Here is a 115,343-nt window from a genome sequence, read left to right on the forward strand (position 1 = left end):
AAAAGCGGATAGAAGTAAGCCATTATAAATACTGAGCCGTTCGTCGTCGTGTTTGCAGTCACTCCATGGTTTAATGTGCGAAGCTCTAAGGAGTGACTGGTTTGCGATTCCGGTTAGGGGGCATCGGCCCTGCCAGTACTCGATCAAACGTTGGCGGAAAATATTTTGTCCAACACGTTGAACCACCAGCCGTTCCGCCTCGGTGTTTCTTGGCAAATTTTTTGTTTCATTGATGAACTCCTGAAGCGGTGCGTCTGGGAGGCTTGCGGCTAGCTCGTAAACTCTCGGCATCACGCCATAAAGCTGTGCCAGCGAGGCAAACTGGAACCGTGCGAGGCCCGGTCCTGCTGCATCGGACGCTTCAATCCCGATCTCTGCAATAACTCCGGCGTGATCCAGGGCGAGGAACCACGCGCCGGAACTGTCCCGAGCCAGCCAAATTGAACCCTGCGCTGTTGTCGAGCTGTAGTTTCGCCATCCACCGGTCTCACCATGGTTCCGGCGATAGCCATTCCGGAATGCAAGCTGTTCGCACTCGTGGCAGGTCACGAAGGATTGGGGCGTTTCAATTACAACCATGGTCAACCGTCCAATTGATCCAGCAGTCTGGCCCTCATGTCCTCTAGCGAGGGCATCACGTCCTTCTCGCGAACCAGCATGCGCACCTCGTTTTCGAAGTGCTCGAGGAAGATGGAGAAGACGGCTCCCTCGTCGTCTTCAGCCGCTGATGCCATGAAGGCGTCTACCAACTCGTCAGCCAGTTCGGACAGATTAGCCTTAGGGTCGATGAGTGCGTCGCAGCCGTTGGCAATGAGATCCATCGCCTCGTCTCTGTCAGACAGGATGGACCAAACCATACCCGAGCCGTCGACTTCGTAACTGATAACGTCTCCGCGGTCAGGGCCAATCAGGTCGAGCGTGCGGCGTGACGCACGGGTATTCACCTCGTCGTGGACGAGCGACACAATCCCATCCATCCAGATGCTACCGAGGGATTCCTCCTCGTCGCAATCGATGTCCTCTTCGTATGCTCGCGCGCTCAGGAAAGTCTGGGCGTGTTTCGGCAGTTTCTCAACTTCGGAAAGGATCACCGCGCGCACAACGTCGTCGAAAGCGTCTGAGAACGAGCCGAGGTTGACATCATCCCAGCCAATGTTGTCATCGAACGGCCCCTCCTGCAGCGACCAGCAGTATTCATCCCAGAGGTGACGAGCCGCGACATCGCCAAAGATTCCATTGGCCGGTTGGGAGCGCAGATCGGCGATAACTGAACTTGCGATTAGTTTAATCCCGGCGCGGGCAAAGTCCTCCGCCGCAGATTGAAGCCTGGCCAAGCCGTCTCGGCTGACCTCAATAGTATCCTCGTCCATCGCCTACATCCCCATTTCGGTAAATTCGCCGTTCGCTTCCATCCGGTCCCAGGCGGCGAGGACGAGGCGGCGGGTGCGGTATTCGCCGTGCTGGCGGATTTCCTTTTCCTTGAGGACGCGGAAGGTTTCCGAGGGGTAGTCGGGGCCCTTCACGTCGGCGGGGTCGAGGATGTAGCGCAGCTCGTCGCGGGTCAGGCCGTAGGCGCGGGCGTAGAAGGCGTCGAGATCGGCGCGCAGGTGGGTGCGGCGGTTCTCGTCCCACGCGAAGGGCGGGCCGTCATGCCCCAGATCGCGGGCGAAGGGGGCGAGGCTGTGCGAGGTGTAGGTGAGTTCCAGCACCTTCGGGGTGATGAAGGCGAGGCGGGATTCGGTGTAGAATTCTGGTGGAAGAATGGGGAACTGAAATAAGAGGTATAGATTAAGATTTGCCCCGCCCAATTTCTGCCGCGCAGCGAAATCGACGACCAAAGATGCGCAGTTTGCTGCAAGGCTAGCTATCTTGCGAGGGTCCATCTCCTTCGGAAGGATCCAGATTGGAAAGCTATTTCCAACGGCTACCATCGGAATTATACACGAAATGAAGGTTCTCTCATCCGTAGCTCTCGCAAGCCCACGATGCCCAAAAAGCCAATCGTGGTGCCAGTCGGTGGACACGAGTCTTGAAACAACCTCACTTTTTGGCACCCAATAGCGAGGCAAGGGGTCAAAACTATCGTTTATTTTTTCGTTTTGCGTTACATCATGAGATTTTGTGCCATCCGGCATGTATCCGGCCCAGCGATGGTCATAGAGATGAACCATCTTAGCTTCGTAGAGCGGCAAATAATCTTTTTCAGCGTAGTCGTTTTTTACCGCACCGTTTTCAGAACAGACCACTTCCTCTTGGATATGTGGATCGGGGTCCTTGCTGATGAAACTGTCTTTTTCGAGATCACAAGCAGATTTGAACCAATCAGAGTCTTCGGTCATATGCCAAATGCGCGTATAGACTCTAACGCTCCAAGGATTGCCGTCCTTCTTATTTCCCTCGTCGATCAAAACAGGCGCGTTGCGATAGATCTTTGCAGTCAGTTCGGCATCTAAGCGAGAGCGGAATACTGGAACCGTCTTGGTATTTGGGTTGATAGCCGCTATCTGCTCAGGACTTAAAGTGAAATTGCGCTCGGGTTCAGCTAGCTGTGCAGGTTCAGTCAAAAAGAACGCAAAATGCGCCTCAGGTTCATCCCGACCAATGCTGAGTAAGCAAAACTTGTAGCTTCGATGTACGGCTTGGAAAATCGGCGCGGAGTTCTCGAAATCGATTAAGCTCGCAAGCCTCTTTGCCTCAACCAAATGCGCAAAGAACGGTGCAGTGGTCGCATCAGTTGCCACGCCGGTCGGTACAATTACTCCAGCACGCTGGCGCGCTAGATTGGAGAAGAGTTCGGCGAACAAAGCATAAGTATTTACGTCACCTCGACCCGCAAGTGCAAAACGACCGCCGTCCTCTCCCGAAAGACGGGCGAATTCACTGCTCGCGTCGGCCTCACGCTTTGCCGCAATGAAGGCATTGTGGAGAGTTCTTTCGGGGCTACCTTCTGGCGCTGCGGCCAATGATCTTATTAGCTTGTCGCGAGCCGTCTTGTTGGCAGCACTCGCAATGTCGGGGGAAAGGGTAGCAAAAAATTCTTGCTCCTGAAGCTTAACCCGTTCCCACGGCGGGTTTCCTAGAACCACGTCAAACCCGCCGCGCTGCATCACATCGGGGAACTCCAGCGGCCAGTGGAAAGCCCGCGCACGGCGCGCTGCCTTGGGCGCGTCCACCATCGCCTGCCGCATCTTGCCCTGATTGAGGGCCATCCACAGCTCCTCGGTCGTCGGCACGGTGCGGGCCGACGCCCCCGCAGGAGCCCCGCCGACCTTGGGCAGCACGAAGGCTGCGACATAGAGGTCCGAGGCCGTCTTCGCGCGGACAAAGGTCCGCCCCTTACGCAGTTCCTTGAACCGCTTGGCCTTGGCGCCGATCTGCTCGACCGTATCCTCGGGCAGGTCGCGGAAGCCCGAGAAATCCAGCGCCAGCGGCTTCACCTCGGGCATGGACGCCTGACCGGTGCCGAAGTCGAACCCGCCTTGGCCCGCAGTCGCGTCGCGATTGGCCTTGAGGTAGTATTTCGCGGTTTCCTTGTCGTCGCCGGTCAGCGGCTTATAGGCAGCATCGGGAATGCCGTCCTCCAGCACCTGCAAGTCAAAAACCCCCAGCAGCGCGTCGCCGCAGCGGATCTGCGCGTCGAAAAAGCCGAGGGGAAGGCCCGGGTCCACCGTCTCGATCCAGAGCGCGACCTTGGTCAGCTCCACCGCCATCGGGTTGCGATCCACCCCGTGGATGCAGCAGCGCGCAACATCGCGCAGGGCATGGCGGAAATCGGCGAGCGAGGGCGTGCCGCCATGATCTTGGGTGGCCCGGATGCGCGCAAGCCGCGTGGCGATGCGGCGGGCGGCGGCCAGCAGGAAGTGGCCCGAACCGCAGGCGGGGTCGATGACCGAGAGTTTCAGCAGCGCCTTGGCGGGATCGTCCGCCTCGGCCTCGGTCTTGTCGAGCACGGGGTCGAGCGCGGTGTCGAGCAGCGCCTGGACGAGGCTGTCGGGCGTGTAGTAGGAGCCGGTGGTCTTGCGCTGGTTGCCCTTCTGCTCGGCCGCCTCGGAGGCGAAGACCAGCGTCTTGCCATCATCGCCGAGCTGGGGCTGCAGTTCGAGGAGGGACTCGTAGACCGAGCCCAGTTCCTCGGTCTCCATCGCACGCCAGTTAACGGGGACCATGCCGGTTTTGTCCGAGAGCCAGGAGAGGCGGTAGAGCGCCTCCATGAAGGCCTTGTTGCGCAGGCGGGCGGTTTCAAAATGAGGCAAACGGTCGTCGGCAAAGAGGCCACCAAGCGCCGGGAGGGCGAGTGCTGGCTGGCCATTGGCGAGCGCCTTGAAGACGATCTTGACGCCTTCGTAGCGGTCGTGGTGCTTGTCCCAAGTCGCGGCGCGGTAGCATTGCTTTCGGAGCGCTGCGAGGCTGTAGCCTTCGGCGTAGAGCGCGCGGGCCTCCGCCTTCGATTTCGCCGGGTGTAGGAGGTTCCGATCCTCGGCGACCATCAGGAAGATCAGCCGGTAGACGAGGCGGAGGAGTTCGTTGAACCAGGTGGTGAGGTTCACCTCGCCCGATTTCAGTTTGGCCGCGAGCTCTGGGTTGGCTTCGAGGAAGCCCGAGCCCAGAACCTTGAGCGCGATCTGGACCTGGTCTGCCAGGCGGTCACGCGCGGCCTCGCCCTCGCGGGAGCCTGCCTCGCGCCAGCGCTCCAACGGGCAGTCGGTGGCCGGGGTGTCGGCGGCGCCGAAACGGGTCCGGTGTATCAGGAGCCAGAGCGCGGCGAAGGACGCGATGTCGTCGTTGGTGAACATCTGCGCCAAATCGGCCTCGATATAGGCCGGGCGGGTCAGAGAGGCATTGTCGCGCATGAGGCGCAACTGCATTCCGTTGGTCACGATGCCCCAGAGAGCCTCGTCCCGATCATTCAGGTAGTCCTGAAGGGCGAAGGCTGGAGAGCGCGACCTGTCCGTCGAGAGCGTCGGGCTGCGACGGTCAAGCAGTTCGGACGGGGGGACGACCACAACGGGTACACGGTCGGACGCGATCAGAGCGATCGGTGCCGCTGCTAGGGCGAGGTCGGAATACCCGAAGGTTTCCTTGAAGAAGTCGGCAATGAAACGCGTGGTTGCTGCGGCCGAGGGGTGCTCAATCTTTGCAAAGGCGTCGAAATGCGATTGGCCCACGCGGAAGGCGGTGGCGATTTCCTCGCGGATCTGGAGACCTTTGCGAACCCCGTATTCCTCGGGGGATTGCTCGGTTGCCTGGCGCTGATCGATCTTGGCGATCATCGCAGGCGCGATCAGGTTGCCTTCGAGGCCTAGCGACGGCCACGCGGTCATATCGGTGATTGGTTTGCGGGCCATGATTACACCTCCCCCGGAACAAGAACGAAGAGGCCGATGACGTCTGGGGGAATGATCGGGTCGACACTGACACGCGACGCAGAACCGGCTGCGGCACGAAGACGGGCGTGGTCTTCAACCAGCTCCGCGGCACGCTGTTGCACGAAATCGGCAATCGGGCCGCCCAGCAGGTCAGGAAGGGCCGCCTTCGCCGTATTGATCATCCGGTCGCGGGCGACAGGCGCAAGATCAGCAGTCGCGGGAGAGGCAAGCAGCGCGTGCGCCTCGCTGCCAGAGGCGATTACCGAATTGCTGTCAAGGGCAACGAGGGCGGCTTCCTCTGCCAGCAGAAGGCGTTCACGCCGCGCATGGACGGTAAGCTTGTAACGAATGCGCAAGAGAGCGACACGCGTCATCTGAGTGACGGCGGCACTCGGCCAGGCCCCGACACGGCCGATGCCCAGATCCGGCAGTGCTTCGGTGTCGAGAGAGGCTTCAAGCAGGCTTTCTGCCAGGGACGATGTCAGCGGATGGGTTCTGGTCAGAAGTGAAGCGCCTGATGGCACCGGTTCCTGCGTGGCCAGTTTCACAGAGCCTTTCAGCCCACGCTGCTCCAGCTTTTCCTTGAGGCTATCCTGAAGGGCATGCACGTGGGCGAACTGCAGTACTTTCTTCTTCTCGAGAGGCACCCCGAACCGAGACATCGCGCGCTCGAGAAATTCGAGCGTTTCCGCTGGCGATCCAAGCAGGGACTTCACCTTGTCCCATTCAGGAGCGACCTCACTTGGCTTCATGGCGTTTTGTGCAAACCGGGCGCGTGACCGCTTTTCATTCTCGCTTGCGTCGCGCCAGCGGGTCTCCATCACCTGGATGCCGTCGCCGATTTGCAGGTCCAGCGTTAGCTGCTTGTGATTGCCACCGTCACGGCGGAGCATCATCGCGGCCATCAATGCATCGGTTACTGGTCCACGCTCATCAGGGAGTGGGACTGTAACACCGGTTGCTTCCCGGATGTCCTTAGCTTTACGAAGGATGACATCTAGTACAGCACCGTCGATCGCGCTGTCGGGCGAGAACATCATAATTGAACGAACGAGTTCTGCAGGCTGGCCGAAACGATCCACGCGTCCTTCGCGTTGTTGATGCCGTGTGGGGTTCCAGCAAAGGTCATAATGGACCACAGTATCGAATACTTGCTGCAGGTTGATACCCTCGGACAAACAGTCCGTTGCGACGAGAATGCGCTGATCCCCGTCACCACCATCCTCGGGCGCCATTTCCGCGACGCGATCACGACGTTCGTCCGGCGTCAATTCACCTGTCACGGCCTGCACATTCAGTTTGGGGAAGGCCTTCCGAAGCCCTTTTTTTACATGTTCCGCAGTGGCGAGGTAGCGGCAGAAGACGACGGGGTTGGCGCCGTTTTTGATCAAGGGCTTGAGAGCCTTGATGAGGGCGTTCAGCTTGGGATCTTCGGCGGTCAGAAGTTCGCAGGCCTTGTCGAGCAGCCCTTGGAGAGCGGGATCATTTGAGAACACAGTGTTTGGCTCAATGTCCACGGCGTCTTCATCATCGCCATCTTCGTCGTAAATCTGCGGCTCGATGCGGTCGTCTTCATTGGAAGCCCGGTTTCGCAACGCGCTCATTGCGGCTGCGGGTGATGATCCGACACAGCGCATCAGCGCTAGAGTGCCCCAGAAGGCGAGACGGCGATCCTTCTGCGCATCTCCGGCCCGAGATACGACCGAGAAACAGTAATCAAGTACGGCCTCTTGGAAGGATCGATGCTCGGCGTTCAGGCGATACGAATATTCGGTGGTCTCGTGCTTGGGGAACGAGCGGTTCTCATCCCAGTCGCCCTCGATCAGGTCGACGCGCCGGCGCTGAACAAAGTGCCTGACAAGGCGCTCGCGGTATTTCTGGTTGTCGAAGTTGACGGTCCCGAATTCCGTGTCGATCAGCGACAGAAGCCGAGCGAACGCATCTTCATCTCCGGAGTGCGGCGTGGCTGTCAGCAGGATCAACCGACGCTCAGGATCGCGCGCAAGGCCTTGGAGCAGGTCGAAACGCTGCTGCTTTCCCTTGTGCGTCCCGACGCAGGCGTGTGCCTCATCAACGATAACGAAATCCGGGCAGGCCCTGGCGAACCCATCCCGACGCTTCTCGGCTTTGATGTAGTCAAGGCTGACCACCGTGAACGGATAGGCATCGAAAAGGGTCTGCGCCAATGGGAGGTTGCGCTCCAGACGCGCCGCAGTCCCGGAGGTGACGGCAACGGCATCGATCCCGAAGCGATCCTTCAGTTCTGTGATCCACTGGTCCACGAGGTGCGGAGGACAGAGAACCGAAAACGCATCGACCTCTCCGCGATCCATGAGTTCACGGAGGATCAGACCAGCTTCAATGGTTTTGCCGATGCCAACGTCGTCGGCAATCAACAGCCGCGGGACCTGAAGCCGAAGGGCCATGAGAAGCGGGACCAGCTGGTACGCCCGAGGCTCAAACGCAAGCTGTGCAGCGGATCGGAAAGGGCCCGCCCCTCGACGGAGGGTCAATCGCAACGCGTCGGCGAGAAGCGCCGCCTTAGATTGCACAGTTGGACGAGCATCTTCCGGTAGATCGAAGCGAGCAGCCTCAACCGTTGTCAGCTCAAGTTCCGGAGCGAGAACAATGATGTCGTTTTCATTGCCCGAAAGAGGGCGCAGGGCAAGCAAACCCTCGCCGGGTGCTGGCAAAGTAACCCATTCACGGCCGCGTGCTCTGACGAGATCTCCAGGGGTGAAATCAATGGTCATATCAACCTTCAAAATTCTTGATGAAGCCATCTGGCAGCCCCTCGGACGGAGCCGAAGGCAGACCAAACACGACCCAGCCTTTGTTCAGCGCGTCCGCCTCAGCTTCTGCCGTCAGGTTTGCGGTCGTCGCGGCAACCGCGTATGCGCGCCAAACAAACTCAAAATCACGTCCACCAAAGCTTGCGGGCATCGTATCGACGGGGGGAATGCCTGCCGCGCTGAACTCCTCAAGCCATGGTGATGGCATGGTTCTGGCGGCCGGTTTTTCAGCAAGGGAAATCTGGCCGCGTGCAAGATTGATCAGGAATTGCGCCACTTCCGGGCTCGAGCTGTCGATCAGCTCATGATCCGGTTGGTTGAAGTAGGAGAGCAGGCAACGGTAGCAGCCACGATGGCAATTTCCGTCTTTCTTCTTCAGCAGATCCGCATCACCAGCAGCAATCGCAGCATCCACATTCTCGAAGTGCATCAGACCCAGTGCGGTCTTCGCCACCTCGTTGATAGCCTTTCCGTCATCAATCAGGCGCGTGAGTACGCCGGCGCCGCCTTCCGTTGCCTCGTAGGCAAGGATTGCGCGACGGTTGTCCCTCGCGGGCAGCGGTTCACCGAGGATTTCGCCTTCTTCCAACTGGAAAACCACTTCGATTCCGCGCAGCAAAGCATGCTGAACCGTCGCGATTGTCACGGGCTCATACTGCTCCGGCTTTTCGAAGCGGAACAAAAGGGCATTCTTGTTGTCACGGACGATCGGAACAATGCGAACCGGCTTGACCACGTCGGGTGGAATGTCCGTATCACTGTCTTCGCCATCAGATTTTGCCCAGTAACCCGATCTTGGGTCAATATAGAAGCCATACTCTGTTTCAGCCTTGCGACGCTTCAAGCCCTTGTTCAGGCGACTAATTTCTGCGCGGTTGGCATATTGAAGGTCCAGCAGCGAAGTTTCACCGCAGACGAAATTGGCATTGGTCACTTGGGCTCGACCATCTTTTTTCGGCCAAGCGAAGACGGTCTGGATGTCAAAACCCTGCCGAACGCGCTCTTCATCGTTCGCGGTGATACGCTCAGTCGGCGCAGCCTCGACGTTATCAATGCGCAGGGTCTGTTTGATGGCGACCTCGCCCGCCATGTGGTTGTTGCACCCATGGCAGCGCTCGACCTCGCCCTCATGCGAGGCACCACAGTTGGAGCAGATGTAGATATCTTTGGTCACCAATTCCGATCCATCGCCCTGACGCACCTCGGGCGGCAGTTTGGCTTTCATGACCCGATAGGCGCGCCCCTCGTGATAGATCAGACTGCGCGGGCCGAATTCGGAAATGGCCAGGAAGCGGGCTCTGGACAGGAAGGACCCCGTCTTGCCTTCGCCAGGGACAAACGCGTAGAGCGGCAGGCGCGGGAAATTGTAACCAGGCAAGAAGCCCTCAGTCGCCAGATATCGATACGAATAGAAATCGGAGCCATTCGAGGCTTTGCCTTGTTCGAGGATGGCGATCTGATCTTGGGCTTGCATCTGCGCGGCTTTAATCTTGCGCCGGTCGGCTCCCGAGAGCCCAGTGATCTCCGAACGCTTGTTGGCTTCTGCCAATTGCGTTCGGGCAGATCTATAAAGCTCCCGCCAACGGTCGAACGCGCGGTCAAACTCCTTTGGGGCATTCATGGCCGTGTAAAGAACGAACTCGTCTGGATCGTCCATCCAGATCGGGGTTTGCCCTCCGTCGGACGCGAGAATCTGGTTCAAGACACGCGCCATCGGCCCCCGTACCTGCGAAACCAGAGCTGGTTTCGAGATGACCGCCAGAACGTCGTCCTTCAGTGGGAATTTGTCCGCATGAAGGTCCAGAATCTCTGGGATGTCGGGAGAAAGCGCCAGTTTCGCTTCCGCAAGCCACACCGCGTGCAGGTGCGATCGGATCAGCTCTTCATTCGTGATGTCGAGTGCTGGCGGCCGCACGACGCCGGCCACCATATCGTTGCGCCGTTCGAAGAAGTACTGGTCATGCGGAGACCCCGAGGCGCAGTAGGTCACCACAACCGCGGCCTGACCCGATCGGCCGGCACGACCAGCGCGCTGCGCGTAATTCGCCGGCGTAGGCGGTACGTTGCGCAAGTAGACGGCGTTCAAGGCGGAAATATCAACGCCGAGTTCCATGGTCGGAGAGCAAAACAGCGCGGGCAGGAACCGGTCTGACTCGCCGGTCGCCCGAATTTCCGTTCGGTACTCAGACGTTGCAAGATGGTCCATGTCGTCCTGCTCGAAACGGAACCGCCATTCCCGCCATTCCCGCTGCTTCTGCGAAACCTGAGCCGTGTGCTCGCGTCCCTCCAGCCCCCAGTAGGAACTACGCCCGTCGCCAAGGTCACTGGCAATCGCGGTGTAAAGGTCGTGGAAATATCGGTTACCGCGGTGGGTTTCATCATCGAGGGCCGGTCCAGGAACAAGCCGAACCGCAGATGGTGACAGGCGCCAGCCCGTCACATCGCTATCGAGTTCGACAGGCACCAGCAGCCCTTCGTCGCTCAGGAAGGCAAGCATCCCTTCCATGAACTCGTAGTATTCATCCCTGTTCAGCTTTATGCTGAGAACGGACTTCCGGTTCACGAGCCGTGCGATCCGTGAATTGGGACCTGCCCGAAGAAGCGTTTGTTCTTCACGCAGCGTGACGACGTTCTTGCTGCCCGCGCGCAGAACAAGCGAGGACCGCGCTCGCGGATTTTCCTTTTGGTCAATGGCCCAAGGTGCCTGAAGCAGCATTCGGGATTTCTGGGCCACGCCGTCGAGGACAGTCAGGTCCAAGGCTTCGGTCTGAACAGCCAAACCCTCGAGCATCGCGGACAAAATCGCCTTTAGAATTGCCTGCCGCTGTTCGAGGCTGAGGTCTCCCAGCGCTGGATGGATGTCCATGAAGCGCTCGCGATCCTGAGAGATTTCCTCGAGGCCGAGGAAATTCACGTCGATCAGGTTCAGGACAGACAAGCTGGGGTTGGTGAAGCGCCAACCGCGACGCAGGTCCGTCCAGACGCGATGTGCGAGAACCTTTGCGAGCGACCGCTGGGCGTCTTCGCGAATGATGGCACCAGCATTCGAATCCAGGATCCAGTGCTGGCGCGCCTCTTTGTTGGCGGCAGTAAAGCCGAGTGCCTTCACCACCTGCAGGCCGAACTCGTCTTCTGCAAGCCCACCTGAGCCAGCAGAAATGACCGCGCGAAGGATGGCTCCGCGCAACAGGCTCACGAACAGGAAATCATTGAAATGGCCAGACTGCAGGGCTGCATCCTGGCGGTTGTCCGTGAACCCTAGAAGCTTCCGCTTCGTCTCAGGTACGCCGCTATCAGGTTTGTTCATCCACTCCAGGGCGCTGGCTACGAGCAAAGTTGTTGCCGAGCTTCGCCCTTCGCCGGAGAGCCCCGCCAACTTGCTGCGTTCACGCATCCCCTGCGCCGGTTCGTCATGACAGCACAGGCAGAACGCGAACTTCCCCGGGATGAACCAGAAATCGTTTCCGCCCGCTCCGTGGCGACCATCTGCACCCACGACGTAGGACACCGGCATACGCTTCTTGCGATAGCCTCTCAGTCGTTCAATGCCGTTTTTCTCTTCTCGCCAGCTTTCTGGGTAACCCTCAAGCTCGCCTGTGAACTGAAAGTCAGTATCGTTGGGCCTTACCGGACAGAGATACCCTGCAACCTCGTCTTCTTCAGTGTCGAGCGGCGTGTCGTCTATGCTTCTGGGTAGAAAGCGCAAACTCCCATCATCGTCTACCTTGGTCACGACATGGTATTCTTGGCCACAGTTTCGGCAGAACCGCGTGGGGTAGAGGCGGTTTTGTGGGGTTTCGGGGTCCACCAGCTGCCCTTCAAGAAGTATCCGACGCGGACTGGCTGTGAGCGTCGTAAAGACTTCACCGGCACCGGAGATGAAACGGTGGAGTTTGAAGGCGAGAAAGGCCCCATCCTTCGTACCGCCGCGCTCATGCTCCGGCAGGCTTACCCGGGTCAGGAATTTTTCGAGATAGTCTCGGCAGGTTTCGGTATCGACCGCACTGGCCAGAGAAAGCTTTTCTACGGCTTCTTCGAAAGGGATCGGCTTCTTCCTGCGAAGCTCAAGCCCATCGTCCAATCCGAGTTCGAGTTCGGCCCAAACCGAGAGCGGATGACGCCTCAGGGTCTCGTCATCAAGTGTGTCCGGGAGGGGCTGCGTCAGGACCATCTTCAAAGCGCCGAGGACGTGCTCGGTCTTCAGAGCGTCGTCGGTCGCGCGCTGCAAGGACTCATCTATGACTGCGTCTGGACCAATATCGGTGCCAAACAGACGCGACGCCACCCTCGCGACAGCAAGTGCGCGGTTCTCGTCCGATCCCTCGGATGCCATCGTCGCCGAGGTCCCGATGCAGATTGGTTCCTTGTCAGGCGAGCACCTGTCTCGGAGGCGCCGAACGAGGACAGCTACATCGGCACCCTGACGTCCGCGATAGGTGTGGAGTTCGTCGAGAATGATGAACTCGAGACCAGACGCGTTCGAGACGACTTTCGAGTCCAGGTCGTCCTGACGCGTCAGAAGCAATTCTGCCATCATGTAGTTCGTCAGGAGAACATCGGGCGGATTGGCAGCTATGCGCTCACGTTCTTCACGGCTTTCCTGGCCGGTGTACCGTTTGACCACCGGCTTGAGCTCATCGGGCAAACCGGAACCGGCGATGAACTTGTCGATCTCCTTCATCTGGCTATTTGCCAGTGCGTTCATCGGATAGACGATGATTGCCATTGTGCGTCGCGGCTTTCCAGCGCGCCGCGCGCGAATGATTGCATCGACAACCGGCACGAAGAAGCACAGGGATTTCCCCGAACCCGTGCCGGTAGTGACGACATAACTCTTTCCTTGCTTCGCCTTCGCGATGGCCTCAGCTTGGTGCCGGTGAAAGCGAAGAGGTGTGGCACCAAACCGGAAAACTTTGCCCGTGCCGTCGTCGACATCACCCGTGGCTACGAGTTCATCGATCGTCGGCCCCGCCATGAAGCGTGGGTTCAGCGACAAGAGAGCATCTGGCCAGAATTTTCCTGCGTCGTACTGGGCATCGATCTCTGATTTCAGGTCAGTCGCCCGAATAGCGCTGAATGAACGCGAAAAGTGCTCGTAGGCATGGATTAGTTGATGGTCAAAATCAAATGCTTTCATCACTTACCTGCAAAATAAAAAAACAAAATTCTTAACGATATTGCTTTCCATTTTAGAAATGCGTTCTTTTAGCGCCGATATCTCGCTAAAGCTTTAATTGTCTGATTTCGCAAATGTGTTTTGAACATCGCATCCAATTCGTTCTAGAGTATTTGCAATTTCTGGTTAACATTTTGAGTTGTTGCGATTTGAATGATTCACTAGTTCGTCATGATAGAAAGCGTTGATGGAAGTGGTCAAACGCGTTTATGTATTGACCCAGTGAAAATCTGCTCATGCTACAGTGAGGAAAATGGTAGCGATGAGTGAAGCGTTGGAAGAAGGTATCAAACGTTGGACAGCCAAGCGCAAATCAGCGCTTGCCAAAGAGATAATGCGGGGCAAGACCACCATGGCCGAGGCCAGCCGGACTTATGATCTGACACCAAGCGAGATCGAGGGTTGGGTGGACGATACCCAGAAGGGCATGGAAAATGCCTTGCGTGCCAATCCCCTTGATGTTCGTTAGCACTTTGAGTAAAGGCTGTGCGATCTTCCGGAAGCCTATGGGGTGTAATGCTGGAGTTGGGGCGCGAAAAAACGTTGCAGGCCTTGCTGGACGCGGAGGACGACAAATGATCCGCAGTGTCCAGTAAGGCTTTCTGGAACAAGGTGTTGTGATCCTGCTGACGAAGTTGTGCATCAGGTTCAACGTTCCGCGCCGCATTGTTTATTATAAACCAACCAAGGCCGCATCGAAGGTCAACTCGGCTTTCAGTGAGCCCATGAAGGCTTTCATCGCACAGGAGCCTCCCTTCGGCTATAGCACGGTGGCCAATTTCTGGGCTTTAACAAAAACACCGTGCAGCGGATATTCCAGCTGAAAGGGTGGCAGGTTCGCAAGCGTTGCATTGGAGTTAGGACCATAGTTGAAGCACTGCCTTCCGTTGCGCACGCTCCCAACCAGCGCTGGTCACCTGATTTATGTTGTTAGTGGGCCTATCACGACCAGCGTACACAATTTGGCATCTTCAGCGCGAAGAGCACTGTAGATGCCATCTGCCCATATGTAGATCTATTCATCCTTACAAAGATCGCTCTGACGCCATGTATTATACTCCTGCGCCCACTTTTTCTTCAATCTGGAGACGGTGCTGGCAGAATGGCCACTGGCTTCAGGTCCGACCAGAACTCTCAAGACCCATCCATTTCGCCGCTGGAGATGCCTTTCAGATAAAGTCAGGGTAAGGCCTGGCTTCCAGGCTTCTTGCTTTGCGAACATAGGGCGGCACGAGCGCAGATTGGAAGGTAACCGGTGCGCCGGAGCGATTACGGACTTTCGTAACCTGGACTGCAACAGGTCTTATCCCGGTCTGGATCTGACCTTCAGGATGATATCCGCTACGCACAACACGCGAGCGGCCTTCCACATCCATATCTTTTCGGAAACGGGCAAGCACACACTGGAGTTACTGTTCTATAGCCTGCTGTAGCAAGTCTCGCGCTCCATCGCGCAGCAACTGAGTCAGGGATCGTCAAAAACGCTGTTTTAACGCGCAAGCTCAACGATATTATCGTTCTCCACGATGGCGTATCTCTTAGTGGTTGAAATGTGGATTTGGGCATCAATCAGTCAACCCGATACGCCGCCGACTGAACTTCACAATGCACCAGATGCAGGTATAGCTCTGCAATGTGCGCTCGGTGCCATTCTTCTCAGTTGCATGACGATATGTTTGCTCTAAAGGCAAGAGCATTTGGTGAGCAGACATCACAGTATCCTACAGGTTCATTCTAAATGTTTAGGGCTGTTCTGCTGAGACGTATTTTGCCGTGCTTACTGGGTGATTACTGGAGCTTTTTTGAGGGGTGCTGGATACACAAAAAGCCGCAAATTTGCGGCTTTTAAGTCATTGACTTTAATAAAGGAAAGCGTGGTGCCGGCAGCAGGGATCGAACCCGCGACCCCCTGATTACAAGTCAGGTGCTCTACCATCTGAGCTATACCGGCGTCGCTGGAGGGGCTTTTAAGGGGCTCTGGCCGGTTTGTAAATGCTTTTGGAAAAATTCTTTGCGGAAATTCACAGCTGGACCTTGAGCGGCGGCCTGCGCCGTAAATGCGTTGGCAGGTTTCTGCGGTTTTTCTAAGCCTCGTCATCCACAAGTCCCTGATGAAAAGTAGAGAATCCGACTGAGTGTCACGCTGGTCCGGCGCGTGCGCGGGTTGGTTATCCGCAGGTGAGTGGGGGATCGATTATCTATTTTGCCGGGAAACTAAAGCAATTTCAGTGCCTTTTAGTTTTTCCAATCTCAAATTGATACAACTCAATGTACCTAGTGAATGCTACCAATAGTTGTTTTGCTCGTGGGAAGAAAACCTAGAACTCTGGAGGTAGATTATGGGTTTGAAAAGGACCATGGGTCTTGTGGGGGCTGCGGCGATGCTTGCCACCACCGGGCAGGCGTTGGCGGCGGACCTGAGCCCGCAGCAAGATGCGGTGATGGCTGCTGCGGCATCACAAAAGAGCCCTTGGCAGATTCGTGTGCGCGCACTTGGCGTTATCACTGAGGACAGTGGCAGTGTGGATGGCATTGCTGGTTCCGACTTGTCTTACTCAGACACGGTCATTCCAGAGCTGGATATCACCTATTACTTTACGGATAACATTGCAGCTGAACTCATCCTCGGCACCACATGGGCCGATGTGAAGGGGGAAGGGTCGATTTCGGCACTGGGAACGGTAGGTGAGACATGGCTTTTGCCGCCTACACTCACTCTGCAGTATCACTTCACCAATTTCGGTCAGTTCAAGCCCTATGTGGGTGCCGGGGTGAACTACACGATTTTCTATAGTCAGGACGGCAAGAACGCCATGTCCGATCTTGATATTGAAAACACGTGGGGAGCTGCATTGCAGGTCGGCTTCGATTACATGATCGATGACAACTGGGGTGTGAACCTGGATGTAAAGAAGCTCTTCCTTGAGCCGGACTACGACATCACCATGAATGACGGAACCAAGCTCTCAGGCAAGGCGGAGCTGAACCCATGGCTGGTTGGTGCCGGCATTACCTACCGCTTCTGATGGCAGCGGTTTGGTGAAGAGGAGGGCTTGAGCGGCGGTGCCACTCGAGCCCGATTTGTATTTTGCCCTTGGTGCCTATCAAAAACGGCCCACCAGCAGGTGCTGGCAGGCCGCGAACCTTCAAAGCGTAGGGATGGGCGCTCAGCCGAGGCCCATCTTCATGCGGGCAACATAAAGAGACAGAACGGCAGCATTAGAGACGTTGAGCGACTTGATCTCGCCGGGCATGTCCAGCCGGGCGAGGGTGTCACAGGCTTCTCGCACGCCGTGACGGACGCCTTTTCCTTCCGAGCCGAGGACCAAGAGTGTCTTCTCGGTGAACTCAGTATTTTCCAATGAGGCTGGGCCTTCGCTGTCCAGTGCAATGGCCTTGTACCCTTGTTCCCGCATTTCATCGACAAACCGCGCCATGTTCGGCACGCGGACATGGCGGATCATATCGAGGGCGCCTGAGGCGGTTTTTGCCAGAACGGGCCCTTCTTCTGGGGCGTGCCGGCGCGTCGTGACGACAGCATCAGCGGACAAGGCAACGGCAGAGCGAAGGATCGCGCCAACATTATGGGGGTCGGTTACCTGGTCGAGGGCCAGCACCAACTTGCCGCGTTCCAGTTCCTCTGCGCCGTAGTGGGGCAGGGGATCAACGAACAAGGCAGCGCCCTGATGGACTGCATCCTTTGGCAAGAGCTTGTCGATGGCGCGGGGTGTTTCAATTTCAATGGGCACGTCTGGCTTTACACCGCGCTCTTCAAGGCGGCGTAGCGCGTTCTGGCTGATGACCAGCTTGTGGCGCGTGCGGGCCGGGTTGGCAAAGGCAGCTTCGACCGTGTGAAGGCCGTAGATGAAGAAGGGGCCGTCGTCCGTGTCGGGACGGCCACCCATGGCTTTCTTCTTCCAGGGCGGTATGCCGCCGCGGTGGCCGGCCTGTGGTTTATCTTTGAATTGTTTGGGGCGTTTGTTCTGGCTCATGAAGGTGAGCGATACAGCGCTGCGCATTTCTGTTCAATAAGTAAAACCGAATCCTTGTCTGCTGTTTATCCACACGAGAGGGCGGATGGAGGGCCTGTGACAATGGGAAAGCTTTGCCGGATCAATGGGGATAGCTTTTTGCGGCAAATGCTTGGCGAGGGGCACCGAAAGCCAAAGAGCGCGGGTTCCTGCGAAAAACTTGGCGAGCCGGAAATGGGTTTCGGGCATAAATCGGGCGGTGGACCGGAAAGGGGAGAAGGATTTGTTTCGTGTTCCTGTTGTTTTTGCACAATCTGTTGCAGATGGCCGTTGACACGGCGGGTCTACAACTGCATAAACCGCGCCACAGGAACGCGGTACCCGCTTGCGGCGTACAGCGGTCTGTCGAAGCTAGCTAAGCTGAAGGCGGTTCATTTGTCTTTTGCTTAGAGGTGTTTCGGAGGAGTGCCCGAGTGGCTAAAGGGGGCGGACTGTAAATCCGCTGGCTATGCCTACGTTGGTTCGAATCCAACCTCCTCCACCATTCACCGTTTGGTTTCGCGGGTGTAGCTCAATGGTAGAGCAACAGCCTTCCAAGCTGATGACGAGGGTTCGATTCCCTTCACCCGCTCCAATCTTTAGCTGCGCCAGAACGCGCGATCCTCAAAGGTTTTAATTGGGGCGGTTTGACGTTGGTTTGAGTCTGTGCCTCAGGACCTTGATAGTCTGAACTGCGGATTGGATAGAGAGTTACGCCTATGGCGAAGGAAAAGTTTGACCGTACGAAGCCGCACGTCAACATCGGCACAATTGGCCACGTTGACCACGGTAAGACCACTCTGACTGCTGCTATCACCAAGCAGTTCGGTGAGTTCAAGGCTTACGACGAAATCGACGGTGCACCTGAAGAGCGTGCACGCGGCATCACCATCTCAACTGCACACGTTGAGTATGAGACCGAAAACCGTCACTACGCTCACGTTGACTGCCCAGGTCACGCTGACTACGTGAAGAACATGATCACCGGTGCAGCGCAGATGGACGGCGCAATCCTGGTTGTGAACGCAGCTGATGGCCCAATGCCACAGACCCGCGAACACATCCTGCTTGCTCGTCAGGTTGGCGTTCCTGCTCTGGTTGTTTTCATGAACAAGGTTGACCAGGTAGATGACGAAGAACTTCTCGAGCTCGTCGAGATGGAAATTCGTGAACTGCTGTCCTCCTATGAATTCCCAGGCGACGACATTCCGATCGTAGCTGGTTCTGCTCTGGCAGCTCTGGAAGATCGCGACGACAACATCGGCAAGGACAAGATCACCGAGCTGATGGCTGCAGTTGACGAGTACATCCCAACTCCAGACCGTCCACGCGATCAGCCGTTCCTGATGCCAATCGAAGACGTGTTCTCCATCTCTGGCCGCGGTACTGTTGTAACCGGTCGTGTAGAGCGCGGCGTGATCAAGGTTGGTGAAGAAGTCGAGATCGTCGGCATCAAGGACACCGCCAAGACCACCGTTACCGGTGTTGAAATGTTCCGCAAGCTGCTCGATCAGGGTGAAGCTGGCGACAACATTGGCGCATTGATCCGCGGTGTTGGTCGTGAAGAAGTTGAGCGTGGCCAGGTTCTTTGTAAGCCGGGTTCTGTAACCCCGCACACGAAGTTCAAGGCAGAGGCATACATCCTGACCAAGGAAGAAGGCGGTCGTCACACCCCATTCTTCACTAACTACCGTCCACAGTTCTACTTCCGTACGACTGACGTGACCGGTGTTGTTAGCCTGCCGGAAGGCACTGAGATGGTTATGCCTGGCGATAACGTTTCCGTTTCTGTTGAGCTGATCGTTCCGATCGCAATGGAAGATGGTCTGCGTTTCGCTATCCGCGAAGGCGGCCGCACCGTTGGTGCTGGCGTCGTTGCTGAAATCATCGAATAAGATCAGTTGACCTGATCAAAGGTGTCGCCTATATCACGGCGACTCCGGCCCTCTAACCGGGCCAGCAAGAGTTCTATCCGCCAAGGCGGGTTGATGCAGGGGTATAGCTCAGTTGGTAGAGCGACGGTCTCCAAAACCGTAGGTCGGGGGTTCGAGCCCCTCTGCCCCTGCCATTTAACTCTTGATAAGCGAGCCTACATGGCTTAAAGAAGTTTTTTCTGATCATGGGGGCGCGTGGATCACTTCACGCGCCCACCTGTCGTGAGTTGGGCCGGTACCGGATGGCAAAAACCAATCCTTTTACTTTTCTACAGCAGGTTCGTTCTGAGACTGCGAAGGTTACATGGCCAACACGCCGTGAGACCGTGATTACCACTGTCATGGTGTTCATCATGGTGTTTCTGGCGGCCCTGTTTTTCTTGGCGGCTGACCAGTTGATGAGCTTTGTAATTTCTTACGTGCTTGGCCTTGCTGGCTAAAGTTCGCACTGGGAGCAGACTTTAAAAAATGGCTAAGCGCTGGTATATCGTTCACGCTTACTCCAACTTCGAGAAGAAGGTTGCTGAGGCTATCAAAGAGAAAGCCGCGCAGCAGGGGCTTGAGGACTTGTTTGACGAGGTTCTCGTCCCGACGGAGAAGGTTACAGAAGTCCGTCGCGGTCGCAAGGTTGAAAGCGAGCGCAAATTCTTCCCTGGCTATGTGCTGGTGAAGATGGAGATGACCGACGAAGCGTATCACCTCATCAACGATACACCAAAGGTCTCCGGGTTCCTGGGGAACGACAAGAAGCCAATGCCGATTTCCGAATCCGAGGCTCGTCGTATTCAGGGCCAGGTTGAGGAGGGCGTGGAAGCGCCGCGGCCATCTATCAGTTTTGAAGTGGGTGAGCAGGTTCGCGTCAGCGACGGTCCATTCGCTTCCTTCTCCGGCCTTGTTGAAGAGGTCGATGAGGAGCGGGCACGTCTGAAAGTGACAGTGTCCATCTTTGGCCGGGCGACCCCGGTTGAACTCGAATACGGTCAGGTCGACAAGGTCGGCTAACCGTTTGACAAGGGGCGGCAGGTTTCGCGCACTTTCGCCGGTGCGCTTTCGGACCAGACCGCCCGCTCTCTTGTGTGCTGTATCTTCAGTACACCCATTCCTTAATGGAGAGGATTATGGCGAAAAAAATTGAAGGTTACCTAAAGCTTCAGGTGCCGGCTGGCTCTGCTACGCCGTCCCCGCCAATCGGCCCAGCATTGGGTCAGCGCGGCCTGAACATCATGGAATTCTGTAAGGCGTTCAATGCGAAGACGCAGGACGTTGAAAAGGGTGCTCCGTGCCCGACAGTAATTACCTACTACTCTGATAAGTCTTTCTCTTTCGAGGTTAAGACTGCACCTGTTTCCTTCTTCCTGAAGAAGGCTGCCAACATCAAGTCTGGTTCCCAGACTCCGGGTCGCGGCACAGTTGCATCCGTAACCAAGGCGCAGGTTCGTGAGATCGCTGAAGCCAAGATGAAAGACCTCAATGCCAACGACATTGAATCAGCAATGCTGATGGTTGAAGGCTCTGCCCGTTCCATGGGCGTGGAAGTTACGGAGTAAGATCAATGGCTAAAGTAGGTAAGCGCACCAAAGCGGCCCGTGAAGGCCTTGATCGCGACAAGATTTATGCTCTTGGCGAAGCTGTAACCCTCGTCAAGGATCGCGCAACTGCAAAGTTCGACGAGAGTGTTGAAGTTGCAATCAACCTCGGTGTTGATCCTCGTCACGCTGACCAGATGGTTCGCGGCGCATGTGTGCTGCCACACGGCACCGGTAAGACCGTTCGTGTTGCAGTGTTTGCACGTGATGCCAAGGCTGAAGAAGCCAAGGCAGCTGGTGCTGACATCGTTGGCGCAGAAGATCTGGTTAAAGAAGTTCAGGATGGCAACATCAACTTCGACACCGTAATCGCTACTCCAGACATGATGCCACTGGTTGGTCGTCTGGGTAAGGTTCTCGGTCCTCGCGGCATGATGCCAAACCCTAAGGTTGGCACTGTTACTCCTGACGTCACCAAGGCAGTTAACGATGCCAAGGGTGGTGCAGTGCAGTTCCGCGTTGAGAAGGCTGGTATCATCCACGCTGGTGTTGGCAAGGTTTCTTTCGAGCCTACCAAGCTGGAAGAGAACATCAAGGCACTGGTAGATGCTGTTGTTAAGGCAAAGCCAACTGGCGCAAAGGGTACTTACCTGAAGCGCGTGGCACTGTCTTCCACAATGGGTCCAGGCCTGAAGGTTGAAGTTGCTTCCGTTACCGAATAAACGGTAACGCGAACTAAGTTTCCCTCTCTTCTTTAAGGAGAGAGGGGTTCCAGTCAATTCCTTAGTGGGATTTGACGCCCCTGTCCGAGACTGCAGGTGTTGGTCCTTTTGGGCCGACTTAAGCCAACCGGGCCTGCATAGATGGAGAAGGACCGATGACAAACACTTTGTTGGTTACCGGTTCGAACCGTACGGCCTTGCTGCAGCCATAACGGCGAGCGAGGGGACAGGAACCCTAAGCGTCGTTGTGGGGTCACTTCATGTGATCGCGTAGCGGCAAAGGCTAACCGGCGAAATCCCTTGAGGGTTTCGCTAAATGGAGTAGGCAAGTGGAAAGAGCGGAAAAGCAAAAGTTCGTGACGTCCTTCAACGAAGTGTTGTCCAACACTGGCGTTGCGGTTGTTGCGCACTATGCAGGCCTCTCTGTTTCCCAGATGACTCAGCTGCGCGCTGAGGCACGTGAAGCAGGTGGTACTGTAAGAGTTGCTAAGAACCGTCTTGTAAAGCTTGCCCTTCAAGGCACTGAGCTGGAGCACATCTCCGACCTGTTCCAGGGCCCAACCGTGATTGTCTATTCTGACGATCCAGTTGCAGCTCCTAAGGTCGCAGCAAACTTCGCCAAGGCAAACGACAAGTTCGTCATCCTTGGTGGTGCTCTCGGTTCTACTAACCTGGATGCTTCTGGCGTGAACGCGCTGGCTACAATGCCGTCTCTGGACGAGCTGCGTGGCAAGCTTGTTGGTCTGCTTCAGACCCCAGCGTCCCGCATCGCACAGGTTACAAGCGCACCGGCCGGGCAGCTTGCTCGCGTCTTCAATGCGTATGCCGAAAAGGGCGAAGCCGCGTAAGGCGGAACCACTTAATTTTTGTCAAAACCCTAGCGGTTCGAACAGTAAGGTACATAGAAAATGGCTGATCTCGAAAAGATCGTTGAAGAACTCTCCACCCTCACCGTCATGGAAGCTGCTGAGCTGTCCAAGATGCTCGAAGAAAAGTGGGGCGTTTCCGCTGCTGCTCCTGTAGCTGTTGCTGCAGTTGCTGGTGGTGCAGATGCAGGTGCAGCTGCTGAAGAAAAGACCGAATTCGACGTGATCCTGGCAGACGCTGGCGCGAAGAAGATCAACGTAATTAAGGAAGTACGTGCGATCACCGGTCTTGGCCTTAAGGAAGCTAAGGAGCTCGTAGAAGGCGCTCCTAAGCCAGTTAAGGAAGCAGTTTCCAAGGACGAAGCAGAAGAGCTGAAGAAGAAGCTCGAAGAAGCTGGCGCAAAGGTCGAACTCAAGTAATTCTTGGGTTTCATATAACGGTCCCGGAGAAATCCGGGGCCGCCTTCTTACCCTGGCGGGTTTCCTTGCCGGGGTAAACGTCCCAAAAGGGACGGTTTCGCAAAATTGCGCGTGACTATTGAGAGTGTAGTTTCGCCGAACCGTCACCTTGAGTGATACGAGGAGCGACAATGACGCAGACGTTCAACGGTCGCAAAAGGGTCCGCAAGTACTTCGGGTCCATTCGCGATGTAGCGGCCATGCCGAACCTTATCGAAGTGCAGAAGGCATCTTATGATCAATTTCTGCAGGTCGAGAAGCCAGAGGGTGGCCGAGTTGAAGAAGGCCTTGAGGCCGTTTTCAAGTCCGTATTTCCGATTTCGGATTTTGCAGGCACTTCCCTTCTTGAGTTCGTATCCTACGAATTCGAGCATCCTAAATATGACGTAGACGAGTGTCGCCAGCGTGACATGACCTACGCAGCGCCACTCAAGCTGACGCTGCGCTTGATCGTGTTCGACGTTGATGAGGACACTGGCGCGAAGTCTGTCAAGGACATCAAGGAACAAGATGTCTACATGGGCGATATTCCGTTCATGACAGACAATGGTACCTTCATCATCAATGGTACCGAGCGTGTTATCGTTTCCCAGATGCACCGCTCTCCGGGTGTGTTCTTCGATCACGATAAAGGCAAGACGCACTCTTCCGGCAAGCTGCTGTTTGCCGCGCGCGTGATTCCTTACCGTGGTTCCTGGCTCGACATCGAGTTCGACGCCAAGGACATCGTCCACGCACGTATCGACCGTCGTCGTAAGATCCCAGTGACGTCACTTTTGATGGCGCTTGGTCTCGACCACGAAGAAATCCTGAATACCTTCTATCGCCGTATTGAGTACACCCGCATTGGCGAAAACGCTTGGCGCGCGCCATTTGATGCTGAGCGTCTGAAGGGTTCAAAGGCAAATCGTGATCTTATTGATGCCGACAGCGGTGAAGTCGTTGTCGAAGAAGGCAAGAAGATCACTGCGCGTACCATTCGCCAGCTCGAAGAGCAGGGCGTTTCAGCGCTGAAGATTGCTGACGAAGATCTCTATGCTCAGTTCCTCGCTGAGGATGTTGTCGACCCAAGCACCGGTGAAATCTTCGGTGAAGCAGGCGACGAGCTTAACGAAAAGACACTGGCTGAATTCATCGAGCGCGGGTTCCATGACCTGGCGATCCTCGATATCGACCATGTGAACACCGGCGCCTACATTCGCGACACGCTTGCTGCTGACAAGAATGATAACCGCGAAGAAGCGCTGTTCGACATCTACCGCGTCATGCGTCCAGGTGAGCCGCCAACCATCGAAACTGCAGAAGCGATGTTCCATTCGCTGTTCTTCGATGCGGAGCGTTATGATCTGTCCGCCGTTGGCCGCGTTAAGATGAACATGCGCATGGACCTTCAGTGTGAAGACACTGTTCGCGTGCTGCGCAAGGAAGACATTCTCGCTGTTATTGCGACCCTTCTGGACATGCGTGATGGCCGTGGTGAAATCGATGATATCGATAACCTCGGTAACCGCCGCGTACGTTCCGTTGGTGAGCTGATGGAAAACCAGTACCGTGTTGGTCTTCTGCGTATGGAACGTGCGATCAAGGAGCGTATGAGCTCCGTTGAGATCGACACCGTGATGCCGCAGGATCTGATCAACGCGAAGCCTGCTGCAGCCGCAGTACGCGAGTTCTTCGGTTCTTCTCAGCTTTCACAGTTCATGGACCAGACCAACCCGCTGTCAGAAGTCACCCACAAGCGTCGTCTTTCTGCTCTCGGCCCAGGTGGTTTGACCCGCGAACGCGCAGGCTTTGAAGTTCGCGACGTGCACCCAACGCACTATGGCCGTATCTGTCCGATTGAGACCCCTGAAGGTCCGAACATCGGTCTGATCAACTCCTTGGCGACCTACGCCCGTGTCAACAAGTACGGCTTTATCGAAAGCCCGTACCGTAAGGTTGTCGACGGCAAGGTGTCTCGTGACGTGGTCTATCTCTCCGCAATGGAAGAGAGCAAGTATTACGTTTCTCAGGCAAACGCCGAGTTGAATGACGACTTTGAGTTCGTTTCCGATCTGGTGCAGTGTCGTCACGCTGGTGAAAACATTCTTGTTCCGCCAAGCCGCGTTGACCTAATGGACGTGTCTCCGAAGCAGCTGGTTTCCGTTGCTGCATCGTTGATCCCGTTCCTTGAAAACGATGACGCGAACCGCGCACTTATGGGTTCCAACATGATGCGTCAGGCGGTGCCATTGGTCCGCGCTGAAGCACCATACGTTGGCACTGGCATGGAGCCGGTTGTTGCTCGTGACTCTGGTGCCGCTATCGGCGCGCGTCGGGGCGGTGTCGTTGACCAGGTTGATGCGACTCGTATCGTTATCCGTGCGACAGAGGATCTGGATCCGTCCAAATCTGGGGTTGACATCTATCGCCTCTTGAAGTTCCAGCGCTCCAACCAGGACACTTGTATCAACCAGCGTCCGCTGGTGAACGTGGGTGACCGCGTGGAGAAGGGCGACATTATCGCTGATGGTCCGTCCACTGATCTTGGTGATCTGGCTCTTGGTCGTAACGTGCTCGTGGCGTTCATGCCATGGAACGGCTACAACTTCGAAGACTCCATTCTTCTTTCCGAGCGCATCGTTCGCGATGACGTATTCACCTCCATCCACCTCGAAGAATTCGAAGTGATGGCGCGTGATACCAAGCTTGGCCCTGAAGAAATCACACGCGACATTCCGAACGTTTCTGAAGAGGCTCTGAAGAACCTCGATGAAGCCGGTATTGTTTACGTGGGTGCTGAGGTTAAGCCTGGCGACATTCTCGTTGGCAAGATCACACCAAAGGGCGAAAGCCCAATGACGCCGGAAGAAAAGCTTCTGCGCGCCATCTTTGGTGAGAAGGCGTCTGACGTTCGTGATACCTCGCTGCGCCTGTCTCCAGGTGTGTCCGGTACCGTTGTTGAGGTTCGCGTCTTTAACCGCCACGGCGTGGAAAAAGACGAGCGCGCGATGTCCATCGAGCGTGAAGAAATCGAACGCCTCGCAAAGGACCGTGACGACGAACAGGCAATTCTTGACCGTAACGTCTATGGCCGTCTGGCCGAGATGATCATGGGTCATGTGGCTGTTGGTGGTCCGAAGAACTTCCGCAAGGGTGTTGAGATCGACGGTAATGTTCTCAACGAGTTCCCACGTTCACAGTGGTGGCAGTTTGCGGTCGAAGACGAAAAGCTCATGAGCGAGCTGGAAGCTCTTCGCGGTTCTTATGACGAAAGCCGCAAGCGTCTCGAGCAGCGTTTCATCGACAAGGTTGAGAAGCTGCAGCGTGGTGACGAGTTGCCACCTGGCGTGATGAAGATGGTCAAGGTCTTCGTTGCTGTGAAGCGCAAGATCCAGCCAGGCGACAAGATGGCTGGCCGTCACGGTAACAAGGGTGTGGTCTCCAAGATCAACCCGAACGAAGACATGCCGTTCCTCGAAGATGGAACGCACGTTGACATCGTTCTGAACCCGCTGGGTGTGCCGTCGCGCATGAACGTTGGTCAGATCCTTGAAACGCACCTTGGCTGGGCCTGTGCGGGCATGGGTAAGAAGATCGGCGAGCTTTACGATCAGTACCGCAAGACCGGTGAGATTGAGCAGCTTCGCGGCAAGGTCATCGAGATCTATGGCGACAACCTCAAGGGTGACCCGGTTCAGGAATACGATGACGCGGGTATTGCAAAGCTGGGTGAGCAGCTGAAGAAGGGCGTGTCCATAGCGACACCAGTCTTCGACGGCGCACGCGAGCCAGACGTTGTTGACATGCTCAACATCGCCGAGGTGAAGCCATCCGGTCAGTCAACCCTGTTCGATGGCCGTACTGGTGAACAGTTCGACCGTCAGGTGACTGTGGGCTACATCTACATGCTGAAGCTCCACCACCTGGTTGACGACAAGATCCACGCTCGTTCCATTGGCCCATACTCCCTCGTTACTCAGCAGCCGCTGGGTGGTAAGGCGCAGTTTGGTGGTCAGCGCTTCGGTGAGATGGAGGTGTGGGCACTGGAAGCTTACGGTGCTGCATACACCCTTCAGGAAATGCTTACCGTCAAGTCTGATGACGTGGCAGGTCGTACGAAGGTTTATGAAGCCATCGTTCGCGGTGATGACACGTTCGAAGCCGGTATCCCGGAGAGCTTCAACGTTCTCGTCAAGGAAATGCGCTCACTCGGTCTTAACGTCGAGTTGCAGGATAAGGAACCGCGTCAACCGGTTAACGATGACGCAACGGCTGCGGATGCTGCGGAATAAACATCCAGTGACGCATCCCGCCCAGAACATTCACTTGATGCCGGTTGTTGGGGAGTTCGCTGTTCGCGAACTCCCTGGCCGCGCATGTTAGGAGAGAGCCGATGTCGCAAGAGGTCATGAACCTGTTCAATCAACAGGCTCCCGCGCAGAACTTCGATCATATCCGCATCTCGATTGCCAGCCCGGAAAAGATCCTTTCCTGGTCATTTGGTGAGATCAAGAAGCCGGAAACAATCAACTACCGCACGTTCAAGCCAGAGCGTGAAGGGTTGTTCTGTGCTCGCATCTTCGGTCCAATCAAGGACTACGAGTGCTTGTGCGGTAAGTATAAGCGCATGAAGTACAAAGGCGTTATCTGTGAAAAGTGTGGCGTTGAAGTCACCCTTTCCCGCGTACGCCGTGAACGCATGGGGCACATCGAGCTTGCAGCTCCTGTCGCTCACATCTGGTTCCTGAAGTCTCTGCCATCCCGCATTGGCCTTCTTCTGGACATGACCCTCAAGGATCTTGAGCGCGTTCTGTACTTCGAAAACTACATTGTTCTCGAACCAGGTCTTACTCCTCTGAAGCAGCACCAGTTGCTCTCGGAAGAAGAGTATGTGCTGGCTCAGGACGAGTACGGTGAAGATGCCTTTACCGCCATGATCGGCGCGGAAGCGATCCGCGAAATCATGGCGAGCATGGACCTTCAGGCTGAAAGCGAAAAGATCCGTCAGGAAATCGCTGAAGCAACCACTGAGCTGAAGCCTAAGAAGTTGGCGAAGCGCTTGAAGGTGGTTGAGGCGTTCATCGAGTCAGGTAACCGTCCCGAATGGATGATCATGACCGTCGTTCCAGTCATTCCACCGGATCTTCGTCCGCTGGTTCCGCTGGATGGTGGCCGCTTTGCGACATCAGATCTGAACGATCTGTATCGACGTGTGATCAACCGTAACAACCGTTTGAAGCGTCTGATCGAGCTGCGTGCGCCGGATATCATTATCCGTAACGAAAAGCGCATGCTGCAGGAATCTGTTGATGCTCTGTTCGACAACGGCCGCCGCGGCCGTGTCATTCAGGGTGCCAACAAGCGTCCGCTCAAGTCGCTTTCCGACATGCTGAAGGGTAAGCAGGGCCGCTTCCGTCAGAACCTCCTTGGTAAGCGCGTGGACTACTCCGGTCGTTCCGTTATTACCGTGGGTCCTGAGCTGAAGCTGCACCAGTGTGGTCTGCCGAAGAAGATGGCGCTTGAGCTGTTCAAGCCGTTCATCTATTCGCGTCTTGACGCCAAGGGCTTCTCTTCAACCGTCAAGCAGGCCAAGAAGCTGGTTGAGAAAGAACGTCCGGAAGTTTGGGATATCCTTGATGAGGTTATCCGCGAGCACCCGGTTCTGCTTAACCGTGCGCCTACGCTGCACCGCCTCGGCATTCAGGCATTCGAGCCTACGCTGATTGAAGGTAAGGCTATTCAGCTGCACCCGCTTGTCTGTTCTGCGTTCAACGCTGACTTTGACGGCGACCAGATGGCTGTTCACGTACCGCTCTCGCTGGAAGCCCAACTGGAAGCGCGTACGCTGATGATGTCTACCAACAACATTCTGCATCCGGCGAACGGTGGTCCGATCATCGTGCCGTCTCAGGATATTGTTCTTGGTCTCTACTATCTGTCCATTATGGCAGAAGGTGAGCCAGGTGAGGGCATGGCTTTTGGTAACCTGGGCGAATTGCACCACGCGTTGGAAAGCAAGGCAATCACGGTTCACACCAAGATCCGTGGCCGCTTCAAGACCGTTGATGAGTTCGGTCAGCCAGTCTCCAAGATCTATGAGACCACTCCAGGTCGCATGATGATTGCGGAACTGCTTCCTAAGCACCACGAAGTTCCTTTCGACGTCTGTAACAAGCTGATGACGAAGAAAGAGATCTCCAAGATGATCGACACGGTTTACCGTGCAACCGGTCAGAAGGAGACTGTGATCTTCTGTGACCGCATCATGGAACTCGGCTTCAAGAATGCGTGCCGCGCGGGTATTTCGTTCGGTAAGGACGACATGCTTATCCCTGACAACAAGTGGCAGCTGGTTGATGCAACCACAACCATGGTCAAGGAATACGAGCAGCAGTACAACGACGGTCTGATCACCCAGGGTGAGAAGTACAACAAGGTTGTTGATGCTTGGGCCAAGTGTACCGACAAGGTCGCTGACGAGATGATGAAGCGCATCTCGGCTGTCGAGTTTGACGAAGAGAGCGGTCGTCAGAAGCAGATGAACTCTGTTTACATGATGGCTCACTCCGGTGCGCGTGGTTCTCCAGCACAGATGAAGCAGCTCGGCGGTATGCGCGGTCTGATGGCTAAGCCGGATGGCTCTATCATCGAAAACCCGATTATCGCGAACTTCAAGGAAGGCTTGTCCGTTCTTGAGTACTTCAACTCCTCGCACGGTGCTCGTAAGGGTCTTGCGGATACGGCGCTTAAGACCGCTAACTCCGGTTACCTTACCCGTCGTCTGGTTGACGTTGCTCAGGACAGCATCATTCTTGAAGAAGACTGTGGTTCTGAAGGCGGTATCTCTGTTCAGGCGATCATTGACGCCGGTAACGTCATTGCGTCACTGGGTAGTCGTGTTCTCGGCCGTACAGCGGCTGAAGACGTCTACAACAACGCAACCGGTGAGCTGATCGTTTCCAAGGGCACGCTGATCGATGAGAAGGACGTGGATGCCATTGAGGCAGCCAAGGTCCAGATGATCAAGATCCGCTCTGTTCTGACCTGTGAGACCAAGACTGGTGTGTGTGCGGCGTGTTATGGTCGTGACCTTGCACGTGGTACGCCGGTGAACATCGGTGAGGCTGTTGGTGTTATTGCTGCACAGTCCATTGGTGAGCCTGGTACCCAGCTGACCATGCGTACCTTCCACATTGGTGGTACGGCACAGGTTGTTGACAGCTCCTTCATCGAAGCCAACTTCGACGGTACCATCAAGACACGTAACCGCAACGTGGTTCGTGACTCCGATGGCAACAACATCGTCATGGCCCGTAACATGTCCATCATCGTGGTCGACAGCGACGGCAACGAGCGTGCATCACATCGTCTGATGTACGGTTCCAAGTTGCACGTTGACGAAGGTGATAGCATCAAGCGCGGCCAGCGTCTGGCTGAGTGGGATCCATACACCCGTCCGATCCTGACCGAAGTGTCCGGTCGCGTGGCCTTTGAAGATCTCGTTGACGGCTCTTCTGTCAAGGAGACCACCGATGAGGCAACTGGTATCACCAAGCGTATCGTCATTGACTGGCGTTCGTCTCAGCGCGGTTCTGATCTGAAGCCAGCAATGGTCATTCAGGACGAAAGCGGCAAGCCAATGAAGTTGCCACGTGGTGGCGACGCTCGTTCGCTTCTGTCAGTTGACGCGATCCTGTCCGTTCAGCCGGGCGATGTCGTTCATGCGGGTGACGTTCTTGCGCGTATTCCTCTGGAAAGCGCGAAGACCAAGGACATTACCGGTGGTCTGCCACGCGTTGCTGAACTGTTCGAAGCTCGCCGTCCGAAGGATCACGCGATCATCGCAGAACTCGATGGTACGATCCGCTTTGGCCGCGACTACAAGAACAAGCGTCGCATCATCATCGATCCGACCGACGAGAGCCTAGAGCCGGTTGAATACCTCATTCCGAAGGGCAAGCACTTCCACCTGCAGGAAGGCGACACCATCGAGAAGGGTGAATACCTGCTGGACGGTAACCCAGCTCCGCACGACATCCTTGCCATTAAGGGTGTTGAGGCACTGGCTGCTTACCTCGTCAACGAAATCCAGGAGGTTTACCGCCTCCAGGGTGTGGGCATCAACGATAAGCACATTGAAGTTATCGTGCGTCAGATGCTCCAGAAGGTTGAGATCACTGATCCGGGTGAGACCGAATACTTCGCTGGTGAGCAGATTGATCGCATCGATCTCGAAGAGGCAAACCAGAAGGCGATCGACAATGCTCGTGATCCTGCCAAGGCGGTTCCAGTTCTGCTGGGTATCACCAAGGCATCCTTGCAGACCCGTTCGTTCTTCTCTGCTGCATCGTTCCAGGAAACCACTCGTGTCCTGACCGAAGCTGCAGTCGCTGGCAAGATCGATCCATTGGATGGTCTGAAGGAAAACGTGATCGTGGGTCGTTTGATCCCGGCAGGTACCGGCGGAACCATGAACCGGATCCGCAAGGTTGCAACCCTGCGCGACGATCTGATCATGGATGCACGCCGTGCAGCATCAACCGCAGGAACTGCGGATGCGATGCTGGAAGACTTCAGCGGCGGATTGGACTGATCGCTGACTTGCAAGAACTAAAGAGGCCGCCCAGTATCAGGGCGGCCTTTTCCATTTAAAGAGAGGGGCCATCATGGCTGAGACAGACAACACCAATTCACTCAATGGCTCGGGCGAAGCGCCAGTACTTTACATTCTTGTCGGTCGCGGCTGGGAAGAAGAAGATGGACACCCGGATGATGCCGTTCCGTTCAACATTCTTGTCACCGCAGCCGATGATGATGGCGCCGTGCGTCGGGGCCTCGAAGCCTTGACCGCGCAAGGTTTCATCGAGGCGGAACTCGACCAGATCGGCATTGTCACCGAACGCCCGGAAGAAGACATGTTTGCCTCGGCATATGATGATGCCATGGCCGGCAATGTTGCGGTGATCGCGTTCCGCGACTAAGAGATTCAACGGGTCCTGCTAGAGGATCGTTGGAATCAAAAGGCGGGGTAGGGGCGAGAGCCTTTGTTCCGCCTAACTATTAATGCGCATGACACTGTTTGAGAATGTGGTACGAAAATTACAAGATCATCTCTCATTCTGCGCATTTGTTGCTGCTGCAGGTTCCCGGTCCGTTAACCAAGTTTGGCTGGCGTTAATATAGTCTTTACCCGAGATTATTTTGCGCTGGGGTACTTGACGAAACATGGGACTGTGAGTAGTTTCCGCGCAACCACATGGCAGGCGGTAAGCAATGTCCTTTTTCTATGGCGCCACGCTGAGAAATACTGAAGCTTAAACGCTGCCGGGTTCATAGGCGAATATACGTCGAGTTCATGATCGCGTTAACGCGTGATCCTCTGGTGTCGCAGCGCCTTCCGCGAGAAAAAAGCGGAATAGGCGCGTTTGCGTTTGTCTAACTGGATGTGAGACTCGACGAGAACATTAGGTAAAGGGCAATTTAGTATGCCGACGATCAATCAGTTGATCCGCAAGCCACGCAAGGATCCTCCTAAGCGGAACAAAGTTCCAGCTATGGAAGCAAATCCTCAGAAGCGTGGCGTTTGTACACGCGTTTACACCACTACGCCAAAGAAGCCGAACTCGGCTCTGCGTAAGGTGGCAAAGATCCGTCTGACGAATGGCTTCGAAGTCATTGGTTATATCCCAGGTGAGGGCCACAACCTGCAAGAGCACTCTGTCGTGATGATCCGCGGCGGCCGTGTAAAGGATTTGCCAGGTGTGCGTTATCACATCATTCGTGGTGTTCTTGATACCCAGGGTGTTAAGGACCGTAAGCAGCGTCGCTCCCATTACGGCGCGAAGCGCCCGAAATAAGAGGATAGCCATATGTCCCGTCGTCACGCTGCTGAAAAGCGTAAGGTTCTTCCAGATCCTAAGTTTGCAGACATCGTCGTTACCAAGTTCATGAACGCGGTAATGCTTGATGGTAAGAAGTCTGTTGCAGAGCGCATCGTTTACGGTGCATTCGACATCATCGAAAACAAGACCCGCACCAATCCAGTAGAAGTGTTCCACTCTGCTCTGGAAAACGTAATGCCGCAGGTCGAAGTTCGTTCCCGCCGCGTTGGTGGTGCAACCTATCAGGTTCCAGTCGAGGTTCGTGCAGAACGTCGTCAGGCTTTGGCTATTCGCTGGCTGATCTCAGCTGCGCGTGGCCGCAATGAGACCACAATGGTTGGTCGCATCTCTGGTGAACTCATGGATGCTGCTAACAACCGTGGTAACTCCGTTAAGAAGCGCGAAGACACGCACCGTATGGCGGAAGCCAACCGCGCGTTCTCGCATTATCGCTGGTAACATCCCCGGAAAGAGGCTGGCGCTATGTCACGCACACACAAAATCGAGGACTACCGCAACTTCGGCATCATGGCCCACATTGATGCCGGTAAGACGACTACTACAGAGCGTATCCTCTTCTACACCGGTAAGTCTCACAAGATCGGTGAAGTTCATGATGGCGCAGCTACCATGGACTGGATGGAGCAGGAGCAGGAGCGTGGTATCACCATCACTTCTGCGGCTACCACCGCGCACTGGAAAGAAAAGCGTCTTAACATCATTGACACCCCAGGCCACGTTGACTTCACCATTGAAGTTGAGCGTTCCCTGCGTGTTCTTGATGGTGCAGTAGCTCTTCTGGACGCCAACGCTGGCGTAGAACCGCAGACCGAAACTGTTTGGCGTCAGGCCGACAAGTACAACGTTCCGCGGATGATCTTCGTCAACAAGATGGACAAGCTGGGTGCAGACTTCTTCCGCTGTGTGGAGATGATCGAAAAGCGCCTCGGTGCAAACCCACTCTGCCTTCAGCTGCCTATCGGCGCTGAGAGCGAGTTCGCGGGTGTTGTCGATCTGCTCAAGATGAAGGCTCTCGTCTGGCAGGGTGAAAACCTCGGCGCAAGCTGGGATGAGCTGGATATTCCTGCTGATCTGGCTGATCAGGCTCAGGAATACCGCGAAAAGCTCATCGAAACCGCTGTTGAGGTCGATGAAGCCACAATGGAAGCTTATCTGGAAGGTGAAGAGCCGACCTTTGAGAAGCTTCAGGAGCTCATTCGCAAGGGCACCATCGCTGGCGATTTCGTTCCTGTGATGTGTGGTACGGCGTTTAAGAACAAGGGTGTGCAGCCTCTGCTGGACGCGGTTGTTGATTACCTGCCAAGCCCAGTCGAAGTTCCTGCGATTAAGGGCATCGACGCAAAGACCGAAGAAGAAACTGTTCGCAAGTCTTCTGATGAAGAGCCGCTTGGCATGCTTGCGTTCAAGATCATGAACGACCCGTTCGTTGGTTCTTTGACCTTCTGCCGTATTTACTCTGGTGTCCTGAACAAGGGCTCATCAGTAATGAATACGGTCAAGGAAAAGCGCGAGCGCGTTGGCCGCATGATGCAGATGCATTCCAACAGCCGTGAAGACATCGATGTAGCTTACGCAGGCGACATCGTGGCTATCGCTGGCCTGAAGGATACTACTACGGGTGATACGCTCTGCGACCCTCTCAAGCCTGTTATTCTGGAACGCATGGAGTTCCCGGATCCAGTTATTGAGATCGCTGTTGAGCCAAAGACCAAAGCTGACCAGGAAAAGATGGGCCTTGCCCTGAACCGTCTGGCTGCTGAGGATCCATCATTCCGTGTTAAGACCGACGAAGAGTCCGGCCAGACCATCATTGCTGGCATGGGTGAACTTCACCTGGACATCCTCGTTGATCGCATGAAGCGCGAATTCAAGGTGGAAGCAAACATTGGTGCTCCTCAGGTTGCATACCGTGAGACCATCACCAAGGTTGCAGACGTCGACTATACCCACAAGAAACAGTCTGGTGGTTCTGGTCAGTTCGCGCGCGTTAAGCTCACCATTGAGCCGAACGAAGTCGGCGCTGGGTTTGAGTTCGCTAACACAGTTGTGGGTGGTAACGTTCCTAAGGAATACATCCCGGGTGTTGAAAAGGGTGTCGAAAGCGTCATGTCTTCCGGCCCTCTGGCAGGCTTCCCAATGGTCGATATCAAGGTAACCCTCACTGACGGTGCTTACCACGATGTTGACTCCTCTGTGATGGCGTTCGAAATCGCAGGTCGTGCAGGTTTCCGTGAAGCAATCGCCAAAGCTGGTGCAAAGCTCATGGAACCAATCATGAAGGTTGAGGTTGTTACCCCTGAAGATTACATGGGTGACGTAATCGGCGATCTGAACTCACGTCGTGGGCAGATTGCAGGTACCGAAAACCGCGGTGTCGTGACCGTTATCACTGCTATGGTTCCGCTGGCCAACATGTTTGGTTACGTCAACAACCTGCGCTCCATGTCGCAGGGACGTGCACAGTATTCCATGGTGTTCGATCATTACGATCTTGTCCCACAGGCTGTGGCTGATGAGGTTCAGGCGAAATACGCCTGAACCTAAAAAATACAGTCAACGGGATTACAGAGAGAACGGAGAAATCCGATGGCAAAAGAAAAATTTGACCGTACGAAGCCGCACGTCAACATCGGCACAATTGGCCACGTTGACCACGGTAAGACCACTCTGACTGCTGCTATCACCAAGCAGTTCGGTGAGTTCAAGGCTTACGACGAAATCGACGGTGCACCTGAAGAGCGTGCACGCGGCATCACCATCTCAACTGCACACGTTGAGTATGAGACCGAAAACCGTCACTACGCTCACGTTGACTGCCCAGGTCACGCTGACTACGTGAAGAACATGATCACCGGTGCAGCGCAGATGGACGGCGCAATCCTGGTTGTGAACGCAGCTGATGGCCCAATGCCACAGACCCGCGAACACATCCTGCTTGCTCGTCAGGTTGGCGTTCCTGCTCTGGTTGTTTTCATGAACAAGGTTGACCAGGTAGATGACGAAGAACTTCTCGAGCTCGTCGAGATGGAAATTCGTGAACTGCTGTCCTCCTATGAATTCCCAGGCGACGACATTCCGATCGTAGCTGGTTCTGCTCTGGCAGCTCTGGAAGATCGCGACGACAACATCGGCAAGGACAAGATCACCGAGCTGATGGCTGCAGTTGACGAGTACATCCCAACTCCAGACCGTCCACGCGATCAGCCGTTCCTGATGCCAATCGAAGACGTGTTCTCCATCTCTGGCCGCGGTACTGTTGTAACCGGTCGTGTAGAGCGCGGCGTGATCAAGGTTGGTGAAGAAGTCGAGATCGTCGGCATCAAGGACACCGCCAAGACCACCGTTACCGGTGTTGAAATGTTCCGCAAGCTGCTCGATCAGGGTGAAGCTGGCGACAACATTGGCGCATTGATCCGCGGTGTTGGTCGTGAAGAAGTTGAGCGTGGCCAGGTTCTTTGTAAGCCGGGTTCTGTAACCCCGCACACGAAGTTCAAGGCAGAGGCATACATCCTGACCAAGGAAGAAGGCGGTCGTCACACCCCATTCTTCACTAACTACCGTCCACAGTTCTACTTCCGTACGACTGACGTGACCGGTGTTGTTAGCCTGCCGGAAGGCACTGAGATGGTTATGCCTGGCGATAACGTTTCCGTTTCTGTTGAGCTGATCGTTCCGATCGCAATGGAAGATGGTCTGCGTTTCGCTATCCGCGAAGGCGGCCGCACCGTTGGTGCTGGCGTCGTTGCTGAAATCATCGAATAAGAATTGAGTTTGACGGCAGCAGCTGGTCATTAACAAAAACGAACGGCTGCTGCCGATCTTGCTCACTAGGGAAAAGTCATGAACGGTCAGAATATTCGGATCCGCCTGAAGGCGTTTGATCACCGTGTTCTCGACGCTTCCACAAAGGAAATCGTCAACACGGCGAAGCGGACCGGCGCGCAAGTGCGCGGACCTGTGCCGCTGCCGACGCGGATCGAGAAGTACACTGTACTTCGCGGACCGCATATCGACAAAAAGAGTCGTGATCAGTTTGAGATGCGCACACATAAGCGTCTTCTCGACATCGTCGATCCTACTCCTCAGACAGTTGATGCTCTTATGAAGCTCGACCTGGCTGCAGGTGTAGACGTCGAGATCAAGCTCTAAGGCGGCCAAAGGGGACACGCAGATGCGTTCTGGAGTGATCGCCCAGAAGGTGGGTATGACTCGCGTCTATAACGACGCTGGTGAACATGTGCCGGTAACGGTACTTCGTCTGGACAACTGTCAGGTTGTTGCCCACCGGACGGAAGAAAAGAACGGCTACACTGCGCTTCAATTGGGCGTAGGTGCAGCTAAAGTTAAAAATACGGATCGCGCAATGCGCGGACACTTCGCAGTAGCGAAGGTTGAACCTAAGCGTAAGCTTGCCGAGTTCCGTGTTACTTCTGAAAACATGATCGACGTTGGTGCAGAAATCACTGCAGAACACTTCGTCAACGGTCAGTTCGTAGACGTAACCGGCACTTCTATCGGTAAGGGCTTCGCTGGTGCAATGAAGCGCCACAACTTCGGTGGTGGTCGTGCTTCTCACGGTGTGTCTATCTCTCACCGTTCGCACGGTTCAACGGGCCAGTGTCAGGATCCAGGTAAAGTGTTCAAAGGCAAGAAAATGGCCGGTCACCTCGGTGATGAACGCGTTACCACGCAGAACCTCAAGGTTGTACGCACTGATGCAGAGCGTGGCCTGATCCTCGTGGAAGGTTCTGTACCTGGTTCCAAGGGCGGCTGGATTCTCGTTCGCGACGCCATCAAGAAGGCACTGCCGGAAGCAGCACCACTACCAGGTGCGATCCGTCAGGCTGCTGCTGATGCTGCGGCCGAAACCGGGAAGGAAGGTGAGTGATGGAACTCGAGGTCAAGACCCTCGGCGGCGGTGCGGCCGGTTCGATCACCGTGTCTGAAGAAATCTTCGGACTTGAGCCACGCACAGACCTGATTCAGCGCGTTGTACGTTGGCAGCTGGCTAAGCGCCAGGCTGGCACGCACAAGACCCTGGGTCGCTCTGAAGTGAACGGTACTACCAAGAAGTTCGTTCGTCAGAAAGGTTCTGGCGGCGCTCGTCACGGTAACCGTAAGGTTCCTCAGTTCAAGGGCGGCGGTCGCGCCTTTGGTCCAGTCGTACGCTCTCATGCGCACGATCTGCCAAAGAAAGTCCGCGCACTTGGTCTCAAGCATGCTCTGTCTGCAAAGGCAGCTGCTGGGAACCTGATCGTGCTTGAAGAAGCTAAGGCTGGCGAAGCAAAGACAAAGGCACTGAAGGCACAGCTTGCTGGTCTCGGTCTGTCTAACGTCCTTTTCGTTGATGGTGCAGAAGTAGATGCAAACTTCGGTCTTGCATCCCGCAACATCCCGAATGTTGACGTGCTTCCAGTACAGGGCATCAACGTTTACGACATTCTGCGTCGTGACACGCTCGTACTGACCAAGGCTGCAGTTGCTGCACTGGAGGAACGTTTCTAATGAGCAAGGTTGTTCACTACGACACGATCGTTTCTCCGGTAATTACCGAAAAAGCAACTTATGCTTCTGAAGAGAACAAGGTCGTTTTCAAGGTCGCTATCACTGCTACAAAGCCTGAAATCAAGGCAGCAGTTGAATCCCTGTTCGGCGTAAAGGTTAAAGCGGTAAACACTCTTGTCCGTAAGGGTAAGACCAAGCGTTTCCGTGGCATCCTCGGCCGTCAGAGCGACTTCAAGAAGGCTGTGGTCACCCTCGAGGACGGTCAGTCCATCGATGTGACGACTGGTCTCTAAGGGCGAGGTAGGAAAAAATGGCACTTAAGACATTTAATCCCACATCTCCTGGCCGTCGTCAGCTGATCCAGGTTGACCGTTCAGAACTGTGGAAGGGCAAGCCAGTCAAGAAATTGACTGAAGGCCTGTCCAAGTCCGGTGGTCGTAACAACACCGGCCGCAAGACCGCAAACAACATTGGTGGTGGTCATAAGCGCACTTATCGTGTAGTTGACTTCAAGCGTCGCAAGTTCGACGTTGTCGGCACCGTTGAGCGCCTTGAATATGATCCAAACCGTACCGCTTTCATCGCACTCATTTCTTATGAGGACGGTGAGCAGGCTTACATCCTGGCACCACAGCGTCTTGCTGCTGGCGACAAGGTTGTAGCTGGTCAGGCTGTGGACGTTAAGCCGGGCAACGCAATGCCGCTGGCTTCCATCCCGGTCGGTACTGTTGTTCACAACATCGAGCTGAAGCCAGGCAAGGGTGCGCAGATTGCACGTTCTGCTGGTGCTTACGCTCAGATCGTTGGTCGTGACGCCGGTTACACGGTTGTCCGTCTCCTGTCTGGTGAGCAGCGCCGTGTACTCGGCACCTGCATGGCCACGATTGGTGCGGTATCCAACCCAGACCACGCAAACGTGAACTACGGTAAAGCCGGTCGTTCTCGTTGGCTCGGTCGCCGTCCACATGTTCGCGGTGTAGCTATGAACCCGATCGATCACCCACACGGTGGTGGTGAAGGTCGTACCTCAGGCGGACGTCATCCGGTTACCCCTTGGGGCAAGCCGACCAAAGGTAAGCGCACCCGTCGTAACAAGGCGACCGATAAGTTTATCGTTCGCTCACGTCATGCGCGTAAGAAGTAAGAGGGACGGATCGTGACACGTTCGATCTGGAAAGGCCCGTTCGTTGACGGTTACCTCCTGAAGAAAGCGGAAAAGGTTCGTGAGTCCGGCCGTAACGAGGTCATCAAGACCTGGAGCCGCCGTTCCACTATTCTTCCGAACTTTGTGGGGCTGACCTTCGGCGTTTATAACGGCCAGAAGCACATTCCGGTTCTGATCAGCGAAGAAATGGTCGGGCACAAGCTTGGTGAGTTTTCACCATCTCGTACCTACTACGGCCATGGCGCTGACAAGAAGGCAAAGAGGAAATAACGATGGGCAAGCAGAAGCGTGAGCGGACGCTCGCCGACAACGAGGCAAAGGCAGTATGCCGCATGCTGCGGGTTTCCCCGCAGAAGCTAAACCTCGTTGCAGCATCGATCCGCGGTAAGAAGGTTAGCTCCGCAATGGCTGACCTGACCTTCTCTCGCAAGCGCATTGCAGGCGACGTCAAGAAGACCTTGATGTCTGCTGTAGCAAACGCAGAAAACAACCACGATCTCGACGTCGACAATCTTGTCGTCGCCGAGGCATTCGTTGGCAAGGCGCTCGTAATGAAGCGCTTTCAGCCACGTGCCCGTGGTCGTGTTGGACGGATCCAGAAGCCGTTTTCCAACCTGACCATCGTAGTCCGTGAAGTTGAGGAGACTGCCTAATGGGACAGAAGATTAACCCAATTGGCCTTCGTCTTGGCATCAACCGGACCTGGGATTCACGTTGGTTCGCCAGCAAGAACGAATACGGCGATCTTCTTCATGAAGATTTCCGCATCCGTGAATACCTGCTCAAGGAATTGAAGCAGGCGGCAGTTTCCAAGGTCGTCATCGAGCGTCCGCACAAGAAGTGCCGTGTGACCATCCACTCTGGTCGTCCAGGTGTGGTCATCGGCAAGAAGGGTGCAGACATCGAGCGTCTTCGCAAGAAGCTGTCATCCATGACCAATTCGGAAGTGCACCTCAACATCGTTGAAGTGCGCAAGCCGGAAACGGACGCGCAGCTGGTTGCAGCTTCTATTGCTCAGCAGCTGGAACGTCGTGTTGCTTTCCGTCGTGCCATGAAGCGTTCAGTTCAGTCTGCAATGCGTCTTGGTGCCCAGGGCATCCGGATCAACTGTTCCGGTCGTCTTGGTGGCGCGGAAATCGCGCGCATTGAATGGTACCGTGAAGGTCGCGTGCCGCTGCACACTCTTCGTGCAGACATCGACTATGGTACCGCAACCGCGCATACCGCTTACGGCGCATGTGGCGTGAAGGTTTGGGTATTCAAGGGCGAAATCCTTGAGCATGACCCAATGGCCTCCGAACGCCGCGCGACTGAAGGCGGTGGCAAGAACGAACGCCAGGGCGGCGGTCGCCGGGAACGTGCAGCGTAAGCTGCACGGTCTCCGTGACAGAATAGAGAAGCGAGAGATACGATGCTGCAGCCAAAGCGAACTAAGTTCCGCAAGCAGCACAAGGGCCGCATCCATGGCAAGGCCAAGGGTGGTTTTGAGCTCAATTTCGGTGCCTACGGTTTGAAGGCACAGGAGCCAGAGCGTATTACAGCTCGGCAGATTGAGGCGGCTCGTCGTGCTATGACCCGTTACATGAAGCGTGCGGGTCGCGTGTGGATCCGTATTTTCCCAGACGTACCGGTCTCTTCCAAGCCGGCCGAAGTCCGTATGGGTAAAGGTAAGGGTAGCCCGGAATACTGGGCGTGTAAGGTCAAGCCTGGCCGGATCATGTTTGAGGTTGATGGTGTGTCAGAAGAAATTGCTCGTGAAGCAATGCGTCTGGCGGCCGCCAAGCTCCCGATTAAGTGTCGCTTCGTGACACGTATCGGCGAGTGATCGGACAGTCGAGAGGAATAGGCCATGAAGGCTACTGACGTAAGAGCAAAGACCGCCGACCAGCTCCGTGAGGAACTGGAAGGCCTGAAGAAAGAGCAGTTCAACCTGCGCTTTCAGCGGGCAACCGGTCAGCTCGAAAACACCGCTCGTGTTCGCGTAGTACGTCGCGACATCGCGCGGATTCAGACAATCCTGCGCGAAAAGCGCACGTCTGAGAACGCATAAGGAGCTAATGATGCCAAAGCGTATTCTGCAGGGCGTCGTTGTTAGCGATGCGAATGACAAGACAGTTACGGTGAAGGTAGAGCGTCGCTTTACGCACCCACTGTTGAAGAAAACTGTGCGCCGTACGAAGAAGTATCGTGCACACGACGAAAATAATTCTTACAAGAACGGCGATACCGTGCTCATCCAAGAGTGCGCGCCAATCTCTAAGAATAAGAGTTGGATCGTTGTTTCTGAGGAAGCAGCGAGCTAAAAGACGCATCCGGTGATCCTGCATAGGACGCTGAGAAAAGAACAAGGCGACGAGTCATGATTCAGATGCAAACTAACCTCGATGTGGCCGATAATTCCGGCGCACGTCGTGTCCAGTGCATCAAAGTGCTCGGCGGCTCCAAGCGGAAGTACGCTTCTGTAGGCGACATCATCGTAGTGTCTGTCAAGGAAGCTATCCCTCGGGGTCGTGTTAAAAAGGGCGATGTGATGAAAGCAGTCGTCGTGCGCACGGCTAAGGATATCCGCCGCGCCGATGGCAGCGTGATCCGTTTCGACCGCAATGCGGCCGTGCTGATCAACAACAATAAAGAACCGATCGGAACTCGTATTTTTGGCCCAGTTCCTCGTGAACTGCGTGGCAAAAATCACATGAAGATCATTTCGCTTGCGCCGGAGGTGCTCTGATGCCTGCGAAAATTAAAAAGGGCGACAAGGTCGTCGTAATCGCCGGTCGTGACAAGGGCAAGACTGGGGAAGTTATCCAGATGCTCCCATCTGAAAATCGCGCTGTCGTGCGTGGCGTTAATTTGGTGCGTCGTCACCAACGCCAGACCCAGCAGAGCGAGGGTGGCATCATTTCTAAGGAAGCTCCTATCCAGCTGTCCAACATTGCCATCGTTGATCCTAAGGATGGCAAGCCAACTCGCGTCGGTTTCAAGACCAACGAAGATGGCGTTACTGTACGTATCGCCAAGCGTTCGGGAGATGTGATTGATGGCTGACGCTAATTACATCCCACGGCTGAAGACGCACTACTCTGACGTAGTGCGTGGTCAGCTCCAGGAGAAGTTTAACTACACCAACCCGATGATGATCCCGTCTATTGACAAGGTCGTTTTGAACATGGGTGTTGGTGAAGCAGTTGGTGACAGCAAGAAGGTTCGTTCTGCAGCAGAAGAGCTGAGCTTGATTGCTGGTCAGAAAGCGGTTATTACCCGTGCGACGAAGTCTATCGCGACCTTTAAGGTTCGTGAGGGCATGCCGCTCGGTGCTAAGGTAACCCTTCGTCGTAACCAGATGTTTGAATTCCTTGATCGCCTGATCACGATTGCGCTTCCACGCGTGCGTGACTTCCGCGGTCTGAACCCGAAGAGCTTTGACGGTCGCGGCAACTATGCCATGGGCCTGAAAGAGCAAATCGTGTTCCCTGAAATCGACTACGATAAGGTCGATTCCATGCGGGGTATGGACATCGTGGTTTGCACCACGGCAACTAACGATGACGAAGCGCGTGAACTGCTGCGCGCGTTCAACTTCCCGTTCCGCAAATAATCGCGGTATACGGGAAAGGAACGAGGACAGACGATGGCGAAGAAAAGCGCGGTCGAGAAGAACAAGCGGCGCGAGCGTCTTGTAGCAAAGTACGCTGCTAAGCGCGCTGAGTTGAAGGCCAAGGCCAAAGACGAAAGCCTGTCTCTTGAGGAGCGGTTCAATGCGCGTTTGCAGCTCTCTAAGCTGCCGCGCAATTCCGCGCCTACACGAGTACGCAACCGGTGTGAAGTTTCAGGTCGCCCACGCGGTTTCTACCGCAAGCTCAAGATGTCGCGTATTGCGCTCCGTGAGCTGGGTTCCCTGGGCAAGATCCCGGGTCTCGTGAAGTCGAGCTGGTAAGGAGTTACGGTAATGTCGATTTCCGATCCAGTCGGCGATATGCTGACACGCATTCGTAATGCACAAATGCGCCGCAAGAGCAAGGTTTCTACACCTGCATCAAAATTGCGCGCTCGGGTACTGGACGTATTGGCCTCGGAAGGTTATATCCGTGGCTATACAACCGTCTCTTTCGAGAGCGGTAAGTCTGAACTCGAAATTGAACTGAAGTACTTTGATGGCGAACCAGTGATCCGCACCATTGAGCGCGTATCTAAGCCTGGTCGTCGCGTGTACTCCTCAGTGAAGAACATCCCTCACGTTGCAAACGGTTTGGGTGTATCTATTCTGTCCACGCCTCAGGGTGTGATGGCAGACCATGAAGCTCGCGACAAGAACGTGGGCGGTGAGGTTCTGTGCCGCGTCTTCTGATGCGGCACTACCACTACATATAATACATTAACTGACAGGTTGATCCTATGTCTCGAATTGGCAAAAAGCCAGTCCCCGTGCCTAGCGGGGTAACGGCAACGATCAACGGCCAGGAAGTAGCGGTCAAAGGCCCGAAGGGGGAACTCTCCTTCGTGGTCAATGACCTTGTTCTGGTCGAGATGACTGATGACGGCATCCGCGTTGATCCGCGCAACCAGACTAAGGCAGCGCGTTCTATGTGGGGCATGAGCCGTACAATGATCGCGAACCTTATCACTGGTGTGACATCTGGCTACGAAAAGAAGCTGGAAATCCAGGGTGTTGGTTACCGTGCCCAAGTTCAGGGTAATACACTGAATCTTGCTCTCGGTTTCTCCCATGATGTCAAGTTCGACATCCCTCAGGGAGTTAACATCGTTTGCCCTAAGCCTACCGAAATCGTTCTCAGCGGTATCGATAAGCAGCAGATTGGACAGGTCGCAGCGAATATTCGCGAGTGGCGTCCACCTGAGCCATACAAGGGCAAGGGTATTCGATACGCGGATGAGTTCATCGTCCGTAAGGAAGGCAAGAAGAAGTAACGGAACCGATCATGGCGAACAATCAATTCGAACGTCGTCGCGCTCGCGTCCGCCGTTCGTTAAAAAAGGTAGCGAATGGACGTCCTCGTCTGTCCGTTTTCCGCTCGTCCAAGCAGATTTATGCTCAGATCATCGACGATGCGCAGGGTAAGACCCTGGCAGCTGCGTCCACGATCGAGAAGGACGTGAAGAGCTCCTTGAAGACCGGTGCTGACAAGGCTGCGGCCGAAGCAGTTGGCAAGCTGATCGCTGAACGTGCGATTGCTGCAGGTGTCAAGGATGTCGTGTTTGATCGTGGCGGTTATCTGTTCCACGGCCGTGTTAAGGCCCTGGCGGATGCTGCTCGTGAAGGCGGCCTGAATTTCTGATCTGCATCTAACGATGCAAAGAGAGAACGGAAGACGATAATATGGCGAGACAGGACAACCGGGATCGCGAAGAGCGCGACAGCGAATTTGTCGATAAGCTCGTTCACATCAACCGTGTCGCAAAAGTGGTCAAGGGCGGTCGTCGCTTTGGCTTTGCTGCGCTGGTTGTTGTTGGAGACCAGAAGGGCCGTGTAGGCTTTGGTCACGGTAAGGCCCGCGAAGTACCTGAGGCAATCCGCAAGGCAACTGAAGCTGCCAAGCGGTCTATGATCCGGGTACCACTTCGTGAAGGTCGTACCCTTCACCACGACGTTGAAGGCCGTCACGGCGCAGGCAAGGTCATGATGCGTGCAGCACCTGCGGGTACTGGTATCATCGCAGGTGGTCCAATGCGTGCTGTGTTCGAAACGCTCGGCGTTCAGGACGTGGTTGCAAAATCAACTGGCACTTCTAACCCGTACAACATGGTTCGTGCGACGTTTGAAGCGCTGAAGAAGGAAGACAGCCCACGTTCAGTTGCGGCACGTCGCGGCCTCAAGGTTTCTACCATTCAGGCTCGTCGTCGCGACAACGACGAAGCGGCAGCGGCTCCTTCCGAGGGTTAATCCTCGGTAGGGATCCGTCTTAGACATGAACAAGGGTTAGTGTCATGGCGAATGAAAAGACCGTAACGGTCGAACAGATCGGCAGCCCGCTGCGCCGTCCTGCTGATCAGCGCGCAACGCTGATCGGCCTTGGACTGAACAAGATGCACCGTCGTCGCACCCTGAAGGATACTCCTGAAGTGCGCGGCATGATCCGTAAGGTTCAGCATCTCGTTCGTATCGTTGACGAAGCGTAACGAGAGCCGGGAGAAAAACAGATGAAACTTAACGAACTCCGGGACAATCCGGGTGCTGTTAAGGACCGTACCCGCGTAGGACGCGGTATCGGTTCCGGCAAGGGCAAGACCGGCGGCCGTGGTGTTAAAGGTCAGAAGTCCCGTTCAGGTGTAGCCATTAAGGGCTTCGAAGGTGGTCAGATGCCATTGCATCGCCGTCTTCCAAAGCGCGGCTTCACCAATATCTTTGCCAAGGACTTCAACGTAGTGTCCTTGGGCCGTGTTCAGACTGCAATCGAAGCGGGCAAGCTTGATGCTTCCGCACCGGTCACAGTTGAAACACTTAAAGCAGCAGGCGTTGTCAAGCGCGTACGGGACGGTGTCCGTCTCCTCGCAGACGGCGAACTCAAAACTGCTGTGACTTTCGAAATTGCTGGCGCTTCCAAGACTGCTGTTGAAGCAGTTGAGAAGGCAGGCGGCAAGGTCGTAATCAAGGGAGCTAAGGCCGAATAGGCCTTGCTCTTTTTTTTGGTGTATCCAAACTGACCGGAGCGCGGAATGGCATCTGCTGCCGAGCAACTTGCTTCAAATCTAAACTTTTCTGCCTTTGCCAAGGCCGAGGAACTCAAGAAGCGCATTTGGTTCACACTGGGTGCGCTTTTGGTGTATCGGTTCGGTACTTACATACCGCTTCCCGGTATTGATCCAGAAGCGCTTGCACAGGTTTTTGGTCAGGCACAGACTGGCATCATCGGCCTGTTCAATATGTTCTCCGGCGGCGCCGTGGAACGTATGGCGATCTTCGCTCTTGGCATCATGCCGTACATCTCTGCTTCCATTATCATTCAGCTGATGACTTCCGTTGTTCCTTCTTTGGAGCAAATGAAGAAGGAAGGGGAGAGCGGCCGGAAAAAGATGAACCAGTATACCCGATACGGTACGGTGATCCTGGCAACCTTCCAGGCCTACGGTATCTCCGTTGGTCTTGAGGCGGCCAATGTGGTTCAGGACCCGGGTATGTTCTTCCGCATCTCCGCTGTGATTACGCTTGTTGGCGGTACCATGTTCCTGATGTGGCTGGGTGAACAGATCACCTCACGTGGCGTTGGTAACGGTATTTCGCTGATCATCTTTGCGGGTATTGTTGCGGGTCTGCCGTCTGCGATTGCTTCCACTTTGGAACTCGGTCGTCAGGGCGCGCTTGCAACTCCAATCATTCTGGCAGTTATCATTCTGTCCATCGTTGTAATTGCGATCATCGTGTTCATGGAACGTGCCCAACGGCGCCTCCTGATCCAGTATCCAAGAAGGCAGCATGGCAACAAGCTTTATGAAGGCAATACCTCATTCCTTCCGCTGAAGCTGAATACCGCCGGTGTGATTCCTCCAATTTTTGCGTCATCTCTTCTTCTCGTTCCAGCGACGCTTTCCAGCTTCCAAGGAGCTGATGCTTCCGGTGGTAACGAGTGGCTGACGACCATTACGGCTCTTCTGGGTCATGGTCAGCCAGCTTACATGGTGCTTTATGCGGCGCTTATCATCTTCTTCTGTTTCTTCTATACGGCGATTGTCTTCAATCCGTCCGATACAGCAGACAACCTGAAGAAGCATGGCGGCTTCATTCCGGGCATCCGTCCGGGGGAGCGTACCGCAGAATACATTGACCACGTTCTGACACGCATCACTGTGGTAGGCGCAATTTACATCACACTCGTTTGTTTGCTTCCAGAGTTCCTTATCTCTGCTACGGGCGTTCCATTCTATTTTGGTGGTACTTCCCTCTTGATTGTCGTTAGCGTAACAATGGACACTGTTTCACAGGTTCAGGGGCATCTGCTGGCGCATCAGTACGAAGGGCTCGTGAAGAAAACAAAGCTGAGGGGGAAACGTAAATGAGGCTTATTCTGTTAGGCCCTCCAGGTGCGGGCAAGGGCACGCAGGCGGCTCGACTGGTCGAAAAGCACGGCATTGTCCAGCTTTCTACCGGTGACATGCTTCGCGCGGCCGTCGCTGCAGGGACGGAAGTTGGCCTTCAGGTCAAAGACGTTCTTGATCGCGGTGACCTTGTGTCTGACGATTTGATCTCCAAGATCATTTCCGAGCGCATCGAAGAACCTGATTGTGCGAATGGGTTTATCCTTGATGGTTTCCCGCGCACCATTGCCCAGGCAGACGCATTGGCAGACATCCTTTCTGACAAGGCCATCAAGCTTGAAGGCGTTGTTCAACTGGTCGTCGATGAAAAGATCCTTCTGGAACGTATCGAAAAGCGTGCTCGTGAGAGTGCCGAGGTTCGTTCCGATGACAACGCTGAGGCGCTGAAGAAGCGTCTCGCCGTTTACAATGAACAAACCGCTCCGCTCGTGGACTACTACGAGCAGCGCGGCATGCTCAAGAAGGTTGACGGAATGCGTTCCGTCGAAGAGGTCGCATCTCAGATTGATGCAGCTCTTTCTTAACGCGGATTAATATCTGCGGAATTTCATGTCAGCGCTTGCGTTGGCACTTGGAATACAGTAAAGACCGGCGCACATCGATGAATTTTCGATTTGCGCCGGTTTTCCTTGGGAAACCGGGGTAACTTTTTGCTGTCTACAGTCATATCGTTCGCGAGTGGCTGGACAGAAATTAGGAGAGGGGACGATGGTCGTTTCCTCGTAAAGGAGAAGTAACGTGGCCCGTATTGCTGGCGTCAACATTCCGACGAACAAGCGCACCCTGATTGCGCTGCAGTACATTCACGGTATTGGCCCGAAGTTCGCGCAGGAGATTCTCGACAAGGTCGGTATCGCTGCAACATCTCGCGTCAATGAACTTTCGGACGCTGACGTCCTGAAGATCCGTGAAACGATCGATGCTGACTACCTCGTAGAAGGTGATCTGCGTCGTGAAACAGCGATGAACATCAAGCGTCTGATGGACCTTGGTTGCTACCGTGGCCTGCGCCACCGTCGTGGCCTGCCGGTTCGCGGTCAGCGCACCCACACGAACGCACGCACCCGTAAGGGTCCTGCGAAGGCGATCGCTGGTAAGAAGAAGTAATTTCACCGGCGCTCGTCAGGTGGAGCCGCCGGTTGTTACGGCGGTGTAGATATCAAAGGAAATAAGAATGGCTAAGGATTCGACGCGTGTGCGTCGTCGCGAGCGGAAGAACATCACTTCCGGTATCGCGCATGTGAACTCTACGTTCAACAATACCATGATCACCATTACCGATGCTCAGGGCAATGCGATCTCTTGGTCGTCTGCTGGCGCGCTCGGCTTTAAGGGTTCTCGTAAGTCTACCCCTTATGCCGCTCAGGTCGCAGCCGAAGACGCTGGTCGCAAGGCAGCCGAACACGGCATGCGTACCCTTGAGGTCGAAGTTCGTGGTCCTGGTTCAGGTCGTGAATCTGCTCTGCGTGCGTTGCAGGCCGGTGGTTTCGTCATTACGTCCATTCGCGACGTAACGCCGATCCCTCACAACGGTTGCCGTCCGCGCAAGCGTCGCCGCGTCTGACTTTTCGTCAGGCATGTTTTCAACCCATGGCAACGGATAGTTGGGCTTTTATGCTCCAACGAGATAGCCGAGGGGATTAGAACGTGACAATTCAGAAAAACTGGCAAGAACTGATTAAACCAACCAAGCTGGACGTACGCCCTGGCGACGACCCGCGTTTCAAGGCTTCTGTGGTTGCAGAACCTCTTGAGCGTGGCTATGGTCTGACCCTTGGTAACGCTCTGCGCCGCATCCTGCTCAGCTCCCTTCAGGGTTCTGCAGTGACTGCGATCCAGATCGATGGCGTTCTGCATGAGTTCTCTTCCATCCCTGGCGTTCGTGAAGATGTCACCGACATCATCCTGAACATCAAGGAAATCGCTCTGCGTATGGACAATGAAGGTCCAAAGCGCATGGTTCTGCGCAAGCAGGGTCCAGGTGCTGTTTATGCAGGCGACATTGAGACTGTTGGTGACGTTGAAGTTCTGAACCCTGACCTGCTGCTGTGTAACCTTGATGAGGGCGCCGAAGTTCGCATCGAGTTCACTGCAAACACTGGTAAGGGTTATGTTCCTGCAGCTGCAAACCGTCCGGAAGATGCGCCAATCGGCCTGATCCCGGTGGACAGCCTGTATTCACCAGTTAAGAAGGTAAGCTACAAGGTAGAGAACACCCGTGAAGGTCAGGTTCTCGACTATGACAAGCTCACCCTGAACGTTGAAACCGATGGGTCCGTTGTCCCGGAAGATGCGATCGCTTATGCGGCCCGTATCCTTCAGGATCAGCTTTCCATCTTCGTGAACTTCGAAGAGCCAACTCGTGAAGTTCAGGAAGAGACCGTTGCAGAACTGGCGTTCAACCCAGCACTGCTCAAGAAGGTTGATGAACTGGAACTGTCTGTACGTTCTGCAAACTGCCTGAAGAACGACAACATCGTCTATATTGGTGATCTGATCCAGAAGACTGAAGCAGAAATGCTTCGCACACCGAACTTCGGTCGTAAGTCTCTGAATGAGATCAAAGAAGTTCTGGCGCAGATGGGTCTGCATCTCGGTATGGAAGTGGCAAACTGGCCACCTGAAAATATCGACGAGCTGGCTAAGCGCTACGAAGACCACCAGTATTAAGCTAAACGGGGCCCTCGGCCCCAAGTGGTCCGATGCGACCGCTGCGTAGTTAATTGAAGGAGAGGGCCATGCGCCACGGAAAATCCGGCCGCAAGCTCAATCGGACGTCAAGCCACCGTAAGGCAATGTTTGCTAACATGGCTGCATCGCTCATCAAGCATGAGCAGATTGTAACGACGCTTCCGAAGGCAAAAGAGCTGCGTCCAATTGCAGATAAACTCATCACTCTCGGAAAGCGTGGCGACCTCCACGCACGTCGTCAGGCGATCTCTCAGATCCGCGACGTTGCAATGGTTCGCAAGCTGTTCGACACTCTGGCAGAGCGCTACAAGGAACGTGAAGGTGGTTACACCCGCGTACTGAAGGCAGGCTTCCGTCATGGTGACAGTGCTCCAATGGCTGTGATCGAATTGGTCGATCGCGATGTTGAAGCACGCGGCGCTGAAGACCGTGCTCGCGTTGAAGCAGAAGAAGCTGCTGAAAACGCAGCATAAGGCTTTGCCGATATAAATTTAAAAAAGGCGTCTCCAGTGGAGGCGCCTTTTTTGTTTGGTGCTTTTGATGTCCGAAGTCAGTTCAAGGCCTTATTCGGATTAGTGCGTATTTGCACGTAAAAGTTGAATACCTGTGTAATTTCAAGGCGTAGAGCCGCATTCCCGCAATATTGGTTAGACGATTTAGCATTGGGTTTAAGCTTCGGTTAAGCCTCAATCCCTAGTTTTTTCATACTTCAAAAATAGTGGGGCATTTTGCAATGCGGGAGAGCGCGACGGATTTAGGTGCTGGGGTTTCGGCCGCAGACCAAAATATGTTTCATCGGATAGGCGTTCGGTTGCCTATCATCATGGTGGGTTTGGCAATTGTCTCTAGTCTTGTGATTGGCTATTTGGCTTATCACAACGGACAGGCTTCTTTGACTGAGGCCAAACAGGGTGAGCTTGAGCTTCTGGCTGAGTCTCGCCGCAACTTGCTTGAGTTGCGAATGGGGCAGATTGAAGCCGACATCCTTCGCATGGCAAAGACCAATGCGATGGAAACGGTGATGAAGGATCTTCAAACCGCCTATCGCAATATCGGCGAAGACCGCGACAGTGTTCTGTCTTTCTATCGTCCGGATGGGTCTAGTCTCGAGCAACGCGTGGAGATTACCGGGAACGGCAATTCGACCATGTATTCCTGGCGGCATGCAGGCGTTCACGGCGATTTTGTAACAAGCTTCAAGAATGGCGGCTATGCCGACATCCTCGTCTTTAACAATGACGGTCACATCCTCTACTCGGTAACAAAATCTGCAGAGTTGTTCCGTACAGCCGATGACGCTGCCATTTTGGAAAGTGGTTTGGGGCGTGCTTACACCGAGGCTGCACAAGCCGAGGATGGTACGGTGATCTTAAGCGATTACCAGCAGTATGGCTTGGCGAATGACACGCCATCACTCTTCATTGCCACCCCTGTCTTTATTGAAGGAATGGCAGGCACGAGCCGGGAAGGGGTCATCGTTGTCCGTCTCGACAGCGGTTTCTTTGACGCCATTCTGGCAGACCGTACCGGCTTGGGTGAGACTGGGCAGACCTATCTGGTCTCCGACAGTGGTGAGATCTATTCCAATATGCCCCTGGCAAGTGAGCCGACGGCTCTAAGGCAGTCTATGCCGGAAGAAGCTTTGGCGGCGCTTTCTGGTTTTGACGCTTCAAGCAGCGCAACTGACCAAGGCTTAACGGTAGCTCAGGGCAAGTTCATTGTTGCGGCGCCACTATCGTTAGCTGGCTTCAAGGCTGCCGTGATCGCAGAAGCATCCGTGGCTGAGTCCCTGGCTGGTGTGTACGCGCTTGCTCAATCAATTGTCATCAGTTCCATCGTGGTTCTCTTGATCATTGGTGTGATTGGCTACCTGTTTGCACGTCAGATCTCCGCGCCGCTCTCTCGTCTTGGTCGCACCCTGCGCAAGATCGAGGAAGGGGAGTTGGACATCGAGGTTCAGGAAGCAGGCCGCAAGGATGAGATCGGTGACATTGGTCGCGCAGTGCAGAACTTCCGTAATGGGCTGAAGCGGGCGCGCGAACTGGATGAAGAGCAGAAGCGCTCTCAAGCCGAGCGGATTGAGCGTGGTCAGTACATGGAAGAGCTGACGCGGAAGTTTGATCAGAGCGTACGAGAGATTCTCGGCTCTGTCAGTTCTGCCGGCAGCACCTTGCAGACCACGGCGCGCACAATGGCGAGCATGTCTGAGCGTACCAATGCGGAAGCCCAGACCGTATCCTCTGCTTCCGAGCAGTCCTTGGTCAATCTCCAGGCCGTTGCTGGAGCTGCCGAAGAGTTGTCTGCAACTGTCGGCGAAATTGACCGCGAAGTTCGCCGGTCAGCAGATGTATCTGCCGAAGCAAAGCAAATGGCGGTTGATGCGGAAGGCTCTGTAAACGGCCTTCTGGAGGCGGCGCAGCGCATCGGTGAGGTTGTTTCGATCATCAATGACATTGCAGATCAGACCAACCTTCTGGCGCTGAATGCCACCATTGAAGCAGCGCGGGCAGGAGAAGCCGGTAAGGGCTTTGCCGTTGTGGCTGCTGAGGTCAAGGGCCTGGCGAACCAGACGGGGCAAGCAACTGGCGAGATCGGTGTGCAGATTCAGGCGGTACAGGCTGAAACTGAAAAGGCCGTGATGGCGATCAAGGAAATCTCTCAGGTCATTGGCACCATCAACGAGGTTTCAACGGCCATTGCCGGTGCGATTGAGGAGCAGGCGGCAACAGCCACCGATATCTCAAGCAACATTCAGCAGGTCACGGCTGGCTCCATGGAAGTAACGCAGTCCATCACCAAGGTAAGCTCAATTGCAGGGGACACAGGTACGGAAGCTGAGAATGTGCTATCTGCCTCCAATAACCTTACTGAGCAATCCGAGGCACTGCGCGGTCTTGTGGAGGACTATCTCAACGACATCCGTGTGGCCTGACCAAGCCTCAGTGATTGCTTTGAGTTTGATCTAGTTGAAACCCGCGCCCACCAGCGCGGGTTTTGCATATCAAGCGTGCATTTGTGCCTTTCCTTTCACCAAAGGTGGTAGGCCGACATTTACACTCTGTTTAGCTTTTCCATGGGTACACTGCCCCCGAAAAATTACGGAGGGGATTGTGCGGCCAACACACAAAGAACAGCCAGAAACGGGCAAACAATCAAGGCTCTTATCACTTAAGGTATTGGTTCCGGTCAGCGTGATCGGCTTGGCCTTGCTTGCGAGTGCAGGTGTTGGGTACTTTGCCCAAAAGGAGGCACAGCAAGGCATTCAGGCGGGCGCCGAAGTGCAGATGACCCTCACATCGCGCAATAGCGCAGAACAGCTTCAGCGGGCCATCGATGACAGCAAGAGCGATCTTGTCGCAATGGCATCAAGCGCGAATATGGGCCAGTTGATCGCAGAGCTGCCGTTGGCGGCGGAGCTATCGGGAAATCTCGCTGATATTCAAGCAACTTACCAAGGTTTGGCAGAGAGCGCCGATGAGCGTGCAGCGGTTCTTAAAGGCTCTGACAGTCTTTATGGCTCCAAGCACGAGGGCATTCATCAGGACTTTCTGAAGCGTTGGCAGAACGGCAACTACGCCGATATTCTGTTCTTCGATATGAACGGTTTGGCGCTTTACACCGTGACCAAGTCGGGTGACTTCCTCTCCAACGCAAGCGACGAGGCCACCAAGGCAACTACGGTGGATGAAACCTACCAAGCCGCCCTGGAGGCACCGGCCGGTGAGGTGGTTGTGTCTGATGTCGCGCCTTACGCTCCTGCTGGTGGGGAGGCGAGTCGCTTTGTTGCAACGCCGGTCTATATCGAGGGGTTTGGCGGCTTGGAGCTGAGCGGCGTTGTCATGGTGCGGCTCAACAAGAGTTTCTGGGATGAAATTTTAAGCAAGCCCTTGCTCATTGGCGAAACGGCTCAGAGTTACCTTCTGGATGGGACAGGCCGTCTGCTTTCGACACCGGTGCTGGATCAATCCGCACCGCTGCTGAGCACGTACGGAGGCCTCGCCACGGACGTTGTGGCTTCGCTGGCTGAGAGTGCGCGCCATGAGGCGGGCGGAAAGCAATATCGTGTCGAGGCCATTGATATTTACGGTACACCGGGCGCGGTGGTGACTGAAATCAGTCTGGATGAAGCCAACGCGGCCTCCTGGAGTGTTTTCACTTCGATCGTGACGTCGGCGTTGATCATTCAGGTTGTGGTGCTTGCCGCAGGTTTTGGGATCGCTGCCTACATAACTCGTCCGCTTTCTCGTCTTTCAACCGCCATCAGCAAAATTCGTGAAGGCGATTTGGAGACCGATGTTCCCGGCACCGAGCGTGGTGACGAAATCGGAGAGATTGCGGGCAACGTGGCGGCGTTTCGTGATGGCTTGCGCCGCGAAAAGGAGCTGACACTTGAGCGTGAAGCGGAACAGCTCCGTCAGGCACAGGTGGCGGAACGCCTTGTGCAGCTCAACCTCGCCTTTGATCAGAATGTGACCGAGGTGATTGGGGATGTGAATGAGGCCTTGCGCCAGTTGGAGGGATCAGCTCAGCAGATGGCGCAGGTCTCCGAGATTACAGCCTCGGAAGCTCAGACAGCCGCTGCTGCCTCGGATCAGTCTCTGCATGGCCTTCAGGCCGTAGCAGGAGCCACCGAAGAACTGACCGTCACTGTTGGCGAAATCGACCGGGATCTTGCCAAGTCCAATGAAATTTCTAATGAGGCGGCGCAACGGGCGCGTCATGCGCAGGAGACGGTAACAGGCTTGCAGAACGCGGCAGCCCGCATCAACGAGGTTGTCTCTCTTATCAGCGATATCGCCGAGCAAACCAATCTGTTGGCGCTTAACGCCACCATTGAGGCCGCCCGTGCAGGCGAGGCTGGCAAAGGGTTTGCTGTCGTTGCCGCTGAGGTGAAGGAGCTGGCCAACCAAACCGGACGGGCCACCCATGAAATCAGCGGTCAGATCCAGGCCGTACAGTCGGAAACCGAGAATGCTGTTGGGGCAATCCGCGAGGTCATTCAGGTGATCGCCCAGATGAATGAGGTCGCGGGAACCGTGACCAATGCCATCGAAGAGCAGGCCAAGACAACGGGCGAAATCTCGCTGAACATTCAGCAGGTCACAGGTGGGTCCTCCGAGGTGGCGCAGGCGATCAACAAGGTGAGCGAAATGGCCGGGACGACGGGGCAGGGTGCTGATGAAGTTCAGCAGGCCGTGCTTCAGTTGCATCAGCGGGCCAATCGCGTGTCAGAGTTGGTCTCTGGTTATCTTGAGGAGGTGAAGGCCGGATAGGCCCCAAGATCCTGCCCGTCCAAATTTAAGGCTGGTTTCTGGAGTGGGTTTCCACAACCGGAGATCAGCCTTTTCATTTCCATATTGTGCCCCTATGTGTGGAAGGCTTCCTCTGTTTGATCCAAGAAGGATCAGCCAAATTTGGGGTTTTCATCATGATTGATTTTCGTGCTTCGGTCACAAGTGCTGCCGTAGCGGTGGGTGTCTTGCTGTCTGCAGCCTTTGGTGTTTCCGCGAGCGCACACGCGGAACAGGTTGTTCCTTCAAACAACGCGGAAGTTCAGCTTTCCTTTGCACCGCTGGTGAAGAAGGTCGCGCCAGCGGTGGTCAATGTGTATGCCACTCGCACAGTTGAGCAACGCCAGCGAATTTCCCCGTTCTTTGACGATCCGTTCTTCCGCCGCTTTTTTGGTGATCGCGGTGGCTTTGGTGAGCCGCGCACCCGCAAGCGCGTCCAGAACTCTCTGGGCTCGGGTGTCATCATCTCCGATCAGGGTATCATCATCACCAACCATCACGTCATTCAGGACGCTGATGAAGTCCGCGTAGCGCTTTCCGATCGGCGCGAATTTGATGCTGAGATCGTGCTCAAGGATGAGCGGACTGATCTTGCCGTCCTGAAGATCAAGGGAGAGGGGGATAACTTTCCCTACATCCCGTTTGCGGATTCCGATCAGCTTGAGGTGGGGGATCTGGTGCTGGCCATCGGGAACCCGTTTGGTGTAGGCCAGACCGTGACCCAGGGCATCGTCTCTGCGGTTGCGCGAACGCAGGTTGGCGTTTCAGATTATCAGTTTTTCATTCAAACCGACGCAGCCATCAACCCAGGTAACTCAGGCGGCGCACTCATAGATGTGCGCGGCAATCTGGTCGGCATCAACACCGCTATTTTTTCCCGCTCTGGTGGGTCCAATGGCATCGGGTTTGCCATCCCGGCCAACATGGTGAAAGTGGTCGCAGCAGCTGCGGGGGATGGCGACTATGTCCGGCGCCCATGGATTGGGGCGAGTCTTCAGCCGGTTTCATCAGACATTGCGCTCGGTCTTGGTCTTGACCGCCCACGCGGTGTGTTGGTGACGCGCATCTTCCCCGACAGCCCTGCAGAGCGGGCGGGCCTTGAAGTGGGTGATCTTATTGTTTCTGTTGGTGAAAACGAGATCAATGATCCAGATTCCTTTGGCTATCGTCTTGCAACGCGCCAGATCGGGTCGGAGGCAACCTTCCGCATTTTGCGCGGCAGCGATGAGGTTGCCCTTGACGTGGCGCTGGAAGCCGCCCCTGAGAGCATCCCGCGCGATACCCGAGACATCGGTGGACGCTCCCCGTTTTCCGGGGCGACGGTCATGAACCTGTCGCCAGCGGTCGCAGAGGAACTTCGCGTGCCGGATGAGTACTATGGGGTGGTAATAGCCGATATCGAAAATGGCTCAAATGCTCAGTATATCGGCCTGCGCCGCGGGGATATCATCGTCGCGATCAACGGCGTTGAGATTGATAACACGCGGGTACTGGAACGGGCTGCGCGCCAGCGGCCACGGGGATGGCTGCTGGAGATCCGACGGGATGGTCGATTGCGCCGCCTGTCAGTTCGAGGTTAAGGTATGGATGGCCGGGCTTTTCAGTCCGGCCAATTCCGTTTTTCTGCTAGAAGTTCTTCCATGAGTGATCTTTTTTCTTCCGCAGGCTTGGACAAAAGCGGCAACAGACCGCTTGCCGATCGCTTGCGCCCGTCGAAAATCAGCGAGGTCGTTGGCCAGGAGCATCTGATTGGTGAGAATGGCATCCTCAGCCGCATGTTGCGCTCCGGGTCGTTGGGCTCCCTCATTTTCTGGGGGCCTCCCGGAACAGGGAAAACCACCATTGCCCGGCTGCTGGCCAATGAAACGGATCTGGATTTCGAGCAGATTTCTGCGATTTTTTCCGGTGTTTCTGATCTTAAGAAGTGTTTTGAAGCGGCGCGTGCGCGGCGTTTGACAGGGCGCGGTACGCTGTTGTTCGTTGATGAGATTCATCGCTTCAACCGGGCGCAGCTCGACAGTTTCCTGCCGGTGATGGAAGACGGCACCATCACTCTAGTTGGAGCCACAACGGAAAACCCGAGCTTTGAGCTGAATGCGGCCTTGTTGTCGCGTGCTCATGTGCTGGTCTTCCAGAGCCTTGATGAAGAGGCATTGGATGGGCTTTTGGCCCGCGCTGAGGAAGAAATGGAAAAGCCGCTGCCGCTTGACCAGGAAGCCCGGCTTTCCCTCATCCGCATGGCAGATGGTGACGGCCGCTCGGCCCTTACGCTTGCTGAAGACGTGTGGCGCACAGCTGGCGATGGCGAGATTTTCGACACCGAACGCCTGACAGATATTGTTCAGCGCCGGGCTCCCATCTACGACAAGACCAAGGACGGTCATTACAATCTGATATCCGCTTTGCACAAATCAGTGCGCGGGTCGGATCCTGACGCGGCGCTGTATTGGATGGGGCGCATGCTGGACGGCGGCGAGGACCCCATGTTCATCGCCCGGCGGTTGATCCGAATGGCGGTGGAAGACATCGGCTTGGCGGACCCGAACGCGTTGGTGCAAGCCAATGCCGCCAAGGACGCCTTTCACATGTTGGGTTCGCCGGAGGGAGAGCTGGCCTTGGCGCAGGCCTGCGTCTATCTGGCAACGGCGCCGAAATCGAACGGTGTGTATGTAGCCTACAAGTCCTCTCGAAGGGCCGCGCAGGAGAATGGCTCGCTTGTGCCGCCAAAGCATATTCTCAATGCGCCAACAAAGCTGATGAAGGACATGGGCTACAACGAGGGCTATCAGTACGACCATGATGCGCCCGATGGCTTTTCCGGGCAGGATTACTTTCCCGAAAAGATGGGGCGTCAGACGTTTTACGACCCACCCGAGCGCGGATTTGAGCGGGACTTGCGCAAACGGCTGGCATACTGGGAGAGGTTGCGGCGGGAGCGAAACGGCTCTTCTTGACCGGTCTGTGAATACCCGTCACTTGCCAGTGCCTCCTTTCCTGAGCAAACTGGGCACATGCAATAGGTGAGCGGCCCATGCGTCAGATAGAACTCAGATTGGCTTTGGTGCTGTATGGCGGCGTTTCACTTGCCGTTTACATGCATGGCGTTACGCGCGAACTTCTCAACTTGCAACGTGCTTCCAAGGCGCTTGAAGAGGCGCGGGCAAAGGGCGTGCCGTTGGATGGCGCGGGGGCGGAGCTAAGGGGCTCGACGGCCTCCTACTATCATATCTTGAGAACCCTTCACCCTGATCTGGACCTAAGAGTGGTGATCGATGCCATTTCCGGCGCTTCCGCCGGTGGCATTAACGGCATCATGCTGGCCCGAGCAATTGCTCATGACCTCCCACTTGATTCCCACCGCAGTTTCTGGCTGGAGAAGGCGGATGTGACCCAACTCTGCGGGAAACCGAGAGGCGTGACACGGCTGGCAAAACGCGTTTTAGCACCCTTTATCGGCCGAATATTGGGGCTGGTTCTGGAGCAGGACCCCGACAATCCGGAGGCGCGGCGCAAGTTGCACTGGTTCATGTCTAGTAGGTGGTTCGAGCCGCCCTTCTCAGGTGCCCGTTTTGCCCGCTGGATGCTTGAAGCATGCAATGCGATGGATCTGGAGGATCGTGGTGACACCCTTATCCCGCTGGGTCAGAAATTGGAGCTGTTCGTCACTTTGACGGATTACTTTGGTGTGAAACGGACCGTGCCGTTGAGTGCACACAGCAGCACCCATGAGATTGAGCATCGCCGGCTTCTCAAGTTTCTTGCGCGCAACGATGGAATCGATGGCATCAAGTCACAGTTGGTAGCTGACTGTGCGCCCAGCCATGTTTTTGCCGCCAGAGCCACAGCATCATTCCCCGGCGCATTTCCGCCAGCCTCCGTGGAAGAAATGGACAGGGTGGTGAAGAGCCTCAACGCCGACTGGTCTCACCGCGATCAGTTTGTCGAGCAAGAACTCATGGGACCGCTTGAAAATGGCGCGCCCCGTCTGTTTATTGATGGTAGCGTCGTTATGAACAAGCCGTTCCAGCCTGTCATTGAAAGCATCAGCGAGCGCGCTGCATCGCGCGAGGTCGTGAGGCGTCTTCTGTATGTCGACCCGACCCCCGGTGATACGGGTGAGCCTGAGGAGCAGGATTATGCAGCGCCGGGATTCTTTCGTTCAATTCTGGCAGCGCTTGCCCATATTCCGCGAAATGAGCCCATAGGCGATGATCTGAAAGAGATCGACGAGATGAACCGCAACATCCGCCGTTTGAAGGATGTTATTGCGGCCGCCAAGCCCCATGTGGACCGGGAAGTGGACGTTATCCTGCAGTTGCCCGGAGAAGGCACCACACCCGCTGAGGCCCTTGGCTGGGCGCGTGCGGAAGCAACACGCATGGCGAAAGAACATGCCGGGTTCTCCTATGCAGGCTACGAACAGCTGCGGTTGAACCTGCTCTCCCACCGGCTGGCAAAGCTGATCAAGCGTCTGGGCGGACATGATGGTGTTGGAGAGGCTACCCATCATCTCGAGCGGGCAATCCTGCGTCATTTGACTATGGAAGGGGATGCGTCCGGCATGGTTGGTGGAGATGAGCCTGCTGTCTCCATCGTACATCTGGATATTGATTATCGGGTCAGGCGGCTGCGCTCTGTCATTCGCAAACTCAATTTGATCTTTGGAAGCGAGCAACTGGACGCGGCATGTGTGCAGCGCATGGGCGTTTTGAAAGAGCGCCTCTATGAGTTGATCACCTATCTGCAATATCGGTGGAGCCGTGCATTTTACGGCACAGAAACAGGTGAGGCTTGCGAAGCGCTGCATTTGCTGCTCAGTGAACCTTCCAAGCTCGACCGGGCCTTGAGGCTTCTTCAAAAGCGGATGGGGCTGGCCGATCTCGATCTGCTGATTGATGAAGTTGTGAGTGATGCAGATGAGGAGTTGGCAGCTAGCCTGTCCAGCCATCCCATCAAGCGCGCTTACATCGGCTTTGCTTTTTATGATGCTGTCACGCTGCCGATCCAGCACACCTCCGATCATTCCGAACTGGGGGAGGTGACGGTTAGCCGTATCAGCCCAAAAGACGCGGTTGCGCTGAATGAGCATGGCAGTGTGCTGAAGGGCGCTCAGTTGCAGTCGTTCGGTGCGTTTTTCAATCGCAGTTGGCGGGAACATGATTACTTGTGGGGGCGGCTCAATGCGGCTGAGCGGTTGGTTGCTCTCTTGCGCGGCGTTGATCGGGATGGGGGAGGTGTCTCTGGTCTTGACGCGCATCTGGAGCTGCTTTTCGAAAGCATTCTGGAGGAGGAAGCGCCGCATTTAACGGCCAATGCTGATTTGATATCAGGGATTTATGCCAGCATGGCGAGGGCGGCAAAACACAGGGAAGGTGCCTCTCAGTCTCCTGAAACGGCAGAGCCTTAAGGGTCTGCGTGGCCTCACGGATTGTCAAGTTTTCCCTTGTCATTGCCATGTTTGACGCGTAATCGACAGCCAACCAACGTTCCTAAAGAGTGGAAGCCTCATGAAAAACCTTGTCCTTGTTGCCCTCGGGGGCGGCGCGGGTGCTGTTTGTCGACATCTCATGACCTTGGCTGGTCTTCGTCTGATGGGGGCTGGTTTCCCATGGGGGACGTTTACCTGCAATATCTTAGGTTCGCTTCTGATGGGCGTGTTCATTGAAGTTCTGGCACAAAAGCTGAACGCATCAACGGAACTCCGCTTGCTGGTGGCGACCGGCTTCCTTGGCGGCTTTACAACTTTCTCCAGCTTCTCTTTGGATGTGGCCGTGATCTGGGAACGGGGAGAGCCATGGCTGGCTTTTGCCTATGCATTGGCCTCTGTCATCCTGTCGATCTCGGCATTGTTTGGTGGCTTGGCTCTGGCGCGGCAGGTGCTGGCCTAAGGCTACATGCCGTCTGATCTGTTTCCCAGATGCATCATAGACCAAGGCGCATCGCAGTTTTTACCGGGTTTTCTGAGCTAGCTCTTGCATTCGGAGGCTTGGGCTGTCACATGGAAGCCAACCAAACCAACAGAGCAAGCGTGGCCTCGCTGTTTAGCTGACTGGCCTGCTTGGCGATATAATCGGAATTCCAGCCCATGAGTGGCATTCAAACAAAAAAAGTCGATAGAGACGAAGACGGCATGCGGCTCGACCGCTGGTTCAAGACCCATTATCCAGATCTTGGGTTTGGCCGTTTGCAAAAGCTGTTGCGCACCGGTCAGGTGCGGGTGGATGGCAAGCGTGCCGAAAGTTCCACGCGCATTGAATCCGGGCAGATGATCCGCATACCGCCGATTTCCGTGGAAGTGCAGGCAGATGACCGCAAGAACGCCAAGCCCCGTTCAAGCAAACTGGTTGAAGACGATCGCGCCGCCATCGAGCAGATGATGCTCTATGAAGACAAGGATGTGATGGTTCTGAACAAGCCAGCCGGTCTTGCCGTGCAGGGCGGCTCGGGCCTTAGTCGCCATCTAGACGGCATGCTTGAAGCTTTCACCGATCAAAAAGGCAATAAGCCCAAGCTGGTGCACCGCCTTGACCGCGAGACCTCCGGCATCCTGCTGGTTGCCAAGACGCGCAAGGCAGCGCAGGAGCTGACCAAGTCTTTCCGTCACCGCAATACCCGGAAGATCTACTGGGCAATTGTAGCTGGCATTCCCAAGCCGCGTCAGGGCCGCATCTCGACCTATCTGGCGCGCAGTGAGGAAGATGAGCGGATGCGCATTGCTCGCCACGGCGAGGACGAGGCGCAGCACGCGGTGAGCCTTTACAACGTGGTAGAACAATCCGGTCAGAAGCTGTCATGGGTTACCCTGAAGCCAGTTACCGGCCGTACGCACCAGTTGCGTGCACATACTGCCCATATCCGCCATCCGATCATCGGCGACAGCAAGTACTTCAACATCATGAACTGGGACCTGCCGGGCGGGATTCAGAACAAGTTGCACTTGCTTGCTCGGCGAATTGTCATTCCACATCCTTCTGGCACGGGGATGATTGATGTGTCGGCGCCCTTGCCGCCGCACATGCAGCAGACATGGAACCTTCTTGGGTTCGATGTGAAAGAATACGACCCGGAGATCGCCGAGCCTGAATAAGGTCTGGCCCGCTCCGCTCTTGGTTTTGTGAAGGGACCTCAACGCCAATGTATCTTGTGGTTTTTGACTGTGACGGCACGCTGGTGGACAGCCAGCACACCATCATCCATGGCTTGGAAGTGGGCTTTGAAGCGGTAGGTTTGCCAATGCCGGATCGTCATACCGCATTGTCCATCGTGGGGCTGTCACTGGAACCGGCGTTCCTGCACCTGGTTGGTGAGGAGAACGCACATCTGGTCCCTACAATGTGTGACGCATACAGAACCTCAAAGATCGCGCGCCGAGAAGGCGGATTCGATCATGATCCGCTCTATCCGGGTACCCGTGAGGTGTTGGATGCCTTGAGTGCCCGAGAGGATGTTCTTCTGGGTGTTGCCACGGGCAAGCATTCCCGAGGCGTGGCGCACATGGTTGAGGTACACGACCTTCACGGCAAGTTCATAACCGTGCAGACGGCAGACAAAGCACCGTCCAAACCTCATCCTGGCATGCTGATGCAGGCCATGAGTGAAACGGGCGCGCAACCAGAGCGCACCGTTATGATTGGGGATACGTCATTCGACATGGAAATGGCACGCAATGCCCGGGTTCACGCCATTGGCGTTAGCTGGGGCTATCATGTCCCGCGTGAACTGGAGCGGGCTGGGGCGCGCCGTGTGATTGACGCATTTCCACAGTTGCTTCCGGCGCTTGATGAAGTGCTGGGCTGGAAGAAGGAAATTGCTTGATGCGGGACATCTTCGAACAGATTGCAGAAGATATTGCCAAGGGGCCTGCAGATCCGGTCGAGAGAGCCAAACAGCTGTCTCGTCGCGAGTTGCCAAAGCGCTTTTATGAGCAGGTTCGCGTAGAAGCGGTTGAAGGGGGCTATGCCGTTCTTCTGGATGGCCGCTCCGTGAAGACGCCAAGCCGCAAACAGCTGATGTTTGACGAAGAGTATCTTGCCGAGGCGGTGGCCGCTGAATGGGAGATTCAGGAAGAAAACATCGACCCGATCACCATGCCACTGACCCGTATTGCCCACTCTGCCATCGATGCTGTGGCTGACCGGTTCTCCGAAGTGGCGGATGAAGTGGCACGTTATTCCGGCAACGACTACCTGTTCTACCGCGCCGAAGCTCCACAGGAATTGGTGAAGCGCCAGAGCGAAGCGTGGGACCCGGTTGTGGCTTGGGGTGAGGAGATGTTTGAGGGGCAGTTCAAGCTGACCACTGGCCTGATTCATCAGCAGCAGGATGAAACGGTTACTGCGAATATTCGCGAGGGCCTAAACCAGTTCACACCGCTGGAACTTTCTGCCATCCACACAATCACCAGCATCAGTGGCTCTGCGTTGCTGGCGCTTGCAGCAGCCCACGGGGCTTTCAGTGAAGACGAGATCTGGAAGTTCGCTCACATCGATGAAGACTGGAACATCGAACACTGGGGGCAGGACAGTGAGGCCGCTCGTGTTCGTCGCTTCAAAAATGAAGAGTTTTCAGCTGCTTGCCTTATTCTGAACAAGCCAGAAGTACAGGTTGAAGCCTAGGGCTGCAAAAAAGTAATCTACCCTTTAAAAGCGCGGCTTCGGCTGCGCTTTTCTGTTTTCTCGGTAAGGCACATGCAAGCCAACTACGTGCATAGAGCATTCCAAAGGAATAACACCAAGATTGATGGAGAGGCATGTTAGAAGCACTTTACAAGCAGAGGCTTGAGCGCGATCTGCCCCGTTGGCAGCAGGAAGGCTGGGTCAACGACGAGCAGGCGCGCGCAATCTTGAAGGACGTGCGTGAACGCGCCTCTCGCTCCCATCTCTTGCCCATGGTCATCACAGGCGTGGGATTGCTGGCGCTGGCGCTGGCTGTCGCTGCCTTCATTGCTGCCAACTGGGAAGTTATCCCGAGAATGGTGAAGCTGATCGGCATGCTGTCCTTGTTGGTTGTCAGCGTTGGTGGGGCTTTTGCCTGCAAACGCAAAGGATGGGATCTGCTCTCCGATATCCTTTGTCTGGTGGCTTCATTGATCTTCTTCAGCGGGTTGGCACTGGTTGGTCAGATCTACAATCTGCCGCAAGATTGGCCCGGTGGGCTGGCTCTTGGCGCGCTGGGTGCGTTGGCTGCTGCGTTCCTTGGGGGCAGCCGAATGGCGCTCTTGGTCGCGCTGGTCGCGCTTTTCACACTGCAGTTTCATGAGCAGCCTGCTGTTTGGATTGGCTGGTTGGCAACAGCAGCGCTGCCATTGGCGATTGGACACGTGCTCTGGAAACCTAATCTTGTCGGGCGCTGGTTTGTCATCTTCTATGGTTTCGCACTTTACTACCGCTGGGTGGCGCAACTACCTCGCGAGCAGATGGTCTTTGCCTTTGAAGGAACCGTGTTGCTCGCAGCCTGTCTGTTGATGGTGGGCATGATTGGCACCTGGTGGGCGCAGGACCGCGTGCGGTGGCAGCAGAGTCTGTGGCTGTCTGGAATGAGCCTCCAAAGCGCAGGACTTATCCTTGCTCTGTTTGTTCTGTTTTTCCGTATGCTGGTTGTTGATGACAGCCTCGTATCGGAGATGAACATGCCACGTGAGGGGCTGCTGGAGCATATGTGGAGCTATGCCGAGCTCACAGTCATGACACCGCAACTGTTTGTGCCAGCCCTCATTGCGCTTGTTGGACTTGTGGCTGGTCTTGTTTTGTGTGTGCGGGGCTCTTCGGTGTTTGCGTTGCCTACAGCAATAACGGCTCTAGTGATGGCCAGTGTTCTTGCGCCTGGTCTGCCGTTTGCCCTCGTGTTTGCATCGGTGTTTTCATTGACCGCCGGGCTTTTGGTTGTGCTCAGAGGCGTAACGCAAGATCGTGTTGGATGGCTTCTGCTCGGCATTGCTGCGCTGTGTGGCAACAGCCTGTGGCTGCTTTATGAAACCATTGGTGACTTGTTGGGGCAGTCGTTGTTCTTCTTCATCTGCGGTGTGATCTTGATCGTTGTGGGCATCGGAACCGCGCGCTTTCTGCGCCGGCGGCGCGCAACCGATCTGGCTGAGAAGGGGGCTTGAGCCATGAACAAACGAAGCTCTTTCGTGCTTGATGCTCTGCGCTTTGGCGCCCTGGCCGTTGTTCTTATCGTTTTGGTGTTGCTGCCTCTGTTCGATCGGCTTCAAACCCATTGGGCAGGAGAGCCTGTGGTTCTTGAACTCAGGCCCATTGATCCGCGAGATCTTCTGCGCGGTGACTACGTGATTTTGAACCTTGCTCTGACACGCATTTCCTCTGAAGATTTGCCTGAGAGCCGACAGGATGACCTGTCACGGTTTGAAAACGCGGATACCTTATGGGTTGGCTTGGAGCCGCAGGCTGAGGGAAAGCCTGCCAAACTGATGCGCGTGATCTCTGATCGGGCTGAGGGCGAGGCAGGGCTCATCTGGCTTAAAGGTCGGGTGAAGAGCCATAGTTTCAGTTCTGAAAAGCTCACGACGCTTGGGGTGGACTATGGGCTCGATGCTTTTTATGTGCCTGAAGGAAAAGGACTTATGATTGAAGATCTCCCGGCAGATGAGGTGCAACTTGTCGCACTGGTTGATCCGGAGGGTGACAGTGTCGCGTACCAATTGCTTCATAACGGAAAAGAACTTGTGAAAGATGCCGGTTTGTGAGGTTGCCCAGTTTCCTGTGTAGAAAACCAGTCAGCTAAACTGCGATGATTTGAATCCTAGACAGCCCGTGACCACATCCATAACGTCTCTGGCACATCTCGCCCCGAGGGGCGCAGCCTCAATTATCTGCCAGAAATATGCGAAGGACATTCGATGAAGAACAATCCAAAGGTTATTGAGCGCCTGAATACGGCGTTGCAGATGGAACTCGGTGCAATCAACCAATACCTGCTTCACAGCAAGCTTCTGGAAGACATGGGTGTGACGAAACTCGCAGCCAAGGAAATGGAAGAGTCCATCGAAGAGCGTGAGCACGCAGAACGCTATCTTGACCGGATCATCTTCCTGGGTGGCACGCCCAATGTCCAAGAGATCGGTAAAATTCACAGCGGTTCAACCGTTCGCGAAATGCTGGAAGGTGACCTGATTGGCGAGAAGGAGGCTGTGGCTTACTACAGCGAGTCCCGCCGTATCTGTGAAGAGGAAGGCGACTACGTGACCATGCGCCTGTTTGAGGAAATTCTGGCTGACGAAGAAGGTCACTGCGATTTTCTGGAGACACAGTTCGACCTGATCGAGAAGCTGGGCATTGAGAACTACATCAAGCTCAATTCCGGTTCGGCTGACACAGCCGAGTAAGCCCGCTTTACTGTAGCGAGTGATGAGAGGCGCCTTCCGGGGCGCCTTTTTACGTGTGGGCTCTCTTGTTCTGGGCGCAGGCGCAGAACCCTGCGTCAAGACGCGTTGAACAAATGAACAACTAGATACTTCCACTTATTACGTGCTACTCACTCTCAGATATTTCTGGGAGCTGGGTGGAGAGATGAAAGAAGTACTTGCTGAACTTGAGAAGCGTCGAGCCGAAGCTGCTCTGGGAGGAGGACAGCGCCGCATTGATGCTCAGCATGCAAGAGGCAAGCTGACCGCGCGTGAGCGTATCGAGGTGCTTTTGGACGAAGGCTCCTTTGAGGAATACGACATGTTCGTGCAGCATCGCTGTACCGATTTCGGTATGGATGAGGCCCACATACCCGGCGATGGTGTCGTCATTGGCTGTGGCACCATCAACGGCCGTACGGTCTACCTGTTTTCCAAGGACTTTACCGTATTTGGCGGGTCGCTTTCCGAAACCCACGCGCAAAAGATCATGAAGATACAGGATATGGCGTTGCAGAACCGCGCGCCCATCATCGGGATCTTTGATGCCGGAGGCGCGCGCATTCAAGAAGGTGTCGCGGCGCTGGGCGGTTATGGCGAGGTATTCTGGCGCAATGTGCGTGCATCAGGCGTTATTCCGCAGATCTCGGTGATCATGGGGCCTTGTGCGGGTGGAGACGTTTACAGCCCGGCCATGACCGACTTCATCTTCATGGTGCGTGACACCTCCTACATGTTCGTGACGGGCCCAGATGTGGTGAAGACCGTGACCAACGAGACGGTGACAGCCGAAGAGCTGGGCGGAGCATCGATCCACACCACAAAATCGTCTATTGCAGATGGGGCCTATGACAACGACGTGGAAGCCCTTCTGCAAATCCGCCGCGTTGTGGATTTCCTCCCCATGAACAATCAGGCACCTTTGCCTGAGCTGGACGTCTATGATGATCCGGCCCGGCTCGACATGAGCCTCGACAGTCTCATTCCTGATAACCCAAACAAGCCCTATGACATGAAGGAGCTGATCCTTAAAACCGTCGATGAGGGTGATTTCTTTGAGATTCAGGAGAGCTTTGCCAAGAACATCATCGTGGGCTTCGGCAGAGTTGAGGGCCGCACTGTGGGTTTCGTTGCCAATCAGCCAATGGTGTTGGCTGGAGTGCTGGACAGCGATGCCAGCCGCAAGGCAGCGCGGTTCGTTCGCTTCTGCGATTGTTTCGGTATTCCAATTGTGACCTTCGTGGACGTGCCGGGCTTCCTGCCGGGTACGGCGCAGGAGTATGGCGGTCTTATCAAGCATGGTGCCAAGCTGCTGTTCGCGTATGGAGAGGCGACCGTACCGAAAATCACTGTCATTACGCGAAAGGCGTATGGGGGGGCTTATGACGTGATGAGCTCCAAGCACGTGCGCGGCGATGTGAATTACGCTTGGCCCTCTGCGGAGATTGCGGTGATGGGAGCCAAGGGCGCAGTAGAGATTTTGTACCGCTCTGAGCTGGGCGACAAAGACAAGATTGCCGCACGCACCAAGGACTACGAGGACCGGTTCGCAAACCCATTTGTTGCAGCAGAACGGGGTTACATTGATGAGGTGATTAAGCCGCATGCAACGCGGATGCGGATTTCACGCGCCTTGGCAATGCTGCGCAACAAGGTGCAAGAAATGCCTTGGAGAAAGCACGACAATATACCGCTCTAGCCGCAGGAGCCGCCGAGTGAGAAGGGGCCGTTTGGCCCCTTTTTTAGTCGAAGATCCCAAAATCGTAGGGACGAACGCAGGTGTAGCCTATTCGGCATTGCTTGATGTCTTTGGTTTGAACCCATTCTGAGCGGATGGCTTCGTCTCGCTGGCAAAACCGGCGATCCACTACAAAGCGATCAAAGGTTCTGGCACCGGTTGTCAGAACCACCGCGCCGCGTTGTTTGACCAGGTTGCGTGCCTGCTCGCAGGTCATCGTGCGCGTGTCTGGCCGTGCTTGGGCTGAGGCCGCGCTGACCGTCACAACAAGCATGAGAATGGATAGGAGGGCGTGTGCTGCTGACATCTATTCTTCCTTCATCCGCAAAACTGACCACGAGCCGGTGTAGCCTCACATGAGGACGCTCGGGATATTGCTGAAGAATAGAGCGTGATGCCGCCAAGTCACTCTTTGCTAAATCCGGGGGCTCAAGTTGCCGTGAGCACGAAGGTCGGATTTTTGAACAGTCACCCTAAATGAAAGGGGCCAAGCGGCCCCCTGAATGATCAATTGAATACGCCCCATTCGAAGGGGCGCACGCAGATTGAGCCAATCCGGCACTTTTCAACGTCTTTGGTTTTAACCCATTGTGGCTGAGTTACTTCATCAAATGAACAGTACCCTCGATGGGCAACATAGCGATCGTAGTTGTGAGCTGTCGTTGACAGGACAATAGCCCCTTTTTGCTGCACAAGGTCCTTGGCTTGCTGACAGGTCATAGTGCGCACGTCTGGTCGTGCCTGGGCGGCTGCGGATGTGAGCGCTAAAACTAGCAGCAAGGATGACAAGAGAGTGAGTGCTTTGGGCATAGGTTCTCCCTTCATGGACTAAGGGCGGGCGTGCGGCCTTCAGCCCCACGCCTCAATTAAGGATCGATCCTAACCCTAGATGTGGCAGATGTCTGTGTTTGCAATCACTGATCGCAGGCTTCAATCACTGGTAAGCTGGCGCATGCCGGGAAGGGGCGCAGAGCTTGGATTGTTGATCCGATCACGGGTAATTTCGACAGAAAAACTGCCAGCGTGCACCGGCACTGGTGCGCTTGGTTTGCTCAGCCGAACCCGAACGCGCGCGATGCGCAGGTCTTGTTCAAGCACCGCCTCGCACACAGCCCCGGCGAGCCTTTCAATCAGATTGAAGCGGGTCTGAGTGACGACCTGTTCAACGGTTTTTGCTAGTGTGCCGTAGCAGATGGTGTCTTCGTACTGATCGCTCATGGAGGCGGCTGTCAGGTCTGCCCAGCAGGTCAGATCCACAACAAAGCGCTGTCCGAGTTTTGCTTCTTCTTCATAGAGGCCGTGAAAGGCGAAGAAGGAGAGACCTTCAAGATGAATAGCGTCCATTGACAGTTTCCTTTCACAAGGTGTTCGGCTTGGTTGGCAGCAGGTCTAACGCATTCTTACGGAAAACGGGAGCGTCTTTTCAAAGTATCAGGACCTAGCAAAACACCTTGATAACGGTCGGGCATCTCAGTCCTTTTGTGAGGTTGAACTTATGTAAATCCCCGCATACAAACCCCTTTAAGTTTTGGGGGGAATACAACGAGCTCCTGGGGGGAATAGGCCGAATGTTCTCAAAAATTCTCATCGCTAACCGAGGTGAAATTGCTTGCCGTGTGATCCGGTCTGCCAAGGCCATGGGCATCAAGACGGTGGCTGTTTTTTCTGAGGCGGATAAGGACGCACTGCATGTGGAGCTGGCAGACGAAGCCGTTCACATCGGTCCGGCGCCTGCGGCCGACTCCTACCTCGTGGCTGATAAGATCATTGAAGCCTGTCGCCAGACTGGTGCGCAAGCGGTGCATCCGGGTTACGGTTTTCTCTCTGAGCGGGCAGCCTTTGCTGCGGCGCTGAAGGAGGCAGGGATCACCTTCATAGGCCCCAATCCGCGGGCCATCGAGGCGATGGGAGACAAGATTACCTCCAAAAAGTTTGCAGCTGATGCGGGCGTCTCCACCGTGCCGGGCAACATGGGCCTGATTGAAACACCAGAGGATGCGGTGCGCATTGCCGCAGAAATCGGGTTTCCGGTGATGATCAAGGCCTCCGCCGGTGGTGGTGGCAAAGGCATGCGAATTGCCTGGAGCGAAGAAGAAGCGGCGGAAGGTTTTTCCCGTGCCAAGTCGGAGGCAGCGAGTTCCTTTGGAGATGATCGTATCTTCATTGAAAAGTTCATTGAGAACCCGCGCCATATTGAAATTCAGGTCCTCGGCGACAAGCACGGCAACGTCATTTATCTCGGCGAACGCGAATGCTCCATTCAACGCCGGAACCAGAAGGTGATTGAAGAAGCGCCATCCCCGCTGCTGGATGAGGATACCCGTCGGAAGATGGGGGAGCAGGCTGTGGCGCTGGCCAAGGCCGTGGACTATGACAGTGCGGGAACGGTTGAGTTCGTTGCCGGGCAAGACAAGAGCTTCTACTTTCTTGAAATGAACACCCGCCTTCAAGTGGAACACCCAGTGACCGAGCTGATCACCGGGGTTGATCTGGTTGAGCAGATGATCCGTGTGGCGGCCGGAGAGAAGCTGGAGATCTCGCAGGAAGACGTGAAGCTGAACGGTTGGGCCGTTGAAAGCCGCATCTATGCTGAAGATCCGTTTCGGAAGTTCTTGCCGTCTATCGGTCGGCTGACGCGTTATCGCCCTCCACAGGAAGGCACCTTTGGTGATGTGATCGTTCGGAATGACACCGGGGTGGTGGAAGGGTCAGAGATCACCATGTTCTATGATCCGATGATCGCGAAGCTGGTGACCCATGCCCCAACCCGCGATCAAGCTATTGAAGCCATGAGCAGCGCGCTCGATGAATTTCTCGTCGATGGCATTCAACACAATGTGCCGTTCCTTGCGTCGTTGATGAAGCATGAGCGTTGGCGTTCCGGGGAGCTTTCGACCAGCTTTATTGCAGACGAATACCCCGATGGATTTGCTGTCACAGAGGTAGATGAAAAAGCCCGCAATGTGCTGGCTTCCGTCGCGCTCTCCATGCATCTGATCGAGCGTGAACGCTTGGATCACCTGCCGGGGCGCTTGCGCCCTCATTCCGGTCATACACGTCCACATTGGGTGGTCAAAGTGGACGGCACTCCTGTTCCCGTAGAGCTTCATGACGGGTTGCCTGCAACGCCAATTCATATGGATGTGAGTGTTGGCGCGGATGGGGACGTGCGTACGGTGCGTTCGCAGTGGGCTCCGGGTGACCTGATCTGGAAAGGGCGCTATGGCAACGAGGACATCTCGGTGCAGGTGCGCCCGGTCCTGAATGGCTATCGGCTTGATTGGGCAGGGTACTCCGCTGTGTTGCAGGTGCTGCCCCCGCGTGTGGCGGAGCTGGATGCATTGATGCCGGAGAAGGTCGCACCGGATACCTCCAAACTCCTTCTGTGTCCGATGCCTGGCCTCGTTGTTTCCATTAATGTAGCGGAGGGACAAAAGGTTGAGGCGGGTGATCAGCTCGCCATTGTTGAGGCGATGAAAATGGAAAACGTCCTTCGCGCGGAAAGAGATTGTGTGGTAAGTGCAATCAAGGCCGCTCCGGGAGACAGCCTCGCTGTGGATGCGGTCATCATGGAATTTGAATGATCGAGGTGTGGGCGGCACCTCACGAAAGGGTGCTGTGCCTACGTTTCTTTTCGACCTTGATGGGACTTTGACCGAGCCGTTTATCGGCATTACTTCCAGCGTGCAATATGCTCTGAAAGGCCTTGGGGCGCCTGTTCCCGAGGCCGATGAGCTGCGCTTCACCATTGGCCCGCCGCTGGGGAAGAGCTTTGAGATCCTTCTGAATACAGCCGAGAAAGCTGTTATTGATGAGGCTGTTCGGCTTTACCGAGAGCGCTATGCGAAGGTGGGGCTCTATGAGAACTACGTCTATGACGGTATTCCAGAGCTGCTGACCACACTTCGAAACGCCGGGCACGTACTTTTTGTATGCACCTCCAAGCTGCGCCCTGTGGCTGAGCAGGTCCTAGAGCATTTCAAGCTCGCACCGTTCTTCTCCAAGGTCTATGGCAGTGAGGCGGATGGCCGGTTTGAAGGCAAGGTGGAGTTGCTTGCCCACCTTTTGGATCAGCAGAGTGTTGACCCGAACGGCGCAGTGATGATTGGTGACCGCATGCATGACCTGATTGCCGCTCGCGAAAACGGGGTGCGCAGCATCGCTGTAATGTGGGGTCACGGCTCTCGTGAAGAGCTGGAAATGCACAAGCCGTGGCAGATCGTCGAGACACCAGTCCAACTCGGAGACGTTCTGGCGGTCGCCTGAGGTCATTTGGCTTTCAGTTTTTGGAGAAACGAATGGCAGTTTATTTTGCCTATGGACGCATGATGCATCCAGATGAAATGGAAACGAAGTGCCCGGGTGCCAAGTGCCTTGGTCCTGCGTTTATGGATGGGTATCGCTTCATCATTACTTCCGAAGGTACCCACTCAATGGTGCAGGCACCGGGAAAGCGTGTTCATGGCGTCTTGTGGGACTTGCGTATTGCGCATGTGACAGTGGTCGACAGTGCCGAGGCCCTGTTTCGCCGCGCCCAGGACAAGGTTCTGCTGCCGGTTCGTTGTGGCAACATCACACGAAACGCCATCGTTTACTTTGGCAAGACCAGCCGAACGGGCAAGCCTCACGCCAAAGCTTGGGACAAGATTGTGCCAGCAGCCGAGCATTGGAAGTTTCCAGCCCAGTACATTGATGAGCTGAAAAAATGGGGCCTGTGAGCCGCAGGATGTTTTCAGTGATACTAAAAAAGCACTCGCGCTTCTGATTTTCTACTGGTAGAGATGCTGGAGTGTGATGCGATTCATGACCTTGTGAGTCCATTGCCATTCTCAGGGCGGGGTGGAAGTCCCCACCGGCGGTAATGGGCTGCTGCTCCTAGTCCGCGAGCGCCTCTGCTTTATAAGTTGAGGGTCAGCAGATCCGGTGAGATCCCGGAACCGACGGTCATAGTCCGGATGAAAGAGAAACTCGGCATGAGGGCATTCCTTTGTCATTCGTGCTGAATGAGGCCCTGATTCAATTTCGGGCTGCCCGTAAGGGCCTATTGGATCAGAGAGCATGAGATACAACTTGTTTTTCTTCCCCGTGTGGGCGAGGGCGTTGCCATGACCAACGCTTCTATGGCTGCACACAGCAAAAGCGCCATTTCCGGCGCGTTCTGGATGGTTCTGGCGGGTTCAGCCTTCGCTCTGTCCAACACTGCCATGCAGTTTCTTACCATGAACCTTGGGCTGGCCTCGCCAAGTGCCACGTTCTGGCAATACTTCATCTCTCTTGTTGCGATGATTCCAGTGGTTTGGCGGATTGGCTTTTCCGGCCTCAAGACGAAACGACTTGGCCTTCATGTCCTTCGCGTCGTTCTGGCCGCGCTGGGCGTTCAGCTGTGGGTTGCCAGTCTTGCCTATCCTGTCCCGATCTGGCAGGCCATTGCACTGCTCATGACCTCACCGTTCTTCGTGACCATTGGTGCAGCGCTTTTCTTGCGAGAGGGGGTGAGCCTGACACGCTGGGGGGCTACAGCGCTGGGTTTTTTTGGCGGAATGATCATTCTGTCACCTTGGTCTGATGCGTTTCAATGGGGCGCACTTTTGCCAATCGGTGCTGCATTGCTCTGGGGGGCATCCATCCTCTGCATGAAGAAGTTGGAAGAAGATGAGAGCCCGCAATCCGTAACGCTTTATCTGCTGCTGTTCCTGACGCCTATCAACTTGGCGCTGGCTTTAGGGGCGGGCTTTGAAATCCCATCCTCTTACACCGCATGGTGGCTGGTGATTACGGCGGGGCTGCTGGGCGCGGTTGCCAACAGCACACTTGCCATGGCCTATGCCCGCGCCGATGCTGCATATCTGCAGCCCTTCGATCACCTGAAGTTGCCGCTCAATGTGCTCTGCGGCTTTCTGGTGTTTGGCTGGGTGCCACCCGGCAATCTATGGCTCGGTGCAGCCATGATCATCGGCGCTTCACTGTTTATCGTGAACGCAGAACGCAAGACCCAAGATGCTTGATTAGAGCCACAAGGCCTGCCTAAACTCCCTCGGCAGGCCTTTTTGTTTTCTAGCGGAGCACAATCACCGAAGAGCTGCGGGAGGCGCTTCATGTTTAGCGTTCATGTGATGATTTCAGGACGGGTGCAAGGCGTGGGTTACCGGCGCTGGTTTCAGCAAAAGGCGCGCGGTTTGGACCTGTCTGGCTGGGTGCGCAACCTGCAGGACGGCCGTGTAGAGGCGCAGGTATCTGGCCCCCGCGAGAAGGTGGAAGCCTTGCTGACCGCGGCCCTTGAAGGGCCGACCTTCTCATCCGTTGATGAAGTGGAACGCCTTGGGCCTGGAGAGGCCCAAGATGGACCGTTTAGAATCGCTTTCTAAGCGGTCTCGGTGGAGTTGTAGGGAACAGCCAAACCCGTTGCCCCTATGGGCTCTACAGGCCCGAACACAGCCTCAAACCGCGCCCTTAGAACGCTGTCGTTCTCTTCCATGGTGACTGGCAAGCCAAGATCAACAAGGCTGGTCACCCCGTGCTGCTGGATGCCACAGGGCACGATACCGCTGAAATGGTCCAGATCCGGGTCTACGTTGAAGCTGATGCCGTGGAACGTAACCCATTTGCGCAGACGAATGCCGATGGCGGCAATCTTGTCCTCAACGCCTGCGCCTTTCTCTGGCCGTTGCACCCAGACACCGACGCGATCTTCACGGCGCTCGCCGCGCACATGATAGTCCCATAGCGATGAGATGACCCATTCTTCCAATGCTGCCACAAAGGCCCTCACGTCCTGTGTACGCCGCTTGAGGTCCAGCATGACATAGGCAACGCGCTGGCCCGGTCCATGATAGGTGTACTGGCCACCGCGGCCCGTCTCATAAACGGGAAAGCGGTCAGGGGATATCAAGTCTTTCGCTTCCGCGCTGGTGCCGGCTGTGTAAAGAGGCGGGTGCTCCAACAACCAGACACGTTCGCGGGCTTCACCCTTTGCGATTGCAGCAACACGGCTCTCCATCTCAGCGCTTGCGACCTCATAGGGCACAAGACCATCGTCGATTACCCACTCTACTGGTGGTGTTTCAACGGTTGGATGAAAACTGGTGGCTAGGGTCTGCCGATCTACCATGGCTCTGACTTGTCTTCTTGATTGTGAGAACAACTGGAATCCTTAATGGCGAATAACCGCAAAATCCAGTAGGGTGCAAGCGTTGCGCACGAAGGATGTGTACCGACCATTTAGGCTTGGAATTTGCGAATGACCACCTTTGACAAGATCGCCGTTGATATTTCTGTTGTGTTGGGCCGTTCTGAAATGCCGGTTCACCAGCTTTTGCGTATGGGGCGTGGTGCCGTGATTGAGCTGGATGCGACAGAAGAGGACGAAGTCGAGGTTCTGGCAAACAAAATTCCGGTTGCGAAAGGGCAGGTGACGCTTGTGGGCGATAAAGTCGGCATCAAAATCACTAAGATATTGAAAAGACGGCCAGAAGTGCGCCCGGCGCGCGAGGATGATCGCATATAGCAGGGGCAGGGTATTGCGCCCTATGGTGGAAAACTCGGGCTCTGGAACGTTGATTTCCTAAAAAATTTGGCTTGTTGTGAATATCTTATGACGAAGCCCTTGCGCGGTACATAGCAGTTGGCTATACACCGCTCACCGACGGCGAGGACAGCACCGCTGACCCGCCGAGCCACAGTTTAGCGGCCGTGGCGGAATTGGTAGACGCGCAGCGTTGAGGTCGCTGTGGGGTAAAACCCGTGGAAGTTCGAGTCTTCTCGGCCGCACCAAAATCCCCGAGCTCTGAAAAGAGCCGGGGATTTTTGCTTTCAAGGGCTGCACACCTTGGCAGCTAAATCCGATGTCCTTTCCCAAGTTTTTATGGATTCCTGATGGTTCCAGCGTTTAATACAGCTGTGGCTAGGAATGCCTCTACGCCAACTTGGTGTTGCTCTGTGCTCTGTGGGCAGATAAGCCAACGCATAGTGAAGTTTCTCTCTCTGGCCGGATTCGCCGGTGTCTGGAGGTCCCTTGGTCGAAAATAATCTTGCAGAAGCGATTGAGACAGGCGCCCCAGATATGCCAGTTCGCGATGACAATGGCCATTTGAACCTCGTTTGGGTCAAGGCCGTTGAAGAGGCCATTGCTGCGAACGATGGCGCGCAGGTGAAGAACCTTGCCGGCGATTTGCATGAAGCAGATGCGGGTGAGTTGATTGAGACGCTCTCTCCAGAGGACCGTGTGAAGCTGGTTGAAATGCTCGGAGAGGCGTTCGACTTCACAGCGCTTACGGAGACCGATGAACAGGTTCGCCTGAAGCTTCTGGAAGATCTGCCAGCTGAAGCTGTTGCGCAAGGTATTGGTGAGCTTGAGTCCGATGATGCGGTCTTCATTCTGGAAGACATGGAGCAAGATGAGCAGGACAAGATTCTTGCTGAACTGCCCAATGTTGACAGCACACAGCTGCGCCGAGCACTCGAGTACCCTGAGGATACGGCGGGCCGTTTGGTCCAGACCGATTTCATCGCCCTGCCGCCGTTCTGGACTGTGGGGCAGGTGATTGACCACATTCGTGGTTCAAGCGATCTGCCTGAGCGCTTCTACGAAATTTATGTTGTCGATCCGGGCTTTCGGCTCTTGGGTGCTGTGTCTTTGGATCGGCTGCTGGCCACCAAGCGCAGCAAGAAGATCTCCAAGATCATGGAGGAGACCCGACATCTGGTGCGGGTCAATGAGGACCAAGAAGAGGTGGCGCGCAAGTTCGAGCGTTACAATCTTGTCTCTCTTGCTGTAACCGATGAAGCAGACCGTCTGGTGGGTATCATCACCGTGGATGACATCGTTGATGTTATTCAGGAAGAGGCACAGGAGGACATGATGGGTCTTGCCGGTGTGGGTGATGAAGAAATCTCGGACGATGTTTTGGAAACGGCGCGTTCCCGTATCACATGGCTGGTGGTGAACGTCTTTACGGCGCTTCTTGCGGCCACCGTTATTTCCATGTTCGAGGCCACCATTGAAATGATGGTGGCGCTGGCCGTCCTGATGCCGATTGTGGCTTCCATGGGGGGGAACTCCGGCACCCAAACCATGGCGGTGACAGTGCGCGCAATTGCCACCAAAGACCTCAACAAGAGAAACCTGTTCCGGGTTTTGCGCCGTGAGCTGCTCGTAGGGCTTATCAATGGCGTGGTTCTCGGCATCTTGATTGGCATTATTGCCGCTGTTTGGTTTGCGAACCCCGAGATCGGGATGGTGATCGCCACAGCAGTGCTGCTGAATACCGTGTGTTCGGCCCTGTTCGGCTTGCTGGTACCGATGGGGCTCAATCAGGTTGGAGCGGACCCTGCATTGGCGTCCTCCGTGTTTGTGACCATGATTACCGATGTGGTCGGCTTCTTCTCTTTCTTGTTTCTGGCTGCGTGGTGGTTCGGTCTGCCGTTCTGACACAGACAAGTGGCTAAGGGACAGGCTTAAAGCCCCCTGCTACGGTCTTCCCGACATCCTCGGGAGGGCGTGATGAGTGTTTTTACACCGCGATTTGAGGGCTGGAGGGAGCGAGTAGAGCTTAGCTTTCGCAGCCAGCCTTTGATGCAGTTTATCGGGGCGAACATCACCGATATCAAGCCTGGAGCCGTCGCTCTGGAGCTGCCAAAGAAGGATGGCCTGTTGCAACAGCACGGCTTTTTTCATGGCGGCATCATATCCAGCATCGCGGATGTGGCGGCAGGCTGGTCAGCGCTTTCGCTCATGGCGGAGGATACAGGTGTTCTGACCGCTGAATTCAAGCTGAACCTGCTCAATCCTGGTGAAGGAGATTTGCTGCTTGCGCGTGGAGTGGTGTTGAAGCCCGGACGAATGCTAACCGTTGTTCAGTCTGACGTTTATTGCCTGAATGAAAACAGCGAGGTGCATGTTGCCACTGGGTTGTTTACAATGGTCGGGAAGCAGGGGCTTACCCTATAGCCCGCACCTTTTTGGAGATTGGAATGCGTATCAACACCAGCCGCGGTCTGCGGGATCTTGGCGATATCCTGAAGCATCTGGAGGCCACACTGGAGCCTCATGGATTCGTATTCGCCAGCTTCCCTAGGCTGTCGCTCTCTGAGGTGGCGCAATACGATCCCATTGGCACCTTTCAGGAGGGTGAGGAAATCACAGCCATCCTGACTGTTGAGCAGGCTGGCGTCGCCGGGGCTCCTACAGAGCCTGTGTTTCGGCATATTGCGCTATCTGTCCATTCCTCATTGGAAGCCGTTGGGCTTACGGCCGCCATAGCCAATGCGCTTGCTGCTGAGGGAATACCTGCAAATGTGGTGGCGGGGTATTACCACGACCACGTGTTTGTCCCCGAGGAGCGTGCTGAGGAAGCGCTTGAAGCCATTCGGTCCTTGAAGAATCAGGGAGATTGATCGGCAAGCTATCCGTTAGAGGCGACGGGCCGTGCGCCGCTGCTGACGATCCTGTTTCAGGAGGTGCAGAAACTCGTCTGCGCTGACCGCTGGAGAATACAGAAAGCCTTGGTATTCTTGGCAGTGAACGGTTCGGATCTGTGCCAGTTGTTCAAGGGTCTCAATGCCTTCCGCCACGATTGAAAGGTTCAAGAGGCGTCCCATCTGGGTAATCATTTGCACGATCGGCCACCGCTTTCGGTCACTGATGAAAGAGCGGTCAATCTTCAGAGCCGAAACGGGGTATCGCTGCAGATAACCCAGGTTCGAGTAGCCCGTGCCAAAGTCGTCGATCTCCAGTTGGAAACCCGCATCGCGCAATTGTGTGAGTTGATGCAGCGTCGTCGCGGTCTCTTTGAGGAGCAAGCTTTCAGTAATCTCGAACTTCACACGGGAAGGGGTGATGTCGAGCTTGCTGGCCAGATCAATGAGTATTTCCGGCAGGGGTTCACGTTTGAACTGGGCTGGGGAGAGGTTGATGGACAAGGTGACCGGATACCCCTGTTCCTCCCAGGCTTTTTGCTGGCGCATGGCGTTTTCTGCAACCCACTCGCCTATGGCATCGATCAGCCCGGTTTCTTCTGCGACTTCGATGAACACACCAGCGGATATGAGACCGCGTGATGGGTGATGCCAGCGCAACAGGCTTTCTGCCCCTGTAATATGATTGTTCTGTGCATTGAGACGGGGCTGATAGTGAAGTTCGAACTCGTCGTTGTTGATGGCATGGCGCAGCGCATTTTCTACACGCAGGCGCTCCTCAGCATCCTCTGCCATACGGGTATTGAAGAAACAGTATCGATCGCGCCCCAGATCCTTTGCGCGGTACATGGCAAGGTCTGCTTTGCGCATCAAGGTGTCGAGGTCGCGGCCATGCTCTGGATAGAGTGCAACGCCCACAGACAGGGTGATTTGCAAATTGTGCCCGCCGACAACATACGGTCTTGAGAGTTCTTGGCGCATGTGTTCGGCAACTTCCTCAATCAGGTCATGATCCGGGAAGTTTGAGAGCAGTAGTACAAACTCGTCACCGCCAAGGCGGGCAACAAAGCCCAGGTCCTTTCCGATCGCCTCAAGCCGTTTTGCAACCTGAATGAGTAGGTCGTCACCGACCAGATGGCCGAGGGTGTCATTGATGGTCTTGAAGCGGTCGAGATCAACGAAAAGCATGGCCCCCTGGGCGTCGTTGAGTTCGGCCTCATCGAGGTGGCGATTGATGGCAATTTCGAGATAGGTGCGGTTGGGCAGGCCCGTCAACGTATCGTGATGGGCGAGGTAACGTACCTCGTGTTCCGCTTCGAGGCGTTTGGTAACATCAATTGCGCTGATCAGGATGGTTTGCTCGCCGGTTACCGGATCGTGTCCGCGCCGTGCCGTCACATCATGCCAGCGATTGCCTTCACCGGCCTTCATCAGGCAGACCAGATTGGTCTGAAGGCGGGTTTGCAGCGCTTCGCGAATGGCGTGATAGTCGCGATCATTGCAAAAGCGGTCTGGCAGGTTGGCTGCGCTTTTGGGGCGGTGCAAACGGCTCACCGGGTTCTCATAGATGAGTTCGCCACTCTCCGTATACATGGATATCATGGAGTTGGTGAACAGCAACGCTTGTGCGATGCGCAACTGAGAGACGTCCGTGTTTGAGATGGAAGTGACTTGCACCAAAAGGCCGAGGCGGCCGTCGGTAAAGGGTTGTTCGTCGACCGCACAGGTGATGTTCGTCGGTTGGCCATCGATAACAACTGTAACGGACTCGGTTCTTTCCTCGTCTTCCGTGTTTGCAAGAAGGTAGTTGCGCAGCCGGCGAATATGGGCCGGATCACTAAAGGGGGCCGGGAGGGCAAGCGATTCTTGGTGATTGAAGGTGTCGCTGTCCAACTTCATGAAGTCGAGGCCAGCGCGGTTTGCCCATGTAATGCGAATATTTTCAAGGTCGAGCACATAAACAGGGATTTCGATCTTGGCCAGAACCCGGGCATCGGTTTGCGGTATTTTCCCGAGAGGAGGCAAGGTGCCAAGCTTCCGCCGTGACATAAACGCGGCAGGTTGAATCACCTTCTCCTCGGAGTGTTCCGAAGCCTTCGAACTTTCTGACACGATTAAGCCAGCCCCAAATAGTTATAAATGCCCATTACCCATAGAAAGTTTCGTCGAAAATAATTATCAAATTCTACAGATGTGAACGGGTATAGGCGGATCTTTGCTAGATCATGCTTAACGAAAGATAACCAAACGAGAGGCTGTCGTTTTCCCGCATCCACGAGGACAGCTTGTCGCACTGGAGCTGGAAAACGGGGAGGGGCTTTGGGACCACACTTTTTTACCGGGACTATCTCAGTGAATAATAGTTTGGTGTTTGCGAGCAGCGCTCCCATCTTCTAAGAATAGGTAACTTCACCCGCCGCAACTGGCGGCAGCAATCTTTAAGGGAGCAAGTCACTCGTATGACGGACTATTCCTCTCCGATGCCTCATTATCTTGATGACGAAGGCGAAACGGCAAAATCTGAAAAGTCCATTCCAGTGGACAAGCACCTGTTTGACGCTCGTACGGTTCTGATCACAGGTCAAATCTCGCAGGAACTTGCTCAGGACGTCTGTTCTCGGTTGTTGGCTTTGTCTCAGGTCTCCGATGATCCAATCACCGTGATCGTTTCTTCTCCGGGCGGCCATGTGGAATCCGGTGACATGATTCATGACACCATCCGCTTCATTCGCCCTGAAGTGCGTATGCTTGGTATGGGCTGGGTCGCAAGTGCGGGCGCATTGATTTACGTTTCAGTGCCAAAGGAACGTCGCCTGTGTACGCCGAACACTCGTTTCCTGTTGCACCAACCATCGGGTGGCGCTGGCGGCATGGCGACCGACATTGAAATTCAAGCAAAAGAGATCCTGAAGATGCGTGATCGCCTCAATCAGATCTTTGCCGATGCTACGGGCCAGCCGATTGAGCGTATTGAGAAAGATACGGACCGCGACTACTGGATGTCTCCGGCAGAAGGCATTGAATACGGTTTGGTCGGCCGCGTCGTGAACAGCGCAAAAGAACTGGACTAGCGGTTCAAGACACTGTTCTGAAGTGAAAGAAAGCGGTCCTTGAGGCCGCTTTTTTTGTTGCCCAAACGCACCACATTGCCGCGCGGTCATGGAGATATGTTTTTGCGGCTTGCGAAAATTCGGTTGTGGTACTAAATGCATCTACGCCTCCCGGATGTGACATGAGTGCCACATTGAGGCTTGGAGTGTTTCATCTCCGCCTGTCCAAACCACTTCTCCTCACCCATGTCGTTAGAGTGTCAAACCGCCAGTTGACGGTGTGTTCAGAAGTGATTGTTCGATCCTTCCCGTTCCTTGCTTTACATGAAGGGGATTGATCTTATCTATCAATAACAAGTGCTTTACGCGGAGAAACGCATGTTCATCCATGGCGCCATTCTGTCGGCTGATATCGTGAGCTGGCTCTACGAGAAAGCTCGCTTCTATCCGAACATTTCGCAGGTGCTTGAAGAGTTGGTGGAACGCACGCGTGAAGCAGGAATGCTGGTTGATCGGATGTGGATCAGCATTCCGGTCCTCCATCCGTCACTTCGCGCAAAGGGCTTTCATTGGACCTTAGAAAAAGGAGTAGAGCTGCGATATTATCGCGGTGAGCCCGCACTTGAGCAAATGTACCTGAACAGCCCTCTAAAGGTGGTGCACGACACAGGCGAGTCAGTGCGCTTACAGATTACACAGGAAGCTCAAGAGAACGAGTTCGGCATTGTGCCCGATCTGAGGGAAGCTGGCTTTACGGACTATATCGCCATGCCCCTTGTTTTTTCTGAAGCCACCCCTGGCACAGTGAGTATGGCAACGCGCGAGTCCGTTGGCTTCAACGACGCCGATATCTTGGCGTTTGAGACCATTGCCCAGCCGCTCAGCATGCTGTGTGAGGCGCAAGCCCTAAAAGAAAAGGCTGAAACCGTTCTGAACACCTATGTTGGTCCGCGGGCAGGTGCGCGTGTATTGAACGGCGAGATCAAGCGTGGGGATGGTGAGCGCATCTCGGCAATCGTTGGCTTTGCAGACTTGCGGGGCTTTACGCAGCTGTCCAATCAGCTGCCGAGCGACAAGATCATAGAGCTATTGAATATTTATTTCGGTGCCATGTCTGAGGCCGTCGAGCGTAATGGCGGTGAGGTGCTAAAGTTCATCGGTGATGAAGTGCTCTCTGTCTTTCCCTATGAAAACGAAGAGGGGGCCCGCGTCGCGGCCATGCAGGCGCTTTTGACAGCGAAGGAAACAATGCAAGGGATCCAGCGCGCAAATGACACCAGTTGCCCCATGCTGCCCGATTTGCGCCTGGGAATGGGTCTTCATGCGGGAGACGTCTTCTTCGGAAACGTAGGGGGAGAGACACGCCTCGACTTTACTGTCGTTGGGCCCACCGTCAACAAGGCTTCCCGGATCGCAGGCCTTTCCAAAGACCTCAATCAGGACATTCTGACTTCCAAGGAATTTGCCGATATTCTGGGCTGCCATGCGGGGGCGCTGGGCTCTTATTACCTGAAAGGGTTTGAGGAGCCACAGCCGGTATTTACGGCACCTGAACACGGCAGCGACTGCAAGACCGAAGAAGGAAAGCTTGCTTGGGATGCTTATGGCGCCCTGAAAACCAACGCCTCGTAATTTTTCCCATCCGTTTGGATGAAAACAAAAAACCCGCCACGGTCCTCCGGGCGGGTTTTGTTTTGACTTGCATGAATCTTTTGGGGGTCAAAGCAACACTGCACGTGCCTTCGAGAAAAACTGGCGCCGGACCAGCACCATAAACACAAAGAGCGTTGCCGCCATAAAGACATGCGGACCGCCATACCAACCAAGAAAACCCACGGAAAAGAACAGACTGGCCTGTCCTCGGCTGAAATGGCGCCCTGCCAGCGTCACAAACTTTGCGGCTCGATCCACTCTCTCCAAGGCTTCAGGATCCTCCTTGCCTTGCGTGTCAGCGACACTGCCCATGATGATTGTGGCATAGTTGAACAGGCGGTAGGCCCAACCGAACTTAAAGAACGAGTAGGCAAGGATGACGATCAGGCCGATGGCCTTGGTCTCCCAGTGCGCAGGATCCGGTGTCAGTTGGATCGGCAGTTCTTTGGCAAGTTCAACCACCTTGTCAGTTGAATTGAGAATGGCGAATGCGCCGCCAATGGCCAGTAGGGAGGTGGAGGCAAAGAAGGATGTGCCCTGCTGAAGGCCTGCTGCAATGTTGGTATCGGCAATTCTCATCTGCCGCGACAACATGGCGCGCAACCACGTGTGACGGTAGGCATCCATCATGTGAGTGAGAGATTTTTCACGCCATGGACTTGCATAGATCAGCCAGCTGTAGAGCAGCCAGCAGAACAAAAAAAAGATCAATGCGCCGATATCAAATGGACTCAAATGCTCCATTTTTGGCCTTTCTCTGCCGTTTTTTCACGCTATTCTTGCCCGGGGTGTGTTCGAAATACTCTTGACACGAATTCACCATGTTTTATCGCCTGCTTAGTGACGTCCTCAAGAAGTAAACGCGAGGTTAACGGATGGGTGGGGCGTGGTTCCACAGGAAATATGGCAGTTCGATGTCAATTAGGGGCTTGCGTCTCAGATCGAGACGGGCTAATCACCACCCCCGCAGCGCAATGAGTTTTCGTTTGCGCGCTATTTACAACAACTCATGGTGTTTTATGGACCAGGAAGTTCAGAAGTCCTGCTGGGGCGTGACGGCGAGAGCAGTTGTCGCATTAGGGGGCGCGCTGGCGCTGATCTATGTATTCGCAGGGGCTGGCGCCTAGCCAAGGCCCGCCGACTGGCGAATAAGGTTTCTATAGAAGGGGTGCAGATTACGGTCTGCACCTTTTTCTTTTGTAGGCCAAATCACCCAAAGGTGTGTTGCAGGCTCTTTCCTTGCAAAGCTCATATTGATAAACAGCTGCCATGGCATTGCATCTTGTAAAATTATGCGTGGGCGTTGATAGCCCGGATCAGCTTCAGCAATACATCGAGCACCGGCAGGTGCTGGCGCTCGCAGCGGGCGTCTCTGATGAGCAAGTCCATACGACCCGCATGGTCCCCACACGAATAGAGGAACTGCTTGATGGTGGCTCTCTCTACTGGGTTATCAAGGGATCCATTCAGGTGCGCCAAAAACTCATCGATATTCGCGTGCTTAAGGACGATGGCGGTCGCAAGCAGTGTGAGCTGGTCTTGGAGCCGCACTTGGTACACACGCATCAGCAGCCGCGCCGCCCATTTCAGGGCTGGCGCTATTTGAAGGCCGAAGACGCTCCCGCGGACATGCGCATATCAGCGGTGTCCGGCGATATTCCGGAGAGCATGCGTCAGGAGCTTCAAGAGCTCTGCCTAATCTAGCTGTATGTCGTTTTTTCGATTGCGCTTGTGAAGGAAATTTGCCTTCTCTCATCTTGCTTTAGCGGTTTCCTACCTCACATGACTGACAAGCCTTTCCGCTTCCGTTAACAGGAGTGGCTTGGTAAGCGGTGGTGTTTGCACTTATACTGACATTCAGCCTTTCAGAATGTTGGGTTTGGAGGCCTTTAAATGAAAGATAAGCAAGATGCGCTTTTAAAGCGTACCGACCTCCCAGAGCAGTCCTCTTCTTCTCAGGACATTCAAGCGTTCCTCAAAGCAGCCAGATCGATTGGTGCCCCAAAAACCGCCGGTGAGAATGGCCGGTTGGTGTTCGCACTGGATGCCACCATGAGCCGGCAACCGACGTGGGATCAAGCCTGCCACCTGCAGGCCGAAATGTTCCACGAGGCGGGCAAGGTCGGCGGTCTGGATGTGCAGCTCGTCTATTTTCGCGGCTTCGGCGAGTGCCGTGCTTCGAAGTGGGCGAGAGATGCTACTCAGTTGGCCTCTATGATGGGGCGGATCCATTGTCAGGGTGGGAGGACGCAGATCCGAAAAGTCCTCAAACACACCATCGCAGAGACGCGAAAGAAAAAGGTTCAGGCGCTGATCTATATCGGTGACTGTATGGAGGAGGAGCCTGATCTGTTGTGTGATCATGCCGGCGAACTGGGTTTGCTGGGCGTGCCCACATTCATGTTTCAAGAGGGCAATGACCCATTGGCGGAGCATACCTTCAAAGAGGTAGCGCGATTGACCAAAGGGGTCTTCCATCGATTTGACAGACAATCTGCAGAGCGCTTGCGCCAGCTCCTCGGAGCTGTGGCAGCCTATTCGGCAGGTGGTCGTGTTGCCTTGGAGAATTTGAGCAACAGTGGCCACAAGGGCGCTCAGTTGCTGATTGGAGATATGCGATAGCGATGGCTTATCTGGTTGCAGGAGGGCTGGTTCTGGCCCTTTCCATTTATCTTGCGAATGCTTTCACGAAGTCCAACCCGGCTGAACTGGCCAGAAAAATCAAGCTGGTTGGCGGAATTTTTCTGATACCGGTCTGCATATTTCTGGTTGTCACAGGGCGCTGGCTCGTTGCCATACCGCTTGCAGCTGTCGCCTTGTCGCTCTTTGGCGTTCGTGGCTTTTCGCCGTTTGCGGGCCTTCGTGGTCTCAACCTAGGAGGGCTTGGTGGCGATCCGTTTGGCGCATCACGAGGAAATCAAAAGTCCTCAGTGCGTTCGGCGTTCTTTGAGATGGCTCTGGATCACGACAGCGGTGAGATGGATGGCCGGGTGCGGTCGGGACGCTACTCCGGCCAAAGGCTGAGTGATTTGTCCATGGAGGACATGAAGAGCCTCTGGCGAGAAGTTTCTGGAGATCAGGACAGCCTGACTCTATTCGAAACTTATCTCGACAGCCGGTTCGCCGACTGGCGTGTACACTTCCAGTCGGACTCCACATCTGGGCATAGCCAGTCTTCGAGCTCTGGCTCCCTGACTGAAGAGGAGGCCTACGAGATTCTTGGTCTTTCCCCGGGGGCCAGCACGGAGGAAATCCGAGCGGCCCACCGCAGACTGATCAAGAGAGTTCATCCGGACAGCGGCGGCTCCGCGGTCCTTGCTGCTAAGCTCAACGAGGCGAAGGATAGGCTTCTCAACAGACATTAGTTATCACCGTTACGCAAGTTACTGATATACGGCATAGCAAGAGTAGTTTGCTCTTTTCAGGGACTTACAAGCGTCCCAAGCGGCAGTTTTCGTTTCAAATCCAATGAACCGGGCGCGGTACAGCGTCTGGTTTTTCGTGCGGACCGGCTCAGTGTACATGGAATAGCGCTTCAGCTTTCCACCGGTTGCTGCACGGGCTTTTTCTAGCATTGCAATGGCCTGCTCCTGACTGGCAGACGCGGAGATCTGCACGTGCCAGCTTGGCTCTGGTTCGGCGCTTGCTGCCGGTACCTGCTGCTGTGCAGCGTTCTGGACAGGGGCTGCAGCCGGAAGGGCGGTTGGCGCAACTGAGGCGACCTTGATGGGCTCTTCTGGGTTTGCAATTGGAGCCAGAGATTCGTGGCTCTCAAGCATTTGTGCGATCGGATCTCCGCCAGGCTTGGTGCTTGGTGTTATTGAAGCTTGAGCATAGGCCATTACCGGCGTGGATGCTGTTGCTGAACCGAAGCTTGGCTTGGAGTTTGGCAGCGCGGCCAGCGTTTGTGGCAGAGAAGTCGGGCTGCCAGCGAGCAGAAGCGGCGCGGTACGTGGGCCACGGCTAGCTTTGCCCAAGTAGCGGTTGATCAGGTCCACCATGTGTGCGTCGCGGCTGCGACCAGTTCGTCCGCCCATGACAACGGCCACGATGTGGCGGCCATCACGTTCCACGTTGGTTACGAGGTTGAAACCAGAAGCGCGAGTGTAGCCGGTTTTAATACCGTCAACGCCGCGAACAGATCCCAGCAGTCGGTTGTGGTTGCGCAGGCTCGTCTTGCCGTACTTGTAGGAGCGGGTGTTGAAGTACTTGTAGTATTTCGGAAACCGATCCTGAATGGCGCGGCCGAGCAACGACAGGTCATAAGCGGTTGTGACCTGTTTGCTGTTTGGCAGACCGTGCGGGTTCTTGAATACCGTATTTTGCATGCCGATGCGGCGCGCAGTTGCTGTCATCCGGCGCGCGAAGGCCGCTTCTGATCCGGAGATGTGTTCAGCAATCACCGTGGAGGCGTCGTTTGCTGAACGGGTGATCAGAGCGAAAATCGCATCTTTCACGCGCAAGGTGCCGCCTGCCTTAAGCCAGAGCTTGGTTGGCGGGCGCTGAGAAGCGTATTTGGATACGCGCATGCGGGTGTTCAAAGACATGCGACCGGCTTCCATTTCCTCAAAGAGGACATAGAGGGTCATGATCTTTGTTGTTGAAGCTGGGAAACGCCGTGCGTGGGCGTTGTCCTGATAAAGCACCTTGCCTGTCTTGGCGTCGACGACGACGCCCGCATACTTTGAGTTCGCCTCAGCTACTGTAGCTGTTGCCACCAACGTGGTCGCAACCAGGCCCGCCGTAGCAATCAGGCTGAAAGTCTTCTTGATACGTGACAGTGGTCCAAAAAAACGCAGACCCATAACTCGCCCCATTAGCAGTAAGCATTTGTTTTCGCGTTTGAAACGCGCACTCAACGACGGCTTGCAAGATCAAGCGAGATTCGCGTGATCCGTGCGGGTGTAAAAATCAGGAAAAGCCCCCAAACCGCTTCATGCCCAAAATGATGCAAACGCGGTTACGAATGTGTAAATGCCCGGCATCATTTTCATGTTTTTATCCCCTACCAAAATTAACGCAGCGTCACTAGCAGTTAGTAGTTGAATAATGCGATGCGGCATATTTTGACTTTTATTGTGCGGTGCGGTATAGGTGTTTCCTGTTAGTTTTCTGAGGGCTACCGCAGGTGCGTTGGTCTATTTTACTCTCTGAAATATTGGGGACATTGGTATGATGGGTGGTTTTGAAGAACTTCAGAAAATCCAGAAGGACAATTCTGAGATGGTAATGGAGAGCATTAGCGCGCTCTCAAAGGGGATGCAGGCGGTCTCCAACGAGCTCTCTGAGTATCAGAAGAAGTCATGGAAAGAGAGCAGCGATGCCATGTCTGCTGTCATGGGGGCAGGCACCTTGGACAAGGCATTTGAAGCACAGAACTCCTACGCCAAGTCCAGCTACGAGAACTTCGTCACCGAGATGACCAAGCTGGGTGAGATGTACAGCGAGATGGCTAAAGATGCATACAAGCCGTTCTCCAACATCATGCCTGAAGCCAAAAAGTAATTTTTCCCGTTTCAAATTGAGCTGATTGGAAAGCCCGGGTCTATTGGCTCGGGCTTTTTGTTGCCTACACTTTATATATATGAGACGTGTTTCGGCGGGGTGCTATCCCCACTACCATCCAAAAGCAGCTTATCACTTGGTTTATGCACCACGAAAATGCTCGGTTTCTGGGTTTGAATTTTGCAAACACCGTGCACAATGGTTTTAAGTAGAGTGATGAAGAGGGGTGGTGTGGTAACAGACACCGATTGTATTCTGGAACACTGCCTCTATTTAACATGAAGAACGTGGGTTCCAATCGATAGACCAAGTTGGGCATGAAGGTAAGTAAAATGGCAGTTGAGCAGCATTTTCGCGGAGATGCTGAAAGTCTGTTGTCGGTTTGTGATCCAAAAACAGTGGTGTTTGATCAATTAAACTTGAGTGCAGCAGGGTTGGGAACAATATTTCAAACATCATTTAGTTCTAGGGTGAAATTTTCCCCCTTGAATTCGAGGGGCTCTTGTTTAAATACTATCAAGGTCCCGGATTTATACATGATGGGGCACGAGGAATATATGAGTGGCAGAGACGATCCGGACGACGGTGGTGATGGCGGAACGGTCACTGTAACCAAGACGAAGCCGAAGGTTAAACGGCCAAGTCTCTACAGGGTGCTGCTCTTGAATGATGACTACACTCCCATGGAGTTCGTCATCCACGTTGTTGAGCGGTTCTTTCACAAGAGCCGGGAAGACGCGACGCGGATCATGCTCCATGTTCATCACCACGGCGTCGGTGAATGCGGCGTCTTCACTTACGAAGTGGCTGAAACGAAGGTCACGCAAGTTATGGATTTCGCCCGAAAACATCAACATCCATTGCAGTGTGTTATGGAGAAAAAGTAATAGGGGGCGCCTGTGCCGTCATTTTCTCGCAGTCTCGAAAAAGCTCTCCATCAGGCGCTGGCATTTGCCAATGAACGCCAGCAAGAATATGCAACCCTGGAACATTTGCTCCTAGCGTTGATTGACGACCAAGATGCAGCCGCGGTGATGCGTGCCTGCAACGTGGATCTGGATCAGCTTCGCCGGGAAATTGTCGAATACATCGATACCGAACTCGAAAACCTTGTGATGGATGGCGATGAGGATTCAAAGCCCACCGCCGGTTTCCAGCGCGTGATTCAGCGTGCCGTCATTCATGTCCAGTCGTCTGGCCGGGAAGAGGTTACAGGTGCCAATGTCCTTGTGGCAATCTTCGCGGAACGGGAAAGTCATGCGGCTTACTTCCTGCAAGAGCAGGACATGACCCGGTACGACGCGGTAAACTACATCTCACACGGGATTGCCAAGCGCGCCGGCATGACAGAGCCGAAACCTATTCGCGGTGTTGAGGAAGATAGCGAAGCGACGCCTACGGGCGGGGCAGGGTCTGCATCCGGCTCTGAGGGCAAGCAGCAGAAAACTGAAGCACTTGAAGCTTACTGCGTGAACCTTAATGAGAAGGCTTTCTCTGGCAAGATTGATCCACTGATTGGTCGTGACAAGGAAATCGCGCGGACCATTCAGATCTTGTGCCGCCGGTCCAAGAACAACCCGCTTTACGTGGGCGACCCTGGCGTTGGCAAAACAGCGATTGCTGAAGGCCTGGCTCGCCGCATCGTTGTTGGCGATGTTCCGGAAGTGTTGAAGACAGCAACCATCTTCTCTTTGGATATGGGTTCGCTGCTGGCCGGCACGCGCTATCGTGGTGACTTTGAAGAGCGCCTGAAGCAGGTGGTCAAAGAGATCGAAGAATATCCCGGCGCGGTCATGTTCATCGACGAAATCCACACCGTGATCGGTGCAGGGGCAACTTCGGGCGGCGCTATGGACGCGTCCAATCTGCTCAAGCCCGCTCTGGCCTCTGGCGCGATCCGTTGTATCGGCTCGACCACCTATAAAGAGTACCGCCAGTTCTTCGAGAAGGATCGGGCATTGGTGCGCCGTTTCCAGAAGGTGGATGTAAACGAGCCATCCATCCCGGATGCAATCGAGATCCTGAAGGGCCTGAAGCCTTATTTTGAGGACTTCCATAATGTGCGGTTCACAAATGATGCGCTTAAGGGGGCTGTGGAGCTTTCTGCACGCTACCTGAACGACCGAAAGCTGCCGGATAAAGCCATCGACGTGATTGACGAGTCCGGTGCCTCTCAAATGCTTATTCCAGAGTCCAAGCGTCGCAAGACCATTGGCCTGAAGGAGATTGAGGCAACCATCGCAACAATGGCTCGGATCCCGCCGAAGTCTGTTTCCAAGGACGATGCGGAGGTTCTGTCCAACCTCAACGACAGCTTGAAGCGCGTTGTTTACGGTCAAGACAAGGCAATCGAAGCGCTGGCGGCCTCCATCAAGTTGGCCCGAGCGGGTTTGCGTGAGCCGGATAAGCCAATCGGGTCTTATTTGTTCTCCGGTCCAACCGGTGTGGGTAAGACGGAGGTTGCGCGCCAATTGGCGTCCACACTTGGTGTCGAGCTGCTGCGTTTCGATATGTCCGAATATATGGAGCGTCACACCGTCTCCCGTTTGATCGGTGCGCCTCCAGGGTATGTTGGCTTTGATCAAGGTGGCTTGCTCACAGATGGCGTTGACCAGCACCCGCATTGCGTCTTGTTGCTCGATGAAATCGAAAAAGCGCATCAGGACCTTTACAATATCCTTTTGCAGGTGATGGACCACGGCAAGCTGACAGATCACAACGGCAAGCAGGTCGACTTCAGGAACGTCATCCTGATCATGACCACTAACGCTGGTGCTGCGGATCTTGCCAAGCCGCCGATCGGTTTCAGCCAGGTCAAGCGTGAAGGTGATGACACTGAAGCGATCAACCGGATGTTTACGCCGGAGTTCCGCAACCGTCTTGATGCGATCATTCCGTTCTCCAATCTGGATGACACCGTAATTCACAAGGTGGTCGAGAAGTTCGTCATGCAGTTGGAGGCGCAGCTTGCAGAGCGCAACGTGACGTTCGAACTGACGCCAGAGGCTGTCGCCTGGCTTGCTGAAAAAGGCTACGACCAGCAGATGGGTGCGCGTCCTCTGGGCCGTGTCATTCAGGAACACATCAAGAAACCGTTGGCGGACGAAGTGCTGTTCGGCAAGCTCAAGAGGGGCGGGACTGTGAAAGTATCTGTCTCCGAGGATCTTGAAGGGTTGCTACTTGAGAGTGTGGAGGACAAGCCTGCGGCCCCGGCCAAGGCAGCTCCGAAAGCGGCGAAGCCAAAGCGCAAGAAGGCGGCCAAGTCCACGTCCTCCAAGGGTGGTTCCAGCGTGCCAAAGGTTCCGCTCGCCGAATAACGCTTTAGTTACAGCTACCTAAATGATAAAGGGCCGGATTTCTTTTTGAAGTCCGGCCCTTTTGTATTTTTTGAAATGATGCTTACTGCGCAGCAATTTCCTTTGCCTCTTAAATAATAAGGGAGTATTACGGATGATATATTGTCGCAGGTTTGGTAAGGGCTAAACCCAGAGTGGGTGCTTTTTTGGCCATTTGGGAAGTGTTTCTCAGATCTGCGAGCTGTTCTGAATGGTTCTCCAGTCCAGTGAGGTCAATCCCGTTTCAGTCATGGAAACTCGCAGTACTTTGTCCTGGTATTTTCTGGGAATGCGCAAAGCGCTTTCTCTTCCAACAGTCATCTTAATGGGTGGATTTGTCGGTTTCGCAAGCTTGGCTCGAGAAGCGGATCTGTCTTTGCTTCAAGTCATGTTGATGACGATTTTCATTTGGGCTCTGCCAAGTATCGTGGTTTTAACCGGCGCGTTGTCGACCGGCGTCGGGCTTGTAACGGCTGCTATTGCGGTTGCCTTGTCGTCCATCCGGTTGATGCCCATGACGGTGGCCCTGATGCCGGTACTGCGAGATGGCAAGCGAACCCCCAATTGGCTGCTGTTGATCATGTCGCACTTCGTGGCAGTCACCGCTTGGGTTTTTGCAATGCGCACACTGCCAGACATGCCACGCCATGCGAGGTTGCCGTTTTTTGCGGGTTTTGTGAGTTTTGTGAACTCGTCTGTGGCGATCGTGACGGCCATCGCCTATCTGCTTGTGCCTCAGGTGCCGGACATCGTGGCCGGGGCGCTGGTCATGTTGACACCAATCTACTTCCTGATTTCCATGTGGGGCGCGGCAAGGGTTCCCTCAGACCATATGGCCATGATCTTCGGTTTGATCCTCGGGCCTGTTTTTTATCTCTGGTTTCCTGGATTTGACCTTCTGCTTTCCGGCTTTGTCGGAGGCACGTTGGCCTATGGGCTGTTTACCGCTCGGCGGAAGGGGTGGATCTGATGACAGGCGATATGATGCAGACGTGGTGGTGGCCGTACCTGATGATTTTCTTTGCAGGATGGATTGCCACAGACATCTGGCGCTGGATTGGGGTCTATGCTGCCGGGCGCATTGATGAAGAAAGCGAAATTCTGGTTTGGGTGCGCGCTGTCGCTACAGCGCTCATTGCTGCCATCATCGCGCGTCTGATCCTGTTTCCTGAAGGGCCGCTTGCAGAAACGCCGGTTTGGCTCCGCTTGGTCGCAACGGCTTGGGGGTTTGCGACTTTCAAGTTGTGCCGGGATCATTTGCTGGCAGGTGTTGCCACTGCGGAGCTTGTGCTGATCAGCGGTTGGTTGGTCGTCGTATGAGCTTTCGAGCTTTTGCGTTCTAGGCCTTTAATTTAGTCTCCTAATTCTCGGGGGTTTTGACTTCTGTCCTGCGAAGGACCGGGCGAGGGTGCTAGTTTGTTGCTATCAGGCACAGTTCCATAGGTTGGGAGCAGGTGATGGCATACATTCATCTCAGTCCGGAGAATATCGCGGACGAGCATATTTGCTGCGCGATTTCAGATAGCAAGTGCGCGGCAGGCTATCAGGCCAAGAAGGCGTGGCTCACGGAACAATTCGCTCATGGCTATGAGTTCGTGAAGCTGGATGAGCGCGGCAAGGTGTTCATTGAATTCGGGCCAGCCGAACATGGATGGGCACCGATTTCAGCGCCGAACTATCTGCTGATCAACTGCTTTTGGGTTTCAGGCAAGTTCAAGGGGCAGGGCCATGGCAAGGCGCTGCTTGACGTTGCTCTGAAGACTGCGCGGGATCAGGGACGCGATGGACTTGTTACCATTGTTGGGAAAAAGAAGTTTCACTTCATGGGCGAGGGAAAGTGGTTCAAGCGCCAGGGCTTCGAGGTGGCAGCAAGTTCGCCTTGGGGCTTTGAGTTGCTTGCATTGAAGCTCTCTGAGAACGCCGTTGAGCCCAACTTCTTGCCAGCTGCGCTCACGGGGCAAGGCCCGGAGGAAAAGGGACTGGTGGCCTACTACAGCGCGCGCTGCCCCTTTACGGAGCTGTACGTGAACCACTCTTTGCGCGAGACCGCTGAAAAGAGGGGGCTACCGCTAAAGATCGTAAAGTTTGAGCGTTTGGAGCAGGCGCAGGCTGCGGCCTGTCCGGCTACCATCTTCGCCCTGTTCAAGGATGGGGCTTTCATCACGACTGATGTCAGTGTCTGCATGGATAGCCGGTTCGACAAGGTGCTTGCCAAAGCGTGACCGCAAAGCCCCACCGGTCTGCCAAGGGTGGGGCCTGCGTTTTTGTGCCTGCCGCTTCCTATAGGACAGCGCGGATTTTGTCTGCGTGCTCTTTCAGTATCGCAGGGTCAGCCATGTCGCCAGTGTGCGGACGCAAGGCGACCCCGTCAAAGCGAGGGATTACATGCACGTGGGTGTGGAACACGACCTGACCGCCCGCGCTTTCTGAAAACTGCTGAACTGTGGTGCCGTCAGCGGAGAAGGCCTTCATAACAGCCAGAGCCATTTTCTGAACGGTTGCCATCAAGGATGTGAGGCTGTCACTGTCGATGTCCAGAATGTTGCGAGAAGGGGCCTTTGGCAGCACCAGAATATGGCCGTCACCTCGTGGCATGATGTCCATGATTACGAGTGTGTTGTCGTCCTCAAAGACCTTTTCGCAGGGCATTTCCCCGCGCAAAATTTTCGCAAAGACGTTCTGGTCGTCATAGGCAGTCATGGTGACATCCCTCGGGCTCTAGTTGAAATTACCTATTATCTTTTTGGGGTTACGCTGCGGCGTTCAATAGGTGCTGAACTCATTCATAATGTGATTCAATCGGCTTGTTGAGAAAATGATTCAAGAAACGCGGGTTCTTCAGAAAATGATTCAACTTCGCCCTTTTTGTGAGTCAGAGCAGACTCTTAGAGGGCGTTCTTTAAGTTGAATTGTCCTGATGTTTTTTGAAAGGGCCGCGCTCTTTCAGGTAGGCCTGATCTTCTTCCACTGCGACTCGTTCGTGCTCCAGATAGTTTGCTACCGCGTTTCTTAAGGAAGGGTGTGCAATCCAGTGGGCGGAATAGGTCGTGTTGGGCATGTAGCCGCGTGCCAGCTTGTGGCTTCCCTGGGCGCCTGCTTCGACGCGCTTGAGGCCTCGATGAATGGCAAAGTCGATGGCCTGGTAGTAGCACACCTCGAAGTGCAAGAAGGGGTGATGCTCGATGCACCCCCAATTGCGGCCATACAGCGTATCGGAGCCGATCATGTTGAGTGCGCCTGCGATGTAGCGGCCATTGCGCTTTGCCATGATCAACAAGACATCTTCCGGCTGACGTTCGCCCAGAAGCGAGAAGAACATGCGGTTCAGATAAGGTGTTCCCCACTTGCGGGCCCCTGTGTCCATGTAAAAGGCATAGAAGGCGTCCCAGTGGTGTTCTTTGATGTCCGAACCGGTGATCCATTCGATCTCGATATCGTGTGCCAGCGCTTCTCTGCGCTCCTTGCGCAGCGCTTTGCGCTTTCGAGAGGCCAAAGTTTCAAGAAACTCCTCGAACGAGCGGTACTCGTTGTTGTTCCAATGGAACTGCTGGTCGGTACGTTGCAGGAACTCCAGTTCGCCAAGTGCATCCCATTCCGGCTTCTGCATGAAGGTTAAATGCACGGAAGAAGCGTTATAGCGGTCTGCAAGGTGAACAAGTCCCGAGACTAGGGCTTGGCGTGCGGTGCCTTGGTCCACCTCGGGTGCGACAAGCAGTTTGCGTGCTGTAACCGGCGTAAATGGAACACTGCATTGAATCTTTGGATAGTAACGCCCGCCCGCCCGATGAATGGCATCGGCCCAAGCGTGGTCAAAGACATATTCGCCCTGACTGTGGTTTTTGAGGTAGGCGGGGACTGCCGCAAGCACTTCGCCTTGCTGCTCCAATATCAGGTGGTGCGGCATCCAGCCAGTATCTACGGATGCGCAGCCGCTCTCTTCCAGTGCCTGTAAAAAGTCCCAGGATAAGAATGGGTTATAGCTGTTTTCTTCGGAGACTGATTCAAGAAGTTCAGAGGATGATTCAAACTCGGTTGGAATTCTTCTTGCACCCGAGTTTGCCAAGTGATCCCATTGAGCACGTTCGATCTCTCTTAGTGACGAGATCGCGCGCAGGGCTGGTGCGTTTTCGTCGGGCATACGCCTCTGATCTCCTGTTGCTCGGTTCATCTGCGCGGGGATGCGCGTTGACACTGGCTAAGCTAGTGTTTCTAACGCATGCGTCAAAGAGGCCAAGGCTAACAATTACATGATTGGCAGATCTGGGTCGAAGCCTTCAAACACAATCTGGTCGGCAAAAATCTGGGCTTTCTCGCGATCCGCCGGGGTTTTGACTGTCCAAGCCATCACCGGGACGTCTCTTGTGCGTTTCAGAAAGCTTGGGCCGACGGCTGGTAGGTCGCGAATGCAGTATGAAATGAAGTCTGGCTTGGTCCCAAGCATATGTAGCATGTAGCGGATAATGAACCGCTGCACGGGATTGTAAAAATCCCGCTGTGGCTTTTCAAGAAACGAGCAGGACAGAGCCCCCCTTGGAATGTGAGGGGCCATGTCTTTAAGAGCCCGCAGCATTTTGGGGTCAAAGGATTTCAGTGCAAAGGGCCCGTTGTAGTGGCGCAGGGCCTCCACAATCTCGTAGAGAAATTCGCGTTGACCACCATTCCTGAACAGTGACTTAACCTCAATGATCAGCGGGACATCGCCTTTGACTTCTTCAAGGAGCTGTTGCAGTGACCACATCGGGTCACGGGTCCGTTTCAGCTTGACCTTCATAAGCTCGTCAAGCGTGCGGTGGGCTACTTCACCTTTGGCATGGGTAACTCGGTTCAGTGTATGATCATGAAAGATGAGTGCCTTGTGATCAGCGGTCTCTTGCAGGTCGACCTCAATGGCGAAGTTTCGCTCCAGCGCTTTGGAAACGGCGGTTGGCGTGTTTTCGATAACGCCGTTCTCGTCGTTGTGGTAGCCGCGATGCGCAATTGGGCGCTCTGTGAGCCACGAAAGATCTTTCATACACGCATTCCGGAGATCACGGGCGAACCTTGGTCCGCCACTGTCATCAGTTCTGTCGGATAAGTGTGCCAGCTGGTTCCAATAACCAGATGACGCTCACAGCAGTTCGAAAATGGCTTCAACTTCGACCGCGACGCCAAAGGGCAGCGCGCCTGCGCTGATCGCTGATCGAGCATGCTTGCCCGCTTCTCCCAAAACCGCGACCATCAAATCAGAAGCGCCGTTGATCACGACGGGTTGTTCTGCGAAGTCCGGTGTCGAATTTACGAAGCCGACAAGTTTGACCAGTCTGACCTTGGAGAGGTCACCTGCGGCTGCCTTGGCTTGCGCGAGCAGGTTGATGGCACAAATCTTGGCCGCTTCTGCGCCATCCTCGGTGGTCAGATCAGCGCCGACTTTGCCTTGAAAACTGATCTTTCCGTCCTTGATTGGGATTTGACCGGAGATGAACAGCTGGTTGCCGATCTTCACGAATGGAACATAGTTGGCAGCTGGAGCGGCAGCTTCTGGCAGGGTGATGCCTAGAGCGGACAAATTTGCTTCAATATCAGCAGTCATCGATAACCCTCAGTGCACACTATAAGCACTTGCGCTTAAAGTGTTTTGCAGATTGCCGAAGAATCGTGGGGCGCGCAAGACAGGAACTTACTATTCATATTGGCTGTATAATTTTCATGCACTTTACGAAAAACTGCCCGTTCTATTGGTTTTGGGATTTGCATTTGCGCGTTCTTTATGCAGAAAATGCCGCTGCGGGACACAGGGTAGCCAAGAAACCCGAGCAATTCCGCAAACTCATGTGTCATCTGGAGGTTGTATGTCTACAGGAACAGTAGCTTCTCGGCTCATGAGGTGGGGATTGGCCGCGGCTTGGCTTGCCTTGGGCAGTAGCGGTGCCAACAGCGCAGACCTGCAACCGCATCTGGCCATTTACGATATGGAGCTCGTGGATGCCGAGGAAGGCTCCGGCATCTCGGAGATCAGTGGGCGCATGGTCTACGAGTTCACTGGGAACACGTGCGAGGGTCATGCAATCACTGTGCGTTTCATGATGATCATGACCTCTGACATGGGAATGTCGCAGGTGACCGACTTGCGAATTTCGTCGTTTGAGACGGCTGGCGGCGAGAGCCTGCGCTTTCTCACACGGTCTTTTGTCGACAGCTCCTTGGCGGAGGAGGTGCGCGGCACGGCAACCCGAGAGGCTCAAGGTACTTCAGTCCGGCTGAAGCAGCCATCCGGTCAGTCCTTGGAATTTTCCAAAGATGTCATGTTTCCAACTGAACACCTGTCTGCGGTCATAGACGCGGCGCAGCGGGGCGAGCGCTTCCTGTCGGCCAAGGTCTTTGATGGCAGCGAGGCAGGAAGCACGCTGTTTGAAACAAGCACCGTGATGACGCCCGTAACAAGAAATCTGAAGGTCATTTCTTATGAATCGAAGCTGCCTGTAGCGGAGCCGGCAGAACAACTGTGGCGCATTTCTTCCGCCTATTTCAACCTGGACATGCCTGAAGGCGTGAGTGAGCAGACGCCGGATTACGAGCTGCAGTTTCTCATGGATAGCCGAGGAATTGCACGCGAGTTGAAGCTGGATTATGGCACCTTCATGGTCTCTGGAACCCTTGTAAATCTGAGGGTCCTGAACGAGGACAAGTGCCAGTAACCGGCGTTTGAACGGAGGTTCTGGTTGAATTGTTTCTTGTGAATCTATTTGCTCGGCGGGTTCTTGCTTGCGGCACACCAAGGGGCTTAGCGCTCCTTGGCCGTTGAAGTCGGGTCTTTGCCCAGAGCGCGGCCCAAACCGACGCTTTCCTTACCGAACTTGTTTCTCAGTGCATCGATGGCCTTTTCAGCCTTGGCGCGCTTGCCTGCCTGTTCATCGACAAGATCTTCCGGGTCTGCAAGGGCTGGATCACACAGGTCAGCCAAGCCTACGCCGATAAGGCGGTAGCGCTTTTTTCCATCTGCTTCCGGCTGCAACAGCGCATTCGCTGTTCGGAAAATACGGTCCGCCAGCTGTGTCGGGTCATGCAGCTGCCGTGAGCGTGTGATGGATTTGAAGTCATTGGACTTCAGTTTCAGCATTACGCTTCGCCCTGCAAAACCTGCGTTTTTAGCGCGGAACGACACCTTCTCGCTCAGTTCCCAGAGAATGTCTGAAAGTTCCCTGGGGTCGGCGATATCGATATTGAACGTTGTTTCGTTGGAGATGCTTTTGGTTTCGCGCTCGTTGGAAACGTGGCGGTCATCTTCACCTTGGCATAGCTTCGCCAGTCGCAGGCCCATGACGCCGTAGGCTTTGGCGAGGTCGGTGGGGTCTTTGCGCTGGAGCTGGCCGACCGTTGTGATGCCATCGGCTGCAAGCTTCTTTTGCAGCACCTTTCCAACGCCCCAGATGATGCTGGTGGATTTGTCTTCAAGGAAACTTTTGCGCTCAGCGGCACCGATGACAGAAAAGCCGCGTGGTTTGTCGAGATCTGAAGCAATCTTGGCGAGGAACTTGTTTGCGGCCAGCCCCACAGACAGCGAAACGCCGATTTCCTGTTCGATGCGTTTGACGAACTGCACCAAGATTTCCGCTGGTGTGCCGTGGTGGAGCTTTTCGGTTCCGGATAGGTCCAGAAAGGCCTCGTCAATGGACAGCGGTTCCACCAGAGGGGTGAGCTGCTGCATGGCCTCTCGGATCTGGCGGCCCACACTCACATAGACGTCCATGCGCGGGCGAATGACAACTGCATCCGGACAGGCGTCAAGAGCTTTGAACATGGGCATGGCAGAGCGCACGCCATACATTCGGGCGACATAGCAGCAGGTCGCGACCACGCCCCGCCGCCCGCCGCCAACAATGACTGGTTTGTCAATCAGGTCCGGGTTGTCGCGTTTTTCGATGGCGGCATAGAACGCGTCGCAATCAATATGGGCGATGGAGAGTTGGTCCAGCTCTGGATGTGCGACCATGCGAGGGCTGCCGCAAGAAGGGCAGCGGTTCCGAGTTGGGGCAAAGCGGTTGCCACAATCGCGGCACAGTGCCTTTGGTTGGGTCGCAGGAATGGACATAAGCAAGACCAGTGATTGGATTTGTTCCTATTATGTCCTCGTCTTCTACGCCAAACCAAACACTTCCTTCAAGTATGCCCCGGTTTCTATCCAGCAGCAGGAGCGAAAAGCGACGCCATCGATCTGAGGTGCGCCCACAAAGAACACAGGATCGGCCACGAAGTGAACCAGCTGCACATGGGGCGCTGTTGTTCTGGCCGAAATCAGGTTTTGAGGGCTGTCATCAATGAAGACCACCGGGTTGGAGCCTCGGCCTTTTCCCAGTTCGGCAACCGCGCCGCCTTTGGGGCCTGAGTTGGTAATCAGCGGGTAGTCCATGCCAAGCTCTGCCAGCAGCTTGATGCGTGCCGCCCGGTTCGCAGTTCCCGGAAGGTTGGTCAGAATGATGATGTCTACATGCTCACGCAGGGCGGCCAGCTGGAGCGCTGCATGATCAACCGCATCCTGACGGTGGACCACTGTCTCAAAGAACTGCGAAATGAAGCGGTCGCATTCGGTCTTTGAGAGAAGGCGACCCGTTTTTGTTTCCACCAGATTGTTGTGGAGGCGATAAATGGGTTCTCTAAGGGCGATGCCCTGTTCCTGGCCCAGGGCGTGCATGTGCCGAATGAAGTGCAGCAGAACCTCGTCCGCATCACAGATGATCAGCGGACGTGATGTAAGCTCCAGGCCTTCAATTTCCTTCATGAACTGCGGCGAGGGGCGATCAGGCTCCGGCAAAGTAGTCCACCCCTCCCGCCAGTGTCAGGTGGGCGGCGGCCAGCATTGTCGGCCGATGGCCTTGAGTCTCGGTGAAAGCAAGAAGCAGCTGCTCGTCTTGCATGTAGAACTCCAAAACACCGGCCAGAAAGCCGGGTTCTTGGGCTGCCTCGCGAATCTCCGAGGGGCCGATACCTGCCAGAGATAGGAAGCGACCGAGGTATTCCGGGTTCTGGGCGAGGTAAGACAGTGCGCTTGTGGCGATTTCTTCCGCGGCTTCCTGCGTCATGGGGCCGGATTTTGTTCCTTTCATCGCTTGTTTGCCTTTCCGAAACGATTCTTCCTTAACTTATTGTCAAAACCCTAGTGCGAGATGCTGAGCAAGGCTATCATTTCGTTTGAATGATCATTCGGTTATAAGCGTCGATCGTTCAAAAAACCTGCGGGATTCGAATGGAAATGCAGAAGACAGTGCTGATTGTTGAAGACAATGAGCTCAACATGAAGCTCTTTAATGATCTCTTAGAGGCGCATGGCTATTCTACCTTAAGGTCACGTAACGGCATGGAGGCCTTGGAGCTTGCGCGTCAACATGTGCCAGACCTGATCTTGATGGACATTCAGTTGCCGGAAGTCTCCGGGCTGGAGGTGACCAAATGGATCAAGGAGGACGATGCGCTGAAGTCCATTCCCGTTGTGGCCGTGACGGCGTTCGCCATGAAAGGCGATGAGGAACGCATCCGTCAAGGCGGGTGTGAGGCCTATATTTCCAAGCCGATCTCGGTAGGAAGTTTCTTGGAAACGGTCCGCTCCTTTCTCGGGGAGGCCGCGTAACTGGAGTAGGATAGCAGATGACAGGTCGAATATTGGTTGTAGACGACATTGAAGCCAATCTTCGCCTGCTCGCAGCCCGGCTCGCCGCAGACTATTTTGAGGTCACCACAGCCTCCAATGGCCATGAAGCGCTGGAAGCCATGGAATCCAACGCATTCGATGTGGTGCTACTTGATGTGATGATGCCAGACATTGACGGCTTTGAAGTCTGTCGGCGCATCAAGCAATCTCCCCGCACAGCCCATATTCCCGTTGTCCTGATTACCGCACTCAAGCATCAGAGCGATCGACTGCGGGGCTATGAGGCTGGCGCCGATGATTTCATATCCAAGCCTGTCGATGACGTGGAACTGGTGATCCGGGTGCGTAATCTGATCCGCATGAAGCGGGCCATGGATGAGCTGCGCATGCGCGCACGCACGGGGCAGGATCTGAACCTGCAAATGAGCGAGCCGGAACTGCAGGAGCCAGTGACCGATGCCTCGGTTTTTCTGGTGGACAGTGATCTGGCCTCAGTCAAGCAAATTGAAGGGTATCTTGCCGGGCATTTTACCGTGATTTCTGAAGGGCGGCCGGGCAGGGCTGTTTACCGCTGCGTGGAAGATGATCCCGATTTGGTGCTGATCAATGGCAATATAGATGCCACCGATCCATTGCGGTTATGCGCGCAGCTACGGTCCAATGAGCACACCCGGATGATCCCGATAATCTTCTTGTCCAGTCAGCGCGACAAGCGGCGCCTGATCAAGGCAATGGATATTGGCGTCAATGACTTCGTTGAGCAGCCCATTGACCCATCGGAATTTATTTTGAGGTGTACGACACAGGTGCGCCAGAAACGGACCAGCGACGCGCTTTTGCGCGCCATGCAGGAAACGGTGGAGATGGCCGTGACGGACGCGCTCACAGGGCTCTATAACCGCCGCTACTTCGAGCATCACGCTGGTGCCCACATCGCCCGCGCGATCAAGGAGGGCAAGTTTCTCTCGCTGCTTTTGCTGGACGTTGATCACTTCAAGTCGATCAACGACAAGTATGGACATGATGTGGGGGATGAGGTGCTTGTGGAGTTCGCACATCGGCTTCGCCGGAACGTGCGTGGTCTTGATCTGGTTTGCCGCTACGGCGGTGAGGAATTCGTTATTGTCACACCGGAAACTGATCAGAAAGTTGCGCTGACTGTTGCAGAGCGCTTGCGTGCCGAAATCGCGGCTATGCCGTTCACTGTCGTAGGCAAAACCGAGAAGATACCCATTACCGCAAGTATTGGTGTAGCAACGCTTCAGTCCACAGACGAGACCACTGCAAGCTTGGTCAAGAGGGCCGATCAGGGGTTGTATTCCGCCAAAAATGGTGGGCGGAATCAGGTGCAGCTGAACCTGATTGATCCACAAGATAACCACTGCCTCTAATAAAAAGGTGTGGTTCTCACCTTGTTTCCGTAGTCTTCATTGAAATTAGAGTTTATTTGTTGTGCATAGAACTAGAATCCCCTCGCTTTTCAGGAGCGCATTTACCTTAAAGCTTTACTAAAGTCGTAAATGTTGCGATGGTATCGTTGATTGCAAACGATAATTGCAGGGCATGTCCAGATTTAACACAAGGTGACGCGCATTTGCGCAGGATTGCCGAGACTGGACTTGGACAATTTAAACACCCTACGGAGCGCTCAGGTCCGCCGCATCTCCTGGGTCCGTGGGGTTGGTCGGCGCAGAAACGGGTTCAGAGTGGCCTCCTCATGTCATCCGCTTCGCGCCGACCACCACTCCACTTCCTAATTTATTCATCTATACCCCTTATATGTCAGTGATATAACGCACGCAGTGCGTGTGGGGATACCTTTTTTCTCACCCTGAGCTATTAGCCGGGAAGTGCGCAACCTTTTGTGCGTATTTGGCTTCTCTAGATTGTGCAGGGGGCCTTCGCGTTTAGCTGGAGTAGTATTGCGCTGAGGCGGTTTGAGATGTGTCCGAAGACCGCTCTTGAATAAGTGAACTCCATTAATCAAAGCGGGATCCGGGTCTGGCTCCGGTCCGGAAACGGTCTTCGCAAACAAAAAAGGGCGCCCAGAGGGCACCCTTGATCATGTCGAGGAGAAAAGACCTTACTTGATCTTTGCTTCCTTGAATTCAACGTGCTTCTTAACGACCGGGTCGTACTTACGCTTGACCATCTTTTCGGTCATGGTGCGGGAGTTTTTCTTGGTCACGTAGAAGAAGCCAGTGTCAGCAGTAGACAGCAGCTTGATTTTGATTGTGGTTGCCTTGGCCATGGCTAAGGGTCCTATGGGTTGTCGGCCTGGTCATGGCCGGATTGTTTTTGTCATGCTCGTCATGCCCGCTGCGGATCATTTCCGTCGGGCGCGTGTGCGAGCGAAACAGAGGAAATTCAGCGCGCACACTACTGATTAGCGGCTTAAAGTCAAGATCTGTTGTTAAGAGAGCCGTAAACAAATTGTCCTTATGAGGCAAACTAAAACGTACGCTCCCAGGAGAGTTGCGAACACGATAGGCAAGCCATTGCTATCTAGGGCCTTCATGGCGTACCCGGTTGTGGCTGGTCCTACAAGCATTCCAAGGGAATACATCATCACGAAGGCCGCATTTGCAGAGGCCAGATTGGCCCCTGAAAACCGGGCGCCAAGGTGAGTCAACCCAATGGTGTAGAGCCCCGCGATAATTCCTCCCCAAAAAAACATCAGTGGAAACAAGAGGTAAGGGGAACTTGAGGCGGGAATCATCAGGGCCGCGCCACCGCTGCCCAGGATGGCACAGACCAGCAGTATCATGCGCCGATCGAGTTTGTCCGCCAACATGCCGATTGGTATCTGCAAAAGCAGATTTCCGGCCGTCATGGCTGTGACAAGAAGCGCGGCTGTTGCGGTAACATATCCAATGCCGATGCCATAAAGCGGCAGCAGAGAAAGCGCGCTCGACTCAATTGCTCCGAAGAAGAATCCGGCAAGGGTTGCGATGGGGGCAACCAGCAGGAAAGAGAGAAACTTGGTTGTGGCCTTCTCTTCAAGGTCTGGTCTGGCTCTGAAGCCGTACATGATCGGGAAGGCAGCCAAAAGGATCAATACGGCGGACACGAAAAATGGTGCTGGCCCTGTTGTGCCCACTGTAGCCAAGATGATGGGTCCCGTTGCAAAGCCCGCTGACAGCACCGTTGCATAGATTCCCATGATCAAGCCACGGCGTTCGCTGGGGGCAAGGGCATTGATCCAGAACTCAGAGAGCACGAAGGCCACGCAGACTGCGCCGTGAAACAAAATACGTAATGGGAACCACATCCACAGTTCTTGCGCAAAGAAGAACAGCGGAAGGGCGAGGCCGGAGACAACCACGGCACCCAGCAAGGCGAGTGGCGTTCCAAAGCGGCGGGCGATGGGCGTACAGAGCGGTGTGGCCGCAATGGCAGCCACACCAGCGAAGGCGGTGTTCAGGCCGATCATGCCCTCTGAAATGCCGCGTTCACTTAGTGTGAGGGCAAGAAGGGGCAGGCTGGCGGAGAGTGCAAGACCGACGGCGGTGATCGCGCCGATGGCGGCAACGATGCCGCGTCGTTGTCTTGGGTCAAACAGAACGCCGCCGCGTGCGGTGGGGGAGTGCATAGCAGTTTGCCTGTTCAGTAATGGGGTGAGGCTTAAGTTCTTTTTGGGTTCAAAGTTACTCAAACATTTGAACGTTCGTTCAGGATTTAGCCCATGTGTGTCGGTGAGCACAATACGGAATAGGGATGAGGCGCAAAAAAAAAGCGCCGCAGAGGCTGCGACGCATCAACACAGTGTTTTGCAAATACTACCAGTACACGCGTGTTTCTAGAGTTCTTCTCGAACAAACCCTTCAGGTGTCCAGTAGTAGTAAGGAACCGGATAATCTGGCTCCAGCTTCGGATCTTCCGCGAGGCGGTTCTGCAGCTCTTCAATAACGGCCAAAGTTATTGGCGGTAGCTCCAACTGCTTGCTCTCCTCCAAAGAAAGCCATTGAAGCTCTTCCAGCTCGCCCGATGGCCCTGTTCCTTCTGGGAGCCTGTCGGCGATCTGATCTGACCAGACGGCGAGAAAGCGCGTGTCGTAACGCCGTGGACGTCCAGGAGGCGTGATGGCGCGTGCAACGAAGCGCATCGGGCTCAGGTCCGGCATGACGAACCGGTTGTCAAAGGCTTCAAAACCATGGCCGCAGGGTTCTGTATCGTTGTGGTCCAGACGACCGATGAACAGGCCTGCTTCTTCATAGGTTTCGCGCACAGCGGCAATGGCGAAGGCGCGAGTGTAGTCCTCTTCTTCTTCGCCCTTCAGATCCCTGGTAAGCTTTGACTGCACAGTGGGATCATAGTCCGCGGCAAAACGAACGCCGACGTCTTCCGGATCGACGCGCCCACCTGGAAACACAAACATGCCGGGCATGAACTTGTGGCGCATGTGGCGCCGGCCCATGAGAACATGAGGGTCACCGTCAGCCTTGCGCTCCAGAATAAGAAGCGTTGCCGCATCTTTTGGTACCAGCGGCTCTCCATCAAGAATGCGATCAACGCGTTGAAGGCGGTCGAGTATTTCCTGGCTCATGGTGCGCTAGGCCTGACTGACGGAGTGAAAGGTGTTGTCACCGGTTTCCTCCTCATCCTCTGACTTTAGATCAAAGCCGTGCATGCGCAGCGCCCATTGCAGGCCCACAAGACTGCCTTTTATGGGCGGCAGCATGGCGAGCGACATAACCACCGTCAGCGGCAGCCACAGGGCCATATGAAGCCATAGGGGAGGAAAGAAGGCCATCTCCACTGCAAGGCACAGAGCCACAACGATGTGACCGACAATGAAGATGGTAAAGTACGGAGGGGCGTCGTCGGCGCGGTGGTGGTGTAGTTCTTCACCGCACGCATCGCAGCTTTGTTTGACCTTCAAGAAGCTTTCAAACATCTTGCCGTTGCCGCAGGAGGGGCACTTCAGCAGCCCTCCCTTGGCCATAGCGGAAGCCACGTCACGTTTTGGGGGAGGGCTGATGCTTTCCTGCAAACTCATTCGTGTTTCACCGTTTCTTTCGAGACTTCGACTTTCTCAATCCCGCTGGCTTGCCTGTTCGTTGCGACCAGTTCTTCTTTTTTGTGGTCGGCTTGCGTCGACCCATATCTGAGGAAATCTTACCTGGGCTCAAAATCTCGAACCGCAAGGCGCCTGCGAATGGAGCTGCTTCTGCCAAACGAACTTCAACCGTATCTCCCAGTTGGAAGGTTTCACGGGTGGCTCTGCCAATCAGTGCATGGGCCGCTTCTTCATAGGCGTAGTAATCATTCCCAATAGTAGAAGCAGGTACAAAACCATCTGCGCCGCTATCTTGCAAGCGTACAAAAAGTCCCGATTTGGTGACGCCGGCGATTCTTCCGGTGAACTTGGCACCGACCTGGTCTGCCAGCCAGAGGGCGATCAAGCGGTCAATGGTTTCCCTTTCCGCCAGCATTGCCCTTCTTTCTGCTGCGGAAATTTCCCCTGCGATCACCTCGAGTTTGTCCTCAAATCCGCTAGGTAAACCGTCCTTGCCGAGGTTTAGCGAGGCAATCAACGCCCTGTGGACAATCAGGTCGGCATAGCGGCGGATTGGGGAAGTGAAGTGGGCATAACGTCGCAGGTTAAGGCCAAAGTGACCAATGTTTTGCGGGTGATACTCGGCCTGCGCCTGAGAGCGCAGCACAACTTCGTTCACCAAAGGCGAGTTTGGCGTGTCTTTTACGCGGTCCAAGATGTTGTTGAACACGGAGGCGCGCAAACCACCCTGATGGGGCAGCTTGATGTTCATGGTCGACAGGAAGTCGCGCAGGTTTTCAAGCTTTTCCGGCGTAGACGCGTCATGGATGCGGTAGAGCAGTGCAGAATTCTTGGATTCCAGTGTTTCTGCCGCGGCCACGTTGGCCTGAATCATGAACTCTTCAATCAGTTTGTGGGCGTCAAGGCGCTCTGGCACCACCACGCGGTCCACTGTGCCATCTTCTTTCAGAAGAATCTTGCGTTCAGGCAAGTCAAGCTCGAGTGGGGCACGCTTGTCGCGGCCTTTCTTGAGAACCGCGTAGGCCTGCCAAAGAGGTTTCAGCACATCTTCCAGCAAGACCTCTGTCTTGTCGTCAGTTATGCCTTCAATGGCTTTTTGTGCCTGCTGGTAGGAGAGCTTGGCCGCAGAGCGCATGATCACACGGTGGAAGGTGTGCGAGATCTTTTGGCCCTCAGCATCAAACACCATGCGCGTCGCCATGGCAGGGCGTTCTTCCTTCTCGCGAAGGGAGCACAGGTTGTTTGAGATGCGCTCCGGCAGCATAGGGATGACCCGGTCCGGGAAATAGACCGAGTTGCCGCGCTTTTGCGCTTCGCGGTCCATGTCGGAGCCTGGTGTCACATACGCGGCCACGTCGGCAATAGCGACGTAAACCACAACGCCACCTTCGTTTTCCGGATCATCATCAGCCTGTGCGAACACCGCATCATCGTGGTCCTTCGCGTCCGCCGGGTCGATCGTGATCAGCGGAATGTCGCGCCAGTCTTCCCGGTTTTGCTGCTTGACCGGCTTGGCGCTCTCGGCTTCTGCCAGCACTTCATCCGGAAACACGTTCGGAATGTTCTGGCTGTAAAGCGCGATTTCGGAGACCGCGTGTTCGGAGTTCATGGAGCCGATGCGGTGTTCAACGCTGGCCCGAGCGATGCCGTAGCGCCCGACCTTGTGAACAGCAACGGAAACGAGATCGCCGTCTTCTGCTTCTTTCAGGTCCCGTGGATCAATATCCACTTCTTTGACACGCCGGTCTACTGGCTCCAGGTGGACCGCCTTGGTTGTCGGGTCGATGCGCAGGATGCCCAGTATGGTGCTTTCCTGCTTCTGCAACCTGCGGATTACACGGGCGCAATACGAGGCTTGCGGCCCCGGATCCTGTTCATTCAAACGCACAAGAGCACGGTCGCCCACCCCAACTTGAGGGCCGGACTTGCCACGACGCTGTTCCTGCAGGATCAGAATGTTGGGCGGGTTGCCATGTTCGGGATCCCAGTTCGTCGGGGTGCCCAGCAACTCGCCATCACGGGACCGGGTGTTGAGGTTCACCACCAAAACGGAGGGGAGGTCGCCGGGGCGGATCATGCGCTTCTTGCGCTTTTCGATCGACCCTTCTTCAGCGAGTTCCTTCAGCTGTTTCTTCAAATGGATGCGAGCTGCACCCACAATGCCGAAGTGGCGGGCGATTTCCCGCTTGCCGGCTTTGCCGGGGTTTTCTGCGATGAACGCAAGGATGTCATCGCGGGACGGCATTTCTGCCGGTCCCTTGTGCTTTTTTCCAGCGAGCTTGTGTCGGCTCAATTCTTTTCTTCCAGTACAGCAGAGCGCTGCGCTTGCGCCCTTTTTGCGGGCAGAGTGTACCGCCTTAACCGGAAGCCTTGTTGGCGTTTACGATTGAGACGGCCTGTTCAAATGTAATGTCGTCCGGTTTCACATCCTTGCCGAGGGAGATGAAAGTTTTATCCCACTTCAGGCGGATGCCGAGACGGCCGCTGTCACGAAGGCTCATGTCACCCCCATCAGGGTGTGCGCCCAACTCCTTCAGTACGCCCTTCGCAGCGCCTTCGGACTTGGAAGCGGAGGCCTTTTTAGCGGTGGTTTTCTTTGCGGCGGCTTTCTTGCCTTTGCCTTTTGATCCTGCCTTGGCATTCACCAGTTCAATGGCCTGCTCAAGCGTGACGTCCTCGGGCTTGGTGTCCTTCGGCAGTGTGGCGTTGGTCTTTTCCCATTTCACATAGGGACCATACCGGCCGGAGTAAACATTAATTGCGCCGCCATCCGGGTGATCACCCAGTTCCTTGAGCGGTTTTGCTGCAGCGCGGCGACCACCACCCTTGGCACGCTTCTCGGCGAGAAGTGTAACGGCGCGGTTGATGCCAACAGAGAACACCTCATCAGGTCCATCCAGATTGGCATAGGTCCCATCGTGCTGAACGAATGGGCCGAAGCGTCCAAGGCCTGCGGTAATCATCTTGCCGTCTTCAGGGTGCTCGCCCACTTCCCGTGGGAGGGAGAGCAACTGGAGCGCCTTTTCGAGATCCAGGCCCGCAGCAGACCAACCACGCGGCAGGGAGGAGCGCTTTGGCTTGGCCTCTTCACCCAGCTGCACATAAGGTCCGAAGCGACCAACGCGCAAGGAGACTTCAAGGCCGGTTTCCGGATCAACACCCAGAACCTTCGGGCCATCGGAAGCTGCGTCCCCATCGCCGTCACCGGAGTTGTTCAGCTGGCGGGTATAATCACAGTGTGGCGGATCCTCATCAGGAACCTTGCCGTCCTTCTTGTCCTTGTTGTAGTTGGAGCAACCAACAAAGGCACCAAAGCGGCTTACTTTCAAGGACAAGCGGCCGGTCTCACACTTTGGACACTGGCGTGGATCCGAACCATCTTCCTTGTCCGGGAAGACGTGGGCCCTCAGAATGTCATTGAGGGCGTCCAGCACTTCCGTGTTGGAGCGCTTGATAACCTCGTCACAGATTTCGTGGAATGGGTTCCAGAAGTCGCGCAAGACCTTTTTCCAATCCAAATCACCTGCGGAAATCTTGTCGAGCTGGTCTTCCAGCGACGCGGTGAAGTCATACTCCACATAACGCTCGAAGAAGCCTTCCAGGAACGCTGTAACCAGACGACCTTTATCCTGTGGGACCAGGCGCTTCTTTTCCTGAACCACGTAGCCGCGATCACGCAGGGTTTGCAGTGTGGCTGCATAGGTGGAAGGGCGGCCGATGCTGAGCTCTTCCATCTTCTTCACCAATGTCGCTTCCGTATAGCGTGGTGGCGGTTCAGTGAAGTGCTGATTGGCTTCAATGCCTGTGCGGCCAAGGACGTCGTCCTTGTTCATGGCTGGAAGGCGGCGTGAATCTTCGTCTTCCTCGTCATCGCGGCCCTCTTGATAGAGGGTCAGGAAGCCGTCAAAGCGCACAACGGATCCCGTGGCGCGCAAGGCCGCGGTCTTTGGGCCATTGATGGCTTCAATGTCTGCTGTGGTGCGTTCAAGCACTGCGCTTTCCATCTGACTGGCGATGGTGCGCTTCCAGATCAACTCGTAGAGCCGTGCTGCATCTGGATCAAGGAACTTGGCCATATCTCGCGGGTGCCGCGTCAGATCCGTTGGGCGGATCGCTTCGTGCGCTTCCTGCGCGTTCTTGGCCTTGGTGGAGTAGAAGCGAGGCTTTTCTGGGACGTAGTTGTCGCCAAACTGCTTGCCGATCACAGAGCGGGCGCTGTGGATGGCTTCCTGCGCAATCTGCACCCCGTCTGTACGCATGTAGGTGATAAGACCGGCAGTCTCGCCGCCGATGTTCACCCCTTCATAAAGACCCTGCGCCACCTGCATGGTGCGGGCAGCGGCAAAGCCGCACTTACGAGAAGCTTCCTGCTGAAGGGTCGATGTGGTGAATGGCGGGAACGGGTTGCGCTTTTGCGGCTTGGATTCAACGCTCATCACCTGGAAGCTCGCGCCTTCCAGCATGGTCTTGATGCTGGTGGCTTCCGCCTCGTTTCCAATGCTGAGCTTTTGAAGTTTCTTGCCGTCAAACGCAGTCAGGCGGGCCTGAACCGGATCTGCAGATGGGGTCTTCAGGTTGGCCAGCAGCGACCAGTATTCCTGACTGACAAAGTCTTCGATTTCGTTTTCACGCTGACAAACAAGGCGCAGGGCAACGGACTGCACGCGGCCTGCAGAGCGGGCTCCCGGCAGCTTGCGCCACAAGACAGGTGAGAGTGTGAAACCCACGAGGTAGTCGAGGGCACGGCGCGCCAGATAGGCGTCTACCAAAGGCTCGTCCAGCTCGCGCGGGTTCTGCATGGCTTCAAGGATCGCGTTTTTCGTGATCGCATTGAACACGACGCGCTCGACTTTCTTGTCCTTGAGGAGTTTTTTCTTCTTCAAAACCTCAAGCACGTGCCATGAAATTGCTTCCCCTTCGCGGTCGGGGTCGGTTGCGAGAATGAGGCGGTCGGCATCCTTCACCGCATTGGCAATATCGCTGAGGCGTTTTTGTGATTTGGAATCCACCGCCCATGACATGGCAAAGTCATCATCGGGGAGCACTGAACCATCTTTCGGGGGCAAATCACGCACGTGACCATAAGAGGCCAGTACCTTGTAATCCGACCCAAGGTATTTGTTGATGGTTTTGGCTTTCGCCGGCGATTCCACAATGACGATATTCATCTAAATCCAAACTCTCGCGACTTTTTCGCCTATGAATTGGTGCAGGGCACAGGATGCAAGTGAGTCGATCCGAGACAATCTCGGATACAGTCGCGGCTGTCAAATGGCCTTTTCAGCGCGCGAGGTCAAGAGTGGAAAAGCCATAGACCCTGATAAAGCACCCCTACGTAATTAGTGGTTTTGCACTTCCGCTCAAGATTGAAGAGTGTTATTTCCTTAGCGCAATCATGAATTGCATTTCACAAAACATAAGAGAAAACGTTTAGCTGGTACCATCCCAGCAATTGGAAAGGCGAAACATGAGTGAAGGCGCACCCCTCAATGCCGCAAGCAACGATGATCGTGTAGCAACTGCAACTTATTGTGAGAAGATGTGTCAGGAACTGGCCAAGATGGCTCGCTCTAATGACTTGAGTTTTCTTGCTTATCTTCTGTCCATGGCTGAAGAAGAAGCTCGTCAGGAGCGTCAGAAAGGCGCAGCACCTGAAACAGAGCTCAAGGTAGCCAACGGGTAGTTCGTCCTACCCAACGTTTCTTATGTGATGAGAGAAACCTTGTTTCCCCGGTGACGTTCCAAGCGTCCTGCTAATTCAAGCTCAAGCAGCATGACCTGAGCTGCTTGAGGGGATATATGCAAAAAACGGATTATTTCATCCACATCGCTTGGCGTCGGGCCGAGCGCATATAAAAGCCTTTGCCGATCATTCTCTGAAATTTCCTCAGTGTTATAGCCGGGATGTTCGGCACCTGCCGGTTCTTCAAAATTTTGGGAGAGCAGGCTTGCGCTGTTGGCTTCCAACACCTGAAGGGCATCGTCGGGCGTCATCATCAGGGCGGCCCCTTGCTGGATGAGCCGGTTTGCGCCTTCAGATCGCGGGTCAAGGGGAGAGCCGGGGACTGCTAGCACATCCCTGTTTTGTTCCAGAGCAAAGCGCGCCGTGTGCAGGCTGCCGGATCGGCTTGCCGCTTCAATCACCAGTACCCCTAGCGAGATACCTGAGATCAGTCTGTTGCGACGTGGGAACTCTCTGGCGCGGGGTTTGAGCCCAAATGGCATCTCCGTCACGACGCCGCCCGCATTTTGGTGGAAGGCTTCAACCAGAGCCTGGTTCTCACTCGGGTAGATCACGTTAATCCCACCTGCGAATACGGCCAGGGTGCCCAGTCGAAGGCTTGCCTTGTGCGCCGCGCTGTCGATGCCGCGCGCAAGGCCTGAGACGACAAGATAGCCGTTGCGCGATAGTTCTTCTGCAAAGGTCGCTGCGAGCTTTGCGCCTGCCATGGAGCAATTGCGCGCACCGATTATGGCGACAGCCTTTGAACCTGCGGTATCTGCGGGGCCAGCCATGGTAAGAAGCGGTGGGGGCGCTTCAATTTCGCGCAGGTTTGGCGGATAGGGCCGCTCTCCAAGGGCCACCATGGACGCGCCGTAGCGGCTCACAGCGTCAAGTTCGGCCTCCGCCTTGTCTGCGGGGCAGACCTTGTAGGAGGACCGTCCGCCGCGTCGTGACAGGTCGGGAAGAGCGGCGAGCGCATTTTCGGCAGAACCAAAGTGATTGAGCAAATCGCGGAAGGTCCGCGGTCCCACATTTTCAGAACGGATAAGCCTGAGCCAGGAGAGCCGCTGCGCGTCACTAAGTTCAACCGCGCGGCCCTTCGTGGCTGTTGGCATTTACTATCCCTTCGATCCGATTTTGCCTTCTGTGCCCTTAAGAAGACGAGAAATGTTCTCGTGATGTTTTAGCCAGAGCATGACACCAAGCAAACCCGTGATTTCTGCGAGTTGCCATTGGTCAAATACAACAAGAACAAACGGGATCAGAAGAGACGAAACCAGTGCTGACAGTGAAGAGTATTTGGTGATGAAGGCCACAAGCAACCAAATCACCATGAAGACCAGCGCGAAAGGCCAGTTCAGGCCGAGCAGAATGCCAATGTATGTTGCAACGCCTTTGCCGCCTTTGAACTTCAGCCAGACAGGAAACAGGTGACCGAGGAAGGCCCCAAGGCCCGCAATCATGGCGGCGTCATTGCCCAGCCAGATGTAGGCGATGACAACAGCAAGGGTGCCTTTGAGCGCATCACACAACAAGGTGAGGGCTGCGAGGCTCTTCTTGCCGGTGCGTAGCACATTGGTGGTGCCAATGTTGCCGGAGCCGATCTGGCGAATGTCGCCCAGACCGGCTGCCTTTGTGATCAGGAGACCGAATGGAATGGAGCCAAGAATGTACCCGATTGCCAGAGCAATCATGTAGTATGGCAGTGAGTAAGACCAGCTGATTGGATCTGGCACGTCTTCGGTCTCCGTTGTGGCGCGTTAAGCTGCAATATTATACAGAATGCGACCCGCCACCAGAGTTGTCAGAACACGGCCCTGCAACGTCTCGTCTTCAAACGGTGTGTTCTTGGAACGAGAGCGGATTTTTTCTTTCTCTACAATCCAAGGCCGTTCCGGATCGAACACGATCAGGTCGGCAGGGGCACCCTTCGACAGACGGCCAGCTTCGAGCCCAAGACGATCTGCTGGATTGCAGGTCATGGCCGCCAGAAGCTTCATGAGAGGCACATCGCCGCTATGGACGAGGCGCATTCCAGCTCCCAGCATGGTTTCAAGCCCTAGCGCACCGTCTTCAGATTCGGCAAACGGATGACGCTTGGTTTCCACATCCTGCGGGTTGTGGTCTGACATAATGATGTCAATGGTGCCATCAGCCAGAGCTTTCACCATTTCCAGTCGGTCATCTTCCGTGCGCAGGGGCGGCGACATCTTGTGGAACGTGCGGTAGTTCGCAATGTCGTTTTCATTGAGCGTCAGATGATTGATGGAAATGCCAGCCGTTACATTCAGGCCGTCATTCTTGGCGATCTGAATGGCGCGTGCACTTTGCGGACAGGAGATAAGACGGGCGTGATACTTGCCCTTGGTCATGGCGACCAGTCGCATGTCCCGCTCAATGGCGATGAACTCCGCTTCACGCGGCACGCCGCCCAAACCCAGCCACGTGGCACGCAGGCCCGAGTTCATGACGCCTGAGCCTGCCAGA

Annotated in this window: 109 protein-coding genes, 5 tRNA genes and 1 riboswitch (2 of these 115 running past the window's edge); of the genes, 84 read left to right on the forward strand and 30 right to left on the reverse strand. The window is 55.1% G+C overall.

Annotated elements, in window-relative coordinates; genetic code table 11:
• The 5 genes in view from PUV47_RS11745 to PUV47_RS11765 are tightly spaced (at most 39 nt apart) and all read right to left on the reverse strand, a layout consistent with a single transcriptional unit that may run on beyond the window.
• Positions 1–579: the 5' portion of an HNH endonuclease gene (locus PUV47_RS11745; protein ID WP_274218752.1), read on the reverse strand. Its footprint begins 192 nt before the window's first position; 579 of the gene's 771 nt are visible here — the first part of the coding sequence; it begins with the start codon at positions 577–579; its stop codon lies beyond the left edge, outside the window.
• Between the two features lie 2 nt (positions 580–581).
• Positions 582–1,334 (reverse strand): hypothetical protein, encoded by a 753-nt coding sequence (locus tag PUV47_RS11750; protein WP_274218753.1) that lies wholly within the window; start codon positions 1,332–1,334, stop codon positions 582–584.
• Positions 1,335–1,373: 39 nt separating this feature from the next.
• Positions 1,374–5,345: an Eco57I restriction-modification methylase domain-containing protein gene (locus PUV47_RS11755; RefSeq protein WP_274218754.1), complete on the reverse strand. Its 3,972-nt coding sequence runs from the start codon at positions 5,343–5,345 to the stop codon at positions 1,374–1,376.
• A 2-nt stretch (positions 5,346–5,347) separates the two neighbouring features.
• The gene (locus PUV47_RS11760; RefSeq protein ID WP_274218755.1) at positions 5,348–8,149 is read right to left on the reverse strand and encodes a DEAD/DEAH box helicase; all 2,802 of its coding nucleotides are present in this window, start codon (positions 8,147–8,149) and stop codon (positions 5,348–5,350) included.
• On the reverse strand, positions 8,121–13,295 hold the full coding sequence (locus PUV47_RS11765; protein WP_274218756.1) for a DEAD/DEAH box helicase: 5,175 nt from the start codon (positions 13,293–13,295) through the stop codon (positions 8,121–8,123). Before PUV47_RS11765 ends, PUV47_RS11760 begins: the two co-directional genes overlap by 29 nt.
• Positions 13,296–13,596: 301 nt before the next feature.
• Here PUV47_RS11765 and PUV47_RS11770 point away from each other — a divergent pair, with 301 nt between their 5' ends.
• A complete protein-coding gene (locus PUV47_RS11770) occupies positions 13,597–13,803 on the forward strand; it encodes a DUF1153 domain-containing protein (protein WP_274218757.1) in 207 nt (68 codons plus the stop codon).
• A 1,406-nt stretch (positions 13,804–15,209) separates the two neighbouring features.
• Here the strand turns inward: PUV47_RS11770 and PUV47_RS11775 are convergent.
• Positions 15,210–15,285 (reverse strand) — tRNA-Thr (locus PUV47_RS11775).
• A 388-nt stretch (positions 15,286–15,673) separates the two neighbouring features.
• Between PUV47_RS11775 and PUV47_RS11780 the strand changes: the two genes are divergently transcribed.
• On the forward strand, positions 15,674–16,360 hold the full coding sequence (locus PUV47_RS11780; protein WP_274218758.1) for an OmpW/AlkL family protein: 687 nt from the start codon (positions 15,674–15,676) through the stop codon (positions 16,358–16,360).
• A 141-nt stretch (positions 16,361–16,501) separates the two neighbouring features.
• Here PUV47_RS11780 and PUV47_RS11785 read toward each other — a convergent pair whose 3' ends face one another.
• Positions 16,502–17,353, reverse strand: a complete 852-nt coding sequence (locus PUV47_RS11785; protein ID WP_425313758.1) for a TrmH family RNA methyltransferase — start codon at positions 17,351–17,353, stop codon at positions 16,502–16,504.
• Between the two features lie 411 nt (positions 17,354–17,764).
• Here PUV47_RS11785 and PUV47_RS11790 point away from each other — a divergent pair.
• The 57 genes from PUV47_RS11790 to PUV47_RS12070 all read left to right on the forward strand — a co-directional run bounded on the left by PUV47_RS11790 (position 17,765) and on the right by PUV47_RS12070 (position 68,494).
• A tRNA-Tyr gene (locus PUV47_RS11790) sits at positions 17,765–17,849 on the forward strand.
• Positions 17,850–17,865: 16 nt separating this feature from the next.
• Positions 17,866–17,939: transfer RNA gene (locus tag PUV47_RS11795), tRNA-Gly, on the forward strand.
• Between the two features lie 124 nt (positions 17,940–18,063).
• Complete coding sequence (gene tuf / locus PUV47_RS11800) at positions 18,064–19,239, forward strand: elongation factor Tu (protein ID WP_274218759.1); 1,176 nt, start codon at positions 18,064–18,066, stop codon at positions 19,237–19,239.
• Between the two features lie 97 nt (positions 19,240–19,336).
• Positions 19,337–19,412, forward strand: a tRNA-Trp gene (locus PUV47_RS11805).
• Between the two features lie 108 nt (positions 19,413–19,520).
• Positions 19,521–19,718, forward strand: a complete 198-nt coding sequence (secE, locus tag PUV47_RS11810; protein WP_274218760.1) for a preprotein translocase subunit SecE — start codon at positions 19,521–19,523, stop codon at positions 19,716–19,718.
• 28 nt (positions 19,719–19,746) lie between these two features.
• Positions 19,747–20,280 (forward strand): transcription termination/antitermination protein NusG, encoded by a 534-nt coding sequence (gene nusG / locus PUV47_RS11815; protein ID WP_274218761.1) that lies wholly within the window; start codon positions 19,747–19,749, stop codon positions 20,278–20,280.
• A 116-nt stretch (positions 20,281–20,396) separates the two neighbouring features.
• Complete coding sequence (gene rplK, locus PUV47_RS11820; protein ID WP_274218762.1) at positions 20,397–20,825, forward strand: 50S ribosomal protein L11; 429 nt, start codon at positions 20,397–20,399, stop codon at positions 20,823–20,825.
• A 5-nt stretch (positions 20,826–20,830) separates the two neighbouring features.
• Positions 20,831–21,526: a 50S ribosomal protein L1 gene (gene rplA, locus PUV47_RS11825; RefSeq protein ID WP_274218763.1), complete on the forward strand. Its 696-nt coding sequence runs from the start codon at positions 20,831–20,833 to the stop codon at positions 21,524–21,526.
• Positions 21,527–21,855: 329 nt separating this feature from the next.
• Entirely contained in the window at positions 21,856–22,374 is a 519-nt protein-coding gene (gene rplJ / locus PUV47_RS11830) for a 50S ribosomal protein L10 (RefSeq protein ID WP_274218764.1), read from the forward strand.
• A gap of 60 nt (positions 22,375–22,434) precedes the next feature.
• Complete coding sequence (rplL, locus tag PUV47_RS11835; RefSeq protein ID WP_274218765.1) at positions 22,435–22,812, forward strand: 50S ribosomal protein L7/L12; 378 nt, start codon at positions 22,435–22,437, stop codon at positions 22,810–22,812.
• 170 nt (positions 22,813–22,982) lie between these two features.
• Positions 22,983–27,125 (forward strand): DNA-directed RNA polymerase subunit beta, encoded by a 4,143-nt coding sequence (gene rpoB / locus PUV47_RS11840; RefSeq protein ID WP_274218766.1) that lies wholly within the window; start codon positions 22,983–22,985, stop codon positions 27,123–27,125.
• Positions 27,126–27,226: 101 nt separating this feature from the next.
• A complete protein-coding gene (gene rpoC, locus PUV47_RS11845; RefSeq protein WP_274218767.1) occupies positions 27,227–31,426 on the forward strand; it encodes a DNA-directed RNA polymerase subunit beta' in 4,200 nt (1,399 codons plus the stop codon).
• A 73-nt stretch (positions 31,427–31,499) separates the two neighbouring features.
• On the forward strand, positions 31,500–31,814 hold the full coding sequence (locus tag PUV47_RS11850; RefSeq protein ID WP_274218768.1) for a regulator: 315 nt from the start codon (positions 31,500–31,502) through the stop codon (positions 31,812–31,814).
• A 504-nt stretch (positions 31,815–32,318) separates the two neighbouring features.
• Positions 32,319–32,690, forward strand: coding sequence for a 30S ribosomal protein S12 (gene rpsL, locus PUV47_RS11855; RefSeq protein ID WP_274218769.1), 372 nt, complete (start codon positions 32,319–32,321; stop codon positions 32,688–32,690).
• A gap of 12 nt (positions 32,691–32,702) precedes the next feature.
• The gene (gene rpsG / locus PUV47_RS11860; protein WP_274218770.1) at positions 32,703–33,173 is read left to right on the forward strand and encodes a 30S ribosomal protein S7; all 471 of its coding nucleotides are present in this window, start codon (positions 32,703–32,705) and stop codon (positions 33,171–33,173) included.
• Between the two features lie 24 nt (positions 33,174–33,197).
• A complete protein-coding gene (fusA, locus tag PUV47_RS11865; protein ID WP_274218771.1) occupies positions 33,198–35,273 on the forward strand; it encodes an elongation factor G in 2,076 nt (691 codons plus the stop codon).
• Between the two features lie 48 nt (positions 35,274–35,321).
• Complete coding sequence (tuf, locus tag PUV47_RS11870) at positions 35,322–36,497, forward strand: elongation factor Tu (RefSeq protein WP_274218759.1); 1,176 nt, start codon at positions 35,322–35,324, stop codon at positions 36,495–36,497.
• 78 nt (positions 36,498–36,575) lie between these two features.
• Positions 36,576–36,884 (forward strand): 30S ribosomal protein S10, encoded by a 309-nt coding sequence (gene rpsJ / locus PUV47_RS11875; RefSeq protein ID WP_068314098.1) that lies wholly within the window; start codon positions 36,576–36,578, stop codon positions 36,882–36,884.
• Positions 36,885–36,906: 22 nt separating this feature from the next.
• The gene (rplC, locus tag PUV47_RS11880; protein ID WP_274218772.1) at positions 36,907–37,623 is read left to right on the forward strand and encodes a 50S ribosomal protein L3; all 717 of its coding nucleotides are present in this window, start codon (positions 36,907–36,909) and stop codon (positions 37,621–37,623) included.
• Positions 37,623–38,240, forward strand: coding sequence for a 50S ribosomal protein L4 (gene rplD / locus PUV47_RS11885; protein ID WP_274218773.1), 618 nt, complete (start codon positions 37,623–37,625; stop codon positions 38,238–38,240). The genes rplC and rplD overlap by 1 nt, the downstream gene beginning before the upstream one ends.
• On the forward strand, positions 38,240–38,533 hold the full coding sequence (locus PUV47_RS11890) for a 50S ribosomal protein L23 (RefSeq protein WP_274218774.1): 294 nt from the start codon (positions 38,240–38,242) through the stop codon (positions 38,531–38,533). Before rplD ends, PUV47_RS11890 begins: the two co-directional genes overlap by 1 nt.
• A gap of 17 nt (positions 38,534–38,550) precedes the next feature.
• Positions 38,551–39,384 carry a 50S ribosomal protein L2 gene (gene rplB, locus PUV47_RS11895; RefSeq protein ID WP_274218775.1) on the forward strand — a complete coding sequence of 278 codons (834 nt, stop codon included), beginning with the start codon at positions 38,551–38,553 and terminating at the stop codon, positions 39,382–39,384.
• 12 nt (positions 39,385–39,396) lie between these two features.
• Positions 39,397–39,675: a 30S ribosomal protein S19 gene (gene rpsS, locus PUV47_RS11900; RefSeq protein ID WP_274218776.1), complete on the forward strand. Its 279-nt coding sequence runs from the start codon at positions 39,397–39,399 to the stop codon at positions 39,673–39,675.
• 2 nt (positions 39,676–39,677) lie between these two features.
• A complete protein-coding gene (rplV, locus tag PUV47_RS11905; protein WP_274218777.1) occupies positions 39,678–40,058 on the forward strand; it encodes a 50S ribosomal protein L22 in 381 nt (126 codons plus the stop codon).
• The gene (rpsC, locus tag PUV47_RS11910; RefSeq protein ID WP_274218778.1) at positions 40,058–40,774 is read left to right on the forward strand and encodes a 30S ribosomal protein S3; all 717 of its coding nucleotides are present in this window, start codon (positions 40,058–40,060) and stop codon (positions 40,772–40,774) included. Before rplV ends, rpsC begins: the two co-directional genes overlap by 1 nt.
• 42 nt (positions 40,775–40,816) lie before the next feature.
• Positions 40,817–41,230 (forward strand): 50S ribosomal protein L16, encoded by a 414-nt coding sequence (rplP, locus tag PUV47_RS11915; RefSeq protein ID WP_274218779.1) that lies wholly within the window; start codon positions 40,817–40,819, stop codon positions 41,228–41,230.
• 24 nt (positions 41,231–41,254) lie between these two features.
• Entirely contained in the window at positions 41,255–41,455 is a 201-nt protein-coding gene (gene rpmC, locus PUV47_RS11920; protein ID WP_274218780.1) for a 50S ribosomal protein L29, read from the forward strand.
• Positions 41,456–41,465: 10 nt separating this feature from the next.
• Positions 41,466–41,708: a 30S ribosomal protein S17 gene (rpsQ, locus tag PUV47_RS11925; RefSeq protein ID WP_274218781.1), complete on the forward strand. Its 243-nt coding sequence runs from the start codon at positions 41,466–41,468 to the stop codon at positions 41,706–41,708.
• A 56-nt stretch (positions 41,709–41,764) separates the two neighbouring features.
• Positions 41,765–42,133, forward strand: coding sequence for a 50S ribosomal protein L14 (gene rplN / locus PUV47_RS11930; protein WP_274218782.1), 369 nt, complete (start codon positions 41,765–41,767; stop codon positions 42,131–42,133).
• The gene (gene rplX, locus PUV47_RS11935; protein WP_274218783.1) at positions 42,133–42,450 is read left to right on the forward strand and encodes a 50S ribosomal protein L24; all 318 of its coding nucleotides are present in this window, start codon (positions 42,133–42,135) and stop codon (positions 42,448–42,450) included. The genes rplN and rplX overlap by 1 nt, the downstream gene beginning before the upstream one ends.
• Entirely contained in the window at positions 42,443–43,000 is a 558-nt protein-coding gene (rplE, locus tag PUV47_RS11940) for a 50S ribosomal protein L5 (RefSeq protein ID WP_274218784.1), read from the forward strand. The genes rplX and rplE overlap by 8 nt, the downstream gene beginning before the upstream one ends.
• Before the next feature lie 33 nt (positions 43,001–43,033).
• Entirely contained in the window at positions 43,034–43,339 is a 306-nt protein-coding gene (gene rpsN, locus PUV47_RS11945; RefSeq protein WP_274218785.1) for a 30S ribosomal protein S14, read from the forward strand.
• A 12-nt stretch (positions 43,340–43,351) separates the two neighbouring features.
• Positions 43,352–43,750 (forward strand): 30S ribosomal protein S8, encoded by a 399-nt coding sequence (gene rpsH / locus PUV47_RS11950; RefSeq protein WP_274218786.1) that lies wholly within the window; start codon positions 43,352–43,354, stop codon positions 43,748–43,750.
• 47 nt (positions 43,751–43,797) lie between these two features.
• A complete protein-coding gene (gene rplF, locus PUV47_RS11955; RefSeq protein ID WP_274218787.1) occupies positions 43,798–44,331 on the forward strand; it encodes a 50S ribosomal protein L6 in 534 nt (177 codons plus the stop codon).
• 11 nt (positions 44,332–44,342) lie between these two features.
• Positions 44,343–44,699 (forward strand): 50S ribosomal protein L18, encoded by a 357-nt coding sequence (gene rplR / locus PUV47_RS11960; protein WP_274218788.1) that lies wholly within the window; start codon positions 44,343–44,345, stop codon positions 44,697–44,699.
• Between the two features lie 41 nt (positions 44,700–44,740).
• Positions 44,741–45,304: a 30S ribosomal protein S5 gene (gene rpsE, locus PUV47_RS11965; protein WP_274218789.1), complete on the forward strand. Its 564-nt coding sequence runs from the start codon at positions 44,741–44,743 to the stop codon at positions 45,302–45,304.
• A gap of 44 nt (positions 45,305–45,348) precedes the next feature.
• Positions 45,349–45,540 (forward strand): 50S ribosomal protein L30, encoded by a 192-nt coding sequence (rpmD, locus tag PUV47_RS11970; protein ID WP_274218790.1) that lies wholly within the window; start codon positions 45,349–45,351, stop codon positions 45,538–45,540.
• Positions 45,541–45,561: 21 nt separating this feature from the next.
• On the forward strand, positions 45,562–46,032 hold the full coding sequence (gene rplO, locus PUV47_RS11975; RefSeq protein WP_274218791.1) for a 50S ribosomal protein L15: 471 nt from the start codon (positions 45,562–45,564) through the stop codon (positions 46,030–46,032).
• Between the two features lie 45 nt (positions 46,033–46,077).
• On the forward strand, positions 46,078–47,415 hold the full coding sequence (gene secY, locus PUV47_RS11980; protein ID WP_274218792.1) for a preprotein translocase subunit SecY: 1,338 nt from the start codon (positions 46,078–46,080) through the stop codon (positions 47,413–47,415).
• Positions 47,412–47,978 (forward strand): adenylate kinase, encoded by a 567-nt coding sequence (locus PUV47_RS11985; RefSeq protein WP_274218793.1) that lies wholly within the window; start codon positions 47,412–47,414, stop codon positions 47,976–47,978. Before secY ends, PUV47_RS11985 begins: the two co-directional genes overlap by 4 nt.
• A 214-nt stretch (positions 47,979–48,192) precedes the next feature.
• Positions 48,193–48,561 (forward strand): 30S ribosomal protein S13, encoded by a 369-nt coding sequence (gene rpsM / locus PUV47_RS11990; RefSeq protein ID WP_274218794.1) that lies wholly within the window; start codon positions 48,193–48,195, stop codon positions 48,559–48,561.
• A gap of 67 nt (positions 48,562–48,628) precedes the next feature.
• The gene (rpsK, locus tag PUV47_RS11995; RefSeq protein WP_028481916.1) at positions 48,629–49,018 is read left to right on the forward strand and encodes a 30S ribosomal protein S11; all 390 of its coding nucleotides are present in this window, start codon (positions 48,629–48,631) and stop codon (positions 49,016–49,018) included.
• 83 nt (positions 49,019–49,101) lie between these two features.
• Positions 49,102–50,124 (forward strand): DNA-directed RNA polymerase subunit alpha, encoded by a 1,023-nt coding sequence (locus tag PUV47_RS12000; RefSeq protein ID WP_274218795.1) that lies wholly within the window; start codon positions 49,102–49,104, stop codon positions 50,122–50,124.
• Positions 50,125–50,192: 68 nt separating this feature from the next.
• On the forward strand, positions 50,193–50,618 hold the full coding sequence (rplQ, locus tag PUV47_RS12005) for a 50S ribosomal protein L17 (protein WP_274218796.1): 426 nt from the start codon (positions 50,193–50,195) through the stop codon (positions 50,616–50,618).
• A 314-nt stretch (positions 50,619–50,932) separates the two neighbouring features.
• Positions 50,933–53,077: a methyl-accepting chemotaxis protein gene (locus tag PUV47_RS12010; RefSeq protein ID WP_274218797.1), complete on the forward strand. Its 2,145-nt coding sequence runs from the start codon at positions 50,933–50,935 to the stop codon at positions 53,075–53,077.
• 178 nt (positions 53,078–53,255) lie between these two features.
• Positions 53,256–55,418 (forward strand): methyl-accepting chemotaxis protein, encoded by a 2,163-nt coding sequence (locus PUV47_RS12015; protein WP_274218798.1) that lies wholly within the window; start codon positions 53,256–53,258, stop codon positions 55,416–55,418.
• A gap of 155 nt (positions 55,419–55,573) precedes the next feature.
• Positions 55,574–57,016, forward strand: a complete 1,443-nt coding sequence (locus tag PUV47_RS12020) for a DegQ family serine endoprotease (protein WP_274218799.1) — start codon at positions 55,574–55,576, stop codon at positions 57,014–57,016.
• Between the two features lie 60 nt (positions 57,017–57,076).
• Positions 57,077–58,390, forward strand: coding sequence for a replication-associated recombination protein A (locus PUV47_RS12025; protein ID WP_274218800.1), 1,314 nt, complete (start codon positions 57,077–57,079; stop codon positions 58,388–58,390).
• 77 nt (positions 58,391–58,467) lie between these two features.
• Complete coding sequence (locus tag PUV47_RS12030; RefSeq protein WP_274218801.1) at positions 58,468–60,843, forward strand: patatin-like protein; 2,376 nt, start codon at positions 58,468–58,470, stop codon at positions 60,841–60,843.
• Positions 60,844–60,943: 100 nt separating this feature from the next.
• Complete coding sequence (gene crcB, locus PUV47_RS12035) at positions 60,944–61,324, forward strand: fluoride efflux transporter CrcB (protein WP_274218802.1); 381 nt, start codon at positions 60,944–60,946, stop codon at positions 61,322–61,324.
• Positions 61,325–61,521: 197 nt separating this feature from the next.
• Positions 61,522–62,523 (forward strand): RluA family pseudouridine synthase, encoded by a 1,002-nt coding sequence (locus PUV47_RS12040; RefSeq protein WP_274218803.1) that lies wholly within the window; start codon positions 61,522–61,524, stop codon positions 62,521–62,523.
• Positions 62,524–62,570: 47 nt separating this feature from the next.
• Positions 62,571–63,251, forward strand: coding sequence for an HAD-IA family hydrolase (locus PUV47_RS12045; protein WP_274218804.1), 681 nt, complete (start codon positions 62,571–62,573; stop codon positions 63,249–63,251).
• The gene (locus PUV47_RS12050; protein ID WP_274218805.1) at positions 63,251–64,051 is read left to right on the forward strand and encodes an ATP12 family chaperone protein; all 801 of its coding nucleotides are present in this window, start codon (positions 63,251–63,253) and stop codon (positions 64,049–64,051) included. Before PUV47_RS12045 ends, PUV47_RS12050 begins: the two co-directional genes overlap by 1 nt.
• A 134-nt stretch (positions 64,052–64,185) precedes the next feature.
• Positions 64,186–65,541, forward strand: a complete 1,356-nt coding sequence (locus PUV47_RS12055) for a DUF2157 domain-containing protein (protein WP_274218806.1) — start codon at positions 64,186–64,188, stop codon at positions 65,539–65,541.
• 3 nt (positions 65,542–65,544) lie between these two features.
• Positions 65,545–66,138 carry a GDYXXLXY domain-containing protein gene (locus tag PUV47_RS12060; RefSeq protein ID WP_274218807.1) on the forward strand — a complete coding sequence of 198 codons (594 nt, stop codon included), beginning with the start codon at positions 65,545–65,547 and terminating at the stop codon, positions 66,136–66,138.
• Positions 66,139–66,291: 153 nt separating this feature from the next.
• Positions 66,292–66,777, forward strand: coding sequence for a bacterioferritin (bfr, locus tag PUV47_RS12065; RefSeq protein WP_274218808.1), 486 nt, complete (start codon positions 66,292–66,294; stop codon positions 66,775–66,777).
• A 184-nt stretch (positions 66,778–66,961) separates the two neighbouring features.
• A complete protein-coding gene (locus PUV47_RS12070) occupies positions 66,962–68,494 on the forward strand; it encodes an acyl-CoA carboxylase subunit beta (protein WP_274218809.1) in 1,533 nt (510 codons plus the stop codon).
• 43 nt (positions 68,495–68,537) lie between these two features.
• On the opposite strand, the gene PUV47_RS12075 is transcribed toward PUV47_RS12070, so the two are convergent.
• From PUV47_RS12075 to folB, 3 genes are all read right to left on the reverse strand, one after another.
• Positions 68,538–68,840 (reverse strand): hypothetical protein, encoded by a 303-nt coding sequence (locus PUV47_RS12075; protein WP_274218810.1) that lies wholly within the window; start codon positions 68,838–68,840, stop codon positions 68,538–68,540.
• Between the two features lie 200 nt (positions 68,841–69,040).
• Positions 69,041–69,343, reverse strand: coding sequence for a hypothetical protein (locus PUV47_RS12080; RefSeq protein ID WP_274218811.1), 303 nt, complete (start codon positions 69,341–69,343; stop codon positions 69,041–69,043).
• A gap of 120 nt (positions 69,344–69,463) precedes the next feature.
• A complete protein-coding gene (folB, locus tag PUV47_RS12085; RefSeq protein WP_274218812.1) occupies positions 69,464–69,877 on the reverse strand; it encodes a dihydroneopterin aldolase in 414 nt (137 codons plus the stop codon).
• Positions 69,878–70,101: 224 nt separating this feature from the next.
• Here folB and accC point away from each other — a divergent pair, with 224 nt between their 5' ends.
• The 5 genes from accC to PUV47_RS12110 all read left to right on the forward strand — a co-directional run bounded on the left by accC (position 70,102) and on the right by PUV47_RS12110 (position 74,898).
• The gene (accC, locus tag PUV47_RS12090; protein ID WP_274218813.1) at positions 70,102–72,117 is read left to right on the forward strand and encodes an acetyl-CoA carboxylase biotin carboxylase subunit; all 2,016 of its coding nucleotides are present in this window, start codon (positions 70,102–70,104) and stop codon (positions 72,115–72,117) included.
• Between the two features lie 34 nt (positions 72,118–72,151).
• Entirely contained in the window at positions 72,152–72,799 is a 648-nt protein-coding gene (locus tag PUV47_RS12095; protein WP_274218814.1) for an HAD hydrolase-like protein, read from the forward strand.
• A 32-nt stretch (positions 72,800–72,831) separates the two neighbouring features.
• A complete protein-coding gene (locus PUV47_RS12100; protein ID WP_274218815.1) occupies positions 72,832–73,251 on the forward strand; it encodes a gamma-glutamylcyclotransferase family protein in 420 nt (139 codons plus the stop codon).
• Positions 73,252–73,354: 103 nt separating this feature from the next.
• A riboswitch (FMN riboswitch) is annotated at positions 73,355–73,504 on the forward strand.
• 134 nt (positions 73,505–73,638) lie between these two features.
• A complete protein-coding gene (locus tag PUV47_RS12105) occupies positions 73,639–74,538 on the forward strand; it encodes a DMT family transporter (protein WP_274218816.1) in 900 nt (299 codons plus the stop codon).
• Between the two features lie 90 nt (positions 74,539–74,628).
• Entirely contained in the window at positions 74,629–74,898 is a 270-nt protein-coding gene (locus tag PUV47_RS12110) for an acylphosphatase (protein ID WP_274218817.1), read from the forward strand.
• On the opposite strand, the gene lipB is transcribed toward PUV47_RS12110, so the two are convergent.
• Complete coding sequence (gene lipB / locus PUV47_RS12115; RefSeq protein ID WP_274218818.1) at positions 74,895–75,641, reverse strand: lipoyl(octanoyl) transferase LipB; 747 nt, start codon at positions 75,639–75,641, stop codon at positions 74,895–74,897. The two genes, PUV47_RS12110 and lipB, sit on opposite strands and share 4 nt — an antisense overlap.
• A gap of 129 nt (positions 75,642–75,770) precedes the next feature.
• On the opposite strand from lipB, the gene PUV47_RS12120 reads away from it, so the two are divergent.
• The 5 genes from PUV47_RS12120 to PUV47_RS12140 all read left to right on the forward strand — a co-directional run bounded on the left by PUV47_RS12120 (position 75,771) and on the right by PUV47_RS12140 (position 78,925).
• Positions 75,771–76,037, forward strand: a complete 267-nt coding sequence (locus PUV47_RS12120; RefSeq protein WP_274218819.1) for a FliM/FliN family flagellar motor switch protein — start codon at positions 75,771–75,773, stop codon at positions 76,035–76,037.
• A gap of 179 nt (positions 76,038–76,216) precedes the next feature.
• Positions 76,217–76,303, forward strand: a tRNA-Leu gene (locus tag PUV47_RS12125).
• A gap of 289 nt (positions 76,304–76,592) precedes the next feature.
• The gene (gene mgtE / locus PUV47_RS12130; protein WP_274218891.1) at positions 76,593–77,960 is read left to right on the forward strand and encodes a magnesium transporter; all 1,368 of its coding nucleotides are present in this window, start codon (positions 76,593–76,595) and stop codon (positions 77,958–77,960) included.
• A gap of 72 nt (positions 77,961–78,032) precedes the next feature.
• Positions 78,033–78,479, forward strand: coding sequence for a PaaI family thioesterase (locus PUV47_RS12135; protein WP_274218820.1), 447 nt, complete (start codon positions 78,033–78,035; stop codon positions 78,477–78,479).
• Positions 78,480–78,502: 23 nt separating this feature from the next.
• Positions 78,503–78,925 (forward strand): ACT domain-containing protein, encoded by a 423-nt coding sequence (locus tag PUV47_RS12140; protein ID WP_274218821.1) that lies wholly within the window; start codon positions 78,503–78,505, stop codon positions 78,923–78,925.
• Between the two features lie 15 nt (positions 78,926–78,940).
• On the opposite strand, the gene PUV47_RS12145 is transcribed toward PUV47_RS12140, so the two are convergent.
• Positions 78,941–81,058: a putative bifunctional diguanylate cyclase/phosphodiesterase gene (locus PUV47_RS12145; protein ID WP_274218822.1), complete on the reverse strand. Its 2,118-nt coding sequence runs from the start codon at positions 81,056–81,058 to the stop codon at positions 78,941–78,943.
• A gap of 347 nt (positions 81,059–81,405) precedes the next feature.
• On the opposite strand from PUV47_RS12145, the gene PUV47_RS12150 reads away from it, so the two are divergent.
• Both PUV47_RS12150 and PUV47_RS12155 read left to right on the forward strand, forming a co-directional pair.
• Positions 81,406–82,017, forward strand: coding sequence for an ATP-dependent Clp protease proteolytic subunit (locus tag PUV47_RS12150; RefSeq protein WP_274218823.1), 612 nt, complete (start codon positions 81,406–81,408; stop codon positions 82,015–82,017).
• Positions 82,018–82,374: 357 nt separating this feature from the next.
• A complete protein-coding gene (locus PUV47_RS12155) occupies positions 82,375–83,628 on the forward strand; it encodes an adenylate/guanylate cyclase domain-containing protein (RefSeq protein ID WP_274218824.1) in 1,254 nt (417 codons plus the stop codon).
• An 87-nt stretch (positions 83,629–83,715) separates the two neighbouring features.
• Here the strand turns inward: PUV47_RS12155 and PUV47_RS12160 are convergent, their stop codons facing one another.
• Positions 83,716–84,393: a DUF599 domain-containing protein gene (locus PUV47_RS12160; protein ID WP_274218825.1), complete on the reverse strand. Its 678-nt coding sequence runs from the start codon at positions 84,391–84,393 to the stop codon at positions 83,716–83,718.
• 525 nt (positions 84,394–84,918) lie between these two features.
• On the opposite strand from PUV47_RS12160, the gene PUV47_RS12165 reads away from it, so the two are divergent.
• The 3 genes from PUV47_RS12165 (at position 84,919) to PUV47_RS12175 (ending at position 87,014) form a co-directional block, all read left to right on the forward strand.
• A complete protein-coding gene (locus tag PUV47_RS12165) occupies positions 84,919–85,353 on the forward strand; it encodes a DUF1489 family protein (RefSeq protein ID WP_274218826.1) in 435 nt (144 codons plus the stop codon).
• Between the two features lie 189 nt (positions 85,354–85,542).
• Entirely contained in the window at positions 85,543–86,271 is a 729-nt protein-coding gene (locus PUV47_RS12170) for a VWA domain-containing protein (RefSeq protein WP_274218827.1), read from the forward strand.
• Positions 86,272–86,273: 2 nt separating this feature from the next.
• Positions 86,274–87,014 (forward strand): DnaJ domain-containing protein, encoded by a 741-nt coding sequence (locus PUV47_RS12175; protein WP_274218828.1) that lies wholly within the window; start codon positions 86,274–86,276, stop codon positions 87,012–87,014.
• 18 nt (positions 87,015–87,032) lie between these two features.
• Here the strand turns inward: PUV47_RS12175 and PUV47_RS12180 are convergent, their stop codons facing one another.
• Positions 87,033–88,454 carry a D-alanyl-D-alanine carboxypeptidase gene (locus tag PUV47_RS12180; protein ID WP_274218829.1) on the reverse strand — a complete coding sequence of 474 codons (1,422 nt, stop codon included), beginning with the start codon at positions 88,452–88,454 and terminating at the stop codon, positions 87,033–87,035.
• A gap of 367 nt (positions 88,455–88,821) precedes the next feature.
• On the opposite strand from PUV47_RS12180, the gene PUV47_RS12185 reads away from it, so the two are divergent.
• From PUV47_RS12185 to PUV47_RS12210, 6 genes are all read left to right on the forward strand, one after another.
• Positions 88,822–89,154, forward strand: coding sequence for a phasin family protein (locus PUV47_RS12185; RefSeq protein ID WP_274218830.1), 333 nt, complete (start codon positions 88,822–88,824; stop codon positions 89,152–89,154).
• 557 nt (positions 89,155–89,711) lie between these two features.
• Positions 89,712–90,041 carry an ATP-dependent Clp protease adapter ClpS gene (gene clpS / locus PUV47_RS12190; protein ID WP_274218831.1) on the forward strand — a complete coding sequence of 110 codons (330 nt, stop codon included), beginning with the start codon at positions 89,712–89,714 and terminating at the stop codon, positions 90,039–90,041.
• A gap of 12 nt (positions 90,042–90,053) precedes the next feature.
• Positions 90,054–92,471 carry an ATP-dependent Clp protease ATP-binding subunit ClpA gene (gene clpA / locus PUV47_RS12195; RefSeq protein ID WP_274218832.1) on the forward strand — a complete coding sequence of 806 codons (2,418 nt, stop codon included), beginning with the start codon at positions 90,054–90,056 and terminating at the stop codon, positions 92,469–92,471.
• A gap of 229 nt (positions 92,472–92,700) precedes the next feature.
• Positions 92,701–93,459, forward strand: a complete 759-nt coding sequence (locus PUV47_RS12200) for an AzlC family ABC transporter permease (RefSeq protein ID WP_413697820.1) — start codon at positions 92,701–92,703, stop codon at positions 93,457–93,459.
• Positions 93,459–93,809: an AzlD domain-containing protein gene (locus PUV47_RS12205; protein WP_274218833.1), complete on the forward strand. Its 351-nt coding sequence runs from the start codon at positions 93,459–93,461 to the stop codon at positions 93,807–93,809. Before PUV47_RS12200 ends, PUV47_RS12205 begins: the two co-directional genes overlap by 1 nt.
• A gap of 137 nt (positions 93,810–93,946) precedes the next feature.
• Positions 93,947–94,711, forward strand: coding sequence for an N-acetyltransferase (locus PUV47_RS12210; RefSeq protein ID WP_274218834.1), 765 nt, complete (start codon positions 93,947–93,949; stop codon positions 94,709–94,711).
• A 58-nt stretch (positions 94,712–94,769) separates the two neighbouring features.
• Here PUV47_RS12210 and PUV47_RS12215 read toward each other — a convergent pair whose 3' ends face one another.
• The 4 genes from PUV47_RS12215 to PUV47_RS12230 form a co-directional block, all read right to left on the reverse strand.
• Positions 94,770–95,189 carry an HIT family protein gene (locus PUV47_RS12215; RefSeq protein ID WP_274218835.1) on the reverse strand — a complete coding sequence of 140 codons (420 nt, stop codon included), beginning with the start codon at positions 95,187–95,189 and terminating at the stop codon, positions 94,770–94,772.
• A 199-nt stretch (positions 95,190–95,388) separates the two neighbouring features.
• Positions 95,389–96,627 (reverse strand): GNAT family N-acetyltransferase, encoded by a 1,239-nt coding sequence (locus tag PUV47_RS12220; protein ID WP_274218836.1) that lies wholly within the window; start codon positions 96,625–96,627, stop codon positions 95,389–95,391.
• A 105-nt stretch (positions 96,628–96,732) separates the two neighbouring features.
• Positions 96,733–97,500, reverse strand: a complete 768-nt coding sequence (locus PUV47_RS12225) for a glycerophosphodiester phosphodiesterase family protein (protein ID WP_274218837.1) — start codon at positions 97,498–97,500, stop codon at positions 96,733–96,735.
• 96 nt (positions 97,501–97,596) lie between these two features.
• Positions 97,597–98,058, reverse strand: a complete 462-nt coding sequence (locus PUV47_RS12230; protein WP_274218838.1) for a RidA family protein — start codon at positions 98,056–98,058, stop codon at positions 97,597–97,599.
• A gap of 259 nt (positions 98,059–98,317) precedes the next feature.
• Here PUV47_RS12230 and PUV47_RS12235 point away from each other — a divergent pair, with 259 nt between their 5' ends.
• Positions 98,318–99,163 carry an EipB family protein gene (locus PUV47_RS12235; protein WP_274218839.1) on the forward strand — a complete coding sequence of 282 codons (846 nt, stop codon included), beginning with the start codon at positions 98,318–98,320 and terminating at the stop codon, positions 99,161–99,163.
• A gap of 86 nt (positions 99,164–99,249) precedes the next feature.
• On the opposite strand, the gene PUV47_RS12240 is transcribed toward PUV47_RS12235, so the two are convergent.
• Genes PUV47_RS12240 through PUV47_RS12250 form a run of 3 tightly spaced genes read right to left on the reverse strand, consistent with a single transcriptional unit; the run spans position 99,250 to position 101,569 of the window.
• Positions 99,250–100,557 carry a DNA polymerase IV gene (locus tag PUV47_RS12240; RefSeq protein WP_274218840.1) on the reverse strand — a complete coding sequence of 436 codons (1,308 nt, stop codon included), beginning with the start codon at positions 100,555–100,557 and terminating at the stop codon, positions 99,250–99,252.
• A 45-nt stretch (positions 100,558–100,602) separates the two neighbouring features.
• The gene (locus PUV47_RS12245; protein WP_274218841.1) at positions 100,603–101,277 is read right to left on the reverse strand and encodes a hypothetical protein; all 675 of its coding nucleotides are present in this window, start codon (positions 101,275–101,277) and stop codon (positions 100,603–100,605) included.
• Positions 101,264–101,569, reverse strand: coding sequence for a DUF3572 domain-containing protein (locus PUV47_RS12250; protein WP_274218842.1), 306 nt, complete (start codon positions 101,567–101,569; stop codon positions 101,264–101,266). The genes PUV47_RS12245 and PUV47_RS12250 overlap by 14 nt, the downstream gene beginning before the upstream one ends.
• 146 nt (positions 101,570–101,715) lie before the next feature.
• Between PUV47_RS12250 and PUV47_RS12255 the strand changes: the two genes are divergently transcribed.
• Positions 101,716–102,090: a response regulator gene (locus PUV47_RS12255; protein WP_274218843.1), complete on the forward strand. Its 375-nt coding sequence runs from the start codon at positions 101,716–101,718 to the stop codon at positions 102,088–102,090.
• A 17-nt stretch (positions 102,091–102,107) separates the two neighbouring features.
• Complete coding sequence (locus PUV47_RS12260; RefSeq protein WP_274218844.1) at positions 102,108–103,502, forward strand: PleD family two-component system response regulator; 1,395 nt, start codon at positions 102,108–102,110, stop codon at positions 103,500–103,502.
• 692 nt (positions 103,503–104,194) lie between these two features.
• Here PUV47_RS12260 and rpmG read toward each other — a convergent pair.
• From rpmG to topA, 6 genes are all read right to left on the reverse strand, one after another.
• A complete protein-coding gene (gene rpmG, locus PUV47_RS12265) occupies positions 104,195–104,362 on the reverse strand; it encodes a 50S ribosomal protein L33 (protein WP_274218845.1) in 168 nt (55 codons plus the stop codon).
• 162 nt (positions 104,363–104,524) lie between these two features.
• Positions 104,525–105,703, reverse strand: a complete 1,179-nt coding sequence (locus PUV47_RS12270) for an MFS transporter (protein ID WP_274218846.1) — start codon at positions 105,701–105,703, stop codon at positions 104,525–104,527.
• 207 nt (positions 105,704–105,910) lie between these two features.
• Positions 105,911–106,657 carry an NUDIX hydrolase gene (locus PUV47_RS12275; protein WP_274218847.1) on the reverse strand — a complete coding sequence of 249 codons (747 nt, stop codon included), beginning with the start codon at positions 106,655–106,657 and terminating at the stop codon, positions 105,911–105,913.
• Between the two features lie 6 nt (positions 106,658–106,663).
• The gene (locus PUV47_RS12280; protein WP_274218848.1) at positions 106,664–107,110 is read right to left on the reverse strand and encodes a DUF983 domain-containing protein; all 447 of its coding nucleotides are present in this window, start codon (positions 107,108–107,110) and stop codon (positions 106,664–106,666) included.
• Between the two features lie 7 nt (positions 107,111–107,117).
• Complete coding sequence (rnr, locus tag PUV47_RS12285) at positions 107,118–109,376, reverse strand: ribonuclease R (protein ID WP_274218893.1); 2,259 nt, start codon at positions 109,374–109,376, stop codon at positions 107,118–107,120.
• Between the two features lie 112 nt (positions 109,377–109,488).
• Entirely contained in the window at positions 109,489–112,299 is a 2,811-nt protein-coding gene (topA, locus tag PUV47_RS12290; protein WP_274218849.1) for a type I DNA topoisomerase, read from the reverse strand.
• Positions 112,300–112,598: 299 nt separating this feature from the next.
• Here topA and PUV47_RS12295 point away from each other — a divergent pair, with 299 nt between their 5' ends.
• Complete coding sequence (locus PUV47_RS12295) at positions 112,599–112,814, forward strand: hypothetical protein (protein ID WP_274218850.1); 216 nt, start codon at positions 112,599–112,601, stop codon at positions 112,812–112,814.
• Positions 112,815–112,834: 20 nt separating this feature from the next.
• Here the strand turns inward: PUV47_RS12295 and dprA are convergent, their stop codons facing one another.
• The 3 genes in view from dprA to PUV47_RS12310 are tightly spaced (at most 24 nt apart) and all read right to left on the reverse strand, a layout consistent with a single transcriptional unit that may run on beyond the window.
• On the reverse strand, positions 112,835–113,971 hold the full coding sequence (gene dprA / locus PUV47_RS12300) for a DNA-processing protein DprA (protein ID WP_274218851.1): 1,137 nt from the start codon (positions 113,969–113,971) through the stop codon (positions 112,835–112,837).
• A 3-nt stretch (positions 113,972–113,974) separates the two neighbouring features.
• Positions 113,975–114,592: a glycerol-3-phosphate 1-O-acyltransferase PlsY gene (gene plsY / locus PUV47_RS12305; protein ID WP_274218852.1), complete on the reverse strand. Its 618-nt coding sequence runs from the start codon at positions 114,590–114,592 to the stop codon at positions 113,975–113,977.
• Positions 114,593–114,616: 24 nt separating this feature from the next.
• Positions 114,617–115,343: the 3' portion of a dihydroorotase gene (locus PUV47_RS12310; protein WP_274218853.1), read on the reverse strand. 578 nt of this gene lie beyond the right edge of the window; only the last 727 of its 1,305 coding nucleotides appear in the window; the start codon falls outside the window, past its right edge; the stop codon is at positions 114,617–114,619.

The organism is Pseudovibrio exalbescens (assembly GCF_028737195.1).
Lineage (GTDB): Bacteria > Pseudomonadota > Alphaproteobacteria > Rhizobiales > Stappiaceae > Pseudovibrio > Pseudovibrio zosterae.

Coding starts and splice junctions, on each gene's coding strand:
- rpsH (WP_274218786.1), top strand. CDS start 43,352: ATGTCGATTTCCGATCCAGTCGGCGATATGCTGACACGCATTCGTAAT.
- PUV47_RS11850 (WP_274218768.1), top strand. CDS start 31,500: ATGGCTGAGACAGACAACACCAATTCACTCAATGGCTCGGGCGAAGCG.
- PUV47_RS12105 (WP_274218816.1), top strand. CDS start 73,639: ATGACCAACGCTTCTATGGCTGCACACAGCAAAAGCGCCATTTCCGGC.
- rplQ (WP_274218796.1), top strand. CDS start 50,193: ATGCGCCACGGAAAATCCGGCCGCAAGCTCAATCGGACGTCAAGCCAC.
- nusG (WP_274218761.1), top strand. CDS start 19,747: ATGGCTAAGCGCTGGTATATCGTTCACGCTTACTCCAACTTCGAGAAG.
- rpsG (WP_274218770.1), top strand. CDS start 32,703: ATGTCCCGTCGTCACGCTGCTGAAAAGCGTAAGGTTCTTCCAGATCCT.
- PUV47_RS12235 (WP_274218839.1), top strand. CDS start 98,318: ATGTCTACAGGAACAGTAGCTTCTCGGCTCATGAGGTGGGGATTGGCC.
- PUV47_RS12155 (WP_274218824.1), top strand. CDS start 82,375: ATGTTCATCCATGGCGCCATTCTGTCGGCTGATATCGTGAGCTGGCTC.
- PUV47_RS12170 (WP_274218827.1), top strand. CDS start 85,543: ATGAAAGATAAGCAAGATGCGCTTTTAAAGCGTACCGACCTCCCAGAG.
- rpsE (WP_274218789.1), top strand. CDS start 44,741: ATGGCGAGACAGGACAACCGGGATCGCGAAGAGCGCGACAGCGAATTT.
- rpsL (WP_274218769.1), top strand. CDS start 32,319: ATGCCGACGATCAATCAGTTGATCCGCAAGCCACGCAAGGATCCTCCT.
- PUV47_RS12020 (WP_274218799.1), top strand. CDS start 55,574: ATGATTGATTTTCGTGCTTCGGTCACAAGTGCTGCCGTAGCGGTGGGT.
- rpoB (WP_274218766.1), top strand. CDS start 22,983: ATGACGCAGACGTTCAACGGTCGCAAAAGGGTCCGCAAGTACTTCGGG.
- PUV47_RS12220 (WP_274218836.1), bottom strand. CDS start 96,627: ATGCCCGACGAAAACGCACCAGCCCTGCGCGCGATCTCGTCACTAAGA.
- topA (WP_274218849.1), bottom strand. CDS start 112,299: ATGAATATCGTCATTGTGGAATCGCCGGCGAAAGCCAAAACCATCAAC.
- bfr (WP_274218808.1), top strand. CDS start 66,292: ATGAAGAACAATCCAAAGGTTATTGAGCGCCTGAATACGGCGTTGCAG.
- PUV47_RS12050 (WP_274218805.1), top strand. CDS start 63,251: ATGCGGGACATCTTCGAACAGATTGCAGAAGATATTGCCAAGGGGCCT.
- PUV47_RS12165 (WP_274218826.1), top strand. CDS start 84,919: ATGGCATTGCATCTTGTAAAATTATGCGTGGGCGTTGATAGCCCGGAT.
- rplX (WP_274218783.1), top strand. CDS start 42,133: ATGCCTGCGAAAATTAAAAAGGGCGACAAGGTCGTCGTAATCGCCGGT.
- lipB (WP_274218818.1), bottom strand. CDS start 75,641: ATGGTAGATCGGCAGACCCTAGCCACCAGTTTTCATCCAACCGTTGAA.
- rplV (WP_274218777.1), top strand. CDS start 39,678: ATGGGCAAGCAGAAGCGTGAGCGGACGCTCGCCGACAACGAGGCAAAG.
- PUV47_RS12040 (WP_274218803.1), top strand. CDS start 61,522: ATGAGTGGCATTCAAACAAAAAAAGTCGATAGAGACGAAGACGGCATG.
- rpsN (WP_274218785.1), top strand. CDS start 43,034: ATGGCGAAGAAAAGCGCGGTCGAGAAGAACAAGCGGCGCGAGCGTCTT.
- tuf (WP_274218759.1), top strand. CDS start 35,322: ATGGCAAAAGAAAAATTTGACCGTACGAAGCCGCACGTCAACATCGGC.
- PUV47_RS12060 (WP_274218807.1), top strand. CDS start 65,545: ATGAACAAACGAAGCTCTTTCGTGCTTGATGCTCTGCGCTTTGGCGCC.
- fusA (WP_274218771.1), top strand. CDS start 33,198: ATGTCACGCACACACAAAATCGAGGACTACCGCAACTTCGGCATCATG.
- secE (WP_274218760.1), top strand. CDS start 19,521: ATGGCAAAAACCAATCCTTTTACTTTTCTACAGCAGGTTCGTTCTGAG.
- PUV47_RS12240 (WP_274218840.1), bottom strand. CDS start 100,557: ATGTCCATTCCTGCGACCCAACCAAAGGCACTGTGCCGCGATTGTGGC.
- PUV47_RS12010 (WP_274218797.1), top strand. CDS start 50,933: ATGTTTCATCGGATAGGCGTTCGGTTGCCTATCATCATGGTGGGTTTG.
- PUV47_RS12185 (WP_274218830.1), top strand. CDS start 88,822: ATGATGGGTGGTTTTGAAGAACTTCAGAAAATCCAGAAGGACAATTCT.
- PUV47_RS11760 (WP_274218755.1), bottom strand. CDS start 8,149: ATGGCTTCATCAAGAATTTTGAAGGTTGATATGACCATTGATTTCACC.
- PUV47_RS12180 (WP_274218829.1), bottom strand. CDS start 88,454: ATGGGTCTGCGTTTTTTTGGACCACTGTCACGTATCAAGAAGACTTTC.
- folB (WP_274218812.1), bottom strand. CDS start 69,877: ATGGACGCTATTCATCTTGAAGGTCTCTCCTTCTTCGCCTTTCACGGC.
- secY (WP_274218792.1), top strand. CDS start 46,078: ATGGCATCTGCTGCCGAGCAACTTGCTTCAAATCTAAACTTTTCTGCC.
- PUV47_RS12295 (WP_274218850.1), top strand. CDS start 112,599: ATGAGTGAAGGCGCACCCCTCAATGCCGCAAGCAACGATGATCGTGTA.
- rplR (WP_274218788.1), top strand. CDS start 44,343: ATGGCGAACAATCAATTCGAACGTCGTCGCGCTCGCGTCCGCCGTTCG.
- tuf (WP_274218759.1), top strand. CDS start 18,064: ATGGCGAAGGAAAAGTTTGACCGTACGAAGCCGCACGTCAACATCGGC.
- clpS (WP_274218831.1), top strand. CDS start 89,712: ATGAGTGGCAGAGACGATCCGGACGACGGTGGTGATGGCGGAACGGTC.
- rplF (WP_274218787.1), top strand. CDS start 43,798: ATGTCTCGAATTGGCAAAAAGCCAGTCCCCGTGCCTAGCGGGGTAACG.
- rpsJ (WP_068314098.1), top strand. CDS start 36,576: ATGAACGGTCAGAATATTCGGATCCGCCTGAAGGCGTTTGATCACCGT.
- PUV47_RS12225 (WP_274218837.1), bottom strand. CDS start 97,500: ATGAAAGATCTTTCGTGGCTCACAGAGCGCCCAATTGCGCATCGCGGC.
- rpmC (WP_274218780.1), top strand. CDS start 41,255: ATGAAGGCTACTGACGTAAGAGCAAAGACCGCCGACCAGCTCCGTGAG.
- PUV47_RS12175 (WP_274218828.1), top strand. CDS start 86,274: ATGGCTTATCTGGTTGCAGGAGGGCTGGTTCTGGCCCTTTCCATTTAT.
- PUV47_RS11755 (WP_274218754.1), bottom strand. CDS start 5,345: ATGGCCCGCAAACCAATCACCGATATGACCGCGTGGCCGTCGCTAGGC.
- PUV47_RS12260 (WP_274218844.1), top strand. CDS start 102,108: ATGACAGGTCGAATATTGGTTGTAGACGACATTGAAGCCAATCTTCGC.
- rplE (WP_274218784.1), top strand. CDS start 42,443: ATGGCTGACGCTAATTACATCCCACGGCTGAAGACGCACTACTCTGAC.
- PUV47_RS12275 (WP_274218847.1), bottom strand. CDS start 106,657: ATGAGCCAGGAAATACTCGACCGCCTTCAACGCGTTGATCGCATTCTT.
- PUV47_RS11785 (WP_425313758.1), bottom strand. CDS start 17,353: ATGCGCAGCGCTGTATCGCTCACCTTCATGAGCCAGAACAAACGCCCC.
- mgtE (WP_274218891.1), top strand. CDS start 76,593: ATGCCAGTTCGCGATGACAATGGCCATTTGAACCTCGTTTGGGTCAAG.
- rplN (WP_274218782.1), top strand. CDS start 41,765: ATGATTCAGATGCAAACTAACCTCGATGTGGCCGATAATTCCGGCGCA.
- rplA (WP_274218763.1), top strand. CDS start 20,831: ATGGCTAAAGTAGGTAAGCGCACCAAAGCGGCCCGTGAAGGCCTTGAT.
- rplK (WP_274218762.1), top strand. CDS start 20,397: ATGGCGAAAAAAATTGAAGGTTACCTAAAGCTTCAGGTGCCGGCTGGC.
- PUV47_RS11890 (WP_274218774.1), top strand. CDS start 38,240: ATGAGCAAGGTTGTTCACTACGACACGATCGTTTCTCCGGTAATTACC.
- PUV47_RS12250 (WP_274218842.1), bottom strand. CDS start 101,569: ATGAAAGGAACAAAATCCGGCCCCATGACGCAGGAAGCCGCGGAAGAA.
- PUV47_RS12205 (WP_274218833.1), top strand. CDS start 93,459: ATGACAGGCGATATGATGCAGACGTGGTGGTGGCCGTACCTGATGATT.
- rpsQ (WP_274218781.1), top strand. CDS start 41,466: ATGCCAAAGCGTATTCTGCAGGGCGTCGTTGTTAGCGATGCGAATGAC.
- rpmG (WP_274218845.1), bottom strand. CDS start 104,362: ATGGCCAAGGCAACCACAATCAAAATCAAGCTGCTGTCTACTGCTGAC.
- rpsC (WP_274218778.1), top strand. CDS start 40,058: ATGGGACAGAAGATTAACCCAATTGGCCTTCGTCTTGGCATCAACCGG.
- dprA (WP_274218851.1), bottom strand. CDS start 113,971: ATGCCAACAGCCACGAAGGGCCGCGCGGTTGAACTTAGTGACGCGCAG.
- accC (WP_274218813.1), top strand. CDS start 70,102: ATGTTCTCAAAAATTCTCATCGCTAACCGAGGTGAAATTGCTTGCCGT.
- PUV47_RS12055 (WP_274218806.1), top strand. CDS start 64,186: ATGTTAGAAGCACTTTACAAGCAGAGGCTTGAGCGCGATCTGCCCCGT.
- PUV47_RS12135 (WP_274218820.1), top strand. CDS start 78,033: ATGAGTGTTTTTACACCGCGATTTGAGGGCTGGAGGGAGCGAGTAGAG.
- PUV47_RS12025 (WP_274218800.1), top strand. CDS start 57,077: ATGAGTGATCTTTTTTCTTCCGCAGGCTTGGACAAAAGCGGCAACAGA.
- PUV47_RS12210 (WP_274218834.1), top strand. CDS start 93,947: ATGGCATACATTCATCTCAGTCCGGAGAATATCGCGGACGAGCATATT.
- PUV47_RS12215 (WP_274218835.1), bottom strand. CDS start 95,189: ATGACTGCCTATGACGACCAGAACGTCTTTGCGAAAATTTTGCGCGGG.
- rplC (WP_274218772.1), top strand. CDS start 36,907: ATGCGTTCTGGAGTGATCGCCCAGAAGGTGGGTATGACTCGCGTCTAT.
- PUV47_RS12120 (WP_274218819.1), top strand. CDS start 75,771: ATGACCACCTTTGACAAGATCGCCGTTGATATTTCTGTTGTGTTGGGC.
- PUV47_RS12150 (WP_274218823.1), top strand. CDS start 81,406: ATGACGGACTATTCCTCTCCGATGCCTCATTATCTTGATGACGAAGGC.
- rplP (WP_274218779.1), top strand. CDS start 40,817: ATGCTGCAGCCAAAGCGAACTAAGTTCCGCAAGCAGCACAAGGGCCGC.
- PUV47_RS12075 (WP_274218810.1), bottom strand. CDS start 68,840: ATGTCAGCAGCACACGCCCTCCTATCCATTCTCATGCTTGTTGTGACG.
- PUV47_RS12080 (WP_274218811.1), bottom strand. CDS start 69,343: ATGCCCAAAGCACTCACTCTCTTGTCATCCTTGCTGCTAGTTTTAGCG.
- PUV47_RS12045 (WP_274218804.1), top strand. CDS start 62,571: ATGTATCTTGTGGTTTTTGACTGTGACGGCACGCTGGTGGACAGCCAG.
- PUV47_RS11770 (WP_274218757.1), top strand. CDS start 13,597: ATGAGTGAAGCGTTGGAAGAAGGTATCAAACGTTGGACAGCCAAGCGC.
- rplO (WP_274218791.1), top strand. CDS start 45,562: ATGAAACTTAACGAACTCCGGGACAATCCGGGTGCTGTTAAGGACCGT.
- crcB (WP_274218802.1), top strand. CDS start 60,944: ATGAAAAACCTTGTCCTTGTTGCCCTCGGGGGCGGCGCGGGTGCTGTT.
- PUV47_RS11780 (WP_274218758.1), top strand. CDS start 15,674: ATGGGTTTGAAAAGGACCATGGGTCTTGTGGGGGCTGCGGCGATGCTT.
- rplB (WP_274218775.1), top strand. CDS start 38,551: ATGGCACTTAAGACATTTAATCCCACATCTCCTGGCCGTCGTCAGCTG.
- PUV47_RS11985 (WP_274218793.1), top strand. CDS start 47,412: ATGAGGCTTATTCTGTTAGGCCCTCCAGGTGCGGGCAAGGGCACGCAG.
- PUV47_RS12110 (WP_274218817.1), top strand. CDS start 74,629: ATGTTTAGCGTTCATGTGATGATTTCAGGACGGGTGCAAGGCGTGGGT.
- rplL (WP_274218765.1), top strand. CDS start 22,435: ATGGCTGATCTCGAAAAGATCGTTGAAGAACTCTCCACCCTCACCGTC.
- PUV47_RS12255 (WP_274218843.1), top strand. CDS start 101,716: ATGCAGAAGACAGTGCTGATTGTTGAAGACAATGAGCTCAACATGAAG.
- PUV47_RS12280 (WP_274218848.1), bottom strand. CDS start 107,110: ATGAGTTTGCAGGAAAGCATCAGCCCTCCCCCAAAACGTGACGTGGCT.
- PUV47_RS12140 (WP_274218821.1), top strand. CDS start 78,503: ATGCGTATCAACACCAGCCGCGGTCTGCGGGATCTTGGCGATATCCTG.
- PUV47_RS12160 (WP_274218825.1), bottom strand. CDS start 84,393: ATGGAGCATTTGAGTCCATTTGATATCGGCGCATTGATCTTTTTTTTG.
- rnr (WP_274218893.1), bottom strand. CDS start 109,376: ATGCCGTCCCGCGATGACATCCTTGCGTTCATCGCAGAAAACCCCGGC.
- rplD (WP_274218773.1), top strand. CDS start 37,623: ATGGAACTCGAGGTCAAGACCCTCGGCGGCGGTGCGGCCGGTTCGATC.
- PUV47_RS12100 (WP_274218815.1), top strand. CDS start 72,832: ATGGCAGTTTATTTTGCCTATGGACGCATGATGCATCCAGATGAAATG.
- rpoC (WP_274218767.1), top strand. CDS start 27,227: ATGTCGCAAGAGGTCATGAACCTGTTCAATCAACAGGCTCCCGCGCAG.
- PUV47_RS12200 (WP_413697820.1), top strand. CDS start 92,701: ATGGTTCTCCAGTCCAGTGAGGTCAATCCCGTTTCAGTCATGGAAACT.
- PUV47_RS11765 (WP_274218756.1), bottom strand. CDS start 13,295: ATGAAAGCATTTGATTTTGACCATCAACTAATCCATGCCTACGAGCAC.
- rpsK (WP_028481916.1), top strand. CDS start 48,629: ATGGCTAAGGATTCGACGCGTGTGCGTCGTCGCGAGCGGAAGAACATC.
- rpmD (WP_274218790.1), top strand. CDS start 45,349: ATGGCGAATGAAAAGACCGTAACGGTCGAACAGATCGGCAGCCCGCTG.
- PUV47_RS12070 (WP_274218809.1), top strand. CDS start 66,962: ATGAAAGAAGTACTTGCTGAACTTGAGAAGCGTCGAGCCGAAGCTGCT.
- PUV47_RS12230 (WP_274218838.1), bottom strand. CDS start 98,058: ATGACTGCTGATATTGAAGCAAATTTGTCCGCTCTAGGCATCACCCTG.
- PUV47_RS12270 (WP_274218846.1), bottom strand. CDS start 105,703: ATGCACTCCCCCACCGCACGCGGCGGCGTTCTGTTTGACCCAAGACAA.
- PUV47_RS12030 (WP_274218801.1), top strand. CDS start 58,468: ATGCGTCAGATAGAACTCAGATTGGCTTTGGTGCTGTATGGCGGCGTT.